This window comes from Bacillus sp. JZ34, from assembly GCF_053903205.1.
In genome coordinates this window covers 2591929-2707271 of sequence record NZ_CP096403.1, presented here as the reverse complement: position 1 = coordinate 2707271, position 115343 = coordinate 2591929, and the positions used below count along the sequence as shown (strand labels likewise).

The 115343-nt window shown below is 48.1% G+C and carries 112 protein-coding genes, 1 riboswitch and 1 other annotated feature (1 of these 114 running past the window's edge); of the genes, 104 read left to right on the top strand and 8 right to left on the bottom strand.

Annotated features, from left to right (window positions below; genetic code table 11):
* Positions 1-152 precede the first annotated feature (152 nt).
* The gene (locus M1D90_RS13600) at positions 153-1481 is read left to right on the top strand and encodes a PhoH family protein (protein ID WP_020451266.1); all 1329 of its coding nucleotides are present in this window, start codon (positions 153-155) and stop codon (positions 1479-1481) included.
* A 142-nt stretch (positions 1482-1623) separates the two neighbouring features.
* Here M1D90_RS13600 and M1D90_RS13595 read toward each other — a convergent pair whose 3' ends face one another.
* The gene (locus tag M1D90_RS13595; protein WP_328037600.1) at positions 1624-2106 is read right to left on the bottom strand and encodes a peptidyl-prolyl cis-trans isomerase; all 483 of its coding nucleotides are present in this window, start codon (positions 2104-2106) and stop codon (positions 1624-1626) included.
* 102 nt (positions 2107-2208) lie between these two features.
* On the opposite strand from M1D90_RS13595, the gene glsA reads away from it, so the two are divergent.
* From glsA to pyc, 4 genes are all read left to right on the top strand, one after another.
* On the top strand, positions 2209-3153 hold the full coding sequence (gene glsA / locus M1D90_RS13590) for a glutaminase A (protein WP_371268713.1): 945 nt from the start codon (positions 2209-2211) through the stop codon (positions 3151-3153).
* Positions 3154-3285: 132 nt separating this feature from the next.
* Complete coding sequence (locus tag M1D90_RS13585; protein WP_003181465.1) at positions 3286-3567, top strand: YlaN family protein; 282 nt, start codon at positions 3286-3288, stop codon at positions 3565-3567.
* A gap of 333 nt (positions 3568-3900) precedes the next feature.
* Complete coding sequence (gene ftsW / locus M1D90_RS13580; protein WP_103749024.1) at positions 3901-5112, top strand: putative lipid II flippase FtsW; 1212 nt, start codon at positions 3901-3903, stop codon at positions 5110-5112.
* A 78-nt stretch (positions 5113-5190) separates the two neighbouring features.
* Positions 5191-8634 carry a pyruvate carboxylase gene (gene pyc / locus M1D90_RS13575; protein WP_456282823.1) on the top strand — a complete coding sequence of 1148 codons (3444 nt, stop codon included), beginning with the start codon at positions 5191-5193 and terminating at the stop codon, positions 8632-8634.
* 81 nt (positions 8635-8715) lie between these two features.
* On the opposite strand, the gene M1D90_RS13570 is transcribed toward pyc, so the two are convergent.
* The gene (locus tag M1D90_RS13570; RefSeq protein ID WP_456282822.1) at positions 8716-9624 is read right to left on the bottom strand and encodes a COX15/CtaA family protein; all 909 of its coding nucleotides are present in this window, start codon (positions 9622-9624) and stop codon (positions 8716-8718) included.
* A 402-nt stretch (positions 9625-10026) separates the two neighbouring features.
* Here M1D90_RS13570 and cyoE point away from each other — a divergent pair, with 402 nt between their 5' ends.
* The 6 genes from cyoE (at position 10027) to ctaG (ending at position 16089) form a co-directional block, all read left to right on the top strand.
* Positions 10027-10953: a heme o synthase gene (gene cyoE, locus M1D90_RS13565; protein WP_020451272.1), complete on the top strand. Its 927-nt coding sequence runs from the start codon at positions 10027-10029 to the stop codon at positions 10951-10953.
* A gap of 278 nt (positions 10954-11231) precedes the next feature.
* Complete coding sequence (gene coxB / locus M1D90_RS13560; RefSeq protein ID WP_020451273.1) at positions 11232-12299, top strand: cytochrome c oxidase subunit II; 1068 nt, start codon at positions 11232-11234, stop codon at positions 12297-12299.
* A 32-nt stretch (positions 12300-12331) separates the two neighbouring features.
* Positions 12332-14200: a cytochrome c oxidase subunit I gene (ctaD, locus tag M1D90_RS13555; RefSeq protein ID WP_020451274.1), complete on the top strand. Its 1869-nt coding sequence runs from the start codon at positions 12332-12334 to the stop codon at positions 14198-14200.
* Positions 14200-14823, top strand: a complete 624-nt coding sequence (ctaE, locus tag M1D90_RS13550) for a cytochrome c oxidase subunit III (RefSeq protein WP_020451275.1) — start codon at positions 14200-14202, stop codon at positions 14821-14823. Before ctaD ends, ctaE begins: the two co-directional genes overlap by 1 nt.
* A gap of 2 nt (positions 14824-14825) precedes the next feature.
* Positions 14826-15155: a cytochrome c oxidase subunit IVB gene (gene ctaF / locus M1D90_RS13545; RefSeq protein ID WP_020451276.1), complete on the top strand. Its 330-nt coding sequence runs from the start codon at positions 14826-14828 to the stop codon at positions 15153-15155.
* Between the two features lie 34 nt (positions 15156-15189).
* Positions 15190-16089 (top strand): cytochrome c oxidase assembly factor CtaG, encoded by a 900-nt coding sequence (gene ctaG, locus M1D90_RS13540; RefSeq protein WP_025811368.1) that lies wholly within the window; start codon positions 15190-15192, stop codon positions 16087-16089.
* Positions 16090-16145: 56 nt separating this feature from the next.
* Here the strand turns inward: ctaG and M1D90_RS13535 are convergent, their stop codons facing one another.
* Positions 16146-16505, bottom strand: a complete 360-nt coding sequence (locus M1D90_RS13535; protein ID WP_020451278.1) for a YugN family protein — start codon at positions 16503-16505, stop codon at positions 16146-16148.
* A 168-nt stretch (positions 16506-16673) separates the two neighbouring features.
* Here M1D90_RS13535 and M1D90_RS13530 point away from each other — a divergent pair, with 168 nt between their 5' ends.
* The 10 genes from M1D90_RS13530 (at position 16674) to coaD (ending at position 21553) form a co-directional block, all read left to right on the top strand.
* Entirely contained in the window at positions 16674-17120 is a 447-nt protein-coding gene (locus M1D90_RS13530; protein WP_023857262.1) for a CBS domain-containing protein, read from the top strand.
* A gap of 141 nt (positions 17121-17261) precedes the next feature.
* The gene (locus M1D90_RS13525; protein WP_020451280.1) at positions 17262-18305 is read left to right on the top strand and encodes a CAP domain-containing protein; all 1044 of its coding nucleotides are present in this window, start codon (positions 17262-17264) and stop codon (positions 18303-18305) included.
* Positions 18306-18483: 178 nt separating this feature from the next.
* Positions 18484-18882: a YlbD family protein gene (gene ylbD, locus M1D90_RS13520; protein WP_020451281.1), complete on the top strand. Its 399-nt coding sequence runs from the start codon at positions 18484-18486 to the stop codon at positions 18880-18882.
* 14 nt (positions 18883-18896) lie between these two features.
* On the top strand, positions 18897-19136 hold the full coding sequence (locus M1D90_RS13515) for a YlbE-like family protein (protein ID WP_020451282.1): 240 nt from the start codon (positions 18897-18899) through the stop codon (positions 19134-19136).
* Positions 19137-19214: 78 nt separating this feature from the next.
* A complete protein-coding gene (locus M1D90_RS13510) occupies positions 19215-19343 on the top strand; it encodes a hypothetical protein (RefSeq protein WP_256163750.1) in 129 nt (42 codons plus the stop codon).
* Between the two features lie 72 nt (positions 19344-19415).
* The gene (locus M1D90_RS13505) at positions 19416-19865 is read left to right on the top strand and encodes a YlbF family regulator (protein WP_020451283.1); all 450 of its coding nucleotides are present in this window, start codon (positions 19416-19418) and stop codon (positions 19863-19865) included.
* Between the two features lie 70 nt (positions 19866-19935).
* Positions 19936-20208, top strand: a complete 273-nt coding sequence (locus tag M1D90_RS13500) for a YlbG family protein (RefSeq protein WP_009328559.1) — start codon at positions 19936-19938, stop codon at positions 20206-20208.
* A 108-nt stretch (positions 20209-20316) separates the two neighbouring features.
* Positions 20317-20451 (top strand): hypothetical protein, encoded by a 135-nt coding sequence (locus M1D90_RS13495; protein ID WP_256163752.1) that lies wholly within the window; start codon positions 20317-20319, stop codon positions 20449-20451.
* 48 nt (positions 20452-20499) lie between these two features.
* The gene (rsmD, locus tag M1D90_RS13490; RefSeq protein WP_020451284.1) at positions 20500-21066 is read left to right on the top strand and encodes a 16S rRNA (guanine(966)-N(2))-methyltransferase RsmD; all 567 of its coding nucleotides are present in this window, start codon (positions 20500-20502) and stop codon (positions 21064-21066) included.
* On the top strand, positions 21059-21553 hold the full coding sequence (coaD, locus tag M1D90_RS13485; protein WP_020451285.1) for a pantetheine-phosphate adenylyltransferase: 495 nt from the start codon (positions 21059-21061) through the stop codon (positions 21551-21553). The genes rsmD and coaD overlap by 8 nt, the downstream gene beginning before the upstream one ends.
* A gap of 8 nt (positions 21554-21561) precedes the next feature.
* Here the strand turns inward: coaD and ylbJ are convergent, their stop codons facing one another.
* Positions 21562-22782 (bottom strand): sporulation integral membrane protein YlbJ, encoded by a 1221-nt coding sequence (gene ylbJ / locus M1D90_RS13480; protein WP_023857258.1) that lies wholly within the window; start codon positions 22780-22782, stop codon positions 21562-21564.
* Positions 22783-23104: 322 nt separating this feature from the next.
* On the opposite strand from ylbJ, the gene M1D90_RS13475 reads away from it, so the two are divergent.
* Positions 23105-24127, top strand: coding sequence for a SepM family pheromone-processing serine protease (locus tag M1D90_RS13475; protein WP_020451287.1), 1023 nt, complete (start codon positions 23105-23107; stop codon positions 24125-24127).
* Positions 24128-24146: 19 nt separating this feature from the next.
* On the opposite strand, the gene M1D90_RS13470 is transcribed toward M1D90_RS13475, so the two are convergent.
* Positions 24147-25397, bottom strand: a complete 1251-nt coding sequence (locus M1D90_RS13470; RefSeq protein WP_195536275.1) for a nucleotidyltransferase — start codon at positions 25395-25397, stop codon at positions 24147-24149.
* Positions 25398-25615: 218 nt separating this feature from the next.
* Between M1D90_RS13470 and M1D90_RS13465 the strand changes: the two genes are divergently transcribed.
* The 3 genes from M1D90_RS13465 (at position 25616) to gerR (ending at position 27081) form a co-directional block, all read left to right on the top strand.
* Positions 25616-26131: a YceD family protein gene (locus M1D90_RS13465; RefSeq protein ID WP_023857255.1), complete on the top strand. Its 516-nt coding sequence runs from the start codon at positions 25616-25618 to the stop codon at positions 26129-26131.
* 23 nt (positions 26132-26154) lie between these two features.
* Positions 26155-26328, top strand: a complete 174-nt coding sequence (rpmF, locus tag M1D90_RS13460; protein WP_003181522.1) for a 50S ribosomal protein L32 — start codon at positions 26155-26157, stop codon at positions 26326-26328.
* Between the two features lie 147 nt (positions 26329-26475).
* Positions 26476-27081: a sporulation-specific transcriptional regulator GerR gene (gerR, locus tag M1D90_RS13455; protein ID WP_195536276.1), complete on the top strand. Its 606-nt coding sequence runs from the start codon at positions 26476-26478 to the stop codon at positions 27079-27081.
* 36 nt (positions 27082-27117) lie between these two features.
* Here gerR and M1D90_RS13450 read toward each other — a convergent pair whose 3' ends face one another.
* Positions 27118-27597, bottom strand: coding sequence for an N-acetyltransferase (locus M1D90_RS13450; protein ID WP_020451291.1), 480 nt, complete (start codon positions 27595-27597; stop codon positions 27118-27120).
* A 182-nt stretch (positions 27598-27779) separates the two neighbouring features.
* Between M1D90_RS13450 and M1D90_RS13445 the strand changes: the two genes are divergently transcribed.
* The 55 genes from M1D90_RS13445 to M1D90_RS13175 all read left to right on the top strand — a co-directional run bounded on the left by M1D90_RS13445 (position 27780) and on the right by M1D90_RS13175 (position 88313).
* The gene (locus M1D90_RS13445) at positions 27780-28667 is read left to right on the top strand and encodes a 2-dehydropantoate 2-reductase (protein WP_026579764.1); all 888 of its coding nucleotides are present in this window, start codon (positions 27780-27782) and stop codon (positions 28665-28667) included.
* Positions 28668-28745: 78 nt separating this feature from the next.
* Positions 28746-30362: a bacillithiol biosynthesis cysteine-adding enzyme BshC gene (bshC, locus tag M1D90_RS13440; RefSeq protein WP_456282820.1), complete on the top strand. Its 1617-nt coding sequence runs from the start codon at positions 28746-28748 to the stop codon at positions 30360-30362.
* Between the two features lie 125 nt (positions 30363-30487).
* Positions 30488-30919, top strand: a complete 432-nt coding sequence (gene mraZ, locus M1D90_RS13435; RefSeq protein WP_009328555.1) for a division/cell wall cluster transcriptional repressor MraZ — start codon at positions 30488-30490, stop codon at positions 30917-30919.
* Positions 30920-30985: 66 nt separating this feature from the next.
* Entirely contained in the window at positions 30986-31924 is a 939-nt protein-coding gene (rsmH, locus tag M1D90_RS13430; protein WP_020451294.1) for a 16S rRNA (cytosine(1402)-N(4))-methyltransferase RsmH, read from the top strand.
* Positions 31925-31955: 31 nt separating this feature from the next.
* On the top strand, positions 31956-32309 hold the full coding sequence (gene ftsL, locus M1D90_RS13425) for a cell division protein FtsL (protein WP_043927563.1): 354 nt from the start codon (positions 31956-31958) through the stop codon (positions 32307-32309).
* 6 nt (positions 32310-32315) lie between these two features.
* Positions 32316-34451: a penicillin-binding protein gene (locus M1D90_RS13420; RefSeq protein WP_020451296.1), complete on the top strand. Its 2136-nt coding sequence runs from the start codon at positions 32316-32318 to the stop codon at positions 34449-34451.
* Between the two features lie 145 nt (positions 34452-34596).
* A complete protein-coding gene (locus M1D90_RS13415) occupies positions 34597-36531 on the top strand; it encodes a stage V sporulation protein D (RefSeq protein ID WP_035338833.1) in 1935 nt (644 codons plus the stop codon).
* A 208-nt stretch (positions 36532-36739) separates the two neighbouring features.
* Positions 36740-38206 carry a UDP-N-acetylmuramoyl-L-alanyl-D-glutamate--2,6-diaminopimelate ligase gene (locus M1D90_RS13410; RefSeq protein ID WP_144497612.1) on the top strand — a complete coding sequence of 489 codons (1467 nt, stop codon included), beginning with the start codon at positions 36740-36742 and terminating at the stop codon, positions 38204-38206.
* A 127-nt stretch (positions 38207-38333) separates the two neighbouring features.
* Positions 38334-39308: a phospho-N-acetylmuramoyl-pentapeptide-transferase gene (mraY, locus tag M1D90_RS13405; protein WP_020451299.1), complete on the top strand. Its 975-nt coding sequence runs from the start codon at positions 38334-38336 to the stop codon at positions 39306-39308.
* The gene (gene murD / locus M1D90_RS13400) at positions 39309-40664 is read left to right on the top strand and encodes a UDP-N-acetylmuramoyl-L-alanine--D-glutamate ligase (protein ID WP_020451300.1); all 1356 of its coding nucleotides are present in this window, start codon (positions 39309-39311) and stop codon (positions 40662-40664) included. It abuts the gene before it with no gap.
* Between the two features lie 52 nt (positions 40665-40716).
* Entirely contained in the window at positions 40717-41817 is a 1101-nt protein-coding gene (gene spoVE / locus M1D90_RS13395) for a stage V sporulation protein E (protein WP_020451301.1), read from the top strand.
* Between the two features lie 71 nt (positions 41818-41888).
* Positions 41889-42989, top strand: a complete 1101-nt coding sequence (murG, locus tag M1D90_RS13390; RefSeq protein ID WP_144497613.1) for an undecaprenyldiphospho-muramoylpentapeptide beta-N-acetylglucosaminyltransferase — start codon at positions 41889-41891, stop codon at positions 42987-42989.
* Between the two features lie 28 nt (positions 42990-43017).
* On the top strand, positions 43018-43929 hold the full coding sequence (murB, locus tag M1D90_RS13385) for a UDP-N-acetylmuramate dehydrogenase (protein WP_144497614.1): 912 nt from the start codon (positions 43018-43020) through the stop codon (positions 43927-43929).
* 205 nt (positions 43930-44134) lie between these two features.
* Complete coding sequence (locus M1D90_RS13380) at positions 44135-44923, top strand: cell division protein FtsQ/DivIB (RefSeq protein ID WP_020451304.1); 789 nt, start codon at positions 44135-44137, stop codon at positions 44921-44923.
* A 29-nt stretch (positions 44924-44952) separates the two neighbouring features.
* Positions 44953-45612 (top strand): DUF881 domain-containing protein, encoded by a 660-nt coding sequence (locus M1D90_RS13375; protein ID WP_371268716.1) that lies wholly within the window; start codon positions 44953-44955, stop codon positions 45610-45612.
* 25 nt (positions 45613-45637) lie between these two features.
* Positions 45638-46363 (top strand): DUF881 domain-containing protein, encoded by a 726-nt coding sequence (locus tag M1D90_RS13370; RefSeq protein ID WP_456282819.1) that lies wholly within the window; start codon positions 45638-45640, stop codon positions 46361-46363.
* On the top strand, positions 46363-46716 hold the full coding sequence (locus M1D90_RS13365) for a small basic family protein (protein ID WP_003181559.1): 354 nt from the start codon (positions 46363-46365) through the stop codon (positions 46714-46716). Before M1D90_RS13370 ends, M1D90_RS13365 begins: the two co-directional genes overlap by 1 nt.
* Before the next feature lie 183 nt (positions 46717-46899).
* A complete protein-coding gene (gene ftsA / locus M1D90_RS13360) occupies positions 46900-48198 on the top strand; it encodes a cell division protein FtsA (protein ID WP_020451307.1) in 1299 nt (432 codons plus the stop codon).
* Positions 48199-48232: 34 nt separating this feature from the next.
* Positions 48233-49366 carry a cell division protein FtsZ gene (gene ftsZ / locus M1D90_RS13355; RefSeq protein WP_020451308.1) on the top strand — a complete coding sequence of 378 codons (1134 nt, stop codon included), beginning with the start codon at positions 48233-48235 and terminating at the stop codon, positions 49364-49366.
* Positions 49367-49736: 370 nt separating this feature from the next.
* A complete protein-coding gene (locus tag M1D90_RS13350) occupies positions 49737-51245 on the top strand; it encodes a S8 family serine peptidase (protein ID WP_456282818.1) in 1509 nt (502 codons plus the stop codon).
* A gap of 192 nt (positions 51246-51437) precedes the next feature.
* A complete protein-coding gene (locus tag M1D90_RS13345; protein ID WP_456282817.1) occupies positions 51438-55736 on the top strand; it encodes a S8 family serine peptidase in 4299 nt (1432 codons plus the stop codon).
* 184 nt (positions 55737-55920) lie between these two features.
* Positions 55921-56850, top strand: coding sequence for a sigma-E processing peptidase SpoIIGA (gene spoIIGA / locus M1D90_RS13340; protein WP_456282816.1), 930 nt, complete (start codon positions 55921-55923; stop codon positions 56848-56850).
* A 59-nt stretch (positions 56851-56909) separates the two neighbouring features.
* Positions 56910-57629, top strand: a complete 720-nt coding sequence (gene sigE, locus M1D90_RS13335) for an RNA polymerase sporulation sigma factor SigE (protein WP_003181573.1) — start codon at positions 56910-56912, stop codon at positions 57627-57629.
* 139 nt (positions 57630-57768) lie between these two features.
* The gene (gene sigG / locus M1D90_RS13330; protein WP_003181576.1) at positions 57769-58548 is read left to right on the top strand and encodes an RNA polymerase sporulation sigma factor SigG; all 780 of its coding nucleotides are present in this window, start codon (positions 57769-57771) and stop codon (positions 58546-58548) included.
* A gap of 133 nt (positions 58549-58681) precedes the next feature.
* Positions 58682-59479: an ABC transporter ATP-binding protein gene (locus tag M1D90_RS13325; protein WP_456282815.1), complete on the top strand. Its 798-nt coding sequence runs from the start codon at positions 58682-58684 to the stop codon at positions 59477-59479.
* A 264-nt stretch (positions 59480-59743) separates the two neighbouring features.
* Positions 59744-60631, top strand: coding sequence for a putative RNA methyltransferase (locus M1D90_RS13320; RefSeq protein WP_456282814.1), 888 nt, complete (start codon positions 59744-59746; stop codon positions 60629-60631).
* Between the two features lie 83 nt (positions 60632-60714).
* Positions 60715-60948, top strand: coding sequence for a YlmC/YmxH family sporulation protein (locus M1D90_RS13315; protein WP_011197962.1), 234 nt, complete (start codon positions 60715-60717; stop codon positions 60946-60948).
* 222 nt (positions 60949-61170) lie between these two features.
* Positions 61171-62010, top strand: a complete 840-nt coding sequence (pgeF, locus tag M1D90_RS13310; RefSeq protein WP_023857246.1) for a peptidoglycan editing factor PgeF — start codon at positions 61171-61173, stop codon at positions 62008-62010.
* 7 nt (positions 62011-62017) lie between these two features.
* Positions 62018-62713 carry a YggS family pyridoxal phosphate-dependent enzyme gene (locus M1D90_RS13305; RefSeq protein ID WP_020451316.1) on the top strand — a complete coding sequence of 232 codons (696 nt, stop codon included), beginning with the start codon at positions 62018-62020 and terminating at the stop codon, positions 62711-62713.
* The gene (sepF, locus tag M1D90_RS13300; protein ID WP_003181594.1) at positions 62710-63162 is read left to right on the top strand and encodes a cell division protein SepF; all 453 of its coding nucleotides are present in this window, start codon (positions 62710-62712) and stop codon (positions 63160-63162) included. The genes M1D90_RS13305 and sepF overlap by 4 nt, the downstream gene beginning before the upstream one ends.
* A gap of 10 nt (positions 63163-63172) precedes the next feature.
* Positions 63173-63439, top strand: coding sequence for a YggT family protein (locus M1D90_RS13295; RefSeq protein ID WP_025811370.1), 267 nt, complete (start codon positions 63173-63175; stop codon positions 63437-63439).
* Positions 63440-63573: 134 nt separating this feature from the next.
* Positions 63574-64350 (top strand): YlmH family RNA-binding protein, encoded by a 777-nt coding sequence (locus M1D90_RS13290; protein WP_023857245.1) that lies wholly within the window; start codon positions 63574-63576, stop codon positions 64348-64350.
* Positions 64351-64446: 96 nt separating this feature from the next.
* The gene (locus M1D90_RS13285; protein WP_328037588.1) at positions 64447-64941 is read left to right on the top strand and encodes a DivIVA domain-containing protein; all 495 of its coding nucleotides are present in this window, start codon (positions 64447-64449) and stop codon (positions 64939-64941) included.
* 62 nt (positions 64942-65003) lie between these two features.
* Positions 65004-65233: a binding site (T-box leader), on the top strand.
* A gap of 51 nt (positions 65234-65284) precedes the next feature.
* Positions 65285-68053, top strand: a complete 2769-nt coding sequence (gene ileS / locus M1D90_RS13280) for an isoleucine--tRNA ligase (RefSeq protein WP_456282813.1) — start codon at positions 65285-65287, stop codon at positions 68051-68053.
* A 223-nt stretch (positions 68054-68276) separates the two neighbouring features.
* Complete coding sequence (locus tag M1D90_RS13275) at positions 68277-68642, top strand: TraR/DksA family transcriptional regulator (RefSeq protein ID WP_023857244.1); 366 nt, start codon at positions 68277-68279, stop codon at positions 68640-68642.
* 122 nt (positions 68643-68764) lie between these two features.
* The gene (gene lspA, locus M1D90_RS13270) at positions 68765-69226 is read left to right on the top strand and encodes a signal peptidase II (protein WP_023857243.1); all 462 of its coding nucleotides are present in this window, start codon (positions 68765-68767) and stop codon (positions 69224-69226) included.
* Position 69227: 1 nt separating this feature from the next.
* A complete protein-coding gene (locus tag M1D90_RS13265; protein WP_023857242.1) occupies positions 69228-70142 on the top strand; it encodes an RluA family pseudouridine synthase in 915 nt (304 codons plus the stop codon).
* A 176-nt stretch (positions 70143-70318) separates the two neighbouring features.
* On the top strand, positions 70319-70867 hold the full coding sequence (pyrR, locus tag M1D90_RS13260; RefSeq protein WP_020451324.1) for a bifunctional pyr operon transcriptional regulator/uracil phosphoribosyltransferase PyrR: 549 nt from the start codon (positions 70319-70321) through the stop codon (positions 70865-70867).
* Positions 70868-71060: 193 nt separating this feature from the next.
* A complete protein-coding gene (pyrP, locus tag M1D90_RS13255; RefSeq protein WP_318602057.1) occupies positions 71061-72365 on the top strand; it encodes a uracil permease PyrP in 1305 nt (434 codons plus the stop codon).
* 144 nt (positions 72366-72509) lie between these two features.
* Positions 72510-73430: an aspartate carbamoyltransferase catalytic subunit gene (locus tag M1D90_RS13250; protein WP_318602056.1), complete on the top strand. Its 921-nt coding sequence runs from the start codon at positions 72510-72512 to the stop codon at positions 73428-73430.
* Positions 73414-74700, top strand: coding sequence for a dihydroorotase (locus M1D90_RS13245; RefSeq protein WP_026579749.1), 1287 nt, complete (start codon positions 73414-73416; stop codon positions 74698-74700). The genes M1D90_RS13250 and M1D90_RS13245 overlap by 17 nt, the downstream gene beginning before the upstream one ends.
* On the top strand, positions 74697-75791 hold the full coding sequence (locus tag M1D90_RS13240) for a carbamoyl phosphate synthase small subunit (RefSeq protein ID WP_023857237.1): 1095 nt from the start codon (positions 74697-74699) through the stop codon (positions 75789-75791). The genes M1D90_RS13245 and M1D90_RS13240 overlap by 4 nt, the downstream gene beginning before the upstream one ends.
* Positions 75776-78988, top strand: coding sequence for a carbamoyl-phosphate synthase (glutamine-hydrolyzing) large subunit (carB, locus tag M1D90_RS13235; RefSeq protein WP_128822392.1), 3213 nt, complete (start codon positions 75776-75778; stop codon positions 78986-78988). Before M1D90_RS13240 ends, carB begins: the two co-directional genes overlap by 16 nt.
* Positions 78985-79755 carry a dihydroorotate dehydrogenase electron transfer subunit gene (locus M1D90_RS13230; RefSeq protein WP_023857236.1) on the top strand — a complete coding sequence of 257 codons (771 nt, stop codon included), beginning with the start codon at positions 78985-78987 and terminating at the stop codon, positions 79753-79755. The genes carB and M1D90_RS13230 overlap by 4 nt, the downstream gene beginning before the upstream one ends.
* On the top strand, positions 79755-80690 hold the full coding sequence (locus M1D90_RS13225; RefSeq protein WP_023857235.1) for a dihydroorotate dehydrogenase: 936 nt from the start codon (positions 79755-79757) through the stop codon (positions 80688-80690). Before M1D90_RS13230 ends, M1D90_RS13225 begins: the two co-directional genes overlap by 1 nt.
* Entirely contained in the window at positions 80659-81378 is a 720-nt protein-coding gene (gene pyrF / locus M1D90_RS13220; protein WP_023857234.1) for an orotidine-5'-phosphate decarboxylase, read from the top strand. The genes M1D90_RS13225 and pyrF overlap by 32 nt, the downstream gene beginning before the upstream one ends.
* Positions 81375-82004 carry an orotate phosphoribosyltransferase gene (gene pyrE, locus M1D90_RS13215; protein WP_020451333.1) on the top strand — a complete coding sequence of 210 codons (630 nt, stop codon included), beginning with the start codon at positions 81375-81377 and terminating at the stop codon, positions 82002-82004. Before pyrF ends, pyrE begins: the two co-directional genes overlap by 4 nt.
* Positions 82005-82167: 163 nt before the next feature.
* Positions 82168-82274, top strand: a riboswitch (SAM riboswitch).
* A 102-nt stretch (positions 82275-82376) separates the two neighbouring features.
* Entirely contained in the window at positions 82377-82493 is a 117-nt protein-coding gene (locus tag M1D90_RS13210; RefSeq protein ID WP_369878884.1) for a YezD family protein, read from the top strand.
* 85 nt (positions 82494-82578) lie between these two features.
* Positions 82579-83280, top strand: a complete 702-nt coding sequence (locus M1D90_RS13205; protein WP_023857233.1) for a phosphoadenylyl-sulfate reductase — start codon at positions 82579-82581, stop codon at positions 83278-83280.
* An 11-nt stretch (positions 83281-83291) separates the two neighbouring features.
* Positions 83292-84356, top strand: a complete 1065-nt coding sequence (locus M1D90_RS13200; RefSeq protein ID WP_020451335.1) for an inorganic phosphate transporter — start codon at positions 83292-83294, stop codon at positions 84354-84356.
* A 25-nt stretch (positions 84357-84381) separates the two neighbouring features.
* Positions 84382-85518, top strand: coding sequence for a sulfate adenylyltransferase (gene sat / locus M1D90_RS13195; RefSeq protein WP_020451336.1), 1137 nt, complete (start codon positions 84382-84384; stop codon positions 85516-85518).
* Positions 85519-85531: 13 nt separating this feature from the next.
* Positions 85532-86125: an adenylyl-sulfate kinase gene (gene cysC / locus M1D90_RS13190; RefSeq protein ID WP_020451337.1), complete on the top strand. Its 594-nt coding sequence runs from the start codon at positions 85532-85534 to the stop codon at positions 86123-86125.
* A gap of 152 nt (positions 86126-86277) precedes the next feature.
* Positions 86278-87051 carry a uroporphyrinogen-III C-methyltransferase gene (cobA, locus tag M1D90_RS13185; protein ID WP_095290449.1) on the top strand — a complete coding sequence of 258 codons (774 nt, stop codon included), beginning with the start codon at positions 86278-86280 and terminating at the stop codon, positions 87049-87051.
* A gap of 1 nt (position 87052) precedes the next feature.
* Positions 87053-87838: a sirohydrochlorin chelatase gene (locus tag M1D90_RS13180; RefSeq protein WP_026579745.1), complete on the top strand. Its 786-nt coding sequence runs from the start codon at positions 87053-87055 to the stop codon at positions 87836-87838.
* Complete coding sequence (locus M1D90_RS13175) at positions 87819-88313, top strand: precorrin-2 dehydrogenase/sirohydrochlorin ferrochelatase family protein (RefSeq protein WP_105978922.1); 495 nt, start codon at positions 87819-87821, stop codon at positions 88311-88313. The genes M1D90_RS13180 and M1D90_RS13175 overlap by 20 nt, the downstream gene beginning before the upstream one ends.
* Positions 88314-88331: 18 nt before the next feature.
* On the opposite strand, the gene M1D90_RS13170 is transcribed toward M1D90_RS13175, so the two are convergent.
* Complete coding sequence (locus M1D90_RS13170; protein ID WP_456282811.1) at positions 88332-90044, bottom strand: Rqc2 family fibronectin-binding protein; 1713 nt, start codon at positions 90042-90044, stop codon at positions 88332-88334.
* 146 nt (positions 90045-90190) lie between these two features.
* Between M1D90_RS13170 and M1D90_RS13165 the strand changes: the two genes are divergently transcribed.
* The 17 genes from M1D90_RS13165 to spoVM all read left to right on the top strand — a co-directional run bounded on the left by M1D90_RS13165 (position 90191) and on the right by spoVM (position 107802).
* Positions 90191-92863, top strand: a complete 2673-nt coding sequence (locus M1D90_RS13165; protein WP_456282810.1) for a calcium-translocating P-type ATPase, SERCA-type — start codon at positions 90191-90193, stop codon at positions 92861-92863.
* A 109-nt stretch (positions 92864-92972) separates the two neighbouring features.
* Positions 92973-93848, top strand: coding sequence for a YicC/YloC family endoribonuclease (locus tag M1D90_RS13160; RefSeq protein ID WP_020451343.1), 876 nt, complete (start codon positions 92973-92975; stop codon positions 93846-93848).
* Positions 93849-93923: 75 nt separating this feature from the next.
* Positions 93924-94193 carry an extracellular matrix/biofilm regulator RemA gene (remA, locus tag M1D90_RS13155; protein WP_003181657.1) on the top strand — a complete coding sequence of 90 codons (270 nt, stop codon included), beginning with the start codon at positions 93924-93926 and terminating at the stop codon, positions 94191-94193.
* Between the two features lie 7 nt (positions 94194-94200).
* Positions 94201-94815 (top strand): guanylate kinase, encoded by a 615-nt coding sequence (gmk, locus tag M1D90_RS13150; RefSeq protein WP_003181659.1) that lies wholly within the window; start codon positions 94201-94203, stop codon positions 94813-94815.
* Between the two features lie 2 nt (positions 94816-94817).
* Positions 94818-95018, top strand: coding sequence for a DNA-directed RNA polymerase subunit omega (gene rpoZ / locus M1D90_RS13145; RefSeq protein ID WP_020451344.1), 201 nt, complete (start codon positions 94818-94820; stop codon positions 95016-95018).
* A gap of 82 nt (positions 95019-95100) precedes the next feature.
* Complete coding sequence (gene coaBC / locus M1D90_RS13140) at positions 95101-96318, top strand: bifunctional phosphopantothenoylcysteine decarboxylase/phosphopantothenate--cysteine ligase CoaBC (RefSeq protein WP_095290454.1); 1218 nt, start codon at positions 95101-95103, stop codon at positions 96316-96318.
* On the top strand, positions 96315-98732 hold the full coding sequence (priA, locus tag M1D90_RS13135; protein ID WP_456282809.1) for a primosomal protein N': 2418 nt from the start codon (positions 96315-96317) through the stop codon (positions 98730-98732). Before coaBC ends, priA begins: the two co-directional genes overlap by 4 nt.
* Positions 98733-98761: 29 nt before the next feature.
* Positions 98762-99244: a peptide deformylase gene (gene def / locus M1D90_RS13130; protein ID WP_020451347.1), complete on the top strand. Its 483-nt coding sequence runs from the start codon at positions 98762-98764 to the stop codon at positions 99242-99244.
* 4 nt (positions 99245-99248) lie between these two features.
* Positions 99249-100199, top strand: a complete 951-nt coding sequence (fmt, locus tag M1D90_RS13125; protein WP_456282808.1) for a methionyl-tRNA formyltransferase — start codon at positions 99249-99251, stop codon at positions 100197-100199.
* Entirely contained in the window at positions 100189-101535 is a 1347-nt protein-coding gene (rsmB, locus tag M1D90_RS13120; RefSeq protein ID WP_035338795.1) for a 16S rRNA (cytosine(967)-C(5))-methyltransferase RsmB, read from the top strand. The genes fmt and rsmB overlap by 11 nt, the downstream gene beginning before the upstream one ends.
* Positions 101535-102620 (top strand): 23S rRNA (adenine(2503)-C(2))-methyltransferase RlmN, encoded by a 1086-nt coding sequence (gene rlmN, locus M1D90_RS13115; protein WP_023857226.1) that lies wholly within the window; start codon positions 101535-101537, stop codon positions 102618-102620. Before rsmB ends, rlmN begins: the two co-directional genes overlap by 1 nt.
* A gap of 7 nt (positions 102621-102627) precedes the next feature.
* The gene (locus M1D90_RS13110; protein ID WP_026579742.1) at positions 102628-103392 is read left to right on the top strand and encodes a Stp1/IreP family PP2C-type Ser/Thr phosphatase; all 765 of its coding nucleotides are present in this window, start codon (positions 102628-102630) and stop codon (positions 103390-103392) included.
* Positions 103386-105359 carry a Stk1 family PASTA domain-containing Ser/Thr kinase gene (gene pknB, locus M1D90_RS13105; protein ID WP_023857224.1) on the top strand — a complete coding sequence of 658 codons (1974 nt, stop codon included), beginning with the start codon at positions 103386-103388 and terminating at the stop codon, positions 105357-105359. The genes M1D90_RS13110 and pknB overlap by 7 nt, the downstream gene beginning before the upstream one ends.
* A 12-nt stretch (positions 105360-105371) precedes the next feature.
* Entirely contained in the window at positions 105372-106256 is an 885-nt protein-coding gene (gene rsgA / locus M1D90_RS13100) for a ribosome small subunit-dependent GTPase A (protein WP_145624283.1), read from the top strand.
* A gap of 3 nt (positions 106257-106259) precedes the next feature.
* Positions 106260-106916, top strand: coding sequence for a ribulose-phosphate 3-epimerase (gene rpe, locus M1D90_RS13095; protein WP_039072720.1), 657 nt, complete (start codon positions 106260-106262; stop codon positions 106914-106916).
* A gap of 75 nt (positions 106917-106991) precedes the next feature.
* Positions 106992-107636: a thiamine diphosphokinase gene (locus tag M1D90_RS13090; RefSeq protein ID WP_025811376.1), complete on the top strand. Its 645-nt coding sequence runs from the start codon at positions 106992-106994 to the stop codon at positions 107634-107636.
* Between the two features lie 85 nt (positions 107637-107721).
* Positions 107722-107802 (top strand): stage V sporulation protein SpoVM, encoded by an 81-nt coding sequence (spoVM, locus tag M1D90_RS13085; RefSeq protein WP_003221545.1) that lies wholly within the window; start codon positions 107722-107724, stop codon positions 107800-107802.
* A 122-nt stretch (positions 107803-107924) separates the two neighbouring features.
* On the opposite strand, the gene rpmB is transcribed toward spoVM, so the two are convergent.
* Positions 107925-108113: a 50S ribosomal protein L28 gene (gene rpmB / locus M1D90_RS13080; RefSeq protein WP_003181685.1), complete on the bottom strand. Its 189-nt coding sequence runs from the start codon at positions 108111-108113 to the stop codon at positions 107925-107927.
* 286 nt (positions 108114-108399) lie between these two features.
* On the opposite strand from rpmB, the gene M1D90_RS13075 reads away from it, so the two are divergent.
* The 7 genes from M1D90_RS13075 to plsX form a co-directional block, all read left to right on the top strand.
* A complete protein-coding gene (locus tag M1D90_RS13075; RefSeq protein WP_003181687.1) occupies positions 108400-108762 on the top strand; it encodes an Asp23/Gls24 family envelope stress response protein in 363 nt (120 codons plus the stop codon).
* Positions 108763-108779: 17 nt separating this feature from the next.
* Entirely contained in the window at positions 108780-110453 is a 1674-nt protein-coding gene (locus M1D90_RS13070; RefSeq protein ID WP_025811378.1) for a DAK2 domain-containing protein, read from the top strand.
* A gap of 179 nt (positions 110454-110632) precedes the next feature.
* Positions 110633-111295 carry an L-serine ammonia-lyase, iron-sulfur-dependent subunit beta gene (gene sdaAB, locus M1D90_RS13065; protein ID WP_020451357.1) on the top strand — a complete coding sequence of 221 codons (663 nt, stop codon included), beginning with the start codon at positions 110633-110635 and terminating at the stop codon, positions 111293-111295.
* A 17-nt stretch (positions 111296-111312) separates the two neighbouring features.
* Positions 111313-112215: an L-serine ammonia-lyase, iron-sulfur-dependent, subunit alpha gene (sdaAA, locus tag M1D90_RS13060; protein ID WP_020451358.1), complete on the top strand. Its 903-nt coding sequence runs from the start codon at positions 111313-111315 to the stop codon at positions 112213-112215.
* Positions 112193-114241: an ATP-dependent DNA helicase RecG gene (gene recG / locus M1D90_RS13055; protein ID WP_456282807.1), complete on the top strand. Its 2049-nt coding sequence runs from the start codon at positions 112193-112195 to the stop codon at positions 114239-114241. Before sdaAA ends, recG begins: the two co-directional genes overlap by 23 nt.
* 117 nt (positions 114242-114358) lie before the next feature.
* The gene (fapR, locus tag M1D90_RS13050; RefSeq protein ID WP_020451360.1) at positions 114359-114925 is read left to right on the top strand and encodes a transcription factor FapR; all 567 of its coding nucleotides are present in this window, start codon (positions 114359-114361) and stop codon (positions 114923-114925) included.
* A 17-nt stretch (positions 114926-114942) separates the two neighbouring features.
* Positions 114943-115343: the beginning of a phosphate acyltransferase PlsX gene (gene plsX / locus M1D90_RS13045; protein WP_020451361.1), read on the top strand. The gene runs 592 nt beyond the window's last position; 401 of the gene's 993 nt are visible here — the first part of the coding sequence; the start codon lies at positions 114943-114945; its stop codon lies off the right edge, out of view.

Genomic DNA, 115343 nt, shown 5'->3' with positions numbered 1-115343 from the left:
AGGTTGCCTCCTTAAAAATGCTTTCATTAATTTTTATTGTTGAATTAACCTTCTATCTTTATTCACAAAAACATATATTTTAGCGGGCGCTCCATCAGCTTTTAACCCAATTGAAAAGAAAAGGCTAAAAATCCTGATCAGGAGGCGGAAGATTGAGTAAAATTTATGTGCTGGATACGAATGTGTTATTGCAGGATCCGAATTCAATCTTTTCTTTTGAAGATAACGAGGTTGTCATCCCGGCTGTCGTATTGGAGGAAGTCGACTCAAAGAAACGCTACATGGATGAAATTGGGAGGAATGCAAGGCGCGTATCTAAATTGATAGATGATTTGCGTTTAAAAGGAAGGCTGTATGAAAATGTTCCCCTACCAAACGGAGGGAGCTTGAGAATCGAGCTGAACCATCGCTCTTTTCAGCAGCTTCAAGAAATTTTTATCGAAAAAACAAGCGACAACCGTATTTTAGCCGTAGCGAAAAACCTCAGCCTGGAAGAGGAAACGAAAGAAGACGGCAGGCCGGTTATCCTTGTCAGCAAAGATATGCTGATCCGTGTCAAAGCCGATGCCATCGGCTTGATGTCAGAGGATTTTTTGCACGACAGGGTTGTCGACAATGATGATATATACAGCGGTTATACGGACGTGTACATTCGCCCGGATCAGATGAATTCCTTTTTTGAACATCACGATTTGCCGCTTCACGAAATCAGCAGTGAGATGTTGCGTCCGAACCAGTTTGTCGTTATGAAGGACGCGCTCGGCGGATCATCCTCTGCCGTAGGGATCGTAGATCAAAGCGGAAAAGCCGTTAAAAAGCTTGTTTTCGATCAGGAACAGGTTTGGGGCATACGTTCGCGAAATGTACAGCAGACGATGGCTTTGGAACTTCTTTTAAGACAAGATATTCCGCTTGTCACCCTGATTGGAAAAGCCGGCACAGGAAAAACCCTGCTTGCGTTGGCAGCAGGGCTGCTGCAGACAGAAGACCTGGGGAATTTTAAAAAACTTGTTGTCACAAGGCCGATCGTTCCTGTCGGAAAAGATCTCGGCTATCTTCCGGGTGAAAAAGAAGAAAAACTTCGTCCGTGGGTCCAGCCTATTTTTGATAACCTGGAATACTTGTTCAATGCAAAAAAGCCGGGGGAGCTTGATGATATTTTAGCGGGGATGGGCTCCATTCAAGTCGAAGCCCTCACATATATAAGGGGCAGAAGCATTCCTGACCAATTCATCATCATTGATGAGGCTCAAAATCTGACCAAGCATGAAGTCAAAACGCTTCTGACCCGCGTCGGGGAAGGCAGTAAAATCGTATTGATGGGAGACACCGAACAGATCGACCATCCTTATTTAGATGCGATGAACAACGGCCTGGCCTATGTTGTCGAGCGCTTTAAGGATCAAAAAATTTCCGGAAACGTGAAGCTTTTAAAAGGAGAGCGCTCCCGGCTCGCTAGGCTTGCAGCCGATCTGCTGTAAATAAAAAAACCCGGGCGTTTAACCCGGGTTGCAACTTGCATGGCCCGCGGGCCGGGTTGCCGGCAAGTGCCGATAGCCCGGCCGGGAAAGAGGAGGCGGAGTTTTTCATCGCCTCCGGCGCACCCATTGCAGTGTTGTAGCTTTAAACAATGTGAATTTCTTTTACTCGTTTCACAGGAGTCATCCTGTTTGAACCGTCGGGAAAATAAACGTGTACAGGCCCGTCTTCGCCAAGCGGCTTGCCATTGTTGCTGAAGCAGAGAATCATGCCGCCCGCTTCTTCGATCGGAACGGAAACCTCTTCACCTTCCGTTTTGAAGAGGCATTTGACGGCGGAGCCTGTCACCTCCGCATTTTTCAAAAAAGGTTCAAGCTTGATCCCGAAAGTGCCGTCAAGCAATTTCTCCTTTTCATATTTTTTCTCTGATTTCAGTGTCGGCGGCGATACAGTACCTTCCCTGATTTGCCGTTCCCGGTCAATCACAAGGTCGTCATCTTCATCTTTTACCTCTCTGAAATCTGAAAAGAACTGATCGAGATCGAATTTTCGGTCATCAAAAATCCAAACGCTCGGATCGAGCGTAATCTGATACTTTACATTTCCTGTGATCGTTACAATGCTCATGTCTCTACCACTCCCTCACAAAAATTATAAGCGCTTTCTTTCAAATTGTCACTTCTCATAACAAAAGCCCTCTCCGGGAAAGATAACAGCAACGACGCTCGGATGGAGGGAAAAAACTTGAATTGCCGGGATAATGAGGAGCTTGAATATTTTGTCACGGAAGCGAAAAAAGTGACGGACAAAGGAAAGGTTGCATCTTACATACCGGCTTTGGCTGAATTATCGGAGGACGATTTATCGGCGGCGGTCTACTTTACGGACGGGACGTGTATATCAGCGGGAGACGTGGAAAAAGCCTTCACTCTACAAAGCATCTCAAAAGTATTGTCGCTTGCTCTCGTCCTGATCGATCACGGCCCGGAAACAGTGTTTCATTATGTAGGGCAAGAGCCGACTGGTGATCCGTTTAACTCCATCATCAAACTTGAAACCGTCAACCCGGGGAAGCCGCTGAATCCGATGATAAATGCCGGAGCATTGGTGGTGACAAGCATGATTAAAGGAGAGACGAATGCCGATAAGATCGGCAGGCTTCTTGATTTTATTAAAAAACTGGCAAATAACCGGAATATTACCTTTTGTGAGAAGGTCGCCGAATCTGAATTTGAAACCTCGATGGTCAACAGGGCGATGTGCTACTACATGAAAGAGCACGGTATTTTTCAGGCTGAGGTTGAGGATGTCATGGATGTGTATACAAAGCAGTGCGCCATTGAAATGAACAGCTTAGACTTGGCGAAAATCGGTTCTGTTTTTGCTTTGAACGGCAAGCATCCCGAAACGGGAGAACAAATCATACCGAAGGATATCGCGAGAATTTGCAAAACATTTATGGTGACATGCGGAATGTATAATGCCAGCGGCGAATTCGCAATCAAAATCGGCATACCCGCCAAAAGCGGGGTTTCAGGGGGAATCATGGGTCTATCCCCATACCGTTTCGGCATCGGCATCTTCGGGCCCTCGCTTGATGAAAAGGGAAACAGCATCGCTGGAATCCGGCTTTTAGAGCTGTTATCGGCGAACTACAGTTTAAGCATTTTTTAAAACGTGAGCGGAAGCTTAAAATGCGAGTCTTTGAAATACGGCGAAAGGACAGAAATAGCTTGCTTTTTTTCGGCTGAGGCTTTATCATAAATAGAAGAATTAGGTACTCGCCTGGGGAACGGAGGGATACTTTTGGCGTCTGAGATTGTAGTCGACCATCGTGAAAAAGCACTTGCCCTGTTAAAACGTGATGCTGATAAAATCTTAAAGCTGATTCAAGTGCAAATGGACAACTTAACGATGCCTCAATGTCCTCTTTATGAAGAGGTTTTAGATACACAAATGTTCGGACTCTCTAGGGAAATTGATTTTGCTGTCCGCCTTGGATTAGTGGATGAAGAAGAGGGTAAAGAACTGCTTTACAGGCTGGAACGTGAATTGTCTGCATTACATGATGCATTTACAAAAAAATAAATGAACACCTCAGAAGAATCTTTCTGTCTGAGTCAGCTTGTCGACGACGTTTCGATAGAAACAAACTGCCGGCAGGCTTTTTTTGTTATGGAATGAGAAAGAAAACGTCCGCTGATGAAGGAATGAATGCTGTTCGTGCCGAATAAACGAAGACGCATGGTATGCCGATAAAAAAATAGAACGGCAGTCTTGGAACAGACGGACTTTTCTTTCAGACCAGATTCGAACTCTTATGAAAAGGGTATCTTTCGTGCTTTTTAAGAAAGTGTAGTAAAATAACGAAGGAGTTACCACAAACACATTTTGAAGGCAAGTAAGGAAGAGGATAATAATATGATAAAAAGAATGCTCAAATCCTATGATTATTCATTAATCTTCGCTGTATTCCTGCTGTGCGGGTTCGGGCTCGTCATGGTGTACAGCTCAAGCATGATCACAGCCGTGACAAGGTACGGACAAGACAGCAGCTACTTTTTTGACAGGCAGCTGATGTTTTTGGTGCTCGGAACCGTCATATTTTTATGCGCGGCGCTTTTTCCGTATAAGGCTTTTGCCAATCAAAAATTCCAAAAGTTTTTGCTGCTCATTTCCGTTGTCGCTTTGTTCGGGCTGTTCGTTGTCGGACACGTGGCCGGGAATGCCCAAAGCTGGTTCAGGGTTTCGAATTACGGCATCCAGCCGGGGGAGTTTGTCAAGCTGACTGTCATCTTGTATCTTTCTTCCGTCTATGCCAAAAAGCAAAGCTATATTGACAACTTGGGAGCCGGAATCGCCCCTCCCGCAATTATCACGCTTTTCATTTGCGCCCTGGTCGCTGCTCAGCCGGATGTGGGAACGGCCTTTATCATCGCTTTAATCGCTTTGTGCATTATTTTGTGCTCGGGATTCAGCGGCAAAACGCTGTTAAAGCTCGTACTTTTGGCCGGGGCTGTCCTTGTGCTCGTCAGCCCGCTCATTTATTTCAACTGGGACAGCATTTTAACAGAAGGACGGATGAAGCGGTTTGAAAGCTACCAAAACCCGTTTAAAGATGCGGGAGATTCTGGCTTTCAAGTCGTCAATTCCTACTTGGCGATCGGTTCGGGAGGGCTGTTCGGCCTGGGTCTCGGCGAAAGCGTGCAGAAGTATGGATATCTGCCTGAAACGCACACCGATTTCATTATGGCGGTCATCGCCGAGGAGCTTGGCATTTTCGGCGTCCTTTTTGTCGTGCTGCTGCTCGCTTTCATCGTTTTAAAAGGGTTTTATATTGCGAGAAAATGCGACGACCCGTTTGGAAGCCTGCTTGCGATCGGGATATCAAGCATGATCGCCATCCAGTCTTTCGTGAACCTGGGCGGCATATCCGGCTTGATTCCTTTGACAGGGGTGACGCTTCCGTTTATCAGCTATGGAGGGTCATCGCTCATTCTGCTGATGGCAAGCGCGGGGATATTGGTGAACATCAGCATGTTTAATGAATACTTTGACCGGTTCAAACGAAAACAGCCTGTCGATACTACAAAAACCAAAGAAAATCAATATAAAAAAAGTATAAATTTTTAAAAAACTAAGCGTGTACAATGTCCATCCGATTCATTTAGAATAGATACATACTTAAAACAGCGGATGAGGGGGAACGACATGTCACAACAGTCTATTCAAAAAGTTCTTGTTGCAAACAGAGGGGAAATCGCTATCCGCGTATTTCGCGCCTGCACAGAACTGAATATCCGTACGGTAGCGATCTATTCTAAAGAAGACAGCGGATCATACCACAGATACAAAGCCGATGAAGCATACTTGGTCGGCGAAGGGAAAAAGCCGATTGATGCTTATCTTGATATTGAAGGGATCATCGAGATTGCGAAACGCAACCATGTGGATGCCATCCATCCGGGCTACGGCTTCCTGTCTGAAAACATTCAGTTTGCCAAGCGGTGTGAAGAGGAAGGCATCATCTTTATCGGACCGACCTCCAAGCACCTCGATATGTTTGGAGACAAAGTAAAAGCCCGTGAACAAGCTGAAAAAGCAGGAATTCCCGTCATACCGGGGAGCGACGGCCCAGTGGCTGATATCGCAGAGGTCAAACAATTTGCGGAGGAGTTCGGATATCCGTTTATCATCAAAGCGTCGCTGGGCGGCGGAGGCCGCGGCATGCGGATCGTCAGAGACGAATCGGAGCTGGAGGAATCCTATAACAGGGCAAAATCAGAGGCGAAAGCCGCTTTTGGCAATGATGAAGTGTATGTCGAAAAGCTGATCGAAAAGCCGAAGCACATTGAAGTTCAAGTCATCGGGGACAAAGAAGGTAACGTGGTTCACCTTTACGACCGTGACTGCTCTGTGCAAAGGCGTCATCAAAAGGTTATCGAAATAGCGCCGAGTGTTTCGCTTTCTGAGTCCCTCCGGGAAAAGATTTGCGATGCTGCCGTTAAGCTTGCGAAGAATGTTGATTATGTCAATGCCGGTACGGTCGAATTTTTAGTTGCGAACGATGAGTTTTTCTTTATTGAAGTCAACCCGCGTGTTCAGGTGGAGCACACCATTACGGAAATGGTGACGGGTGTCGATATCGTTCAGACACAAATCCTGATTGCTGCCGGACTCAGTCTGGGCAGCAGCGAAATCAGCATTCCGAACCAGGATGCCATCACGCTGCACGGATATGCGATCCAGTCAAGGGTTACGACTGAAGACCCGTCAAACAATTTCATGCCTGACACAGGCAAAATCATGGCATATCGCTCAGGCGGCGGTTTCGGGGTGAGGCTTGATACCGGAAACAGTTTTCAGGGCGCTGTCATTACGCCTTATTATGACTCGCTGCTTGTTAAGCTTTCAACCTGGGCTCTGACGTTTGAACAGGCGGCGGCCAAAATGGTCCGCAACCTACAGGAATTCAGGATCAGGGGAATCAAAACGAATATTCCTTTCCTTGAAAACGTGGCGAAACACGAAAAATTTCTCACAGGGCAATACGACACGTCTTTTATTGATACAACGCCGGAACTCTTTGTCTTTCCTAAGCAGAGAGACCGCGGAACAAAAATGCTGACGTATATCGGGAACGTAACGGTCAACGGCTTCCCGGGCATTGATAAAAAGAAGAAGCCGGAGTTCGACAAACCCCAGATCGTCAAAACGGATGTCGATCAGCCGATCGCGAGCGGAACAAAACAGATTCTTGATGAACGCGGAGCTGAAGGGCTCGTCAAATGGGTGAAAGATCAAGAGGAAGTGCTTCTCACTGATACGACGTTCCGCGATGCCCATCAGTCACTGCTTGCGACAAGATTCAGAACGCATGATTTGGAGAAAATCGCCAATCCGACAGCTGCGCTCTGGCCTGAGCTTTTCAGCCTTGAAATGTGGGGCGGCGCCACTTTTGATGTCGCTTACCGTTTCTTGAAAGAAGACCCGTGGAAAAGGCTTGAGAAGCTGCGAAAGGAAATTCCGAATACGATGTTTCAAATGCTGTTGAGATCTTCGAATGCCGTCGGGTATACAAACTACCCTGACAACCTGATTAAAAAGTTTGTCAGCGAATCAGCTGCGGCCGGAATCGATGTATTCCGCATTTTTGACAGCTTGAACTGGGTTAAAGGGATGACGCTCGCCATTGATGCAGTGCGCGAGTCGGGCAAACTTGCCGAAGCCGCGATCTGCTATACCGGAGACATTCTCGATCCGAACAGAACAAAATATAACCTTGAATATTATACGTCAATGGCAAAAGAGCTTGAATCAGCGGGGGCGCATATTCTCGGCATTAAAGATATGGCCGGCCTGCTGAGACCTCAAGCAGCATACGAACTGGTGTCAGCTTTGAAAGAGACGATCGATATTCCGATCCACTTGCATACACACGACACGAGCGGCAACGGTATTTTTATGTACGCGAAGGCGATAGAAGCAGGCGTCGACATCGTCGACGTAGCGGTCAGCTCTATGGCGGGCCTGACATCACAGCCAAGCGCAAGCTCGCTTTATCATGCGCTTGAAGGCGATAAACGCCGTCCGCAGCTGAATGTCGATGCGGTAGAGTCGCTGTCTCAATATTGGGAGTCTGTCAGAAAATACTACAGCGAGTTTGAGAGCGGCATGAACGCGCCTCATACCGAAATTTACAAGCATGAAATGCCTGGCGGCCAATACAGCAACCTTCAGCAGCAGGCTAAGGGAGTCGGCCTCGGTGATCGCTGGAATGAAGTGAAAGAAATGTACAGCCGGGTCAACCACCTGTTCGGGGACATCGTAAAGGTTACGCCGTCATCTAAAGTCGTCGGGGATATGGCACTTTACATGGTGCAAAATAACCTGACGGAAGATGATATTTACGAAAGAGGAGAATCACTCGATTTTCCTGACTCAGTAGTCGAGCTTTTTAAAGGGTATATCGGCCAGCCTCACGGCGGATTCCCTGAGAAATTGCAAAAGCTGATTTTGAAAGGGCAGGAGCCGATTACAGTGCGCCCTGGAGAACTTCTCGAACCCGTTTCGTTTGACGATATAAAAGCGGAGTTTAAGGAAACGCATGATCTGGAGCTTTCCGATCAGGATGCTGTTGCATATGCGCTTTATCCGAAAGTGTTTACCGAATATGTTAAGACAGCGGAACTGTACGGGGACATCTCAGTGCTTGATACACCGACCTTCTTCTACGGCATGACGCTCGGCGAAGAAATCGAAGTCGAGATCGAAAGAGGGAAAACGCTGATCGTCAAACTTGTCTCTATCGGCGAACCGCGTCCTGATGCAACGAGAGTCGTCTACTTTGAACTGAACGGCCAGCCTCGCGAAGTGGTCATTAAAGACGAAAGCATTAAATCGTCCGTTCATCAAAAGGTGAAAGCCGACCGTTCAAACCCGAATCATATCGCGGCGTCCATGCCGGGAACGGTGATTAAGCTTCTTGTAAGCAAAGGGGGCCAAGTGAAGAAGGGCGATCATTTAATGATCAATGAAGCAATGAAAATGGAAACGACCGTTCAGGCTCCGTTTTCAGGAACTGTTGAAAACATTCATGTGACAAACGGAGAAGCCATTCAAACCGGCGACCTCCTCATTGAGCTGAAAAAATAAAAGTGCGGCCGCTGACTTTTGTCGGCGGCCTTTTTTTATGAAAAAATCCCCCGCAACAGGCGGGGGATCAACCGTTTATTGTTATTTTTGCGCCTGTCTGCGATAGCGCGCAACAAGCAGCAGGAAGTAGCAAAGGATTCCGAACAGGCAGGAAATGAAGAAAGCGTGGGCGAGTGCAAATCCCAAATCCAGCCTGCTGTAGACAACCGCAATTCCTGAGGCAGCCTGAAGGATAATCAGGATCAGGGAAATCATCCAGCCCCAATAAATGCGTTTTTGATTTTTATACTGTTTGGCCGCATGTATCGCTGCCGCAATGATCCAAGCGAACAGAAGAAGCGCCGCAGCCCTGTGTCCCATCTGCACCCATTCGTGAAACTTCCCTGGGAGCCAGCCGTTTTGTGTGCTGCATATCGGAAAGTCAAGGCACGCAAGGCTTGACTTCGTATGCCGGACATATGCGCCTGTATAAACGACGACATATGTGTATATAATGATTCCTATCATATGAAACTGCATGGTTTTTCCTATATAAAACGATTCGGCTTTCTGCTTGCTGTCAGCTTCAAACACGAGGAGCGTCAACAGCAGAACAGATGCAAAGGAAATAAGCGAGATTCCGAAGTGCAAAGCCATGATCAGAGCCGAAGACCCGAAGACGACCGCCGCAGCGCCCAGGAGCGCCTGAAGAATGAGGAAGACGACCGACATCACCGCGAGAAATTTCGTTTCCCTGATATGGCCGATTTTTTTCCATGTCCAAATGGCGAGAGCCAGCACAAGGACGCCGGATGTGCCGCTGACAAACCTGTGGCTCCATTCGATAATCGATTCAAGGGTTAGAGCCGGGAATATGCTTCCGTTGCAAAGCGGCCAAGATCTGCCGCAGCCCATTCCCGAACCCGTCTTTGTGACGAGGGCGCCGCCGATCAGCACGAAAAGCATGGCGATAGTTGTGATAATTCCCAAGCCTTTTAATGCTTTATTCATAAATTCAATTCTCCTTTTTTAATGCAAACTGACTAATAAAAAGATATTTACCACCTTCAAGTGTAAGCGAATTGATGTTCTGCTGCAATTCATAATGATTATTGTTCACAAAAATGCAATAGAAGGCGTTCACATTTTTATTGGTTTTGAAGACTTGATAATTGTGGCTTCGTTTGATAGAACTATATTAGAATGACAGTGGTTTTCCGCTCTTGTTCACAACTTTTCCTTCATCTGTAAAGAAAGTCATAAAAAGTTCACAAATATAAACCGGTTTGTCGATTAATATTTAATAGGCTGTTTTTTTCCAACCGGTAATCTTGTATGATAGAGTTGTAGGTTTTTTATGAATATACCGCTTCTCTTGACGTGATGAAGGTTTGAGTAAGGGGGGTTAGTATTATGGCTGAAACAAGAATTACAGCTGATACAGCAATGAATGGACAAATAGAAGAGACGACAGCATGGAAAGATTTCCTCGCCCTTATCAAAGTCGGGATTGTTTACTCGAACCTGATAACAACTTTTACGGGCTTGTGGCTCGCTTTTTACTTTTCAAATCTGAGCTTTCTAGGAAACCTTGATATCGTGCTGTTCACTTTAGCGGGATCCTCGCTTATTATCGCAGGATCATGCGTCATCAACAACTATTATGACCGTGATATTGACCAGCTCATGCAGCGGACGAGAACAAGGCCGACGGTGACTGGTAAAATCCAGCCTTCACAGGCATTGTGGTTCGGCATTCTGCTGACTGCGCTCGGTTTTATCATGCTGCTGATGACCAATCTGACAACTGCCGCAGTAGGCTTTGTCGGCGTCTTTACGTACGTGTTTCTATACACGATGTGGTCAAAGCGCCGCTATACCGTTAATACGATTATCGGAAGTGTGTCAGGGGCTGTTCCTCCTTTGATCGGATGGACCGCTGTCCAAGGCTCCATCGGAGTTGAGGCGTGGGTGCTGTTTTTAATCATGTTTATTTGGCAGATTCCCCACTTTCTGGCGCTTGCGATTAAGAAAACGGAGGAATACAGAGCCGCAAATATACCGATGCTGCCTGTTGTACACGGTTTTGAAGTGACGAAAAGGCAAATCATCATTTGGATTGCCTGCTTAATGCCGCTGCCGTTTTTCCTGGGCGGACTCGGACTGCCGATCGTCATTTTGGGAACGGTACTCAATATCGGCTGGCTCGTTTGCGGTCTGGTCGGTTACAGAAGCAAAAATATCATGAAGTGGGCAACGCTCATGTTTGTATATTCATTAAATTACTTGACCATATTCTTCGTTGCCATGGTCGTATTCACACTTTTTAAAATTGGATAGAACTCTATAATTCATCACATTGAAGGCTGTCACTTAACACTTCAAACAGACAACAATCATGTAAAAGCCGCCTTATCGATTTTTTTCGATTATGTTTAACAAGGCGGCTTTACGTTCATACATAGATGGTATTTTGAGTAAAAAACCTCATTATTTAAGAAATGAGGAAATGTAAGTGCTTTAATTTAAGTGGGGAGTCAGATGAATGAATAGGTGTCCTATAAACGTTTGAACAGTGAAAGTTTCAAAAGGATTGATTGAAAAGGGGTTGGGAAGAAATGTTAAAGAAATGGCGTCTGATGTCGCTGTTCACTATTTTGGCGCTCGTTTTAGCAGGGTGCGGAGAACCGTTCATATCAACGCTGCAGCCGGCGGGCGAGGTGGCTGATCAGCAGTATTTCCTAATGATTCTCAGCACGCTGATCATGGTTGTTGTTGTAGTGGTGGTAAGTTTCATTTTCGTATTTGTCATTGTCAGGTACAGAAGATCTAAGCTCGGTGATGACCACATCCCGAAACAGGTTGAAGGAAACCGCAATTTAGAAATTTTATGGACTGTTATTCCAATTCTTCTCCTTCTTATCCTGGTTGTTCCTGTTGTCGCACAGACCTTTGATCTTGCTGATACAAAACCGATGGATAAGAAAAACAGGGATCCGGAGAAGGCGCTGGTCGTCAATGTCCGGGCGAACCTTTACTGGTGGGAATTCGAATATCCTGACTACGGCGTGGTGACGAGCCAGGAGCTGGTCGTGCCGACCGATGAACGCGTTTACTTTAAGCTGAAAGCTTCCGATGTCAAACATTCATTCTGGGTTCCTTCAGTCGGGGGTAAGATTGATACGAACACAGACAATGAAAACAAATTCTTCTTAACGTTCGATTCAAAACGCGCTGAAAAAGCCGGAGACTATTTCTACGGGAAATGCGCCGAGCTCTGCGGACCTTCCCATGCTTTAATGGACTTTAAAGTTAAAGCGGTTTCGAAGGATGAGTTCAAGGAATGGATGAGCGATATGGAAAACTATAAAGCGGGGGCGAAAACCGATCTCGCTGTTGAAGGAGAAAAAGTGTTCAAAGAGAAAAACTGCCTGAGCTGTCATGCGACCGATTCAAAAGACCAAAGGGCGGAAGCGGCCAGAACGGCTCCGAACCTCGCGACTTTTGGAGACCGGTCGACGATCGCCGGTGTGAAGGAATTCAGCGATGAAAACTTGAGAGCGTGGCTCAAGGATCCTGAAAGCATAAAACCGGGCAACAAAATGACCGGCACATACCCTGATTTGAGCGACAAGGAACTTGATGCACTGACTGAATATTTAAAGGGGTTAAAAACGGAAGACTAACGCTTCAAAGGGAGAATGAGGGAGGTTACATTGTGAGTACGCTTAAGAAAAAGCAAGGTTTTGGGGCTGTATTATGGGACTATTTAACGACTGTCGATCATAAAAAGATTGCCATCCTTTATTTGCTGGGCGGCGGGTTCTTCTTTGTGCTCGGCGGAATCGAAGCGATGCTGATCAGGGTTCAGCTGATGATACCGAACAATGACATCATGAGCGGCGGAGTCTACAATGAGATCATGACGATGCACGGTACAACGATGATTTTCCTGGCAGCGATGCCGCTTTTGTTCGCACTGATGAACGCCGTCGTTCCGCTGCAGATAGGCGCGAGGGATGTTGCGTTTCCATTTTTGAACTCGCTCGGCTTCTGGCTGTTCCTTTTCGGCGGCATCTTTCTGAATTTAAGCTGGTTTTTGGGAGGGGCACCCGATGCCGGCTGGACGTCTTACGCGTCGCTTTCCCTTCATTCCGAAGGGCACGGGATCGATTTCTATGTTCTCGGTCTGCAAATTGCCGGGATCGGTACGCTGATTGCTGGAATTAACTTTCTCGCGACGATTATCAATATGAGGGCGCCGGGCATGACATACATGAGGCTGCCGCTTTTCACATGGACGACATTCGTCGCTTCGGCTTTGATTTTATTCGCGTTCCCGCCGCTGACCGTAGGCATCGCGCTCTTGATGCTGGACCGGTTGTTCGGAACGAGCTTTTTCAATCCGGAATTAGGCGGTAATACGATCATTTGGGAGCATCTGTTCTGGATCTTCGGACACCCTGAAGTTTATATTCTCGTACTCCCGGCGTTCGGAATCTTTTCGGAAATCATTCCGGTTTTTGCGAGAAAAAGGCTGTTCGGTTATTCTTCAATGGTATTTGCGACCGTATTGATCGGCTTTTTAGGCTTCATGGTTTGGGCCCACCATATGTTTACAACGGGACTCGGGCCTGTGGCGAACGCCATTTTTGCGGTGGCGACGATGGCCATTGCCGTCCCGACCGGAATTAAAATCTTCAACTGGCTGCTCACGGCTTGGGGCGGGAGCATTAAGTTTACAACGCCGATGCTTTATGCGATTTCTTTTATCCCGTCGTTTGTCATGGGCGGAGTGACAGGTGTCATGCTTGCTGCTGCACCGGCTGACTATCAGTTCCACGACACGTACTTTGTCGTGGCTCACTTCCATTACGTCATCATCGGCGGAGTGGTGTTTGCCATCCTCGCCGGCGCTCATTACTGGTGGCCGAAAATGTTCGGGAAAATGCTGAGCGAAGCGTTGGGCAAAATAACATTTGTGCTCTTTTTCATCGGGTTCCATCTGACTTTCTTCATCCAGCATTGGCTCGGGTTGTGGGGAATGCCGAGACGCGTGTTCACATACTTGCCGAATCAGGGATTTGACATGGCGAACTTAATCAGTTCAATCGGAGCTGTGTTTATGGCGGCTGCTGTCATCATACTCGTGATCAATATTATCGTGACGACTGCCAAAGGGGAAAAAGTCGGCAGCGATCCTTGGCATGACGGAAGAACGCTTGAGTGGGCCGTTTCTTCACCGCCTCCTGAATACAACTTTAAACAGCTGCCTCTGGTCAGAGGCCTTGATGCTTTATGGATCGAAAAAAGAGCCGGCAAGCAGTCAATGACCGCCGCGGAGCCGCTTCAGGACGTCCATATGCCAAACGGATCGATTCTCCCGTTCATCATGTCACTCGGGCTGTTCATATCCGCTTTCGGCTTCATGTACCGGACGGAATTTGCCTGGGGGCTGCCTGTCATTCTGATTGGATTAGGAATCACATTATTTATGATGCTTCTCCGGTCTGTAATTGATGACCACGGGTATCATATTCATAAAGAAGAACTGATGGATGATGACGACAAAGGGGTGAAGGCATAATGCATACAGAAGAGAAATTAACGGCTGAAACCTTCCCGGCTTCTCCTGAAAAAGCTACATTAGAAGGAAAAAATAAGTTTATCGGCTTTTGGCTATTTCTCGGAGGAGAGACGGTTCTTTTCGCGTCTCTCTTCGCAACATACCTTGCGCTGAAGAATTCAAATGCAGGAGGGCCGAAAACGACTGAGATGTTTGACATGGGGCTGGTCTTTCTGGCGACAATGCTCCTTTTAACGAGCAGTTTAACGAGCGTATATGCCATGTATCATATGAAGAACTTTGCTTTTAAAAAGATGCAGGTTTGGCTCGGAATCACTGTTCTGCTCGGTGCAGGCTTCCTGGCGCTTGAAATATATGAATTCACCCATTATATTCACGAATATGGGTTCACCATTCAAAGCTCGGCTCTCGGCTCCGCTTTTTATACGCTAGTCGGCACGCACGGTGCGCACGTTACGTTCGGGCTGCTCTGGATTCTTTCTTTGATGATCAGAAATGCGCGCCGCGGATTAAGCCTTTACAACGCGCCGAAGTTTTTTGTCGCAAGCCTCTATTGGCATTTTATCGACGTTGTCTGGGTGTTTATCTTTACCGTTGTATACTTGATGGGGATGGTGGGATAAAAATGGTGAATAACGAAAACAGAGGGAATCCCAAAACAGATCTTGCCTACCGCAAAAAGAAAAACGCGGAGGACATGAGATATCAGGTTATTTCATTCGGTTTGATGATCGGCTTGACCCTTGTCGCTTTTTTAACGGTCGCCTCAGATGCAGGCGTATGGTTTACGGTGCCGTTCATTCTGCTGCTGGCCGTTATTCAGGTTGCATTTCAGCTGTACTACTTTATGCATATGAGTCAGCGGGGGCATGAAGCGCCGACTTTGTTCCTTTATTCGGGCGTTTTGGTCGCTTTTGTTACCGTTTTGGCTTTTGTGACGCTTATCTGGTGGTAATCGAACCGACATACAGAAAGGAGGATGCCTCATGTTGGGCAGCCTTGAAATATTCGGTTTTCGCGCCCTGTGGAGCCCCTATTTCCTAGGGGCTGTCGTTTTCATAACCGTCCTTTACTTTTTTCTGATGAAACGATTTGGATCAGAAGAAGAGCGGGCATCCAGGAAAGAAATCGGTTTATTCGTGACAGCGATGTTTCTTTTATACGCGTCTAAAGGCAGTCCGATTGATTTGCTGGGACATATTATGTTCAGCGCGCATATGGCGCAAATGGCGGTTTTGTATTTGATCGTACCGCCTTTGATCATCCTTGGCATACCGCCTTGGTTTTGGAAAAAGGTCATTTTTCTGCCGGTCGTCAAGCCGCTGTTCCGGTTTTTTTCAAAACCATTGATCGCGATTATCGTGTTTAACGGTTTATTTTCGATGTATCACATTCCTTTGGTGTTTGATTTTATTAAGACAGATGCCGTTTATCATGCCGTCATTACGGTGCTGATCTTCATTGCGGCGTTTTTCATGTGGTGGCCGCTCGTTCACAAGGTCGAGGAGCTTCCGCAAATGAACGGACTTTTGAAACTTGGCTACATTATGGCTGACGGCATTTTGCTGACACCGGCGTGCGCGCTGATCATGTTCAGCGATACGACCCTGTATTCGACATATTCAGATCCTTCCGCATGGGCGGAGGCAATGAAACTGTGCGTTCCTCTCGATACGCTGAGCGGAATGACGCTTACAGGTCCGGAAATGTTCAGCAGCATGCCTGTTCTGGAAGATCAGCAGCTTGGCGCGATCGTCATGAAAATCTTACAGGAAATCGTGTACGGGACATTTTTGGCGATTATCTTTTTCGGATGGGCGAGGAAGGAAAGAGCCAAAGACGAAAAAGAACTGGAAGAAGAACGATACTCGCCGTCTACGGTTCATTAAGATGAAAAAAGGGTACAGCCTCATCAGAGGGGCTGTACCCTTTTTATGTACGTCTGCTACACTTCAAGCGCTGAAACTTTTTCTTTGATTGAATTCAGCACCGTCTTGCTTGTTTTGAGGAGCTGCGGCGGGAAATGTTCGTTTTCACCGTATTCCACTCCATGCGGATAATAATATTTGCCCAGAAGCGGTGTCATCAGTTTGATGACCGCGCGCCGGGCGCCCACATCGCCTTCGACGGCATATCCGAACACGCGGAGGTAGTACCTGCCTTCCACCATATCGAATTTGCGGTCATATGTGACGCGTTCATAATCCCATTGGCCAGCTCTTACGAACCCTTCGTTTTCCATGATGTCGTCTAACCGGTTAAGGTCAGCAGTCAAGCCTTCGATACCGGATTCTTCAAATTTCATCCCGTAAAACCCCCTTTAAAAAATTACCTTTACTGACAATCATAGTATGAAAGCGTTAAACTTTCAATCCTGGCTTTAGCCGATATATAAATATTTTTATGAACAGTATGAATCGCGGGCGGCTTGACGACAATATGAACAAACGAAAGACAAGAGGAGGTCTTCTGATTGACACGTGTGAAAGATATTATGACAAAGGAAATATTATATTGTACAGTTCTTGATAATGTGTACGAGGCTGCCGTGAAAATGAAAGACGGAAATGTCGGAGCGATTCCGGTTGTGCTTGATGACGGTTTGGAACTGGTTGGGATCGTTACTGACCGGGATTTGGTGCTGCGGGGGATCGCCGTTAAAAAACCAAATTCGCAAAAAATTACAAATGTCATGACGACGGATCTCATTACGGTAAGTGAAGACGATTCAATTGAAAAAGCGGTTGATCTCATGGGAGATTATCAGATCAGGAGGGTCCCGGTTACACGGGGAAAGACGCTTGCGGGCATCATTACGCTAGGCGATGTTTCAACCCACAAAAAATCAAACCGGCAGGCTGGCGACGCGCTGACATTTATATCGGAAAACGAAGAGAGGCCTGGAGATTTTCTTCATTAAAACATATTTTGTCGCACATCTTAATAGGCTGTATTATCATTGAAAATTCATGTCAGTTCTGTTTAAATGACACTAAAGGCAAGTTTTTGATGCGGTGCGCCGTTTTATGGATAGATTGATCCGTCAGTCGGAGGTGAAAGTTTGAAAAATATATTAAGAGCGATTGTGATCCTTCTCATCGTTGCGGCTTCATACACGCTGTTTATTCAATACGGTTCAACACCTGAGAAAATTGTGAAGGAAGACAAGCCGCAAGTCTCAAACGAGGATGCGAAAAAAGAGAAATCCTTGAACATTCCCGATTCCGGCTTGCTTTCTTTTATCGGAGAGTCGGCTGAGACGATCGAAAAGAAATTGGGGAAACCGGACAGGGTCGATCCTTCAGCATATGATTATGAATGGTGGGTCTATAGCCAAGGGGCAAAACAGTACGTTCAAATCGGCTTGCTTGGCGGCAAGGCCGTGACATTGTTTGCGACAGGCGACGGGTTGAACACCGCTCCGTTTAAAATTGGACGGCCGTCAAGGGAAGTTTTCAAAACCGCCCAGATCGCCCCGTATGTCAATGTTCAATATAAAGGCAGTTCATACCGTTTCGAATTTTCTGAGGAAGACATGAATACAAGGCCGACGGTGAAAGTCGGAGACATTTATGTTCAGCTGTATATGGATAAATTCGAGGGGACGCTGTCAAGCATCAGGGCATTTGATGCGCCGACTTTCATCAAGCAAAGGCCGTATGAAGTTGTCTACAGAGGCACCCTGATCGAACCTCAAGCATTGACAGAATCGGATTGGAAAAAAATCGAGAAAGCAAATGAGAAGCAGATCTTTGATTTGACGAATGTCATCCGCGCAAGACACGGTCTTTCCCAGCTCTCTTGGGATGAAGGCGTATCAAAAGTGGCATACGGCCACAGCAGCGACATGAAAGAGCACCATTATTTCTCCCATGTGTCAGAAACAGAAGGCACGCTCAAAGACAGGCTGGAAAAAGGGAAAGTGAACTTTGAGCAGGCGGGGGAAAATATCGCGCTCAACTATGTCGACGGGCCTGCGGCGGTTGAAGGCTGGTTAAACAGCGAAGGACACAGAAAAGCGCTGTTAAATGCCGACTATACTCATCTCGGAGTCGGGGTGGACGAGAAATATTATACGCAGAACTTTATTAAAGAATGGCACTAGAGCCCGGGATCATACCCGGGTTTTTAGTTTTTAGAGAAAACCATGAAACTTTTAATGTTTGGTCTGCTGCTCACTCTTCCGCACGGACTCCTATAAAAAGAGGAATTTTTAGGCGAACACATTTTGCCGGGGCGGATTACACTATAGCAGGCATATGTTTTCGGAGGGGGTGTAGACGTTGGCAAATCAAAACGCGCAATCATCCATTGATGAATTTAAGCAATTTATTAAACGGCATCCTAAGTTGATTTCCGAAGTCCGGAAACAAGAAAAAAGCTGGCAGGAAGTATATGAAAACTGGGTTTTGCTCGGGGAAGACGATTCGATTTGGGATCCGTACAGGGAAAAAGAAGCTTCGGCAGAAAAGGAGCCTTCTGCTGGCGGCAAAAACGATTTCATTTCAAAAATGGTGACGGCCGTCCGAAAGATGGATGCCAATCAAATGAATGAGCAGATCAATAAAATGAGCCAGTCTATTTCTTCGCTGCAAAGCTTGCTCAGCCAGTTTTCGGGCGGAAGCCAAAAACAGCAGAATCAAAGCGGCGGCGAGCATCCGTTTTCTTTCCGAAAAGATTAGGGAAGGAGTCAGACATGCGTAAAGAAGTGCAGGAGTATGTGTTCGCTGATGAAGAGCGCCGCCGGTTCATCCGTGAGCAGCCGGTCTGGTACCGCAAGCTTTCGCGGAATCCGAATGACTTGTCAGCCTTTCATCTCGATATGATGAACTTTTATGAAAAAACGATTCCTCACAGGGTCAACCAGCTATCGGGCGGCATTCAGATGGCCCAGATGATGCTTCAAATGTTTCATGCGATGCGCACTCAGGATTAATTTAAAGCCTGAGTCTTTTTTTTATGATGATAAATCGCGTCATTCTGGCAAAGCTAGGTGTAAAGGAGTTGATCTGTGATGAAAAAGTGCTGGCTTGTAATCATGTTGTGCCTCTTGCTGGCCGGCTGCGCCACCCATAAACCAAAACCCAAGGGCGTTTCAGAATGGCGCGATGCAGCTTGTGCAAGCGAAGTTTTTGGAAAATAATAGTTTGGAGGCGGCACAGACATTTTTGAAAACGGCTGTTTTGTGATACACTATAGCTGGAGGTGCATGTCTATGTTTGCCACAATGGAATCGTTGCGGCTACAAAATGAAGCATATGATTTGGCCAACATGATTCTTCAATCAGAGGCGGCTGAACATTACAGAAAATGCTACAAGCGTCTCCGCGAAGATGAAGAGGCCGGACGTATTATCGCTTCGTTTACGAAAATAAAAGAACAGTATGAGGATGTGCAGCGCTTTGGCAAGTATCATCCTGATTATAAAGAGATATCCAAGAAAATGAGGGAAATCAAACGGGAGCTTGACCTTCACGATACAGTAGCCGAATTTAAAAAGGCGGAAACCGAGCTGCAATCTATCCTAGATGAAGTCAGCGTGGAAATCGGTCAGGCTGTATCAAAACATATCAAAGTACCGACTGGAAACCCTTATTTTGATAATCTTTCATCTTGCGGCGGCGGCTGCGGGTCAGGCGGAAGCTGCGGCTGTAAAGTTTCCTGATGAGGCTCGGTCGCCCCGAGTCTCGTTTTTTTTAGAACTTCATGCACAGAGCGACAGGCAGGTGAACAATTTGGAAATCAGGCGTCAAGGCTTAATCGTTTGGCTGCACTCCTTGAAGCAGGCGAAAATGCTCAGGAAATTCGGAAATGTTCATTACGTTTCAAAGCGGCTGAAATATGTAGTGGTTTATTGCAATATGGAAGATGCCGAAAGAATCATCGCTAAAATACGTTCGTACTCTTTTGTCAAACAGGTGGATCTTTCATACAAACCGTTCTTGAAAATGGAGTTTGAATCCAAGCAGGATAAAGCAAAAGAATACGACTATAAAGCCGGGCTCTAACTTGCTTTATTTTAAAAAAATCCCCGCAGAAATACCTCTGCGGGGTCCTTCTATTCCTTAAAAATCAAGGAGAAGGCAAAGGGAGAGGAGAAACCGGAGGAAGAACTTATGGGGAAACGTAAGTCTTCTCCGCGGTTGGCAACAACATCAATCGATGCTGTTGCTATTATTATCACCACTGAGCCTTTTTGCTATACATATGAATTTGTACTTTGGGTGTTTGTGCCAGAAAACACTTTATGATAAGATAGGAATGATTTTTTTCGAGTTTTAAGAAAAAGTGGTGGAAGTATGAGAGTGATTTCTGGGACGTATAAGGGACGTGCCTTAAAAGCGGTTCCCGGCACGTCGACAAGGCCGACGACTGATAAAGTAAAGGAATCCATCTTTAATATGATCGGCCCGTATTTTGAAGGCGGCACGGGTCTTGATCTTTACGCGGGAAGCGGCGGATTGGGGATTGAAGCGCTGTCGCGGGGGTTTGACCGCTTCATTTTTGTCGACCGTGATTTTAAAGCGATTCAAACCGTAAAAGGCAATTTGAAAACACTGGGCTTGGAAAAACGGGCCGAGGTATACAGGAATGACGCTGAACGGGCTCTCCATGCGCTGGTGAAAAGGGGCGCAAGCTTTGACGCCGTCTTTTTGGACCCGCCATATCGAGAACAAAAGCTGGAAGCGCTTTTATCGAAGATTGATGAAGCGGATATGCTGACTGACAGAGGTTTTATTGTAGCTGAGCATGGGAAGGAAGTTATCCTTCCGACCGAGGCGGGCGGACTTCAGCTTGCCCGTCAGGAAATATACGGCTTAACAGGCGTGACCATATACAGAAAGAGAGGGAATGGGGATGGCTAGCATTGCCGTTTGTCCCGGAAGTTTTGATCCGGTGACTTTTGGACATTTGGATATCATCAGGCGCGGGGCGAAAGTGTTTGACAAAGTGTATGTATGCGTCTTGAACAATTCTTCGAAAAAGCCGCTGTTTACGGTGGAAGAACGCTGTGGGCTGCTTCGTGAAGTGACGAAGGATATCCCGAATGTGCAAGTGGAATCTTTCCAGGGGCTATTGATTGATTATGCAAAGAGCAAGCAGGCGAACGTCATCCTGCGAGGGCTTAGAGCGGTATCTGACTTTGAATACGAGATGCAGGGAACCTCGATGAACAAAGTGCTTGATGAAAATATTGAAACGTTTTTTATGATGACGAATAACCAATACTCATTCCTTAGTTCAAGCATTGTCAAAGAAGTGGCAAAATATAAAGGTTCAGTCGCAGAACTCGTGCCGGAAGCGGTCGAGGCTGCACTTGAAAAAAAGTTTGCAAAAAATGAGCGGCCGTAACCGGCTGCTCATTTTTTAGCAGGGGCGTAAGATTTGGCATAAAGAATGCTGTAAATGAGAAGGGTGCCGATCGTAAGGAGCGGACCAATCTCTGCCAACGCGTTCCACATCTGCAGAAAGAAAGATTCCGTTTTCCCGGCCGTCAGAAAGGAGAAGGCCGGCTCCGTCGGAGAATAGAACGATGTATAAAGAGGCTTCCAAAGAATAAGAACAAAGATCGCTGCATAAATGCCCTGAAGGATGCGGGCGATAAAAAACGGCTTAAAGCGAATATCGGTTTCAGCAAGAATGCCTGCAACCTGCGCCTGAACGCAGAAGCCGCTGAAACCCAAAATAAAGCTGACAATCACCGCTTGCTGGAGAAGCGCCGCATCCGTGGAACTGACCAGTTTGCTGCCGAGCGTAATTTCAAACAATCCCGATAATAACGGTTTATCAAAATCACCGGGGAATTGAAGAGCAGTCAAAATCATTCGTGTGGCGTGCGAAAGAATGTCGGTGATGTGCATCACAGAAAGAATGTTATTAAAAACCGAAAAAAGAATGATGAAGCCGCCCACCATTAACAGCGTTTGGACAGAAGAGATGACAGCATCGCTCAAAAGTTTGCCGAGCGGCCGCTTTTCTTCAAGTCTTGCCTGATGGAGCGCTTTTAAGGCTTCTTTAATAGAAGGCAAAGGAAGCTTCTTTCGCACAGCGGTGCGGTTCTCTTCTTTTCTTCCGTAAGTACGCATCGTCAACCCGACTGCGAAATTGCCCAAATAATGGGCTGCCGCAAGCACGACGCCGAGAGAAGGATTATGGAAAAAGCCGACCGCAACGGCTCCGAAAATAAACAGCGGGTTAGATGAGTTGGTGAACGAAGCGAGCCGCTCTGCTTCAACCCGTGAAATCTGCCGTTCTTGTCTCAGCCTTGAAGTCAGTTTTGCACCGGCCGGATTTCCTGATGCCATTCCCATCGCAAGCACGAACCCTCCGACGCCGGGAACGCGGAACACCGGTCTCATGAAAGGCTCGAGCAGCAGCCCGACAAACCTGACGACACCAAATCCGATCAAGAGCTCTGATAAAATAAAAAAAGGCAAAAGGGAAGGGAATACGACCTCCCACCACATGGCAAGTCCACTTTTAGAAGCGTCAAATGATTCTTGCGGATGGGTGATGACGGCGGCTGTAAACGAAAGCAGCAAAACGGCAATCATTAGTGTCTTTACCTTTGACATGTCCATTTCTAACCCCCTTTGCGGCTGTGAATACACATTGGAAACAGGATCATGATAAAATAAACGAAAAGCTTGCCCGATTTGTGCGGAAGCCTTCTCCGTGAAACTTCTTTATCATTATACGAAGGCTGGTCCTCATTTTAGACCACCAGATTGCAGATCGGCGATACAAATGAACCGGAAGCTGCTTGAGACTTGCTGAAGCCCTTCTCCTTAATAAGCATCAATAGAAGGTATGGCATACATCTGTGAATTCATGCAGGCTGAAAATTTGGAACCGGACCGAAGATGTGAGCCGGTGAAAATAAAGATGGAGGGTTACATATACATGCTGAAAAAAAGAATTATACGCATCGCATTACTGATCGTTATCATCACGGCCGCGCTGTCATTTGTGAAGCTGCCTTATTACATTACAGAACCCGGCGAAGCGACTGAGCTGAAACCTTTAATTAAAGTTGATAACGGCTATCCTGAAAAAGGGAGCTTTTCTTTAATGACAGTGAAAGTCGGCCCTGCAAATCCGCTTACATACATGTGGGCAAAAGTGCGCCCTTATCACGAAATTCTTCCGGAAGAAAATTTCAAACAAGAAGGCGAATCTGATCAGGAATATATGAAGCGCCAGCTGCAAATGATGAGAGATTCCCAGGAAAATGCGATGATCGCCGCTTATAAGCGGGCCGGAAAAGAAGTCAGCTACACGTTTAACGGCGTATATGCCATGACGGTCGTCAGCGGCATGCCTGCAGAAGGAAAAATACAAGTCGGAGACAAAATTAAAAAAGCTGACGGAAAAACGTTCCGTTCAGCGGAGAGCTTCGTCCGCTACATCGAATCAAAAAAAGCCGGAGACCCCGTGAAAATCGTAGTTGAACGGGATAAAGAAGAAAAAACATATGAGATGAAGCTGAAAACATTTAAAGAAGATCCGAAGAGAGCCGGGCTTGGCGTATCCCTCATCACAGACCGCAATGTCAAGGTGAAGCCGGAGGTCGATATGGACATTGAAAACATCGGCGGTCCTTCGGCGGGGCTGATGATGTCAATGGAGATCTATAATCAGCTGACAAAAGAAGACGAGACGAAAGGACACCATATTGCGGGAACCGGAACGATCGATGACGAAGGCAAAGTCGGTCCGATCGGCGGCATCAGCCAGAAAGTCGTTGCCGCAGATAAGGCGGGAGCCGACATCTTTTTTGCTCCGAACGAAGGCGGAAAAAAAGGATCTAACTACGAAGAAGCGGTCAAAACGGCAAAAGATATTAAAACCGATATGAAAATCGTCCCTGTCGACACGATGGATGATGCGATTCATTATTTGGAAGATAAAGTGAAAACCGCCTGATGAGCAACATCAGGCGGTTTTATTTGCGCAAAAATATCCGGCTGTCTTCGTCATACCTGATCGGCGAAAGGGAATATTCCTGCTCCGTCAGCATCGTCCGCCCCGGCTCTTTGAGCGGGGCGCTGTATACTTGACCCGCTTTTATGTCGAGCTGAAGGGAAGGGTGGGAAAAAGATCCCGTCTTTGTAATAAGGGGTACGCTCAAGCTTTTTTTCTTTTCCGCTAAATAGGCCTGTCCTTTTTTTGTCATGCCGAGAAGTCTGATGTATGCCGGATACGGTTCGCTTAACATGCGCTTGACGTCGGCTTTCTTCGTTTTTGTGAGGATATGGGTGTTCATGCGCTGCAGCCTTGTCCACGTATAGCGCTTCGTTTTCAAAAGCTCCATGTATTCCTTAAATGAGCCTGCTTTTCGGATCGCTTTTTTGGCGCGGTGCTCAAGTCCTTCTTCCACTTCATAAATCCCTTTCAGCTCTTCTGTATCCATTGTATGGAGGCTGTATTTCAAAAAGGGGAAATAATCTTCGGGCGAGTGCCACATGCCGAAAGTCCGGGCGTATTCATCAAGCTCGTCGATCGATGGCTTTGGAAGGTAGAAGTGGCTGTTCGCGAGGCTTCCCGTTTCAAAGATCGATTTGCGTATGCTTGTGGCGCTTGCGATTCGGTCCGCTTCCGGGAAGGCCGAATCGTGATAGCCCGAGGATCGGCGCTTGACGGTTTCAGGCTTCATGCTCAATTGCTTTTGAACGATGGCTTTCACATAATGGAATCCGAGTATGTTGTTCGGCTTTGAAAGGTCAACAATGTTTCTGCCGTCTCCGGTTACAGCCCGGAACGCCTTTGCCATCGCTTGCGGGTAGCTCAGCCCAAACGCTATTTGTTTTTTTGCTTCTTCGTTGAGCCCGTCCTCGTGCTCTATCGTATGTGCGGCTGTATTGAGAAACGCCTCAATATCGCCGTGCTCGCTTCCGAAAAACAAAGAAGCACACCCTAACTCATTTAAAATCGCGACGGCGCCTTCAGCAAACGTTTCCGCTTTTTGAACAGCGAATATGTAAGGAAGTTCAACGACGACATCGGCAAAAGATGCGAGCGCCATCTTCGTTCGCGCCCACTTTGAGACGATGGCGGGTTCGCCGCGCTGCAAAAAGGAGCCGCTCATAACGGCAACCGCCACCTCGCTCCGGGTTTCCGATTTTGCTTCCTTTATATGATATAAATGTCCGTTATGAAAAGGGTTGTATTCCACAACAAGGCCGACCGCTTTCATTTTTTCACCTCTCTTGCATCTCTTGAAATAGTTATGATACATTTACACATGGAATGTCCAGACGCCTAGCGAAAAACAGCATTTTTTCTAAGTGTATGAATTGTTGTTCACAATGTCAACGAATGAAAAGCGCAGGCGCATATCTGTAAAGAAAAAATATTGACAAAAAACATGATGAAAGCTATAATCATGTTTGTTGCTCACTTAGAGGTGATACAATGAAATGGACGATACATCAGTTGAATCAAATGCCGAAGAAAGACTTTGAATTTGATGAAACAGTTGATTTAAGCGAACTCTCTCAAAGCTCGGAAATACGCAGCATTTCACCGGTGCGGGTGAAAGGGCGCGCGGAATTCCGCTCAAAGCAGGCTGCATTTGATTTTACCATTTCAGGCGAGATGATCTTGCCTTGCTCAAGAACGCTTGTTGATGTTCGTTATCCATTCAGTATTTCTACAAAAGAACTGTTTATATTTCATAAGACCGAGGAATTGGAAGATGAAGACGTCCATATTGTTGAGGATGACCTCATCGACTTGACTCCGGTCGTGAAAGAAGAAATCCTTCTTGAGATCCCTATGCAAATCTTTTGTGAGTCTGTTCAAAAAGAAGAAGGTGCTCCGCAGGAGGGCAAGGATTGGCAGGTCATTACAGAAGATGACCGGAAAGACCGGATCGATCCGAGACTTGCCGGACTCGAGAAGCTCTTAAAACAAGATGATGAATCTTAACGCTCTTTAAGGAGGTGGGAATAATGGCTGTACCTTTTAGAAGAACTTCTAAAACGAAAAAAAGACTTCGTCGTACACACTTTAAATTGCAAGTGCCTGGTATGGTAGAATGCCCAAACTGTGGTGAGATGAAACTTTCACACCGCGTCTGCAAAGCATGTGGATCATACAAAGGAAAAGACGTAAAAAGCAACTAATCGTCAACAATGAAAAACACAAGACTTCAGGTCTTGTGTTTTTTTATTCCCTTCATCCTTTTATTTCCTGTAAAGAAAATAGTCTATCTACTCTATCAGCCGCATATGTATGAGGTAAATTCATAAAGTCATGGAGGGGGATAACATTTGACGATTACAAGGCAGGATGCATGGACACAGGATGAAGATATATTGCTGGCTGAGGTTGTTTTAAGGCACATTCGGGAAGGCGGCACACAGCTTTCAGCCTTTGAAGAAGTGGGCAAGGCTTTAAGCAGAACGGCCGCTGCCTGCGGATTCCGCTGGAATTCCTTTGTCAGAAAGCAATACCAATCAGGTATTGAACTGGCAAAAAAGCAGCGTAAAGAGCTGCGCAAAAAAATAGGCGTCCATTCTGCGAATCTTCCTGGATCTGTCAAAATGGTTTCCGGGAGCAATGCGGAAAATCTGACGCTCGATGATGTTATTCAATACCTTGAAAAGCTGAAAGAAGCCCCTGTTCAAAAAGACTTTATAGATGAGAAGAAAAAGCTCGCTGAAGAAATCAATGAGCTGAAACAAGAAGTTGAAAAGCTGCGAAGCGAAAATCAATCGCTGAAAAAACGGCTTGAATTGACGGAAGAGGACTATAAAGCCTTGATTGAAATCATGGAGAGAGCCCGAAAAATGGTCGTTCTTCAGGAAGGCGAACGAAACAAAAAGGTGAAGCCCCAGCCGGAGTCGAATGAAAATCTCGAGCCGCTTGAAAAATAGAAAACCGGCCATCCTCTTTCGGCCGGCTTTTTTCATTTAGGCTGATTCAGAACTTTGATTTGGTTCGCTCGCAGGATGCCAAACGAGCGGATTTTCCCCTTTATCCCGGGCCATATCGTATTTAACCGGTGTAAAGCCCATCTTGCTCCAAAAATCGGATGATTTGACACGCGGGCTTGTGCGAATCGGGAGTCCGAATGATTTGGCGAACTCCACCAGCATCGTACCGTAGCCGTTGCGCTGATACCCCGGCAATACTTCAAGCTTCCAGAGCTCGAGGTAATCCTGGCCTTCTTCAAAGTATTGGTTGGTTTTTCCATCCGCTTTATACAGGCTCATTCTTGCGACGAGCCGATCCCCGTAATAGATGCCGTAAAAAGGTGAATTGCTGTCGTTTTCAATCATGTTGCTTTCAAGGTCCTCCAGCATGGAAAGCTCTTGAATCCCGTACTCCCTGAACTTTTTAAATTCTTCAAGCGTTTTGTAATTGATCAGCAAACGTTCGACTTTGACCATTATGTTACCCCCTTGTTTGTGGTCTACTTCTATTGTAAACGCTTTTTTCAAAAAATCCAAATGATAAAAATTTTCTAATATAATGAAGCGAAATGGTTCTGAATATTTGAAACAACTTACAAGTCAACGGCGAACATTTCTGCTATGATATACAGTATATGAAAAAATCAGGGTGTGAGCATGTGAAAATCGGAGTCATCGGAGGAGGCTCGGTCGGCCTCCTTTTTGCATACTATTTTTCATTCGGCCATGAAGTGACGGTGATCGCTCGGAGAAAGGAACAGGCTGAAGCGATTGAAGAAAAGGGAATCCGCCTTCTTGAAGACGAACAAGAGATGATCAGGAACGTCAGAGGCAGGACTGAACTTGATCCTGACTGCGATCTTCTTTTTGTTGCCGTAAAGGAGCATCAGCTCGGAGGCGTTCTGCCGGAACTGGAACAGGCCGCGCCTCGTGATATCATGTTCCTGCAAAATGGAATGGCCCATATTCCCGTGCTTGATAAATGGCAGACGGGCCACCGCATTTATACGGGATCTGTGGAACACGGCGCAGTCAGGGTGGATGACCGCACATTCCGGCACACGGGAAAAGGGGCCGTAAAATGGAGCGCGTTCCGAAGCCCATCCGCCTCCCGGCTGAAAAAAGAGCTCGCTTCAGTTCATGAAGCGTTCCCTTTTATTTGGTGTGAAGACTGGTATAAGACCCTCGCTGGAAAATTGATTGTCAATGCGTGCATCAATCCGCTGACGGCTCTTTTGCGGGTGGAAAACGGCGCACTGCTTGAAGAGCCGATGTATGAGGCCTATATGAAGCTCGTCTTTGAAGAAGCGAGCCGGATTTTGAAACTTGAAGACCGCCAAGCAGCATGGGACCATGTTCTTTCCGTTTGCCGCCGGACAAAAAGCAACACGTCTTCGATGCTTGCCGATGTGCTGGCCGGAAGAAAAACGGAAGCCGATGCGATCATGGGCTATTTGCTGAAGCGGGCAAAAGAGTCAGAGGAGTCTGCTCCGCACCTTACCTTTTTATATCGCAGTATCAAGGCGCTTGAAAACGAATGGAGCTAAATCTTTTGACCGAATCGCGGAACGTGCTATACTCGTTTCGGAAAGCTAACTATTTACTGGAGAAAGGAAGTTCTAAAGATGCAGCTTACTGAACTTTCCATACAAAGTCAAAACCCTTTTGTTCGAGACTATATAAATGGAAAAAAGGAGATAGAGCAGTTTTTCGATTACGGCCTGAGCAATGAAAGTTGGAGTGTCCGTTTGGATGACCTTTCCTCCCGGACGTATGACCGCGATGCTTTAGCTGACTATTTGCTCGACTATCACAGCAAATTTCAATCGGCAAGCATGAATGAAACAATCGAACGGCTTCGCGATCCGAAAAGCGTCGTCGTTGTCGGAGGGCAGCAGGCCGGCCTTTTAACAGGTCCTCTTTACACTATACATAAAATCGTATCGATCCTTGTATTTGCAAAGCAAAAAGAACAAGAGCTGAACGTTCCGGTCATTCCGGTATTCTGGGTTGCGGGGGAAGACCACGATCTGGAAGAAATCAATCACGTCTACATTTCTGACGGGGGCAAGGTGAAAAAGCACAAGCTCCCGCAGTCTCACTGGAAAAAAAGCCAGGCGTCAAAAACGGCGCTCGATGCCGAAAAAGCTGAAAAGTGGCTGGACGGGATTTTTGCCTCATTTGAAGAAACGGAGTATACGAATGATCTTCTCAGCCATTTGCGCCGATGTTTAAGGCAGTCTCTTTCCTTCACCGATTTTTTCGAATATCTTGTTGCCGGCATGTTTGAACAAGACGGACTGATCCTTCTGAATTCCGGCGACCCGGGCATCAGAGCCCTTGAAGCGCGTTTTTTCCGGCAGCTGCTGAACAGAAACGACGAGCTGACCGATTCTGTCAAACGGCAGCAGGAATTCATGCAACAACTGGGCTACACACCGATTATCGAAGGAGCCGCACAGCATGCGAACCTTTTTTATGAGCACGACGGCGAGCGCTTTTTAATCGAAAAAGAAAACGGGGCGTTTTTTATAAAAGAGCTTCACCTTCAGTGGTCTGAAGCAGAGCTTTGCGATTTGATCTGCCAAAAGCCGGAAGCGTTCAGCAATAATGTCGTAACAAGGCCGCTCATGCAGGAATACCTTCTTCCGACATTGGCGTTCATCGCCGGTCCCGGAGAGATCAATTATTGGGGCGAGCTGAAAGGCGCTTTTCAGGTTATGGGCTATAAAATGCCGCCTGTCATACCGAGGCTTCAGGTTACATTCCTTGAGCGGCACATCGAAAAAAAGCTGGGCGAGCGGGGAATCGAACTCCGTGAATCGATTGAAAAGGGAGCCCGCGTCAAAAAAGAGCAGTATTTTGAAGATAAGGTTCCGAGCGGTTTTACCGATTCGGTCAAACAGGCGAAAGAAAAAATCGAAAACATCCATTCCGCTGTGCGCGCTGAAGCCCTCGAAATCGATGGGAGCCTCGGCCCCCTTTTAGAAAAAAACTCAGGCTTCATTCAAGACCAGCTCGAATTTTTGGAGAAAACGGTTATTAAAAGGATTGAAGAAAGAGAAAACTACATTTTGCGTGATTTTGACAAAATTCAAACGAGCATCAAGCCTTTAGACGCTCCGCAGGAGAGAATTTGGAACATCGTGTATTATTTGAACAAATACGGTCCGAATTTCTTGGAAAAATACAAGGATTTGCCATATTCATTTCAAAACATGCATCAAGTTGTCAAACTTTGAAATAATTTTTTAAAAAACCCTGAGTAGTTCAGGGTTTTTTTTTGTTCTAAAACAGTGTAAAATAAATTTGTGGAGAGAAGTGGTGGATAGTGGTGAGTTGAGGAACGAAAGTGGGGGCCGAGATCATGTTTATGGGTGAATACCAGCATACGATTGATTCAAAAGGCCGCATGATCGTTCCGGCGAAATTCAGAGAAGGCCTCGGCGAGCAGTTCGTTCTGACGCGCGGGCTTGATCAGTGCCTGTTTGGCTACCCGATGTCCGAATGGAAACTCATCGAAGAAAAACTGAAGGCTCTTCCTCTTACAAAGAAAGATGCACGCGCTTTTACCCGCTTTTTTTTCTCCGGAGCCACCGAATGCGAATTGGACAAGCAGGGCCGGATCAACATTGCATCACCGCTTTTAAATTATGCAAAGCTTGAGAAGGAATGCGTGGTCATCGGAGTTTCAAATCGAATTGAATTGTGGAGCAAAGAGATTTGGGAACAATACGTAGAAGAGCAGGAAGATTCATTTGCCGAAATAGCTGAAAACATGATCGGATTTGATATATAATGAATCTTTGCGCATGCGGCGCTTCTGCAATCAGTTCATTTGAATAAAGGTGGGACTAGTAAAGAAATGTTTGAGCATACAACAGTATTATTAAAAGAAACAGTTGACGGTTTAAATGTAAAAGAAGACGGTACATATGTAGACTGTACATTAGGCGGTGCCGGTCACAGCGAATACTTGCTTTCACAGCTGTCTGAAAAAGGAAAGCTGGTCGCTTTTGACCAGGATGAAACCGCACTCCGCCACGCGAAGGAAAAACTGGCGGATCATGAAGGACAAGTCGTTTTCATAAAAAGCAATTTTCGGTATTTAAAAGACCGTCTAAACGAAATCGGCATCACGAAAGTGGACGGTGTTTTATTTGATTTAGGCGTCTCATCTCCTCAGCTGGATACACCTGAAAGGGGCTTCAGCTATCATCATGATGCACCTCTTGATATGCGAATGGACCTGTCGGCGGGCCTTTCGGCAAAGGAAGTCATCAATGAATGGCCTTATGAGGATCTCGTGAAAATCTTCTTTAAATACGGAGAAGAGAAGTTCAGCAAGCAAATCGCCAGGAAAATCGAAAAAGCAAGAGAACAATCGGCTATTGAAACAACAGGCCAGCTTGTCGATATCATCAAAGAGGCGATTCCCGCACCGGCAAGAAGAAGCGGCGGGCATCCGGCTAAACGGATCTTCCAGGCGATTCGAATTGCGGTAAACGATGAATTGAGAGTGTTTGAAGAAGCGCTTTTACAGGCGATTGAGGTACTGAAGCCGGGCGGAAGGGTATCGGTCATCACGTTCCACTCGCTGGAAGACCGGATCTGCAAATCGACATTTAAAGAGATGTCATCGCCTCCTGAACTGCCTCACGGACTGCCCGTGATCCCCAAGGAGTTTGAACCGAAATTAAAGTTAGTCAACAGAAAGCCGATCACAGCTTCTGAAGAGGAGCTTGAACACAATAACCGTGCGCGCTCAGCGAAGCTGCGCATCGCGGAAAAAGCACGAGAGTGAGCTGTACGAATTAAAAGGAGGTCATCAGTCTATGAGCAATTTGGCTTATAAAGTAGAAAAACAGCAACGACAGACAAACAGTGCAGAACAATCCGTTATCATCCGGAGAAGAGCATCGATAACGCTTGGGGAAAAGGTACTGATTGTGCTTTTTGCCCTGGCTGTACTCAGCGCTTCACTTTTTATGATTTCAAAGGCTTTTGCCGCGTATCAGACCAATATTGAAATTCAAAAGCTCGAAAAGAAGGTTGAAACGGAAAGCAGCAGAGTTGATGACCTCGAAAAAGAAGCCGATATGCTGAAAGAGCCGGACCGTATCATGGACATCGCCCGGAAAAAAGGCCTTAAATTAGGTGATAAAAAAGTGAAAGACATACAGGAATGATGCACAATGCCGAAAAAAAATAAATTCATGAACAGAGGAGCGGCAATACTCAGTATTTGTTTTGCCCTCTTTTTCTTTGTTATCGTAGGACGATTTGCGTTTATTCAAGCGACGGGAAAAGTGAACGGCGAAGTGCTTGCACAGAAGGCGAACGAACAGTATGAGAAAAAGCGGACGATCGAAGCCCACCGGGGATCGATCCTTGACCGGAACGGAAAAGTGCTTGCCGAAGACACTTCGACATACAAGCTCGTCGCGATTATGAGCAAAAAGATGGAACCTCAATACGTGAAAAACAAGCAGCTGACGGCTGAGAAGCTTGCGCCGATTCTCGGTATGGATGAGGGGAAAGTGCTCGATATTCTCAATAAAAAAGGAGCGTTTCAGGTTGAATTCGGATCGGCGGGGCGGGATTTGACATATGCCCAAAAAGAAAAAATCGAAAAGCTGAAGCTGCCTGGCATCGTGTTCACCCGCGATACGAAGCGCTACTATCCAAACGGAATCTTCGCTTCCAATCTCATCGGCTATTCGCAGATCAACGCAAAAACAGGTGAAATGCAAGGCATGATGGGCCTTGAAAAAACGCTCAACGATTATTTGAAAGAAACGGACGGATACATGACGTACGACACCGACAGAACGGGCTGGCGCCTGCCGAACAGCAACGAAAATATTAAAGCGCCAAACAATGGAGACAACGTGTATTTGACGATCGATCAAAAAATCCAGGCGTTTTTGGAGGACAGCATGACGACCGTCCAAAAAGAATACAAGCCGAAGAAGATTATGGCGGCGGTCGTTGATCCGAAAACAGGCAAAGTGCTCGCGATGGGGCAAAGGCCGAGCTTCAACCCGAACGTGCGCGATGTCACGAACTATTACAACGACCTTGTCTCCTACAGCTTTGAGCCAGGCTCAACGATGAAGATTTTCACATTGGCGGCAGCCATCCAAGAAGGCGTATATAATGGAGGAGAACAATACAAGTCTGGATCATATTCGGTGTCTAAAAAAGATAAGCCGATTAAAGACCATAATGGCGGCAACGGCTGGGGCCCGATCACATTTAATGAAGGTGTTGAACGCTCCTCAAACGTCGCGTTTGCGATCCTTGCCAATGATAAACTCGGCACAGACCGCTTCAATCAATATTTGCGGAAGTTCCATTTTTACGACAAAACGGGCATCGACCTGCCTGGAGAAGCGAACAGCAAAATCAATTTTGAATATTTGCGTGATAAAGTATCAACTGCCTTTGGTCAAAGTTCAGCGGTCACGCCGATCCAGCAGCTTCAGGCCGCGACAGCGATCGCGAATAACGGAAAAATGATGAAGCCTTATGTCATCGATCATGTCGTTGATTCTGACAAAAACAAAACGATTTATCAAAATAAACCGGAAAAAGTCGGACAGCCGATCTCTGCCAAAACGGCAAAAGAAGTGCGCGACCTGTTGGGAAAAGTCGTCACATCTGATAAAGGGACGGGGAAGCCGTACAAGATCGAAGGATTTGATGTCGCCGGAAAAACCGGTACGGCGCAAATTGCCGGAGAAGACGGCAGATATTTGACCGGCCGCGAAAACTACGTGTTCTCCTTCATGGGCATGGCGCCGAAGGACGATCCGCAGCTTCTCGTTTATGTAGCCGTACAGCAGCCGCAATTAAAGGCTACGGAAACAGGTTCTGCTCCGGTATCAAAAATTTTCAATCCGGTGATGAAAAACAGTCTTCACTATTTAAATATCACACCGACAGAGACCAAAAAAGAAGAAAAGCAGGAAGAAAAACAGCTGGAAATGCCTGATTTCACCGGCAAACGAGCCAAATCCGCCGAAAAAGAGGCGCAAAACAGCAGCCTTGTTCCGGTTACGATCGGCGATGGCTTGGCTGTGAAAGAACAGTACCCGAAAGCGGGAGAAGCCGTCCTGCCGAATCAGAGGGTCTTCCTGAAGGCCGACGGGAAAATCACACTGCCTGATATGACGGGCTGGTCAAAGCGTGACGCTCTCCGCTTCGGCGCCATGGCAGGCATTCATATCGAAACGAGCGGCCAGGGTTATGTGAAAAGCCAAAATGTAAAAGCAGGCAAAGAATTAAAAGCCAACTCGGTCGTAAAAGTCAGATTGAAAAACGAATAGATCCCATCTAAAAGGCTATCGGCTCAGAGTCGATAGCCTTCCGTTTGGGCGCGGCGCCTCCTGAGCATATAAAAATAAGGGCCGTTCTATCAAAACGCCCCAAGGCATAAAATGAAACAAGCCTAAATAAGGAGTGAACGGTCTCTTGCGCGTTTCCAATGTAACGGTCAGAAAACGTTTAATATTCGTTCTGCTTTTTGGTGTGATCATCTTTTTGATTATTGATACAAGGCTCGGATACGTTCAGTTCGTTCTGGGGGATAAACTGACGACATTAGCTAAAGATTCGTGGAGCCGGAACCTTCCTTTTGAGCCGGAAAGGGGCGAAATATTGGACAGGAACGGCGTCAAGCTGGCGACAAACCAAAGCGCGCCATCGGTTTTGGTTGTTCCGAAGCAGGTTGAAAATCCGATCAAAACGAGCAAACTGCTGGCCAGCGTGTTGAATATGTCGGAAGAAAAAGCGTACAAACATGTCACGAAAAAAACGTCAATTGAAAGGATCAATCCCGAGGGCCGGAAAATTTCCCATGAGAAAGCAAAAGAAGTCAGAGATCTCAACTTGAAAGGCGTATACATTGCAGAAGATTCGATCCGCCATTACCCGTTCGGCAGCTATCTGTCCCATGTGCTCGGATTCGCGGGCATTGACAACCAGGGTCTGCTTGGCCTCGAAGCTTTTTATGACAAAGAGTTGAAAGGTGAAAAGGGCTATGTAAAATTTTATTCTGATGCAAAAGGCAAGAGGATGCCGGGGGAGGCGGATGACTATACACCGCCGAAAGACGGGCTTGATATGAAGCTGACGATCGATTCAAAGGTGCAGACGATTATGGAGCGGGAGTTTGATATCGCAGAAGCGAAGTATAACCCGGACGGAATGGTCGGTGTTGCGATGAACCCGAAAAACGGGGAGATATTGGCGATGGTCAGCCGGCCGGACTTTGACCCCGCAAACTACAAATCAATCGATCCTAAAGTCTATAATCGGAACTTGCCTGTATGGAGCACATATGAGCCCGGTTCGACTTTTAAAATCATCACGCTTGCCGCAGCTTTGGAAGAGAACAAAGTCAACCTCCAAAAAGATCACTTCTATGATAAGGGTTCCGTTGAAGTGGACGGCGCAAGGCTGAAATGCTGGAAGCGCGGCGGACACGGCGCACAATCGTTTCTTGAAGTCGTCCAAAATTCGTGCAACCCGGGATTTGTTGAGCTTGGTCAGCGGCTTGGCAAAGAAAAACTGTTCAGCTACATTAAAAATTTCGGCTTCGGACAAAAAACCGGGATCGATCTACAAGGCGAAGGAACGGGCATCTTATTCCCGCTTGACCGCGTCGGTCCTGTAGAGCAGGCGACAACCGCTTTCGGCCAGGGGGTATCGGTGACACCGATCCAGCAGGTCGCAGCTGTTTCTGCAGCTGTCAACGGCGGAACGCTGTATACGCCGTATATTGCCAAAGAGTGGATTGATCCCGTAACAAAACAAACAGTGAAAAAACAGACGCCGATCGCCAAAAGAAAAGTGATTTCTGAAGAGGCATCGAAACAGATCCGTTACGCGCTGGAGAGCGTTGTCGCCCAGGGGACGGGGCGGAACGCTTTTGTCGACGGCTACCGGGTGGGCGGCAAAACCGGTACGGCGCAAAAAGTCAAGGACGGGAAATATTTAAAAAACAATCACATCGTCTCGTTTATCGGAACGGCTCCTTCAGATGATCCGAGCATCGTCGTTTACGTCGCCGTCGACAATCCGAAAGGCACGATTCAATTCGGGGGTACGGTTGCAGCGCCGATCGTCGGAAACATCATGAGAGACAGCCTTCCGCAGCTCGGCGTTAAGAAGCGGAAAGATCAGATTGAACGCAAATATCAATGGCTGGACAAAAAGCTGATCGAGGTCCCGAACCTTATAGGGCTTTCCGTGACAGAGCTTGAACCATTGCTGATCAACCTCAGGCTGAAAGCTTCTGGAAAAGGCGATGTCGTCGTTCAGCAGTCCCCTAAGCCGGGCGAAAAAGTAAAAGAAGGATCGACCATTCGCATTTACCTTGACAATAAAGACGGAGCCTCTGATTAATTCGGATCATGATAAGGAGCGGCAACCTGCTGATGACCGGGGGCCGTTCCTCCTAAAAAATATATAGATTTTAAAGGATTAGCTGGATGTATCCTCTTTTTTACGCTAAAATATGAACTGTATGTCTGCATGCAGCTCGTGCGGTTAATCAACGCAGGAACAATATGACAACGAATGAAGAATGATTAGACTTGAGAGGTTTGATACGATGAAATTAACAAAGCTTCTTACATATTTAAAAAATGCACCTTCCTATGCCGGCCAAGAAGATCCTGATATAACTTCAATTGAGATGGACTCCAGGGAAGTCAAGACAGGGAGTCTTTTTGTTTGTATAAAAGGCTATACAGTCGACGGGCATGACTACGCCCGGCAAGCCGCTGAAAAAGGGGCTGCCGCTATCGTGGCGGAAAGGGAAGTGGACGCCGATGTGCCGGTGATCATCGTCCGCCATACGAAGAGAGCGCTTGCCGTGCTGTCGGACGCCTTTTACGGACAGCCGACGAAGCAGCTGAAGCTGATCGGCATTACAGGCACAAACGGCAAGACATCGACTTCTCACATGGTGGAGGAGATCTTTAGAAAAGCCGGGAGCCGCACAGGACTGATCGGCACGATGTACACGAAAATCCATGACGAAACGTTCGATGCAAAAAATACGACGCCGGAAAGCGTCACACTTCAAAAAACGTTTAGAAAAATGGTTGATCAGGATGTGGATACAGCCGTCATGGAAGTGTCTTCACACGCTCTCCACATGGGCCGGGTCCACGGGTGTGATTACGATATCGCCGCATTTACGAACCTGACTCAGGACCACCTTGACTACCACCGGACAATGGAAGAATATAAACATGCGAAAAGTCTGCTTTTCTCTCAGCTCGGCGGATCTTTTAACCACGATACACCGAAGTGGGCCGTGCTGAATGCGGATGACCTTGCTTCAGCGTATTTCGCCCAAGTGACGTCAGCACACCTTTTGACATACGGAATTCAAAACGATGCCGATGTCATGGCTGAAAATATCAAAATGGCTCCGAAAGGGACAACCTTTGATCTGGTGACGCCCAAAGGTACTGCACAAGTAACGATTCCGCTTGTCGGCCTCTTTAACGTCTACAATGTTTTAACGGCCGCGGGGATCGCACTAGCAGCGGATATCCCGTTTGCCACGATCACAGAAGGAATTGAAGGGCTGAAAGGCGTCAGAGGAAGATTTGAGCTTGTGGACGCCGGCCAGGACTTTCCGGTAATCGTCGACTATGCCCATACTCCTGACAGCCTCGAAAATGTCTTGAACACGTGCAGAGGCTTAACGGAAGGAAAGCTGTTTGTCGTCGTCGGCTGCGGAGGAGACCGCGATAAGACGAAGCGTCCGAAAATGGCGAAAATTGCCGTTGACCTTGCCGATGAACCGGTCTTTACAGCCGATAATCCGAGAAGCGAAGACCCGCTCGCCATTTTAAACGATATGGAGGAAGGCGTAAAAGGGGCTTACTATCACAGCATCGTCAACCGTGAGCAGGCAATCTTTTTTGCCATTGCAAACGCCAAAAAAGGCGATGTCGTCCTGATCGCAGGCAAAGGCCATGAAACCTATCAGCAGATCGGCGGTCAAACCTTTGATTTTGATGATGCTGAGGTGGCCAAAAGAGCCATTCTTGAGCTGAAATAACCGAAAAAGAACTACAGGAAAGAGTTGTTGAAATGATGGATGAAATAAATCAACATATGAAAAAAAACAGTGAATATGATAAATGCGTATGCTGCTACTTATATCACGCGGAAGGGAGAGAAGAACGATGCTCGAACAAGTAATTTTATTTACCATTATCATGGGCTTTTTAATCAGCGTTCTTTTATCTCCGATTTTCATTCCGTTTTTAAGAAGGCTGAAATTCGGGCAGAGCATCCGTGAGGAAGGTCCGAAATCCCATCAGAAAAAATCGGGAACGCCGACGATGGGCGGCGTCATGATCATATTGTCGATTATCGCGACGACCATTGTCATGACAATGAAATTTTCCGAAGTCAGCATGAACATGATCCTTCTCTTGTTTGTTACGGTTGGATACGGCTTGCTCGGCTTTTTGGATGATTATATTAAAGTCGTGATGAAGCGCAACCTTGGACTCACATCCAAACAAAAACTGATCGGCCAAATCGTGATTGCTCTGGTATTCTATGCCGTCTACCACTTCCAAGGGCTGCCGACTGACATCCGCATTCCGGGAACAGAGCTGTCATTTGATTTCGGCTGGATTTATCCGGTGCTCGTCATCTTTATGCTTGTCGGCGGTTCAAATGCTGTCAACCTGACTGACGGGCTTGACGGGCTGTTGTCGGGTACTGCTGCCATCGCGTTCGGTGCGTTTGCAATTTTGGCATGGAACCAGTCGCAATACGATGTCGCCATTTTCGCGGTTGCTGTTGTCGGAGCGGTGTTAGGATTTCTTGTGTTTAACGCGCACCCCGCGAAAGTCTTTATGGGAGATACAGGATCGCTTGCCCTCGGAGGGGCGATTGTGACGATCGCGATTTTAACGAAACTGGAAATCCTGCTTGTCATCATCGGCGGCGTATTCGTCATTGAAACGCTGTCCGTCATTTTGCAGGTCATTTCATTTAAAACGACCGGCAAACGAATTTTCAAAATGAGCCCTCTTCACCATCATTACGAACTTGTCGGATGGTCTGAGTGGAGAGTTGTCGTCACTTTTTGGACAGCGGGACTTCTGCTTGCCGTCTTAGGAATTTACATCGAGGTGTGGTTATAAGTGGATACTCAAGATTTATTGCAAAATCAAAATGTGCTCGTACTGGGGCTGGCGAAAAGCGGATATGCTGCCGCTTCGATCCTTCATGAAAAAGGCGTAAAGGTTGTCGTGAATGACCAGCTGCCTTTTGAGGAGAATGAACCTGCGCGGATTCTCGCGGAAAAAGGGGTGGAAGTCGTCTGCGGCTCTCATCCGACGGAACTGTTTGATCTTCATTCGATCGACATTCTGATTAAAAATCCGGGCATCCGCTATGAAAACGTGATGGTCGAAGAAGCGCTGAAGCGGGGCATACCGGTCTGGACGGAGGTTGAACTTGCCTATCATCTGACAGATGCTCCGTTCATCGGCATTACCGGTTCAAACGGAAAGACGACAACGACAACGCTTGTTTATGAAATGCTGAAAGCCGATTCGAAAAAAGCGCTCGTTGCTGGTAATATCGGCACGGCGGCAAGCGAAGTGGCCAATCAGGCCGGCGGAGACGAATGGATCGTGACAGAGCTGTCGAGTTTTCAGCTCATGGGGACTTATCAATTCAGACCGAAAATCGGATTGTTATTAAACGTATTTGATGCCCATCTCGATTATCACCATTCGCGCCAAAATTATGAGCTTGCCAAACAGCAGGTCTATCGAAATCAATCGGAAACAGACGTTGCCGTTGTCAATTTGGACGATGAGACAGTCGTACGGCTTGCCGAGTGTTCAAAAGCGGAGAAGGTGTATTTTTCGGTCCGCCGGACACTTGAGCGCGGAGCGTGCGTGAAAGACGGCGTGATCATGTTTAACGGTGAACCGGTCATGCCGCTTGAAGACGTCGTTTTGCCGGGAGAGCACAATTTGGAGAACATTTTGGCCGCCCTTTGCATTGTTAAAACCGCAGGCGTCTCCGATGAGGCCGTCCGCAAGGTGCTGACGAGCTTTACCGGTGTAAAGCACAGGATGCAATACGTCGCGACGATCAAAAACAGACTGTTTTACAATGACAGCAAAGCGACAAACATTCTTGCGACCAAAAAAGCGCTGTCCGCCTTTCAAAAGCCGGTCATTTTGCTGGCAGGGGGGCTTGACCGCGGAAATGAATTCGATGAACTAAAGCCGCATATGTCTTTTGTCAAAGCGGTGATCACATTCGGCGAGACCGCACCGAAGTTTGAGAAGCTGGCCGAAGAAATGGGAATACAACAGGTTAAACGTGTCGATAATGTTGAACAAGCAGCAACTGCGGCGTTCAGCCTGTCAGACGAAGGAGATGTCATTCTTCTGTCCCCGGCCTGTGCAAGCTGGGATCAGTACAAAACATTTGAAGAACGTGGTGACATGTTTGTAAACGCCGTGCATATGCTTAAATAAGGGCTTGTCTCGTAAAGATAGCCCTAAGAATTAGAGCTTGGGGTGTTCGGCTTTGCAAACAAAAAAAACGTCACCGGATTTTTTGCTGGTTATCATTACGCTATTGCTTTTAACAATTGGACTGATTATGGTATACAGCGCCAGTGCAGTATGGGCGACTTACAAATACGACGACTCCTTTTTCTTTGCGAAACGGCAGCTTTTATTTGCCGGCATCGGAGTCATCGCCATGTTTTTCATCATGAATGTCGACTACTGGACGTGGAGAACTTATGCGAAAATACTGATCATAGTATGTTTCTTTCTGCTCATCATCGTCCTTGTTCCCGGGATCGGCATGGAACGGAACGGGTCGAGGAGCTGGATCGGAGTCGGCGCTTTCAGCATTCAGCCGTCCGAGTTTATGAAGCTCGCGATGATCGCATTTTTGGCCAAGTTTTTATCTGAAAAGCAAAAGAATATTACATCGTTTAGAAAAGGCTTTGTGCCGGCGCTGGGTATTGTCTTTTCAGCTTTTTTGATCATCATGATGCAGCCTGACCTTGGAACAGGAACCGTAATGGTCGGCACATGCATCATTATGATCTTCGTCGCGGGTGCGAGAATTTCACACTTCGTTTTTCTCGGTCTTCTGGGTCTGAGCGGCTTTGTCGGCCTTGTGCTGTCGGCGCCGTACCGGATCAAAAGGATCACTTCATACTTGAACCCTTGGGAGGACCCTTTGGGGAGCGGCTTTCAAATCATTCAGTCTCTTTATGCGGTGGGGCCCGGCGGGCTGTTCGGCCTCGGCCTCGGCCAGAGCAGGCAAAAGTTTTTTTATCTGCCTGAGCCGCAGACAGATTTTATTTTCGCGATTTTATCAGAGGAGCTCGGCTTTATCGGCGGATCGCTGATTCTTTTGCTCTTCAGCGTTCTATTATGGAGAGGCATCAGAATCGCGCTCGGTGCGCCCGATTTATACGGCAGTTTTGTCGCCGTCGGCGTCATTTCGATGATAGCGATTCAGGTTATGATCAATATTGGCGTCGTGACCGGCCTGATTCCTGTTACAGGCATCACGCTTCCGTTTTTAAGTTATGGCGGTTCATCACTGACCTTGATGCTTATGGCGGTCGGCGTGCTGCTGAATGTCAGCAGGTATTCTAGATACTAGATTTTGGCGATAACCCTGTTGCGAGATAGCAGGGTTATCGGCGTGTACATAAGGAATAAGGGGGAGAACAGATGCGGATTGTTGTTAGCGGAGGCGGAACGGGCGGCCATATTTACCCCGCCCTTGCGTTTATTAAAGAAGTGAAACGGCATCATGAAGATGTTGAGTTTTTATATATCGGAACCGAAAAAGGCCTGGAGAAAAATATCGTCGAGCGGGAAGGGATCCCTTTCAAGGCGATTGAAATTACGGGTTTTAAAAGAAAGCTGTCATTTGAAAACGTCAAAACCGTCATGCGCTTTTTAAAGGGTGTAAAAGAATGCAAAAAAGAATTAAAACGGTTTAAGCCCGACGCGGTGATCGGCACGGGCGGCTACGTGTGCGGACCCGTGGTATACGCCGCTTCAAAACTGGGGATTCCGACGATTATCCACGAACAAAACAGCCTTCCCGGACTCACCAATAAGTTTTTATCCAAATATGTTGATAAGGTAGCCATTTGTTTTGATGAAGCGAAACCGCATTTTCCTGCAGAAAAAGTTGTTTTTACAGGAAACCCGAGGGCGTCTGAAGTCGTCTCTATAAAAGGGGGTCGTTCTCTGACCGCTTTGGGCCTTTCAGAAGGCAAAAAAACGGTCCTTATTTTCGGAGGCAGCCGCGGTGCCGCTCCGATCAATGAAGCGGTTATCGCGATGCAAAACGAATTAAAAAAGCGGGATTACCAGGTTCTTTATGTCACAGGGGAAGTTCACTATGATAAAGTAACAGCTGCGCTTAAAAAAGAAGACCCCGCTCCGAATATGGTCGTTCAGCCATTTCTCCATCAAATGCCCGAGTACTTAAAAGAGTTCGAAGTCGTCGTGGCACGTGCGGGAGCAACGACAATAGCGGAAATCACCGCGCTCGGCATTCCAAGCGTATTGATTCCGAGTCCGTACGTTACGGCCAACCACCAGGAAGTGAACGCACGCTCACTAGGAGAGCAGAACGCCGCTGTCGTTTTAAAAGAATCAGAGCTTAATGGAGACCGCTTAATTCAGGCGATCGATCATATTTTACAAGACGAAAAAACGCTGCAAGAGATGAAGAGCCGCGCGAAGTCGCTTGGCGTACCGGACGCGGCCGAACGCTTGTACAATGTGCTGAAAGAACTGAAACATCATGCAAAATGATAAGACAGAAGGATTTTGGAGGTTTTCGATGGATAAGGTGATACAAGAATTAAAAGAACTTGAAGTCGGCAAAGTTCTGGAAAACGAGCCGCTCAGCAACCATACTACGATTAAAATCGGAGGACCGGCTGATGTGCTGGTGGTTCCGAAAAACATTCAAGCTGTCAAAGATACGATGAAGGTGATCAAGAAGCACGGCATCAAGTGGACGGCCATCGGCAGAGGCTCGAATCTTCTTGTCCTCGATGAAGGGATAAGAGGCGTTGTCATCAAGCTCGGACAGGGGCTTGACCATATGGAAATCGACGGCGAGCAAGTAACGGTCGGCGGCGGCTACTCTGTCGTAAGGCTTGCGACAGGCATCAGCAAAAAAGGGCTTTCCGGCCTTGAATTTGCCGCGGGCATTCCGGGTTCGGTCGGCGGAGCGGTTTACATGAATGCCGGAGCCCACGGTTCTGATATCAGCAGGGTATTGGTGAAAGCATTGATCCTGTTTGAAGACGGAACGATCGATTGGCTGACGAATGAAGAGATGGCGTTCAGCTACCGCACGTCCATCCTGCAAAACGAGCGGCCGGGCATATGTCTTGAAGCCGTTCTCCAGCTGGAGCAAAAAGAACGCGATGAGATCGTTGCGCAGATGCAGAAAAACAAAGACTACCGAAAAGAAACGCAGCCTGTGTCCAACCCTTGCGCAGGGAGCATCTTCAGAAACCCGTTGCCTGAACATGCGGGCCGGCTAGTTGAAGACGCTGGTTTGAAAGGCCATCAGATCGGCGGGGCAAAGGTTTCAGAGATGCACGGCAATTTCATCGTCAACGCAGGCGGCGCAACAGCGCAAGACGTCCTGGATTTGATTGCATTCATTCAAAAAACGATTAAAGAAAAATACGATATCGACATGCACACTGAGGTCGAAATTATCGGAGAAAAACGGTAAACGGCCTCTCTACTTCAGATCGCCTTATGATATAATGTATGAAACAAACAAGCAAACGGCATCCTAGTATGTCGTTTGTTTCGCTAAATGGAAGCTTTTTAGCTTGCCCCGTGCTTTCATATGTCGAAAAGCGCGTCATTTTTCCGAACAAAAATAAGCAAATAAAAGTCTTTTTGTCTGCTTTATTAACCTGAGGTGAGCCTACGTGAAACCCGGTATTGATAAAGAAAAAGTAGTGAATATAGAAGAACGGATTCCCAAAATCAAAGAACAGCGAAAGCAAAAGGCAAACCGCCGGCTGATCACCTTTATTCTGCTCTTTTTCACGATGATGCTGATTATCATTTACCTGCAGACGCCGATCAGCAAAGTTTCGACGGTAGAGATCAAAGGAAACAAAAACGTTTCAAAAGACCAGATCATTTCCCTGTCTTCGATCCATAAAGGACAGACGGAATTCTGGAGTCTGAGCAAGCAAAAAGCCGCAGAAAAGATCGAGCAGAATAAATTGATCAAAAAAGCCGAAATCTCTAAACAGCTGCCCAACAAAATCGCCATCTCCATCGAAGAGTATAAAAGCATTGCGTTTTTGCAAAAACACAATGTGTACTACTCCGTGCTTGAAAACGGCACGGTGCTTCCTGAAGAGGTGACGCCGACTGACATCGGACCGACCCTTAATAACTGGGAGGAAGACGAAAAGCTCGTTCAAATGGCAAAACAGCTGAACAAGCTTTCCGATTCCGTGAAAAAATCGATTTCCGAGATTAACTATACGCCTCAAAAATCAAATCCTTGGCTGATCAGACTGTATATGAACGACGGCTATATCGTGACGGCTTCGCTGAAAACGTTCGGACAGAAAATGAACAGCTATCCGGCGATCGTAAAAGAGCTGCCGAAAGGGGAAAAAGGCATTATCCATATGGAAGTCGCGACCTATTTTGAACCTCTGAAAAAAACGGATGAAAGCAAAAAGGGAGACGGAAATTGAAGAGGCACACAGTCAATCTTTCACTCGCCATGCTTGTCCTCGGATTCCTGCTGTCTTTCTCCTATCAATTCGCCAGGGAAAACAAAGACCATGAAGAAACAGCTGAAAATTGGAAAGAGGAGTATTCCTTGCGCGACCGGCTGATTTCCCAGGAAAAGCAAAATAAGAAGCTGGAACAGGAGCTTTACAAAAAACAGCAGGAAGTACAGAAAACAGAGACGGCTTTGAAAAAGGAAAAAAAAGAGTATTACAATATTGTCGAAGATGTTGAAAGGTACAGAATGTTCGTCGGGGAAATCGGCGTTCAGGGCGAAGGAATCAAGGTGACGCTGAAAGACGCTTCTTACATACCGGAAGGTGAGAATGTCAACAACTATATCGTCCATGAAAGCCACATATTCCGCCTGCTCAATGAGCTGTGGATTTCCGGGGCGGCCGCGGTGTCGATCAACGGACAGCGTGTGACACATCATTCTTACATATCGTGCAACGGTCCTGTCATCACGGTTGACGGCAACCAGTATCCCGCGCCGTTTGTCATTTCGGCCATCGGGGATCCGGATGTGCTGATGCCGGCGCTGAACATTGCAGGAGGACTTGTGGACCAGCTGAGCCGCGATCATATTTCAGTCAGCATCGAAAAACAAGACCAAATCGAGATGGAGCCCCTTTTAAAGCAGGGGGAATGAACGTTGAAAAGTTGGTGGGCGGACGTTGAAGAAAAATAATCGTTTCATCAGTTTGAGCATCCTGATGCTCATTTTCGGAATTATGCTGTCCGTACAGTTTAATTCGCTGAAAGCGCCGAAAGTCCGCGATACGCGGGACATTTGGGACCTCAGGGAGGATCTGAAGAAAGAACAGAAAAAACAGCTTGAGCTGATCAGCGAAATTGACAAATATGAAAAAATGCTGAACACATACAGTCATCAAGAAGAAACCTCGCGGACAAAAGCGTTGAATGAAACGCTTCAAAACTTAAAAAAACAGGCCGGCTTCACAGATGTTACAGGGAACGGAATCATCATCACCATTTCTCAGCTTTTCTCGGAAGAACTCACGGGAGAATCCATTCAAAATCCGCCGCCAGACCTTCTGAAAAAGCTGATTAATGAACTGAATATGTATGAAGCGGAAGAAATATCGATCAATGACAGAAGGGTTGTCAACACGACGGTGATCAGGGATATCAACGGAACAACCAAAATCGACGGATATCCTTTGGACAACTATCCGATAACGGTAAAAGTCATCGGCAAAAACGCCGATAAACTATATAGCCGAATGAATGCTTCATCCCTGCAGGATCTGTTCGTGGGAGAAAATCTGGATTTGCAAATCAAAAGGCCTGAAAAACAAATCAAAATCAAAGCTTACGAAGGTTCAATGCAAGTTGCGCCATTGAAACCGCTCGAGAAATCAAAAGGAGAGAATTCCTAATGTGGCTTCCGGTTTTAGGGCTTTTGCTCGGAATTACAATCGGGTTCAGCACGAACTTCACCATTCCGGATGAATACTCAAATTATTTGTCCCTGGCGATTCTTGCATCCCTTGATACTTTGATCGGGGGAATAAGGGCCCATTTGGAAAGTGTATACGATGAACTAGTTTTTGTGACGGGCTTTTTCTTCAATATCATTCTCGCCATAAGTTTGGCTTTTCTGGGCGTTCATCTTGGTGTAGACTTGTATTTAGTCGGTATGTTTGCATTTGGCGTGAGGCTTTTTCAAAACATCGCGGTCATCAGAAGAATACTGCTCGCCAAATGGACGGCCTCGAGGAGAAAAAATTAAAAAAAATCGGATTTAAAAGAGGATATACATAGGATATCACGAATATTCACAGTAATCCTAAAACTAAAAACGAAGCGTATTGGTTTGTATTGATTGTTACACACTTGTAAAACCAGATTCATTGTATTGTTGTTCGGCAAATAATAGAATAGAATTGACTGAAATGTGAGGAGGTGCCATAGAATGAACAACAATGAACTTTACGTCAGTCTAGACATCGGTACGTCCAATATTAAAGTGATCGTCGGTGAAATGTCAGACGATTCTCTTAACATTATCGGAGTCGGAAATGTTCCCTCAGAGGGGCTGAAAAAAGGATCAATCGTTGATATAGATGAAACGGTTCATTCTATAAAAAAAGCGTTTGAACAAGCAGAAAGAATGATAGGTTTTCCGCTGACCCACGCGATCGTCGGGGTTAATGGGAACTACATCCATATTCAAGATACGAACGGTGTTGTGGCTGTCTCAAGCGAGAATAAAGAGATCCACGTTGAAGACGTGCGCCGGGTGATGGAGGCCGCTCAAGTCGTTTCCATCCCGCCTGAACAGCTGATCGTCGATGTGATTCCGAGACAGTTTATCGTTGACGGCAGAGGCGATATTACAGATCCGAAAAAGATGCTCGGCGTCCGCCTTGAAGTGGAAGGATCGCTGATCACGGGCTCTAAAACGATCTTACATAACCTGCTGCGCTGTGTGGAAAGAGCGGGAATTGAAATAACGGATATTTGCCTTCAGCCGCTGGCTGCCGGATCTGTCGCTTTATCAAAGGACGAAAAAAACCTCGGAGTGGCTTTAATCGACATCGGGGGAGGATCGACAACGGTTGCCGTATTTGAGGACGGACATCTTCTTGCGACCCGCGTCATACCCCTGGGAGGAGAAAACATCACCAAGGATATTTCAATCGGATTGCGCACTTCCACAGACGAAGCTGAGCGGGTGAAGAAGCAGTTTGGACATGCTTTCTATGAAGAAGCGTCGGAAGAGGAAACATTTGAAGTCGCCGTGATCGGGACAGACCAAAAGCAGACCTTTTCTCAGCGGGAAGTGGCAGACATTATAGAAGCCAGGCTCGAAGAAATCTTTTTATTCGTGGCAGAGGAACTGCGGAACATGGGAATAAAAGAATTGCCGGGAGGGTTTGTGCTTACAGGGGGACAGGCTGGAATGCCGGGTGTCCTCAGCCTCGCACAGGATGTTCTTCAAAATAACGTCAGAGTGGCTAGCCCGAATTATATCGGTGTAAGAGAACCTCAATACATGACAGGAGTCGGCCTCATCCAATTCGCTTACCGCAACGCAAAAATCCAAGGCAGAAAAGTAGGGTTTAAGATGCCGGAACAAGCGGTTCAGGAAGTCGCGGCAACACATCAAAAAGAAGTGCAGCAGCGACCGAAGCCAAAATCCAAGCAGCACGCTCAAGCTGAGAAAAAGCCGAGCAAAATGAAGAAAATATTTAACTTCTTTTGGGAATAGAGATTAGTCATTCGACGGATTAGGAGGATTTAGCATGTTAGAGTTTGAAACAAATATAGACGGCTTAGCATCGATTAAAGTAATAGGAGTAGGTGGCGGCGGTAACAATGCCGTCAATCGGATGATCGAAAATGACGTTCAGGGAGTCGAGTTTATCGCAGTCAACACGGATGCCCAGGCTCTCAACCTGTCAAAAGCGGAAACGAAAATGCAGATTGGTGCGAAGCTGACACGCGGGCTCGGCGCCGGAGCCAATCCGGAAGTCGGCAAAAAAGCCGCAGAGGAAAGCAAAGAACAAATTGAAGAAGCGCTGAAAGGTGCAGACATGGTGTTCGTCACAGCCGGAATGGGCGGCGGAACAGGAACGGGCGCGGCACCTGTCATCGCACAAATCGCAAAAGATCTGGGCGCATTGACTGTCGGCGTTGTCACAAGGCCGTTTACCTTTGAAGGAAGAAAAAGACAGCTTCAGGCGGCAGGCGGTATTTCAGCAATGAAGGAAGCCGTCGACACCCTGATCGTCATTCCGAATGACCGTCTTCTTGAAATCGTCGATAAAAACACACCGATGCTTGAAGCGTTCCGCGAAGCGGACAACGTTCTCCGCCAAGGTGTTCAGGGCATTTCAGACTTGATCGCAACACCTGGACTGATCAACCTTGACTTTGCCGACGTCAAAACAATCATGTCCAACAAAGGTTCTGCACTGATGGGTATCGGTGTAGCGACAGGTGAGAACCGCGCTGCAGAAGCCGCTAAAAAAGCTGTTTCCAGCCCGTTGCTTGAAACGGCGATTGACGGTGCCCAAGGCGTGCTGATGAACATTACAGGCGGAGCCAACTTAAGCCTTTACGAAGTTCAGGAAGCAGCGGACATTGTGGCGGCTGCATCTGACCAGGACGTCAACATGATCTTCGGATCTGTCATCAATGAAAACTTGAAAGACGAAATCGTCGTTACGGTCATCGCGACCGGCTTTATCGAACAGGATCAAGATGCATCTAAGCCGCAGAGACCTTTAAACCAAGGTTTAAAACAGCATCATCAGCCTGCTCCGAAACGGGAGCCGAAGCGCGAGGAGCCAAGCATGCCGCATCGCAGCCAATCACAGCCTGCCGAGGATACGCTTGACATCCCGACTTTCTTAAGAAACCGCAATAAACGCTAAAACGTCTATAATACATTGGAAAGCTGCCGACAAGAAGTCGGCGGCTTTTTTTATGCGCTGGAACGGATTCTCCCCTCCAAAAGCATCAATTGTCATTCTGATCGAAGCGCCTCCCTCAAAAGCCTTGCATCTAACCTCTCTCTTTTCTCCCGGATGCACGGATTTTCCTTTCAGCTTGTCATCTGGCCGAACTATGAACAGTGAACAAGTCATATGTAAAAAGAACGAATTTACAAACCGACAAAGGAAAAATGACAAAATACGACAATGTCTATAAGTCTTTTCTTTTACCATTATTAATAGTTTCTGTTTCTAGACAAAGAAACGCAAGAAACGACTATATTTGCTATTGCTTAAAGGAGGATGTCATGTGAAGAAAAAGCCATTATTCAGCACATTCATGTGCGCTGCACTCATCGGTTCACTTCTCGCTCCGACCGCTGTGCAGGCTGAAACAGGCACGACAGCGAAGGCCAAGGAACAAAACAAAATATCAAGCGCTCTTTACAAACGTTTTGAGAAAGAAGATAAAGTGACTTTTTTAATCAAAATGAAAAACCAGGCGAATCTTCAGCAAGCGGCGACAGCGGCTGAAAACCGGGCGAAAGCAAGCGTGATGACCGTGAAAAAAGTAAAAGAAATCAAACGTTCAGCCGTGCTGACGTCCCTGCGTACAAAAGCTGAGAGAACGCAAAAAGACTTAAAATCGTTTTTAGAAAAAGAAGAGAAAAAAGGAACAGCAAAGCAAGTGGAATCTTTTTATATTGTAAATGGCATTGCCGTGACAGCGACAAAGGATGTTATGGAAAAAGCGGCTTCATTTCCGGAGGTTGAAAAAGTGCTGCCAAATCAAAAAATTAAGCTCGGCAACACTGAAAAACCCACGGTAGAATCGAAAACGTCTGCGGATCGTTCCCCCGCTTCCAACATTCAGCAGGTTCATGCGCCTGATGTCTGGAAAAAGCGTTATAAAGGCAAAGGAGCCGTTGTCGCTTCGATTGACACCGGCGTTGAGTGGGATCACCCGGCGTTGAAGACAAAGTACAGGGGCTACAACCCTTCTAAACCGAACAGTCCAGACAATGAGTTCAACTGGTTTGATGCGACAAGCAATAAGAAAACGCCATATGACGACTTGGGCCACGGCACACATGTGACAGGCACGATGGTCGGCTCAGAAGCCGGCGGCAAAAACCAGATCGGTGTCGCACCGACTGCGAAATGGATCGCTGTCAAAGCCTTTTCAGAGGACGGCGGAGACGAAAAATCCCTTTTGGCTGCAGGAGAATGGATTTTGGCTCCGAAAGATGCGAAAGGAAAAGGGCACCCCGAAAAGGCTCCCGATGTCGTCAACAATTCTTGGGCGGGTGAACGCGGACTCAATGAATGGTATTTGGATATTGTCAAAGCTTGGCGGTCAGCTGATATCTTTCCTGCATTCGCAGCAGGTAATGTCAGCGAATTGGAACCGGGCGGACCGGGTTCAGTTGAGAATCCGTCCAACTATCCGCAATCTTTCGCGATAGGCGCAGTTGACAGCGCAAACGCGTTAGCCGATTTTTCATTGCAAGGACCTTCGCCATATGACGAAATCAAGCCCGATATTTCGGCACCGGGCGTCAGCATCCGCTCTGCTTATCCGGGACACAAGTATGCTGCGATGAGCGGAACATCGATGGCGACCCCGCATGTATCAGGGATCGTCGCTTTAATGAGGGAAGCCAATCCGGACCTCACAGTCGATGAAATCGAGCGCATCCTGCTGAATACGGCGACGCCTCTGACTGACAAAACGTTTAAAAAATCGCCGAACAACGGCTACGGATACGGCTTGGTCAACGCTTTAAAAGCTTTTGACGCGGCTAAAAAAACAAAATGATAAAAAAGGACAAAACCGCTTTAACGGTTTTGTCCTTTTTTTATCTAATTTTAAACATGACCTTGACAAATACCGACAAAAAAATTAACCAGTTTTTACTATATTTAAGTTACATCAAGGTCAGACAAGGCATCCACAAGGAGAGGAGGACGGACAAGTCCAGCCAATTTCATCAAAAAGGGGGATGTTCATTTGAAAAGAAAGCTGAGAAAAAAGGCGTTTTCAACCATTTTAAGCGGTTTGTTAATCGGCTCGCTGTTCATGCCCGCTGTTTCAGATGCCGCGGCAAAGCCTGCGCTCACTTCGATGAAAGAACAAGCAGCTGCAGGGAAGGGAAAAATTTCGAAATCTCTTGTCAAACAGTTCAAAAAAGAAGATCAAGTCACATTCTTGATCAAACTGAAAGATCAAGTCGATACTCCAAAGGTGGCCAAGCAGGCGGAAAAGAATGCGAAGAAAAAGTCGCTGAGCGCGGCTAAAACAGAATATCAAAAGCGCTCGGCTGTCGTCTCCGCTTTAAGAGTCAAAGCGGATGAGACGCAAAGCGATTTGAAACGTTATTTGAAAAAGCAGGAAAAACAAGGGAAAGTAAAAAAAATCCGCTCCTATTATATTGTCAACGGGATGGCCGTCCATGCGACGAAAGAGGTCATGGAACAAGTAGCGGCTTTTCCGGAAGTAGAGAAAGTGCTCCCGAACGAAAAAAGGCAGCTGATCAAGCCGGCTAAACAGTCTGTGAAAAAATCGGCAGCTAAGGATGAAAAAGAAATCGAATGGAATATCAATCGAGTCGACGCGCCAAAAGCCTGGAAATTGGGATATGACGGAACGGGCACGGTTGTCGCGTCAATTGATACGGGCGTGCAATGGGATCATCCGGCATTGAAAGAAAAATACCGCGGATATGACCCGCAGCATCCCGATCAGCCTGATCACGAATTCAGCTGGTATGATGCGGTTTCTGGCGCTTCTGAACCTTTTGACGACCTGGAGCACGGCACGCATGTAACCGGGACGATGGTCGGATCAGAGCCTGACGGTCAAAACCAAATCGGTGTGGCGCCGGGTGCAAAGTGGATTGCCGTGAAAGCTTTTTCGGATGACGGCGGAACGGACGAAGACCTCCTTGCAGCGGGTGAATGGATTTTGGCGCCGAAAGATAAAGATGGCAACCCGCACCCTGAAATGGCTCCGGATGTTGTCAATAACTCGTGGTCAGGGGGAGCCGGGATTGATGAGTTTTACAGGGATATCGTAAAAGCGTGGCGAGCTGCCGGCATCTTCCCTGAGTTCTCTGCGGGGAACGCTGATTTCACCAATCCGGGAGGACCTGCTTCGATTGCCAATCCGGCAAACTACCCCGAAGCGTTCGCGACCGGTGCGACAGACATCGATAATCGCTTAGCCGATTTTTCACTTCAAGGTCCTTCCCCGTATGATGAGACCAAGCCTGAAGTAACAGCACCTGGGGTCAACATTCGCTCTTCTGTCCCTGGAAGCGGCTATCAAGACGGCTGGGACGGCACTTCAATGGCAGGACCGCATGTCGCAGCCGCGGCCGCACTTATCAAGCAGGCCGATTCGTCGATCACCGTTGATGGGATCGAAAAGATTTTGATGGAAACCGCAACACCGCTCACAGACAGCAAATTTACCGAATCGCCGAACAACGGATACGGCCACGGGCTCGTGAACGTGTTTGACGCGGTGTCCGCCGTCACAGAAGGGTTGGGCAAAGCGGAAGGGCAAGTCGGAAAAGAAGGCGAAGACAAAAATCCGCCGGTCTTAAACCATCAAGAGATCAAGGAAATTTACTCAGGCTCAGAAACGCCTCTTTCAGTTGATGTGGAAGACGATGTCAGCATCATATCAGTCAAATTAAGCTATAAAACCGATGATTCCGATTGGGTGACGATCGCTGCCAAACAAACTTCCGGCGACTATAAAAAAGGAACGTACGAGGCGGCCGTATCCGTTTCTGAAGGGAAAACGCTTTCCTACAAATGGATTGTCACCGATTTCGGAGGAAACAAAACGGAATCCAAAGTGTACGAAATCCCGATTTCTCCGGCTGTGACCACAGGGTATAAACAAGATTTCGAGAATGCCGCCAACGGCTGGATCACATCAGGTGTGAAGAATTCATGGGAGCGCGGTATTCCTCAGTCAGGCCCGAATGCCGCAGCATCGGGAAAAAACGTATTCGCAACAAATCTGACAGGGCCGTATCAAAGTTCGGCCAATATGAATCTTCTTATGCCTCCTGTCAGCGTTCCAAAAAATCAAAAACTTTATCTCACATACAAATATTGGCACGATATTGAAGAGGACTTCGATTACGGTTTCGTTTACGTACAGCCTGAAGGGAAAGATGAATGGATCCCGGCTGCTGAGTACAGCGGCAGGACGTCAGAATGGAAAGACGGACAGATTGATTTGTCGGAGTACGGGGGACAGACGATTAAGATCATGTTCAACCTACAATCTGACGACAGCATTGAAGGTGACGGGCTTTATATCGATGATGTAGCGCTTGTGAAGGAAGTGAAGAGCGCAGGCACGAAAAAACGACTGGGCGTTGAAAAACAGCCGGCTAAAATGAAGGATAAGAAAACGAAGAAACAAACGATTGATCCGAAAAAAGCAAAACCGGCAGAAACCGTTCAAGAACATTCTGAGACGAAAAAAGCAGCTCCTGCAGTTCTTCCGGTGCGGGCTCGGGTCAGCGTGCTGGAGACGGGCAAATCGACATATTCCAACCAAGCAACAGGCGCATACAGTTTGGCTCATGCACCTGGAACGTATACGCTGAAAGCGGAAGCGTACGGATATGAATCAAATGCGCAAACCGTAAAAATCGAGGCCGACAAGACGACGACGGCAGACTTTGTCTTAAAGGAACTGAAGAAAGGGACGCTCACCGGAACGATAAAAAACAAAAAAACGGGCGAACCCGTCCGACATGCAAAGCTGTATATCGTTGAAGATGCATCCGTAAAACCGGTTCAGACGGACGGCGACGGAAGTTATTCATTAACGGCCTATGAAGGCTCGTATACGGTAAAGGTCTCTGCAAACGGATATTACAGCAGCGAGTTTTCCGTTGATTTAAAAGGAGATGTCTCGAAAGATATCGAGCTCGATCCTTTCATCGGCTATCCTGGGGAAATCGGCTATGATGACGGAACCGGGGAAAACGCCTGGGCTTTCTATGAATCCGGCAACGGGCTGGCCGTCAAAATGACGCTCGAAAACGGGCAGGAAAAAGCTATGCTGAAAGGCGGCTTGTTCAAATTCTGGGATACAGAATTCCCGGATCCGGGCGGCACTGATTTTGCAGTCGAGGTCTACGATGCGTCGGGTGAAAAAGGCTCTCCGGGCAAAAAACTCGCCGGCCCGTTCAAAGCTGAAGCGCTCCGCACAGGTGAATGGACGACCGTTGATTTGGGCGATGAAGGCATCCTCGTCGGAAAAGACTTTTACCTCGTGTACGTCCAGACAGAGGACCTGGCCAACTCACCTGGACTTGCTACAGATGAAGACGGGGAATATTCAGGCCGCAACTGGCAGTATACGGACGGCTCATGGTCGAAAGCGCCATCAGACCAAGGCAACTTCATGATCCGCGCTTTGGTCGACTATGAATTGGCGATGCCTGTGATTACGTCGCCTAAAGACGGATTCATTACCAACAAAAAGAATGCTGTCATCGAAGGGACATCGTCTCCGAACACGACCGTTCAGCTCTTTAACGGAGATGAAGAAGCCGGAACGGCGAAAACGGCGGGAGACGGCACTTTCTCAAAAGAGATTCCGCTGAATAAAGGTGAAAATGTGATCACCGCCAAATCGTCATCGGCTTCCGGAACGACGGATGCTTCAGACCCGGTCCGGATCGTCCTTGACCAGAAAAAGCCGAAGCTTACGATTGACACGCCGAAAAGCGGATCAAAACTCAATAAAGAGACTGTCACTGTGAAAGGAACAGTATCAGACGACCACTTAGAATCTGTTCATGTAAACGGCAAAAAAGCGGCTGTTGACAATGGCGAGTATTCTGCAAGGATTATGCTTGACAACGGCCAAAATGAAATCAAAGTAACGGCAGCGGATGCGGCAGGCAACAAAACGACCAAAAAAGTCACGGTGGATGTCAACTTTGAAGCGCCGCAAATCACCGGCTTGAAACCGGCTGAAGACCTCGAGCTCAAAACGGGAGAAACCGTGAAAATCGAGTTTGAAAGCGCCGCTGATTTGGATGCTGTCTTTGTGATCAGAATTCCGCTTACCAATTTCAAAACGGCTGCCCAAAACGTAACAGAGCTGCCGATCAGAGAAGTCTCAAAAGGCAAGTATGAAGGATATTGGACCGCGACTTCAACCGCAAAAGCAAAAGGAGCGGAAATCGAGGTCATCGTCCGGGATGATTACGGCAATGAAACGAGACAAACGGCAAAAGGCAAACTGTACATCAATGAAAAGCTGAAATAAAGGTGAAAAGACGCTGTCTTTAATGGCAGCGTTTTTTTTCGTTTTATGATCGACAAATTCAGTACGAAAACTTCAAAAAATGTACGATTTGCGCAACATTAATTGACAGACTTTACCTTTGGGCTTGATTTATACTTAGGAAAACAAACAATATGGTCACCGAGCCCAAAGAAAGGGGAAGGATGTGGAAATCTATTTAGATGCAATATGGCTGTTAAACTTTTGTTTTGACTTGCTGCTTTTAATGATGACCGCATTTATTTTAAAGCGAAGGGTTAAAAAGCGGAGGCTGATCTTAGGGGCGTTTGTCGCGTCAAGCATCGTTCTGTTTATGTTTACACCTTTTTCGCCGTACGTCCTTCATCCTGCAGGCAAACTGTCGTTTTCGGTTGTGATCGTTCTTGTGACATTTGGTTTTAAGCGGTTCCGGTTTTTTTTGCAAAATTTGTTTTCTTTTTATTTTGCCACTTTTTTAATGGGAGGAGGGATTATTGGAGCGCATTCTTTACTTGAAACGGATTCGATCATGGAAAACGGCGTCTTTATGACGAATTGGTCCGGTTTTGGAGACCCGGTCAGCTGGCTGTTTGTCGGTGCAGGTTTTCCGGCTGTATGGCTGTTTTCAAAAAAGCGTTTTGAAGATGCTGAAGCGAAGAAAATTCAATATGAAGAACGCGTCCGCCTAGAGACCGGCATTGATGAACATACGCTTCATTTCACCGGATTGATTGACTCCGGAAACCAACTCTACGACCCGATCACAAAAACGCCCGTCATGATCGTCAATATTGAAAAATTGAAAAGTGTATTGGGAGAAGAAGCGAGTGTGATCATCAAGGAAATGAGCCCGCTTGATACCGTCGGCAAACTTGATGAAACACTCCCGTATATCGGGCGGATCCGCCTGATTCCCTACCGCGGGGTCGGCCATCAGCATCAGTTTCTGCTCTGCCTAAAGCCGGATCATGTGCTCATTTTTTCGGAAAGGGAGGTGATTGAAGCGCCGAAATGTCTGATTGGAATCAGCACCTCACCGCTTTCCGCGGACGGCGAATTTGACGCCATCGTCCATCCGAAAATGCTCGCCGGAAACCCGGTCAAACACGTTTCTTAAACTCGAAGTCTGTTACATTATCATACTCCTGAAGACGTTTATTTAGAAGGGGGAGGAAGATGAAAAAACTAAAATTAAGGTTAACCTATCTGTGGTACAAACTTTTAATGAAACTGGGGCTGAAAAGCGACGAAATTTATTATATCGGCGGAAGCGAAGCGCTGCCCCCGCCATTGTCAAAAGATGAAGAGCAGGTGCTTCTCCATAAGCTGCCTGACGGTGATCAGGCGGCACGGGCGATTTTGATTGAACGAAATCTCAGGCTGGTCGTCTACATCGCGAGAAAATTTGAAAATACCGGCATCAATATCGAGGATTTAATCTCCATCGGCACGATCGGCCTTATCAAAGCGGTGAATACCTTTAATCCCGAGAAAAAAATCAAACTGGCTACATATGCTTCCAGATGTATTGAAAATGAAATTTTGATGTATTTAAGAAGAAACAATAAAATTCGCTCAGAGGTATCATTCGATGAACCGTTGAACATCGATTGGGACGGAAATGAACTTCTTCTCTCAGATGTGCTCGGAACAGAAAACGATATTATTACAAAAGATATCGAAGCAAACGTTGATAAGAAGCTGCTGAAAAAAGCGCTTGAACAGCTCAATGACAGAGAAAAACAGATCATGGAGCTCCGCTTCGGGCTTGTCGGAGGAGAAGAAAAAACGCAAAAAGACGTTGCCGATATGCTCGGCATCTCCCAGTCATATATTTCCCGGCTTGAAAAAAGAATTATTAAAAGGCTGCGAAAAGAATTCAACAAAATGGTTTAATTTTTTTATGAAATTTGAAGTGTTGACAGCCAAGGGTTTTCGACTTGATCTTCTTATTTTTGGAAATTAACGATGCATATTTTTCCCACCCGAGGAGATACTGAACTTTGTACAGCAGCTCCTGTAGGGAGGGAAAAAAGTGTCGAGAAATAAAGTTGAAATCTGCGGGGTTGATACATCAAAACTGCCCGTACTGAAGAACGAAGAGATGAGAAAGTTGTTCAAGCAAATGCAGGATGAAGGAGACACGACAGCAAGAGAAAAGCTTGTTAACGGTAATTTGCGCCTTGTCTTAAGCGTCATTCAAAGGTTTAACAACAGAGGAGAGTATGTTGATGACTTATTCCAAGTCGGCTGCATCGGACTAATGAAATCAATTGATAATTTTGATCTGAGCCACAATGTTAAGTTTTCAACATATGCTGTACCAATGATCATCGGAGAAATCCGCAGATATTTGCGCGATAACAACCCGATCCGCGTCTCACGGTCACTCAGGGATATCGCGTACAAGGCGCTGCAAGTGAGAGAACGGCTGATCAGTGAGACAAGCAGGGAGCCGACGGCTCAGGAGATCGCGAAAGAGCTTGAAGTGTCCCATGAAGAAATCGTTTTTGCGCTTGACGCTATTCAAGATCCCGTATCTTTGTTTGAGCCGATTTACAATGACGGAGGAGATCCGATTTATGTCATGGATCAAATCAGCGATGAGCGCAACAAGGATTCGCAATGGATCGAAGAGCTCGCCTTAAAAGAAGGCATGAGACGGCTGAATGAACGGGAAAAAATGATCCTCAGAAAACGCTTCTTCCAAGGCAAGACGCAAATGGAAGTCGCTGATGAGATCGGAATCTCCCAAGCCCAGGTCTCAAGGCTGGAAAAAGCCGCCATTAAACAAATGAATAAGAACATTCACTAAAGCCGCAGTCAATCTGCGGCTTTTCACATGCTAAAAATGGAAAATCTCTCATTCACTTTGTTATATAAATAAGCTATAATAAAAGAATTATATTTTAATTTATCAGAATATTTACATAAAAGGAGGACTTCAAATGGTTTTGCAGCTTGAGAATGCTTCACTAAAACGAAACGGAGAGTGGATATTAAAGGATATTGATTGGACGGTGGAAAAGGGGGAGCACTGGGCGCTATACGGATTGAACGGGGCCGGCAAAACCGCTCTGTTGAACATGCTGTGCGCTTATTATTTTCCGACAACAGGAAAAGTCACCGTGTTAGGGCGCGAATTTGGAAAAACGGAGCTGAACGAAAAGCTTCGCCAAAAAATCGGCCTTGTGTCAGCGGCCCTGCAGCAGAAGCTGTATCCTGAAGACAGTGCATTTGAAATTGTCTTAAGCGGCGCTTTCGCTTCGATCGGCCTTTATGAATCGCCTTCACAGTCTGTCAGGGAGAAAGCGATCGCCCTCCTGGAGGAATTCAGCTCCATCCGTTATGCGGACAGGAGATATGAAACGCTCTCTCAGGGAGAAAAGCAAAAGGTGCTGATCTCAAGGGCCTTGATGGCCGATCCAGAGCTGCTCATTCTCGACGAGCCTGTAACCGGTCTTGATTTCATCGCGAGGGAGCAGGTGCTGGAGACGGTTGAACAAATTGCCAAAAAAGACAGTGCACCGTCCATGCTTTATGTTACTCACCATGCGGAAGAAATTCTCCCCGCTTTCAGCCAAACGCTGCTGCTGAAAAAAGGTGAAGTGTTTGCATTGGGGAAGACAAGAGAGATGATGTCCGGCGAGGTTTTGTCCGAATTTTTCGATATGCCCGTCCAGGCGGTATGGACGGACGGCAGACCGTATTTGTCCAAGAAAAAGCCTCTAAACCTCAGCATTTAAAACGGCTGGTTCTTTGGCAGCCTCCTTGTTTGGAGGCTCTTTTTCAGCTTTCATCCTCTTAAAAAAGCTGGTAAGATAATAGAGAACGTCATGTTAAAGAGGGGTTCATCATTATGATCATTCAATTCATTCGCTACAGATAATGAAAGGTATAGACAAACGCTTAAACCATCCACACCTTCGTCTTTAAAAAATGCCGAAGGTGCGGGTTTATTTGTCTATGCCTTTTTCATTGATCTAAATGTGAATGAATGAGGTGTAACAATGATGAATAAAAAATTAAAAAGAGCATCGCTCATGAAAAGGCATGAAACGATGTTTCAGTGCCCGATATGCGCAACGAATATGGCGGTCACCGATTTAAAAAGCCTGATCTGTAAAAACGGACATACGTTTGATATCGCAAGAGGGGGATATGTCAATGTCACAACGCATGCTCCTTCTGTTAAATATGATAAAGAATTATTTGAAGCGAGAAGAATGTTAGCCGCCCGCGGCTTTTTTGAACCGCTTAGCGGCGCTTTGACAGACCGTCTCGAACAAGCAGGCCTCCCGTTTTGCAACTTTGTCAGCATCCTCGATGCCGGCTGCGGGGAAGGTTCGCATTTGGCGCGGATCGTTGGAAAGCTTCAAATGCGTTCCGGATCGCCTGTCCTTGGCGTCGGGCTTGATTTGGCGAAAGCCGGGATTGTGTCTGCGACTAAGCAAGAAAGAGAGGCGATCTGGTGTGTCGCCGATCTGGCTGCCGCGCCGTTTCGGAATCGTTCATTCGACGCGATCCTCAATATATTGTCGCCTTCTAATTACGCGGAATTCGAGCGGCTGTTATCGGATGACGGCATCGTTTTGAAAGTGATTCCGAAAAGCGGCTATCTGAAAGAACTGCGGGGGTTTTTGTATGACGGCTTGGACAAACAAGCCTTTACGAGCGAGGATGCGGCTAAGCGGTTCTCGTCTCATTTCGATCTGATCGACAGAACGGAGATCGCCTACAGCAAACGTTTAGACCAAAGCCTTCTCGCGCCGCTCATCAAGATGACGCCATTATCATGGCGCGCAGAAAAGGAGCGGATCAAAGCCTTTTTAAAGAAAGAATCCGCTGTTACGACCGTCCATCTCGACATTTTAGCCGGCAGGAAAAAAACGAAATAAACCACTGAAAAGGCAGTCTAAATAAAGGACTGCCTTTCATATAATCTAAAAGGACATTTGATCAGAGGAGGCGTGCGGTGGACATGATGAACATTTCTGATTTCCAGATAAAAGATGTCGTTAACGTATCAAACGGGAAAAAGCTCGGCAGCATCGGCGATATCGATATTAATGTAACGACAGGCAAAATACAGGCGATTGTCATCGGAGGAACGGGGAAAGTTTTCGGATTTTTCGGAAAAGAAGAGGAAATCGTCATTCCGTGGCGAAATATTGTTAAAATTGGAGAAGATGTGATTCTTGTGCGTTTAAGCTGATCAAGCATATGAGATGATGCCTGATCAATCGGCGGGCCCTTATCCGCCTGCTTTTTCAACATTATTGTATACGGTGAGACCGTCTGCAAAAACGGCGATAAATGTTGCAAACAATACATTTCGTTTAGTTTTTTGAAACGAAACTAAACGAATGCATCAAGATGTGTTAAAATAGGAGCGATATGATGAAAGACTACGATGTTTGTCGAAAGGCTGATCACCATGAATACATATAACCCCTTTCGTCTTGATGCTCCGTCAATGCTTTTGATTGAGGAATGGAATCAGACGGCGGAAACCGGCGGAGCCGTCACAGCCGGATTTACGACAAAAAACGGCGGAGAAAGCGAACCGCCTTTTCACTCACTGAATACAGGGCTGCACGTTCAGGATCATGAACAGCATGTCATCAATAACAGAAAACAGATTGCCGACAACTTAAAAACCGATCTGCACGACTGGGTATTTGCCGATCAGACGCATGAAGACCGGATTCAAAAAGTGACGGATAGCGATCGCGCCAGCGGCGCTTTCCGATACGATACGGCGCTGAAGGCTACGGACGGACTTTATACAGACAGGCCAAACCTGTTTTTGGCGCTTTGCTTTGCCGACTGCGTTCCTGTTTATTTTTACGATCCGGTCCGCTCGCTGGCCGGAATCGCTCACGCGGGCTGGAAAGGCACCGCGCTCGGGATCGCAGCCAGCATGGTTGACACGTGGGTCAGCCGGGAAGGATCAAATCCCGCAGACATCCACGCCGTGATCGGGCCTGCGATCGGCTCGTGCTGCTACACTGTCGACGATCATGTAATAGACAAAATCAGGAATCTTCCTCTTCAGCGAGAAGACAAAGCCTTTTTGACGATAAAAGAAGGGGAGTACCGTCTCGAATTAAAAGAAGTGAACAGGCAGCTGCTTGTACACGCCGGAATTCCAAACGGCCAGATCAAGGTGAGTTCCCTTTGTACGAGCTGCGAGCATTCACTGTTTTTCTCCCATCGGAGAGACCGGGGAAAAACCGGACGGATGATGTCCTTCATCGGATTAAAGGAGGTATAGCTTACAGGTGGATGTGAAAAGCAATTTACGACATATAAATGACAGGATCAACGAAGCGTGTATCAAAGCGGGAAGAACGCCCGACGAAATATCCGTCATCGCTGTCACGAAATATGTTTCCCCGGAACGGGCGCAGGCAGCGCTTGATGCAGGAATCAGACATTTGGGAGAAAACCGCGATACCGGACTGCTTCACAAGCTCGACGCTCTGAAAGACAGCGAACCGGTATGGCATTTTATCGGAACCCTGCAGACGAGAAAGGTAAAAGCAATCATCGATCATGTCTCATATATCCATTCTTTAGACAGGCTTTCATTGGCCGACGAGATTCAGAAGAGGGCAAAAAAACCGATTGACTGTTTTGTTCAGGTCAACACATCTCTTGAATCTTCAAAACACGGCATGGCAAAAGAAGAGGTTCTTTCTTTTGTAAAAAAACTGTCTGCATATGAAAACATCCGGATTGCGGGATTAATGACGATGGCTCCTTTTACGGATGACGAGACGGCAATCAGAAGCTGTTTTCGCTTGCTGAGAGAGCTGCGCGACGAGGTTCGCGGGCTCGGTCAATGGAACGCCCCGTGCAGCGAGCTTTCGATGGGGATGTCTAACGACTATACGATCGCAGTCGAGGAAGGCGCGACATTCGTCAGAATCGGATCTTCCTTAGTCGGAAATGAAACTGGAGGTGGACAATCATGAGTTTGAAAAACAAATTTAAAAACTTTTTTTCCTTGGATGATGAGGAATACGAATACGAGTACATTGAAACAGACAGGGAGGAAATCCCTGAAGAGCATGAATCGAAAGACAGAACCGCCTACCAGTCTAAAGCGGCTGGGAAGCAGAATGTCGTAAGTTTGCAAAGCGTTCAGAAATCTTCTAAAGTAGTGTTAAGTGAGCCTCGGGTGTACGCGGAAGCCCAGGAAATCGCAGACCATATCAAAAACCGGCGCGCCGTCGTCGTGAACCTGCAGCGCATTCAGCACGATCAGGCGAAAAGAATCGTTGATTTCTTGAGCGGAACTGTATATGCTCTCGGCGGCGATATTCAGCGGATCGGAGCGGACATCTTTTTATGCACGCCTGAAAACGTCGATGTCTCCGGCACGATTTCCGAGCTCATAGAAGAAGAACATCAGAGGTGGTAAATCGCAGATGATCCTACTTTATCAAATTTTAAGCACGCTTATAACCGTCTATTCGTTTGCGCTCATTATTTACATTTTTATGTCTTGGGTGCCTAATGCAAGGGAGTCTTCATTCGGCCGGGTGCTTGCTTCACTTTGCGAGCCTTATCTCGAACCGTTCAGAAGGATTATTCCTCCGCTCGGGATGATTGATATTTCTCCGCTCGTGGCGATTTTCATCCTGCGGTTCGCAGATGCAGGGCTTCTTGCGGTTTTCAGAATGCTCGGCGCTTTTTAAAGACATTATGCCGATCTCCCGTAAGACTTACCGCAGGCAGCGGCGCCGTGGTTCAGGAGCGTGCCTTCAATCTTTGCGGGCCGAGTATCGGGCTTGGCTGTAGGCCAGGCCTCTTTACATAGAAAGGAAAGACAATGAGCGATATTTACCAGCATTTCAGAAAAGACGAAGAGCCGTTTATCGACCAGGCTCTTGAGTGGAAAAGAATCGTGGCGGAACAGTACCGGATGAAGCTGACCGATTTTTTGGACCCGCGGGAACAGGTGATCCTGCAATCTGTCATCGGTCAGTCGGACGAAGTGAGGCTTGAATTTTTCGGGGGCTTCCCTGAGGCCGAACGAAAGAGGGCTTTACTATTCCCTGAATATGCCGAGCCGTCTGCCGAAGATTTTCAGCTTCAGGGCTGGGAAGTCATCTATCCGCAAAAATTCGCCTCCATCGAGCATCGCGAGCTTCTCGGCTCATTGATGGGCATCGGATTGAGGCGCCAAAAGTTCGGCGACCTGATCTTTTCGGACGGGACATGGCAGTTTATCTGTTCGGAAGAAGTCGCTGATTTTGTTTTCACCCAGCTGACACAAATCGGCAAGGTGAAAGTTTCCCTTGAAAAAATTCCGCTTTCTAAGCTTAAAGTACCGGAGCAGGATGTCGAAATAAGGGATGATACGGTTTCATCTTTGAGGCTTGATGCGATTTGCTCGGCAATGAGCAGGCAATCCCGGCAAAAAGCACAGGTTCTCGTGAAAAATGGCCTCGTGAAAGTGAACTGGAAAGTCATTGAAGACCCTTCATATGCACTGGCGGAAGGGGATATGGTTTCGATCCGGGGGTTTGGCCGGTTCAGGATGAAAAACATTGACGGCAAAACGAAGAAGGGCAAATGGAGATTGACGTTTGAAAAACAAAAATGACGCGTTTTAACAGTTTTTTCTCCGCCCGGTCGAATTTTGCTTTATAATGTTGACTAGGACAAGTGTACATAAAGAAAAATAATGGAGGTGGGCAGCATGCCTTTGACGCCAAATGACATTCATAATAAAACATTTACAAAAGCGTTCCGCGGCTATGACGAAGATGAAGTGAACGAGTTCCTGTCCCAGGTGAGAAAGGATTATGAGATCATTCTGCGCAAAAAAAATGAGCTTGAATCAAAGGTGAACGAGCTTGACGAGCGTCTCGGCCATTTTTCGACGATCGAAGAGACGTTGAATAAATCGATCCTTGTCGCACAGGAAGCAGCCGAAGACGTAAAGCGCAATTCCGAGAAAGAAGCGAAGCTCATCATTCGTGAAGCTGAGAAAAACGCTGACCGGATCATTAATGAGTCTCTTTCAAAATCGAGAAAGATCGCGATGGAAATCGAAGAGCTGAAAAAGCAGTCAAAAGTGTTCAGAACCCGTTTCCAAATGTTGATCGAAGCGCAGCTTGACCTGTTGAAAAACGACGACTGGGATCATTTGCTTGAATACGAAGTAGACGCCGTCATGGATGAAAAAGAATAGAATTTCATTTGCGTTCTTGACATATCGTCATCCGTTCGCATATAATACGTTCATAAATTGAGTGAAAAACGTTTGAGAGGGACAGACATTGATTTCTGAAAACAATGAAAGCGACCCGGGGGCGGTGTAAGCCCGGGATTGTTGGAATCGTTGTGAATCAGCCCTCAAGTTTCCTTTCTGAACCGTCCAGTAGGAAAGGACGTCCCATCACGTTACGATGTTTGAGCGGATAAGCCGAATCGGCTTGTCTAAAAGGGTGGTACCGCGAGATCAAAGCCTTCTCGTCCCTTATGGGATGAAAAGGCTTTTTTTGTTTTAGAAAAGATGTTTTGGAGGAATGGTAATGGATTATAAAGATACGCTCTTAATGCCGAAAACAGATTTTCCGATGAGAGGAAACCTGCCGAACCGTGAACCTGAAATCCAGGGGAAATGGGAAGATATGGACATTTACAGCCTCGTTCAGAAACGAACCGAAGGCCGGCCGATGTTCGTGCTTCATGACGGACCTCCGTATGCGAACGGCGATATTCATATGGGCCATGCGCTCAACAAAGTACTGAAGGACTTCATCGTCCGTTCGAGATCGATGAGCGGCTATCATGCACCGTATGTTCCGGGCTGGGATACACACGGCCTGCCGATTGAAACAGCGCTCACGAAAAACAAAAAAGTGAAGCGCAAAGAAATGACGGTAGCCGAATTCCGCAAGCTTTGCGAAGAATACGCATGGCAGCAAATCGAAGGACAAAAAACGCAATTTAAGCGCCTCGGTGTCAGAGGAGATTGGGAAAACCCATACGTGACCCTTAAGCCGGAGTTTGAAGCGCAGCAAATTAAAGTATTCGGCGAAATGGCGAAAAAAGGCTATATTTACAAAGGGAAGAAGCCGGTTTACTGGTCCCCTTCAAGCGAATCCGCTCTGGCTGAAGCTGAAATCGAATACCATGATAAACGCTCGCCGTCTATCTATGTTGCATTCGATGTGAAAGATGGAAAAGGTGTATTAACAAACGGCGAAAAAATCGTCATTTGGACGACAACGCCGTGGACGATCCCGGCCAATCTCGGCATCGCCGTACACCCTGAATTGGAGTACAGCGTCGTTGCTGCCGGAGGCGCGCGCTATGTGATGGCAAGCGCATTGATTGAAAGCGTGGCAAAAGCGATCGGCTTTGAAGATCATGAAGTCGTTCAAACTGTTAAAGGAAAAGACCTGGAACATATCGTCGCGGTTCATCCTTTATACAGCAGAGATTCTCTTGTTATGCTCGGTGAACACGTAACTACAGATGCCGGTACAGGCTGTGTTCATACTGCTCCGGGACACGGTGAAGACGACTTTATCATCGGTCAGAAATACGGACTTGACGTGCTTTGCCCGGTTGATGAAAAAGGACATATGACGAGCGAAGCCCCTGGTTTTGAAGGACTGTTTTACGATCAGGCCAACAAACCGATTACAGAACAGCTCGAAGAAAAAGGCGCTTTGCTGAAGCTCGATTTCATCACCCACTCCTATCCGCACGACTGGAGAACGAAAAAACCGACCATTTTCCGCGCGACCTCCCAATGGTTCGCTTCTATCAAAGACTTTAGAGACGAGCTTCTTGACGCGGTGAAAGAAACAAAATGGGTGCCTGAATGGGGCGAAACGCGCCTCTACAATATGATCCGCGACCGCGGTGACTGGTGTATCTCAAGACAGCGCGCATGGGGCGTGCCGATTCCGGTATTTTATGCCGAAAATGGGGAGCCGATCATCACGGATGAAACGATCGACCACGTTTCTGAACTATTCAGGGAGCACGGTTCGAACATTTGGTTTGAAAAAGAAGCGAATGAACTGCTTCCGGAAGGCTTTACGCATCCGGGAAGTCCGAACGGCAAGTTCACAAAGGAACAGGACATCATGGATGTCTGGTTTGATTCAGGTTCGTCACATCAGGCCGTACTGGAAGAGCGCGATGATCTTGTAAGACCTGCGGACTTGTATCTGGAAGGATCTGACCAATACCGCGGCTGGTTTAACTCATCGATTTCGACAGCCGTTGCCGTAACGGGTAAAGCACCATATAAAGGCGTGCTGTCACACGGTTTTGCCCTTGACGGAGAAGGCCGCAAGATGAGCAAATCACTCGGCAATGTCGTTGTTCCGGCAAAAATCATGAATCAGTTCGGGGCCGATATTTTAAGACTGTGGGTCGCATCTGTCGACTATCAAGCAGATGTCCGCGTATCTGACGCGATCTTAAAGCAAGTCGCAGAAGTGTACCGGAAGATCCGCAACACGTTCCGTTTTCTTCACGGAAACATTGCTGATTTTGACCCGGCGAAAGATGCAATCGCTGTGGAAGAACTTCGCGAAGTCGATCAGTACATTTTGATCAAGCTGAACAGCCTTATTGAAAAAGTCAAAAAAGCATATGAAGAATATGATTTTTCGGTCATTTACCATGCTGTCCACAACTTCTGCGCGATCGAGCTCAGCTCATTCTATATGGATTTTGCCAAAGACGTCGTTTATATTGAACACGCCGATCATAAAGACCGCCGCAGCATGCAGACCGTTTTTTACGAAACGTTGCTCGGGCTTGTCAAGCTGATCGCACCGATCCTGCCGCATACTGCTGACGAAATGTGGAGCCACTTCACATTCGTATCGGAAAAAAGCGTGCAGCTTACCGATATGCCGGAAACAAGAGACATTCCAAATGCAAAAGAGACGGAAGAGAAGTTCGACAGCTTCATGAAGCTTCGCGGCGATGTTCTTAAAGCGCTTGAAACAGCGCGTAATGAAAAGATCATCGGAAAATCTTCGGTTGCGAGCTTGACGCTGTATCCAAATGAAGAAGCAAAAGCGCTGCTTTCTTCGATCAAGGAAGACGTCAAACAGCTGTTCATCGTGTCAGAGCTTCTCATCGGCGGAACGGAAGCCGAAGCGCCTGAAGGTGCGCAGACGTTTGACACAGGAAAAATCGTCGTTGCTCAGGCAGAAGGCGAAACTTGTGAGCGGTGTCGCATGGTGTCCAAAGAAATCGGCCAGGATGCCGATCATCCGGAGCTTTGCCCTCGCTGTGCCGGAATTGTGAAGACGTATTATCAAAATTAACCACGAAGCGGTTCGGAGTTTTTCCGAACCGCTTTTAATATGCCGCCAAACCTTATCAGGCCTGCCCAGGCGTCCTGTCTGAACGCACATCCTGTGAAAGTCCGGAGAAAGGATGCCATTGCTGACATCGTTTTGTACGTCAGGAAAAATCTTTTGGGCTTGGATACCGGCTTTGTCGGTAACACTAAGGTCACAAACGATAAGAGCAGGAGTTGATGTAGGCGTGAACGATCAGCTGGCGGCAATTCATACCGAACTTCTTCAAATGAAGGAAGAACTGGAAGCAAGGCTTTTTGAATACTCCTTTTTTCAGCAGGATTCTCAAGGCATCAATTCGTATCAGCAGGTAACACTTATGTATCATGTCAAAGAAGAGCTGCAGGACGTGCTTTTGGCCCTTTCAAAAATCGAAAACGGAACATACGGCATTTGCGAAGAAACGAATCAGGCAATTCCGCTGGAAAAAATGGCTATTCTGCCGACGGCGCGCACCGCGAACGATTTTTTATATCATGCCCAGTTTGAAAAAAAGACGCTTCCTATTTGGGCTGAGACGGATGAGACGTTCAACCGGGCGCTCTACTCATAACATTCTGCAAGAGGGGAGGGCTTTTGCCCTCTTGCAGGATGTCAATGAATATTCCTTTACTCCTTTTCTTTTTCTTGTTAAAATGCTTAAATGAAGAGAAACAGAAACTGGAGGAACGGTTTGTGCCTTATTACATAATTGCAGTGCTCATTATCGGTATCGATCAATTTACAAAATGGCTGGTCGTCAGCAAAATGGAGTACGGTGAAAGCATTCCCGTCATCGACGGTTTCTTTCAAATTACGTCGCACAGAAATACAGGCGCAGCATGGGGCATTTTGGCCGGACAGATGTGGTTTTTTTACATCATTACCACGGCGGTTATCATCGGCATTGTTTACTACATTCAAAAACATGCCAAAGGACAAATCCTGCTCGGAACCGCTCTCGGATTGATGCTTGGCGGTGCTGTCGGCAATTTTATCGACCGCGTGTTCAGGCAAGAAGTTGTCGATTTTATACACGTGACGATCGTCAATTATCATTATCCGATTTTCAACATTGCCGATTCATCTTTATGCGTCGGTGTCCTGCTCTTATTTATACAAATGCTGTTAGACGGAAAGAAGAAGAAGGAGCTGTAACATGGAGCATTATGATATGACCGTTCATGAAGAACATAAAGGTGAACGGATTGACAAGTACTTGACCGCAGTTGAAGCGGATTGGTCGCGGACTCAGGTGCAGCAGTGGATTAAAGAAGACCGCGTGCTGGTTAACGGAAATGCGGTCAAAGCCAATTATAAAGTTCAGGATGGGGATGCGGTGTCAGTCCATGTTCCAGAACCGGAACCGCTTGATGTCACGGCTGAACCGATGGATCTTGATATTTATTATGAGGATCAGGACGTTCTTGTCGTCAACAAGCCGCGCGGAATGGTGGTTCATCCGGCTCCCGGCCATCTGACGGGGACGCTTGTCAACGGTTTGATGGCGCATTGTGACGATCTGTCAGGCATCAACGGCGTGATGAGGCCGGGCATCGTCCACCGGATTGATAAGGACACTTCAGGTCTGTTGATGGTTGCCAAAAACGACATGGCGCATGAATCGCTCGTGAATCAGCTTGTCAACAAAACGGTGACGAGAAAATACACCGCGCTTGTCCACGGCGTCATCCCGCATGACCACGGGACGATCGACGCGCCGATCGGCAGGGATAAAAAAGACAGGCAGAGTATGACGGTCACAAGGGAAAATGGAAAGCATGCCGTCACTCATTTTGAAGTGATCGAACGGTTCGACGATTTCACTGTTGTTGAATGCCAGCTTGAAACGGGGCGAACCCATCAAATTCGCGTGCATATGAAATATATCGGTTTTCCTCTGGCGGGAGATCCGAAATACGGCCCGAAAAAGACGGTCGATTTCAATGGCCAGGTGCTGCATGCGGGCGTATTGGGATTTGACCATCCGCGTACCGGAGAATATGTTGAATTTGAGGCGCCTCTGCCTGATGACATGAAAAATCTCCTCGACAAAATTCGAAATAAACGTTGACAGACGTTTTCTTTTTTGAAATAATAAATGCAGTTAAATCAGATTCTTTAACACAGTCCAGAGAGGCTGAGAAGGATACCGGACAAGCGAATCAATGAATTCGTTTCAAGACCCCTCTCTGCCTTTATGCAGAAGGGGTTTTTGTTTTATCCTTTAAAAGATGCGGGGTGCTGGCCATGCAGGAACAAGAAAAGGCTGTTGTGCTTGACGAACAGGCGATCAGAAGGGCGCTGACAAGAATCGCCCACGAAATGATTGAACGAAACAAAGGAATGAACAACTGTATCCTTGTCGGAATCAAAACGAGAGGCATCTATCTGGCCAAACGGCTTGCCGAACGGATTGAGCAAATCGAAGGAAACAAAGTCACCGTAGGAGAGCTCGACATCACCCTTTACAGGGATGATCTCTCCAAAAAAACGTCTAATGAAGAGCCGCTTGTCAAAGGAGCGGACATTCCGGCGGACATCACCGATCAAAAGGTGATCGTCGTCGATGATGTGCTTTACACGGGACGGACAGTCAGAGCGGCCATGGATGCGCTCGTTGATGTCGGGCGGCCTTCATCCATCCAGCTCGCGGTGCTTGTCGACCGCGGCCACAGAGAGCTGCCGATCAGAGCCGACTATATCGGGAAAAACATCCCGACATCGAAAACCGAAAAGGTCATGGTTCAATTGGAAGAAGTTGACGGACGCGACCTTGCGGCGATTTATAAAAAGTGAATGACAATCCTTTTTTAAATGCATTCCAGTGAGTTTGCAAAGAGGGATAGAACGAAAGATGCCGCCTCACCATGCGGCGGATCTTTGTCTGCCTCTTTGCGCAATTTAAGCAAAGAGGCTTTTTTAATGGGCACAATCTTTTCAGGATATAAAGACATCATAGACAGTGAGTCAACCATCAGGAGGAAAAAATATGAGTCAGAAAAAAGTGAACCTTGGTGTCAGAGAATTACCAAAACCTTTGAATTGGATAACTTTCAGCCTGCAGCATCTGTTTGCCATGTTCGGAGCGACGATCCTCGTGCCAAAGCTTGTAGGCTTAAGCCCAGGCGTGGCCCTTATAACGAGCGGGCTAGGAACGCTTGCATATCTCTTGATTACAAAAGGACAGATCCCGGCTTACTTAGGTTCATCCTTTGCGTTTATTGCCCCGATTATCGCAGCAAAAGCCGCCGGAGGCCCTGGGGCGGCCATGATCGGCGCATTTATGGCAGGCATCGCCTACGGGCTGATCGCCCTGCTCATCCAGCAGCTGGGAACGGACTGGCTGATGAGGCTCCTGCCGCCTGTTGTCGTCGGTCCGGTCATTATCGTCATCGGACTCGGGCTGGCAAGCACGGCTGTCAATATGGCCATGTATGAAGATTCGGGAGCAAAAGTGCTCGTCTACAGCGCCAAACATTTTGGCGTTGCAGGATTCACACTCGCGCTCACCATAATCTGCGCGATTTTCTTAAGAGGATTTTTCAGCCTGATTCCTGTCTTGATCGGAATTATCGGCGGATACTTGTTCGCCCTGACCCAAGGCATCGTCGACTTCCAGATGGTCCTTGACGCCAAATGGTTTGCTGTTCCAGATTTCGTCATTCCGTTTGTCGACTATACGCCGAGCGCGGCGGCTGTCGGAATTGGAATCGCCATGGTGCCCGTTGCTTTCGTGACAATGTCAGAACATATCGGCCACCAAATGGTATTAAGCAAAGTCGTCGGTCAGGATTTCATTAAGAAGCCCGGGCTTCACCGCTCGATTTTCGGCGACAGTGTCGCAACGATGCTGGCATCATGCATCGGCGGACCGCCGACAACGACCTACGGAGAAAACATCGGCGTACTCGCCATCACAAGAGTATTCAGCGTATTTGTCATCGGCGGAGCGGCTGTTATTGCACTGTGCTTCGGGTTTATCGGCAAAATTTCGGCCCTGATCAGCTCTGTCCCTTCTGCAGTCATGGGAGGCGTTTCCTTCCTGCTGTTCGGTATCATCGCATCAAGCGGACTGCGCATGCTGATTGATAACAAAATTGACTTGGAAAATAAGCGAAACCTGATCATCTCATCCGTCATTCTCGTCATCGGAGTGGGCGGCGCATTTATCAAAATCTCAGGGTTCGAGCTGTCAAGCATGGCGCTTGCAGCTATCGTCGGAGTGGTTTTAAACCTTGTCCTGCCTGAATCAAAGGGAGATCAGGACGGGATTGAAATAGAAGAGCATATTTAAAAACCTTTTAAATGAAGTCCAGAGAGGCTTGAAAGGGTTACGGAGAGAGAAGTGCAAAAAAGCGCATTCTCTGGTTCACTGTACCCCAAGCCGTTGTGGCTTGGGGTTTTTTTACAGGAAATTAAAGCCTGAGGGGGAGAAAAAATGAAACACTTGACCGCAATGAATGAGCTTAGTCTTGAGGATATTCACGAGCTGATTGAAGAGGCGAGAGAGCTGAAAAAAAGGAAATTCGATTCCGTCCTCTCCGGAAAGTTTGCTGCCAATCTGTTTTTTGAACCGAGCACAAGAACGCGCTTCAGCTTCGAAGTGGCTGAAAAGAAACTCGGCATGAATGTGCTGAACCTGGACGGTGTTGCAACAAGCGTACAAAAAGGAGAATCGTTGTACGATACCGTCAAGACACTCGAATCCATCGGCGCTGATGTATGTGTGATCAGACACTCTCAGGATCATTATTACGATGAACTTATCGGACATGTCGGCATTCCGGTGATCAATGCCGGAGACGGCTGCGGTCAGCATCCCACTCAATCTTTGCTCGATTTGCTGACGATTTACGAGGAATGGGGCGGATTTGCCGGGCTGACGGTATCCATACACGGAGATATCAAACACAGCAGAGTGGCAAGATCGAATGCCGAAGTGCTGACAAGGCTCGGAGCAAAGGTTCTTTTCTCAGGTCCGGAAGAATGGCGGGATGACAACAATCCTTACGGGACATATGTGTCGCCTGATGAAGCGGTCGCAAATTCGGATGTCGTGATGCTTCTCCGAATTCAGCACGAACGTCATGAGAAAAAGGCGGCAGAACGCGATTATCTTGAAACTTTCGGACTGTCGCTGAAGCGGGCGGAGCTCCTGAAAAAAGACGCGGTCATCATGCATCCTGCGCCTGTTAACAGAGGCGTCGAGATTGACAGAGCGCTGGTCGAATCCACTCAGTCGAGAATTTTCAAACAAATGGAAAACGGTGTATATATCAGAATGGCGGTTTTAAAAAGAGCGCTTCTAAACGGCGAAAACAAAAAAAGGGGAGATCAGGCTTATGTCTTATTTAATTAAAAACGGCTTCATACTCGACGAAAAAGGTGAAAAAGTACAGTGCGACATCAGGGTTGAAGGCGATGGAATCAGCGAAATCGGAAGCCTTGAGGCCGCTTTGGGAGAAACGGTCATCAATGCGGATGGGCTTTTCGTCTCGCCGGGGCTTGTTGACCTTCACGTTCACTTCAGAGAGCCGGGCGGCGAGAAGAAAGAAACGATCGAAACAGGTGCAAAAGCCGCAGCGAGAGGCGGGTTTACAACTGTCGCCGCAATGCCGAATACGCGGCCTGTCCCCGATACGAAAGAGCAGATGGAGTGGCTCGTCAACCGCATTGACGAAACGGCATCTGTCAGAGTGCTGCCGTACGCTTCCATCACCATCAGACAAACAGGTCAGGAAATGACCGACTTCGAAGGGCTAAAAGACGCAGGTGCGTTTGCGTTTACTGATGACGGCGTCGGCGTTCAAACGGCGGGGATGATGTATGAAGCGATGAAAAAAGCGGCTTCGATCGATAAAGCAATTGTCGCCCACTGTGAAGACAATTCACTGATCTACGGCGGCAGTGTCCACGATGGGAAATTTGCCAAAGCCAACGGTTTAAACGGGATTCCTTCGATATGCGAAGCCGTTCACATCGCAAGGGACGTTCTTCTGGCCGAAGCGGCAGGCTGCCATTACCATGTCTGTCATATCAGCACGAAGGAATCGGTCAGGGTCGTCCGCGACGCCAAAAAAGCGGGAATCCGTGTGACAGCGGAAGTGACGCCTCACCATCTGCTCCTTTCAGACAGCGACATTCCCGGTCTTGATACAAATTATAAAATGAATCCGCCGCTCAGAAGTCCGGAAGACAGAGAAGCGCTCCTTGAGGGGCTTACAGACGGAACAATCGATTTTATCGCTACGGATCATGCCCCTCATACAGAAGATGAAAAACAACAGACAATGAGCCTGGCGCCATTTGGGATTGTCGGCTTGGAGACGGCTTTTCCGCTTCTTTACACGCACTTTGTCAAAACGGGAAACTGGACGCTGAAACAGCTCCTCGATTATATGACGGTCAAACCTTGCGAGGCGTTCGGACTTCCTTACGGTAAGCTTGAAGCCGGACGGTCCGCGGATATTACACTGATAGATCTTGAACGCGAAGAAAAAATTGATAAAAACACCTTTCTTTCTAAAGGGAAAAACACGCCGTTTGATGGCATCAGCTGCTTCGGCTGGCCGGTTATGACAATGGCAAAGGGAAAACTCGTTTACCAAGAGGGGAGACTTGTAAAATGAAAAGACGTCTTGTACTAGAAAACGGAACAATTTTTGAAGGGGAAGCTTTCGGCAGCCTGGAAAACACCATGGGAGAAGTCGTCTTCAACACGGGGATGACAGGCTATCAAGAAATCCTCTCAGACCCGTCATACTGCGGACAAATTGTCACACTGACCTACCCGCTGATCGGGAACTACGGGATCAACAGAGACGACTTTGAATCTATCACCCCTTATGTGAAAGGGTTTATCGTAAAAGAGTTATGTCAACTTCCGTCAAACTGGCGCTCTGCTTATACCCTTGATGAATATTTGAAAATGAAGAACATCCCGGGACTCTCGGGGATTGACACGAGAAAGCTGACAAGAATGATCAGAACGGCAGGTACGCTGAAAGGGGTTTTTGCCGGCCCGGAAGAAGATGCTGAGGCTTTGGTTCAAAAGCTGAAAGAAACGAACCTTCCGACCGACCAGGTCAGCCAAGTTTCAACAAAAACGGCATATCCGAGCCCTGGGAGGGGGAAGCGAATCGTGCTTGTCGATTTCGGAATGAAGCACGGCATCTTAAGAGAGCTGAACAAGCGCAAATGCGATGTGATCGTCGTTCCTCACAATGTTACGGCAGAAGAAGTGATGCAGCTGAAGCCTGACGGCGTAATGCTGTCAAACGGACCCGGAGATCCAACGGACGTACCCGAAGCAATTGCCATGATTCAAAACATTCTCGGCAAGGTTCCATTGTTCGGCATCTGTCTCGGCCATCAGCTGTTTGCCCTCGCCTGCGGAGCAAAGACGGCGAAAATGAAATTCGGACACCGCGGTTCCAACCATCCGGTTAAAGAGCTTGCAACCGGGAGAGTATCAATTACGGCTCAAAACCACGGCTATACCGTATCGACCGTTGAAAACACGCCGCTTGAAGTGACGCATGTGGCGATTAATGATGACACAATCGAAGGGCTTAAACATAAACACGAACCGGCTTTCACGGTTCAATACCATCCGGAAGCTTCACCGGGACCGGAAGACGCCAACCATTTATTTGATCAATTTTTACACATGATTGAAACCACAGAGAAAGAAGGGGAAGCGGTATGCCTAAACGCGTAGATATCAAAAAGATTTTGGTGATCGGATCAGGGCCGATTATTATCGGGCAGGCGGCGGAATTTGATTATGCGGGTACACAGGCCTGCCTCGCTTTAAAAGAAGAAGGCTATGAAGTGATTCTCGTCAACTCGAATCCAGCGACGATCATGACGGATACGGAAATGGCCGACCGCGTATATATCGAACCGCTGACGCTTGAATTCTTAACACGTATCATCCGCAAAGAGCGGCCGGACGCCATTTTGCCGACATTGGGCGGGCAGACGGGCCTCAACTTGGCGGTCGAACTGTCCGAGCACGGCATCCTGGCTGAGTGCGGTGTTGAAGTGCTCGGCACGAAATTGGCTGCGATCCAACAGGCGGAGGACCGCGACTTGTTCAGAAGCCTGATGAATGAGTTGAATGAACCGGTTCCGGAAAGCGAGATCATCCACTCGCTCGAGGAAGCGCGCGAGTTCGTCGAGCGCATCGGCTTCCCCGTCATCGTCCGGCCGGCATACACGCTCGGCGGAACAGGCGGAGGCATCTGCTCAAACGAAGACGAGCTGAAGGAAATTGTTGAAAATGGCTTAAAAATGAGCCCGGTTCACCAATGTCTGCTTGAAAAGAGCATCGCCGGCTACAAAGAAATCGAGTATGAAGTCATGAGAGACTCGAGCGATCACGCGATCGTCGTCTGCAATATGGAAAACATCGATCCGGTCGGGATTCATACCGGGGACAGCATCGTTGTAGCGCCGAGCCAGACGTTGAGCGACCGCGAATACCAAATGCTTCGCAATGTATCGCTGAAAATCATCCGCGCGCTTGAAATCGAAGGCGGCTGTAATGTTCAGCTGGCGCTTGACCCGGACAGCTTTCAGTACTACATCATCGAGGTAAACCCGCGGGTCAGCCGTTCATCAGCGCTTGCCTCAAAAGCGACGGGCTATCCGATCGCAAAGCTTGCCGCTAAAATTGCCGTCGGTTTGTCTCTTGACGAAATGATGAATCCTGTGACAGGAAAAACGTACGCGTCTTTCGAACCTGCACTCGACTATGTCGTTTCAAAAATACCGCGCTGGCCGTTTGATAAATTCGAATCGGCAAACCGCAAGCTCGGCACGCAGATGAAAGCGACAGGCGAAGTGATGGCGATCGGAAGAACGTGGGAGGAATCTCTCCTGAAAGCGGTCCGTTCTCTTGAAGCGGATGTCTATCACCTGGAGCTGAAAGATGCCGGTGAGATCTCGAATGAAGTGCTTGAAAAACGGATTAAAAAAGCGGGAGACGAACGTCTCTTTTACTTGGCCGAAGCGTTTAGAAGAGGATACACGGTCAGCGATCTCCACGAATTTTCGGCAATTGACCTGTTCTTCCTGCACAAGCTTGAGGGAATCATTCGCTTTGAAGAAAAGCTGAAAGCCGGGCGCGGCGACCTGGGTCTTTTGAAAGAAGCGAAAGAGCTCGGTTTTTCAGACCGCTTCATCAGCCTTCTCTGGGAGATGCCTGAAAGAAAGCTTTATGATCTTAGAAAAGAAACAGGCATCACGCCTGTTTATAAAATGGTTGATACATGTGCGGCCGAATTTGAATCGGAGACACCTTATTTCTACAGCACATATGAAGAGGAAAACGAATCGGTCAGAACAGACAAAAACAGCGTTATCGTTCTTGGCTCCGGCCCGATCCGGATCGGCCAGGGGGTCGAATTCGATTATGCGACTGTGCATTCGGTTTGGGCGATCAAAGAAGCCGGCTATGAAGCAATCATTATTAACAACAATCCTGAGACGGTTTCAACGGACTTCAGCATCTCCGACAAGCTCTACTTTGAGCCGCTTACTGTTGAAGATGTCATGCATATCATCGATTTGGAGCAGCCGAAAGGCGTCGTCGTTCAGTTTGGCGGACAGACTGCGATCAACCTTGCCGACGAGCTCGCGGAGCGGGGCGTCGCCATTCTTGGAACATCCCTTGAGGATTTGGACCGCGCCGAGGACCGCGACAAGTTCGAACAGACGCTTGAAACGCTGCATGTGCCTCAGCCGCTCGGAAAAACGGCGACATCTGTGGAAGGCGCTGTTGAAATCGCAGCCAACATCGGCTATCCGGTGCTTGTCCGCCCATCGTATGTACTTGGGGGGCGTGCGATGGAGATCGTCTACCATGAAACAGAGCTTCTCCATTATATGAAGAATGCAGTGAAAATCAATCCGCAGCACCCTGTCTTGATCGATAAATATTTGACCGGAAAGGAAATTGAAGTGGATGCGATTTCTGACGGTGAAACGGTCGTCATTCCGGGGATTATGGAGCACATTGAACGGGCCGGCGTCCACTCGGGGGATTCGATTGCCGTTTACCCGCCGCAATCCCTTTCAGAGGACATCAAGAAAAAGATTGAAGCATACACGATTAAGCTTGCAAAAGGCTTAAACATCGTCGGCCTGCTCAACATTCAGTTTGTCCTTTCAAAAGATGAGGTTTACGTCCTTGAAGTCAACCCGAGATCGAGCCGCACGGTGCCGTTTCTCAGCAAAATCACCGGCATTCCGATGGCCAATCTCGCAACAAAAGTGATTCTCGGCGGGAAGCTTGCCGATATGAGCTATACTGAAGGCCTTCAAAAAGAGCAGGAAGGCGTATATGTGAAAGTGCCGGTCTTCTCGTTTGCAAAGCTGAGGAGAGTGGATATCACGCTCGGACCGGAAATGAAATCGACCGGGGAAGTCATGGGCAAAGACAGCACTTTGGAAAAAGCGCTGTACAAAGGACTGATCGCTTCAGGCATCCAAATTCCGAATTACGGCTCTGTTCTCCTGACAGTTGCTGATAAAGATAAAGAGGAAGGTCTATTGATCGCCAAGCGGTTCCATGCGATCGGCTATAAAATATTGGCTACGGAAGGAACGGCCGGCTATTTAAGAGACGCATCCGTACCTGTTAAAACCGTCGGGAAAATCGGCGAAGAAGGCACAAATCTCCTTGATGTCATTCGAAACGGGGAAGCGCAGTTCGTCGTCAATACGCTGACAAAAGGGAAGCAGCCGGCAAGGGACGGCTTCAGAATCAGACGCGAATCCGTTGAAAACGGCGTTGCCTGCCTGACATCCCTTGATACGGCGGAAGCGATTTTGCGGGTGCTTGAAAGCATGAGCTTCCGCGCCGATCATATGCCGGCGATTAGAATTGAGCAAAAGGCGGCCGTCAGATGAGAAAAGGGTATATGACAGTCCGTTCAAACAAGTGTATCGCGGATCATATTTATCAAATGGTACTGGAAGGGGAGATTGCCGAAGTTTGCGGCGCTCCCGGCCAGTTTCTTCACATCAAGGTCTCAGATTCCCTCACGCCGCTTTTGAGGCGGCCGATCAGCATCGCCGACATCAACAGAGCCGCCCGGCAGGTGACCATCATCTTTCGCAAGGATGGGGAAGGCACGAGTCTCCTGTCTTTAAAACAGGAAGGAGATCAGATCGATGTCCTTGGTCCGCTCGGCAACGGTTTTCCGGCTGAATCGCTTGAACCGGGGAAAACGGCTCTTCTTGTCGGAGGGGGGATCGGTGTTCCGCCGCTTTACGAGCTGAGCAAACAGCTGACAAATAGAGGGGTGCACGCGATCCATGTGTTAGGATTTGCTTCTGCAAAAGACGTCTTTTACGAACAGGAATTCAGCCGTTTCGGGCGTGTGTATGTGGCAACCGCAGACGGCACCCGAGGTTCAAAGGGATTTGTTACAGATGTCATTGAAAACGAGGGGCTTCAGTTTGACTGCATAATGGCCTGCGGACCGACGCCGATGCTGAAAGCTTTAAAACAGCGCTATCCGGATAAAGAGGTTTATCTGTCAATGGAAGAGCGCATGGGATGCGGGATCGGCGCTTGCTTTGCCTGTGTCTGCCATACGGAAGAAAGCGAAACATCTTATGTGAAGGTATGCCTTGACGGTCCTGTTTTCAAAGCCCAGGAGGTGCTGTTATGATGCTAGAAGTCAATTTGCCGGGCCTTCAATTGAAAAATCCGATCATGCCGGCTTCAGGCTGCTTCGGATTCGGGAGAGAATTTGCGAACTTTTACGATCTTTCACGTCTCGGTGCGATCATGATTAAAGCGACGACGAGCGAACCGCGCTTCGGGAATCCGACGCCGCGCGTCGCCGAGACGCAAGCCGGCATGCTTAATGCCATCGGTCTGCAAAATCCGGGTTTAGAGGCTGTCATGGAACACGAATTGCCGTGGCTCGAACAGTTCGATACACCGATTATCGCCAATGTCGCCGGCTCGCAGATCGACGATTATGTTGAAGTGGCTGAAGAAATCAGCAAAGCGCCGAATGTTCATGCGCTCGAGCTGAATATTTCCTGTCCTAACGTGAAAACGGGAGGGATCGCCTTTGGTACGCAGCCGGAAATGGCCAGTGAGCTGACGAAAGCGGTGAAAGAGGTTGCGAGCGTTCCCGTCTATGTGAAGCTGTCGCCGAATGTCGCGAATATTACCGACATCGCTCTTGCCATAGAAGAAGCGGGAGCGGACGGTTTGACGATGATCAACACCCTGATCGGGATGCGGCTCGACTTAAAAACGGGAAAGCCGATCTTGGCGAACAAAACCGGCGGATTATCAGGCCCTGCTGTTAAACCGGTGGCCATCAGAATGGTGCATGAAGTCAGCCAAAAAGTCAGCATTCCGATCATCGGCATGGGCGGTGTCCAGTCAGCGGAAGATGTGCTTGAGTTTTTGCTGGCGGGTGCGAGCGCAGTCGCCGTCGGCACCGCAAACTTTGTTAATCCGTTTGTTTGTCCCGAAATCATTGCCGATTTGCCGCGCGTTTTAGAAAAATACGGATACCGTTCGTTGAACGAGTGTATCGGAAGGAGCTGGAAGGATGAAACATACGCCGCCCATCATCGCGCTTGATTTTGCATCAGCACAGGAAACATATGCGTTTTTGGACCGGTTTCATGGAGAAGAGCTTTTCGTGAAGGTGGGCATGGAGCTTTTTTATCAGGAAGGGCCGGCCATCCTTGAAAAGTTACAGGAGCGCGGCTGCCGCATTTTCCTTGATCTAAAATGCCACGACATTCCAACGACCGTATACAAGGCGATGAAAAGGCTGGCGGGGTTAGGCGTCAGCCTTGTCAATGTGCACGCAGCAGGTGGAAAGCAAATGATGGAGTCGGCGCTTGAAGGCCTTGAAGCGGGGACTCCGGCAGGCCGAAAACGCCCTTCATTAATTGCTGTGACCCAGCTGACAAGCACCTCTTCAGAAATGCTTCAGCAAGAGCTGCTGATTGAAACGCCGCTTCTCGATACAGTTGTTCACTACAGCAAGTTGGCTAAAGAAAGCGGACTTGACGGTGTCGTCTGCTCCGTCCATGAAGCCGAACACATTTACCGGGCCGCGTCTTTAGATTTTCTGACCGTGACACCCGGAATTCGCATGGCGGATGACAAAAACAACGACCAGGTCCGGGTGGCGACGCCTGGCTACGCAAGGGAAAAAGGCGTGTCGGCGATCGTTGTCGGCCGTTCGATTACACAGGCGGAAGATCCTGTGTCAGCCTACAGAAGAATAGGACATGAGTGGGAGGGAACCAAGGCATGAAAACAGACATTGCAAACCATTTATTAAGAATCAAAGCGGTTTTCCTGCGCCCGAACGAGCCGTTTACATGGGCGAGCGGCATCTTGTCGCCCATCTACTGCGACAATCGTTTGACGCTTTCATATCCGGAAGTAAGGGATGATATAGCTTCAGGGCTTGCCGGACTGATTCAAGACAAGTTTCCCGGAGCCGAAATGATCGCCGGTACGGCAACTGCGGGAATCCCCCATGCCGCGCTTGCCGCCGACAGGCTGAGCCTGCCGATGTGCTACGTCAGAAGCAAACCGAAGGCGCACGGCAAAGGAAACCAAATTGAAGGCGCTGTTGTAAAAGGACAAAAAGTCGTTGTAATTGAAGATTTAATTTCAACGGGAGGAAGCGTCCTTGAAGCGGCAGCCGCTCTCACAGAGGCGGGATGTGAAGTGCTCGGTGTCGCCGCCATTTTCACTTACGGGCTTCCTAAAGCCGCCGCCGCCTTCAGCGAAGCGGGCGTTGAATACCGCACGCTGACTGATTACGATACATTGACAGAGGCTGCGCTTGCCGGCGGATATATCAGCGAACAGGATGCCGCCAAACTGAAAGAATGGAAGGCGGATCCTGAAAGCAAGTCTTGGATGGATTAATGAAAAAAGCCGTATTCTCCTAATGGGAGAACGGCTTTTTTTGCGTCTTTTTGCAGATTTAAAAATAGTAAAATCGGATTATTTTTATTTTTTATTAATCCTATAAAAAAAGTCGGGTTGACTTTTGTTCGAATTGTGCTAAAATTTTAAAATAACAAAAGCAAACTTATCAAGAGCGGTGGAGGGACTGGTCCGATGAAACCCGGCAACCTGCGTGTGAAGCGTAAGGTGCTACTTCCAGCAAAATGCCCTCATTTTGAGAGATAAGGAATAGCGGAGTTCCTCGTCTTTCTTTCAAATTTGGAAGAAAGATTTTAATTTTTAGGGGCAGAGGAGGAGCTAGAAGTGAAGACAGATGAACAGCTTGAAAAGGTGATCATCAAAATGAAAGACATGCTGAAAGACATGAATTACGGATCGATCACATTCGTTGTTCAGGACGGCAAAGTCATTCAAATCGAAAAAAATGAAAAAATAAGATTGAAATAGCTGACTAGACAAACTAGAGGCGGTTTTCACAGTTTTTTTCTGCTGGAAGCCGTTTTTTTGTTGGCGAAAAAAGGGGGAACCGAAAATTTTTACTTACAGCACATGGGAAGAACCAAATATCTCTTTTCAGGAAGATGACTCTTATAAAGGAGCGCTGTCCGTCTTGAAATGGGCGTACGGACATTACGGAAATCAGCTTGTATATGCGTGCAGCTTCGGAATTGAGGGAATCGTCCTGATCGATTTGATTTATAAGGTGAAAAAAGATGCGGTCATCGTTTTCCTTGATACGGGATTTCATTTTAAAGAAACGTATGAAACGATCGACGCTGTCAAAGAACGATATCCAGGCCTTCAGATTATCATGAAAACACCGGAGCTTACCGTCGAAGAGCAGGCGAAAGAATATGGGGACGAACTATGGAAGACCGCTCCGAATTCCTGCTGTGAAATGAGGAAGGTCATTCCTCTCCGCGAGACGCTTTCAGGCTACCCGGCGTGGCTGTCGGGCCTGCGCCGCGAGCAATCGCCCGGGCGGAGCAAAACGAATTTTTTGAACAAAGATGAAAAATTCAAGTCTATCAAAGTTTGTCCGCTCATTCATTGGACGTGGAAGGATATTTGGAGATATGTGACAAAGCACGATCTCCCGTATAATCCGCTTCATGATCAAGGCTACCCGAGCATCGGCTGCGCTCCGTGCACCTCTCCGGCCTTTACAATGGATGATCTTCGATCAGGCCGCTGGAACGGATCGGCTAAAACAGAATGCGGATTACACGAGTAAGGAGATGAGTCATGGAACTTGCCGCCATTTTATTTAGCATGTTTTTTGCGATGAATATCGGAGCGAGCGGTGCAGCTGCTTCAATGGGAATCGCCTATGGATCTGAAGCCGTCAAAAAGAAGTTTCACGCACTAATAATCTGTGCAGCAGGCGTTCTCTCGGGCGCCGTCATCGGCGGAGGAAACGTCGTGAAAACGATCAGCTCAGGCATCATTCCCGAACGGGTGATTTCGCTTGAAATCGTCTGCATTATTATCGGCTCGGCGGCACTGTCGCTCTTTATCGCAAATGTACTCGGCATCCCGCTTTCGACAAGTGAAGTGACGGTCGGATCTGTTGTCGGAGTAGGTGTTGCTTACCAAGTTTTATATGTGAAATCTTTGCTTGTCATCGTCTCATTTTGGGTCGTTGTACCAATCGTCGCTTTTACCTTTACATTTGCGATGGCAAACATCATGAAAAAAACGATCAAACGTCCAGCCTCGGGAAAGAAAGCAAAGGTTTTGGCGGTCATTCTGTTGATCACCGGGTTTTTTGAAGCCTTCTCAGCAGGCATGAACAATGTCGCAAATGCTGTCGGACCTCTGGTGGCGGCGCATGTTTTGACAGTCGGGGAAGGAACGCTCTACGGCGGACTGTTTGTCGCGCTGGGCGCCCTTTTACTGGGCAGGCGCGTTCTTGAAACAAACGGCAAAAAAATAACGAAATTTTCAAAAGGAGAGGGGATCATCCTTTCCGGAACAGGAGCCGGGCTTGTCATCATCAGTTCGATTTTCGGTTTGCCGGTTCCGCTTGCGCAAGTCACATCATCTTCTATTATAGGGATGGGAATGGCAAAAAACGGCGGCAATGTCTTTCATAAACAAGTGGTCAAAACGATGCTGAAAGTATGGGTCGTCTCGCCGTTCCTTTCATTAAGCTTGTCTTATATGCTGGTCAGCCTTTTATTAAAAGGAGACTATTATGCTCTCATCGTCGTCACAAGCGTCCTTCTGGCATCTGTCGGGACGATCAGCCTGATGAGAGCAGTCAAAAAAGAGCACAGCTCCGTCCATGAACAAGGCGGAGGAATTTAAACACAAAGTAGGGGGAAACAAGTTTATGAGTTTAGCACCACACGGCGGTGTATTGGTTAACCGCGTCAATGAAGCATACGATTTTCAACATATCGCACAGGAAATTGAACTGGATTTAATGGCTTTTTCAGATTTGGAGCTGATCGGAATCGGAGCGTACAGCCCGATCCAAGGCTTTATGACAGAGAAAGACTATCTGTCCGTTGTCGAAAATATGAGACTGTCAAGCGGCGAAGTATGGACGCTTCCGATCGCTCTGCCTGTTGACGAGCAAAAAGCTTCAAGCTTAAAAGCGGGGGACACCGTCCGCCTCACCTATAATGGGGAAACATACGGCGTCATCGAGATCGAAGACATCTATACGCCGGACAAGAAAACGGAAGCCGTCAATATCTATAAAACCGACGAACTCGAGCATCCGGGCGTCAAAAAATTGTTTGACCGCGGCAGCGTTTATGTGGGCGGGCCGATCACTCTCATTAAACGGAGCGTAAAGCAATTCCCGGCCCACACATTCGAACCTCTGGAAACAAGAAAAAAATTCGCAGAACTCGGCTGGAAAACGATCGTCGGATTCCAGACGAGAAATCCGGTTCACAGAGCGCACGAATACATTCAAAAAACGGCGCTCGAGACAGTAGACGGTCTTTTCCTCAATCCGCTCGTCGGGGAAACAAAATCAGACGATATTCCGGCTGATGTCCGCATGGAAAGCTATCAGGTGCTGCTTGACGGCTACTATCCAAAAGACCGCGTCTTTCTCGGCGTTTTTCCGGCGGCGATGCGCTATGCGGGGCCGAAGGAAGCAATCTTCCATGCGCTTGTCAGAAAGAACTACGGATGTACGCATTTTATCGTCGGAAGAGACCATGCCGGAGTCGGCGATTACTACGGCACATATGAAGCGCAGGAACTGTTCGATCAGTTCGCGCCGGAAGAGATCGGCATTACGCCGCTGAAATTCGAACACAGCTTCTACTGCAATGTCTGCGGTTCAATGGCTACGGCGAAAACGTGCCCTCACAGCAAAGAACATCATGTCATTTTGTCCGGCACAAAGGTGAGGGGCATGCTGAGAAACGGCGAGTTCCCGCCGAGCACATTCAGCCGTCCAGAAGTCATTCAAACATTAATCAAAGGCTTAACGGCCGGGGTTTCTTAAGGGGGAGCATCTCTTGGTAAATAAAGATATTGTCTGGCATGAAGCGTCCATTACAAAACGGGAATATCATGAGAAAAATAAACATAAAAGCTCGATCGTTTGGCTGACGGGCTTGAGCGGTTCAGGAAAATCAACAATTGCCAATGCCGCAGCGCGTGAGTTGTTTGAACAAGGCTACCAGGTCACGGTGCTCGACGGCGACAACGTCAGGCACGGACTGAACAAGGACCTCGGGTTTTCCGATGAAGACCGGAAGGAAAACATCCGCCGGATCGGCGAGGTCGCGAAGCTCTTTGTCGAACAGGGGACGATCGTCATTACGGCGTTCATTTCCCCTTTTAAAGAAGACCGCGGGCTTGTCAGACAGCTCGTCGAGGAAGATGAGTTTCATGAAGTTTATGTGAAATGCGATTTGGCGACGTGCGAGGAGCGCGACCCGAAAGGCTTGTATAAAAAAGCGAGAAACGGAGAAATTCCATTTTTCACGGGGATCGATTCGCCTTATGAAGAGCCTGAAACGCCTGAACTAGTCCTTGATACAGGCGCACATAACCGGGAAGAGTGCAAAAATCAGCTCGTCCAATACGTGAAAGATCAAACGAAATAAAATGCGGGTGAAATAGGAAAGTGCTGCACATGCACTTTCCTATTTCATAAAGAAAACGTTTGGTTTTTGTGATATTTTCAGGCACCAAACGCTTTCTTTATGATTTATAATGAATTGAAGAAGACGTTGATCAGATCGGGGGGAAATCTAAGATGGGGAAAGTATATATCGTTGGGGCAGGTCCTGGAGACCCCGATTTACTGACGATCAAAGCTTTAAAAGCCATCCAGACAGCCGATGTCATTTTGTATGACAGGCTTGTGAATAAACAGATTTTACAGCACGCCAAGGAGGGAGCGGATCTCATCTACTGCGGAAAGCTTCCGGACTACCACATGATGAAGCAGGAAACGATCAATCATTTTCTCGTCAAGTATGCGAAAAAAGGGAAAACCGTTGTCAGGCTGAAAGGCGGCGATCCTTTCGTATTCGGCAGAGGCGGCGAGGAAGCGCAAACCCTCGCTGAACACGGAGTTGCTTATGAAATCGTGCCGGGAATCACCTCGGGGATTGCCGCCGCTGCTTATGCGGGCATTCCGGTGACACACCGGGAAGCGAGTTCAAACGTCGCTTTCGTGACAGGACATTATCAAAAAGATGAACATTTTGAAGAGAAGTGGAAAGCGCTAGCCACAGGGATCGATACGCTTGTCATTTATATGGGGATTAAAAACGTGAAGCAAATTGAAAGGCTTCTGATCGAAAACGGCAGAGATCCGTCTACCCCTGCCGCTTTCATTCATTGGGGAACGACGGACAAACAAAAAACGGTGCTTTGCACGGTTGAAACGCTTGCAGGTACAGTCGAAAGCGAAAAAATTGAAAACCCGAGCCTGATTGTCATCGGGGATGTTGTTCAATTCAGCTCACAGTTAAGCTGGTTTGAACCCGAGCTGAAAGATCCGGCATTAAGCGAGGCGCTTTAATATGAAACAAGCGATTTTATATATCGGCCACGGGAGCCGTCTGAAAAGAGCTCAAACAGAGGCAGCCGCTTTTTTGGAGAGCTGCAAAGAAACCATGTCCGCCCCCATTCAGGAAATTTCTTTTTTGGAACTGGCGGCACCGGATATCGAAACCGGTTTTAAAGCGTGTGTGGAAAAGGGCGCGACGCATATCGCGGCTGTGCCGCTTCTCCTCTTGACAGCCGCGCATGCCAAAAGGGACATCCCTGAGGAGCTTGCCCGCGCTTCTTCGCAGTATCCTTCCGTCAGCGTCACTTACGGAAAGCCGATCGGCGTCGATCAGGAAGTCGTCAAAGCGGTTTTTACAAGGATCGAAGAAACGGGGACGCCATATGAACATGCAAGAGTCGTGGTGATCGGAAGGGGGAGCTCTGATCCGGATGTCAAACGGGATGTCAATGACATTTGCGAGCGGCTGAGAGACCTCGCGCCCGTTGACGAGGTCATTCCCTGCTTTATGACAGCCTGTGAACCGCACTATCTGGATGTGTTTAAACAGCTTAAAGAACGGGACGGAAAAACGACATTTATCGTACCGTATTTGCTGTTTACCGGTATGCTGATGAACGAGATTGAAAGGGAAACCGCCAAGCTGAAAGAAACCAATCCGGACGTCGTGCTGACGGATTACCTCGGCTTCCACCCTCATGTGAAAAATGCCTTTTTACACCGCGTTGAGGAAGCGGTTATCAACAAAGCCGGCCGCTTTGATTTTACAGGAGCATCAGATGCTGCCGCTTCACATTAACATCAAAGGCAAATCCGCAGTCATTGCAGGCGGAGGGGAGATCGCGGCGCGGCGTCTGAAAACGGTGCTGGCAGAAGGTGCGTCTGCAACCGTCATCAGCCCCGAAGCATCAGAAGAGATGCTCGGATTGATCAAAGAGCACGGCATCGAATGGAAGAAGAAAAAAGCGGAACCCGGCGATTTCAAGGATGCATTTCTGATCATTCTCGCGACCGATGATCACGAGGTGAACAAGCGGATCGCCGCATCAGCTGCTCCTGATCAGCTTGTCAATGTTGCGAGTGAAGCGGAGCTTGGAAATGTATATGTTCCGAAAATAATCAACAGAGGAAACATCACCATATCCGTCTCGACAAACGGAGCCAGCCCGCGTCACACGATCAAACTGGCCGGACAGATTGATGATTTGATCGATGATGAGCTTGTCCAAGAGATCGACGAGCTTCTCCGTAAAAGAAGAGGCCTGAACCAGTGAGGTTCAGGCCTTTTAGCATTATTTTTTCAGCTTGATGATCAGGTCTTCGTCAGGTGTTACAAAAACGGTTTGCTGGCTGTCGTAGGTGACAAAACCGGGCTTTGCGCCATTCGGCTTTTTGACATGGCGTATTTTTGTATAGTCGACAGGAACCGAAGCCGAGTTTTTCGCTTTGCTGTAATAGGCAGCGATCTGCGCTGCTTCAAGGATAGTTTGCTCGTCCGGATCGCTCGATTGGATGACAACGTGCGACCCCGGAATATCTTTCGTGTGAAGCCAGATGTGGTCGCGGGCGGCAAGTTTCATCGTCAAATATTCGTTCTGCTTGTTGTTTTTGCCGACGAGAATCGTTTCTCCTGCGCTGGATTCGTATGTTTCGAGCGTCGGCGCCTGTTTCTTCTGTTTTTTCTGGCCTCCTTGCTGTTTGGCCCGCAAATACTTTCCTTCGGCGAGCTCTTCGCGGATTTCGGTTATATCTTTCGGAGAAGCAGACGAAAGCTGCTGAATCAGCTGGTCGAAATAAGCGATTTCCTCTTCTGCTAATCTGATCTGCTCCTTCACGACTTCCACCGAATTTTTCGCTTTTTGATATTTTGTAAAATAGCTTTGCGCGTTTTCGGAAGGCGTTTTATTCGGATTGAGCGGAATCGTGATTTCTCCGCCGTTTTCATCATAGTAGTTGATGACTCTCGCCGCTTTGTCTCCTTTTTTCAGCTGGTACAGGTTCGCTGTCAACAGCTCCCCGTACAGCTGAAAATCCTTCGCGTGTTCGGACTGCTCAAGCGTTTTTTTCAGCTTTTTGATTTTGTTTTCGTTCTTTTTCTTTTCGTTTGCCGCGAAACGCTCTAAATCATGAGCCTGCTGTTTGACGCGGTCCCGCTCCGCTTTTCCGAAATAGTAGCGGTCAAGAAGTTCGCTCAGCGTATGAAAGGGTTTGTTATCGCCTTTTATATGGGTCAGCTCAAGAAGGTAAAAATATTCTTTTCCATCTTCTATCGTGATAAGCTGGGGCTGAAAACGCCGGTTTTTGATTTCGCTGAACATCTCTGTCAAGACGTTTGGCAGTGTCGCCCTGTTGGCAAGGCCCGCGCGAAAGACGGCTTCTTTCGCAAACAGAGGCGAGACGCCGGAAAAGGTATCGACGATCTGCCTGTCCAGTTTGCCTTCCTGGAAATTCAAATGGCGGAGAATATCTTCAGTTTCCGCTTCCAGCGGTGACAATTTGTTCTGGGCGGGAGGGAGAATGTAATCGTATCCCGGAAGCACGGTGCGGTAGCTGTTCACCGAAGGTGACAGGTGCTTCAAACTGTCGATGATGACATCTTTTTCTCCGTCGGTTAACACGATGTTGCTGTGCCTTCCCATGATTTCAACCATCAGCTTTCTTGTCAGCGTGTCGCCGATTTCGTTCCGGCTCCTGATATGAAAGACCATCATTCTGTCCATGCCGACTTGCTCGACTCGGTCGATAAAGCCGCCTTCCAGATGCTTCCGAAGGAGCATGCAGAACATCGGAGGGGTGCTCGGGTTGTCATAGGTTTCGTTTGTCAGGTGAACCCGCGCATAACTCGGGTGGGCGGAGAGCAGCAATTTGCGGTTCTGCCCGTTCGCTCTGATATGAAACACTAGCTCGTGCTTAAACGGCTGGTGGATTTTTGCGATTCGTCCGCCTCGAATCGTTTCATTTAATTCTTCGATCATTCCGTATGTAAAAATGCCGTCAAAAGACATATGAAAAACTCCCTTTTCTCGTTAATCCTCTTCGTAAAGCGTCTATTCAATAATTATAGCATGATTTGGGACGAGTCTGAATAAATTGACTTATAGAGATGGATATACCAAGAGCAACCTTTAGGGCAGGAGGAGTGGACGATTCAATGAAATGGCACGAGATGGGACAAACCGAATTGTTAAACATAACAAAAACGTCCATCGGCAAAGGTTTAACAGAAAAAGAGGCCGAAAAGCGGCTGGAAAGACACGGAACAAACGAACTTCAGGAAGGGGAAAAAACATCGGCGATCGCACTGTTTTTTTCTCAATTCAAGGACTTCATGGTTCTTGTTTTGCTTGCGGCCACGTTGATCTCTGGTTTCCTCGGGGAGTATATTGACGCCATCGCGATCATTGCGATCATCTTTGTAAACGGCATTCTCGGCTTCTTTCAGGAGAGACGGGCGGAAAGATCGCTCGAGGCTTTGAAGGAACTGTCGGCTCCTCAAGTGGCTGTGCTCCGGGAGGGGGAATGGGTAAAGATCCCTTCCAAAGAGCTCGTTCCGGGAGATGTTGTCCGTTTTGCAAGCGGAGACAGAATCGGCGCCGATCTCAGGCTTGTCGAGACAAAGAGCCTTGAAATAGAAGAATCGGCTCTTACGGGTGAATCGCTTCCCGTGTCTAAACAGGCAGAAGCTTTTCAGGCGTCCGACGTATCGCTGGGCGATCTGAAGAATATGGCTTTCATGGGAACGTTGGTCACAAGGGGGAGCGGCACCGGCGTCGTTATCGGCACGGGAATGAACTCTGCGATGGGAAAAATCGCCGATATGCTCGAATCTGCCGGGAATACGTCGACCCCGCTGCAAAGAAGGCTTGAAGAGCTCGGCAAAATTTTGATTGTCGCCGCTTTGTTCCTGACGCTGCTTGTCGTTGCTGCCGGAGTCATCCAGGGGCATGACCTATACAGCATGTTTTTAGCGGGCGTTTCCCTTGCCGTCGCTGCCATACCTGAAGGGCTGCCGGCCATTGTCACGGTCGCTCTGTCTCTCGGCGTACAGCGGATGATCAGGCAAAAGTCGATCGTCAGAAAGCTCCCCGCGGTTGAGACGCTCGGCTGCGCGTCCATAATTTGCTCCGATAAAACCGGGACGATGACGCAGAACAAAATGACGGTCACCCATGTCTGGTCAGGCGGGAAAACGTGGAACGTGTCAGGGATCGGCTACGAACCCGAAGGCTCCTTCACCATGAACGGGCGCGACGTGCAAGCCAGGCATCATAAACCGCTCCAACAGGTCCTTCTGTTCGGCGCATTATGCAATTCATCTTCGATTATCGAAAAAGACGGGGAGTTTCGTCTTGACGGCGATCCCACCGAAGGCGCTTTGCTGACGGCAGCTCGAAAAGCGGGTTTTACGGACAGATATGTTGACGAACATTTTAAAATCATCGAGGAGTTTCCGTTTGATTCGACGCGGAAAATGATGTCTGTCATTGCGGAAGATAAGAGCGGCAAGCGCTTTGTCATCACAAAGGGCGCGCCTGATGTATTGATGAAGCGTTCGTCGCATACGCTGACGGACGAAAAGCGCGAAATCTTCACAAAGGCAAGACTCGCCGAAACAAGCGCGGCGCTGGAAACGCTTGCGTCCCAAGCGCTGAGGACGATTGCTGTCGCGTATAAACCGATCAAAGAAACAGAAAATCTCTCGCTCGAAAAAGCGGAGTCAGGCTTAACTTTCATCGGGCTGTTAGGGATGATCGATCCGCCGCGGCCCGAAGTGAAAACAGCGATTAAAGAGTGCCGGGAAGCGGGGATCAAAACAGTGATGATCACCGGCGATCATGTGATAACGGCAACAGCCATCGCAAAAGATCTCGGGTTATTGCCGCCGCGCGGAAAGGTCGTGGACGGCCAGATGCTGAACGAGCTCTCGCAGGGAGAATTGGCGGAAATTGTTGACGATGTTTACGTGTTTGCAAGGGTGTCGCCCGAACATAAGCTGAAGATCGTGACCGCCTACCAGGAAAACGGCCACATCGTCGCCATGACTGGAGACGGAGTCAATGATGCCCCTGCGATTAAACAGGCGGATATCGGCATTTCGATGGGGATTACGGGAACGGATGTTGCCAAGGAGGCATCATCGCTCATTCTTGTCGATGATAATTTTGCGACGATTAAATCGGCCATCAAGGAAGGACGCAATATCTATGAAAATATTAGAAAGTTCATCAGATATTTGCTCGCATCCAATGTCGGCGAAATTTTGGTCATGCTGTTTGCGATGCTGCTCGCTCTGCCGCTGCCGCTTGTTCCGATACAGATTCTATGGGTCAACCTTGTGACGGACGGCCTGCCTGCCATGGCGCTCGGCATGGATCAGCCTGAAGACGATGTGATGCAGAGGAAGCCGCGAAGTCCGAAAGAAGGCGTGTTTGCAAGGGGGCTCGGCTGGAAGGTCGTATCGCGCGGCTTTTTAATCGGAATTGCCACACTCGGGGCGTTTATGTTCATTTACAATCGCAACCCGGAAGCGCTTGAGTATGCTCAGACGGTCGCTTTTGCAACGCTCGTCCTTGCACAGCTGATCCATGTGTTCGACTGCCGGAGCGAGCGGTCTATCTTTGACCGCAATCCGTTTGAAAACATTTATTTGCTCGGCGCAGTATTGTCTTCGATTCTTTTAATGCTTGTCGTTATTTATTATCCGCCGCTGCAGCCGATTTTCCATACGGTTCCGATTTTAATGGCAGACTGGCTCCTGATTGTCGGAATGTCGGCGATTCCAACTTTTTTATTGGCCGGGTCACTTTTGACAAGAAAAAAATAGGCTTGTATGATATAATCTTAAAGGTAATAGAGGTTTCTATTGCCTTTTCATCTTGCGTAAATTTAAATCAAAGAAGTCTTTTTCACTTATACGGAATTGGGTGTGTTTTATGATACGGAGTATGACCGGTTTCGGCAGCGCGAGCAAAACGAAGGATGGGCTGACAGCAGCTGTTGAGCTGAAATCTGTCAACTATCGGTTTAAAGAAGTAAACGCACGCATGCCAAGACCTTTGCTCTATTTAGAAGACAAAATAAAGCAAACGATTTTTAAACATATACAAAGGGGGCGGCTGGAGCTGTTCGTGTCCGTTGACGACGAGGCTCTGGTCACCCGGAAAATCCAGGTTGACTGGCCGCTGCTTGAGGAGTACCAGAAAGCCGCGCGCGAAATGAAAGAGCGCTGCCGGCTTTCAGGAGAGATCACGCTTCAAGACGCCTTTCAGTTTGACCATGTCATCCAAGTTGAAGAAGAGACGATCCAAAACGACAAGCTTGAAGAAGTCCTTCTTGAAGCGGTCGAGGCTGCCGTTCTTGAATTATGCAGCATGCGCGAAGCAGAAGGGCTGAGGCTGAAGGATGACTGCCTTCAGCATATTGAAAGGCTTGAAAAGCTGACAGACGACATTGCAGAGCTTGCTCCCAAGGTCGTCGGCCACTATCGGGAACGCCTTGAGGCGCGCCTTGAAGAATGGTCAACAGACGGTCTCGATGAAAGCCGTCTGCTGACGGAAGTCGCACTGTTTGCAGACCGATCGGATATCACGGAAGAAGTGACGAGGCTGAAAAGCCATTTCCGCCAGTTCCGCGATATTTGCGAAGCGGGTGGGGCCGCGGGGAGAAAGCTCGACTTCCTCGTCCAGGAGCTGAACCGTGAAGCGAACACGATCGGTTCAAAAGCGAATGATCACCAGATCACAAAACATGTGGTCGAAATGAAAAGCTCTATTGAAAAAATAAAAGAACAAGTGCAAAATATAGAATAGCGATTGTGCGTATTGTTTACGGATGTTCTCTGCAGGTTAAACTAGAGACGTCCAAGTACAGGGGGAACGTATAGGATGACGATTAAACTGATCAATATCGGCTTTGGTAATATCATATCCGCGAATCGGCTGATCTCGATTGTGAGTCCGGAGTCCGCGCCTATTAAGCGGATGATCCAGGATGCCAGAGACCGCGGCATGCTTATAGATGCTACATATGGAAGAAGAACCCGTGCGGTTGTCATTATGGACAGTGACCATATCATCTTATCTGCCGTCCAGCCTGAGACAGTAGCACAAAGGCTTTCCGTTAAAGAAGAAATTATGGATGAAGGGCAGGGATAAGAGCTTTATGAAAGAAAGAGGTTTATTAATCGTTCTCTCCGGCCCTTCCGGCGTCGGAAAAGGAACAGTCAGGCAGGCGCTGTTTGCTCAGGAGGACACAAAATTTGAATATTCGATTTCGGTGACGACAAGAAAACCGCGGCAAGGGGAAAGAGACGGTGTCGACTACTTTTTTAAGACGCGCGAAGAGTTCGAAGAGATGATCGAGAACAACAAGCTGCTCGAATGGGCCGAATATGTCGGCAACTATTACGGAACACCCGTTGACTACGTCGAACAGACCCTTGAAAGCGGCAGGGACGTTTTTCTCGAAATTGAAGTCCAAGGTGCGCTGCAAGTCAGAAAGGCATTTCCTGAAGGCCTGTTTATCTTTTTGGCGCCTCCGAGTCTCGCCGAATTGAAAAACCGGATTGTCACAAGAGGGACAGAAACAGAAGCCCTGATCGAAAACCGGATGAAAGCGGCGAAGGAAGAAATCGAACTGATGGACGCCTACGATTATGTTGTCGAAAATGACAGCATTGAGCTTGCGTGCGAAAGAATCAAAGCAATCGTTCTCGCCGAACATTTACGGCGCGACCGCGTTGCTCCAAGATATAAGAAAATGCTGGAGGTTGAATAATTATGCTAGATCCGTCAATTGACTCTTTAATGAATAAACTGGATTCAAAATACACGCTCGTTACCGTATCGGCCCGACGCGCCCGCGAAATGCAGATCAACAAAGACGCGCAGATCGAAAATCCGAAGTCGCATAAATTTGTAGGCAAAGCGCTGGAAGAAATTGATGCCGGACTGCTTACATTCGAAAAGGAAAATCGCTAATAGCCTTAAAAATAGCAACCTATACACTAGGTTGTTATTTTTTTCAGGGCCGGCGAACAGAACATAAGGGGGAGAAAAAACGATGCTGAAAAATCGCAACATCCTGCTGGGAGTAAGCGGAGGAATCGCAGTATACAAAGCGGCCGCCTTGACGAGCAAGCTCGTACAGGCAGGAGCCAATGTGAAAGTCATCATGACAAAATCCGCCTGTGAATTTGTGTCTCCGCTCACCTTTCAAGCGCTTTCGCGCAATGAAGTATATACCAACACGTTCGAAGAACCGAATCCCCGTGTCATCGCCCATATCGATGCCGCGGATTGGGCGGATCTTGTGATCGTTGCTCCGGCAACGGCCAATGTGATCGGAAAACTCGCTTCAGGCATTGCCGATGACATGCTGACGACGACGCTTTTAGCGACGACTGCGCCGGTTTGGATCGCTCCGGCCATGAACGTCCATATGTACGACCACCCGGCCGTTCAGCGGAACATCAGCGTTCTTTACAAAGACGGCTGCCGGTTTATCGAGCCGAGTGAAGGCTACCTTGCGTGCGGCTATATCGGCAAAGGCAGACTTGAAGAGCCCGAACGGATCGTCCAGTTGGCCGAGTCGTATTTTTCAAACGAAAACAGCGGTTTGCTTGAAGGAAAGCGTGTCTTAATTACAGCGGGCCCGACAAGAGAACAAATCGATCCCGTCCGCTTTTTCTCCAACCGTTCGACAGGGAAAATGGGCTATGCTTTCGCTGAGGAAGCGGCAAAAATGGGAGCGTGCGTAACGCTGATTGCCGGCCCGACATCGCTTGATGATCCCGCAGGAGTTGACGTTATTCATGTTCAGTCTGCAGAAGATATGTATCAAGCGGCTTTATCTGTTTTCGATGAGAGCGACATCGTCATCAAAACAGCAGCTGTCGCTGATTACAGGCCAAAGCATATTCACGATCAAAAAATGAAGAAAAAGGACGGCGGTCTCGTCATTGAGCTTGAGCGGACGAAGGATATTTTAAAAGCGCTGGGAGAACGGAAAACAAAGCAAGTCTTGGTCGGCTTTGCAGCTGAAACGCAGCACGTCGAAGACTATGCCAAACAAAAGCTGGAGAAAAAAAATCTCGATCTGATTGTCGCCAACAATATCACGGCCGAAGGCGCCGGTTTTGGAACGGAAACCAACATCGTGACGGTGTTTCACCGAGACGGCAAAAAGACGGCGCACCCTCTGATGTCAAAACGGGAGGTTGCCGCCGAAGTCTTGAAGGAAGCCGCTGAGCTTGCCGGCCGGAGCGGAACGTCCTCATGAATTTCGCTGAAGTGATCGTCGATGTTACAACCAAAAATATCGACAGACCGTTTGACTACCGCATTCCCGACAAATTCAAAGGGATGATTAAAAAAGGGATGCGCGTGATTGTTCCGTTCGGCGCCCGCAAAATTCAGGGATTTGTCACCGGCGTGAAAGAATCGTCTGAGTTCGCCGGCCGTTCGGTTAAGGATATCGAGGATATCCTTGATCTGACGCCCGTTTTGACGGAGGAGCTGCTTGAGCTGTCAGATTGGCTGACAGAAAAAACACTTTCTTTTAAAATTACGGCTCTTCAGGCGATGCTCCCCGCGGCTATGAAAGCAAAATACGGCAAAGAAATCAAGGTGATCGGTGATAAGCCGCTTCCCGAACCGCTTAAAACCCTGTTTTTGCAAAAAGAAACACTTTCTTATTCCGATATAGATGACCATGGGACATTAAAGCTGATTCAGCGCCAGGTTCAAGAGGGCAACCTTGAAGTGGCCTATAAAGTAAAGCAGAAAACAAACAAAAAAACGCGGAGAATGATCGCTCCCCTTTGTGCGAAAGAACATTTAAAAGAAGCGCTTGACAGCCTCTCCCCGCAAGCTGTCAAACAAAAAGCGGTCCTTCAGTTTTTCATCGACCGCAAAGAATCCGGTGCTGTTCCGGCAAAAGAGCTGATCGGCAAAACGGGAGGCTCTTCCGCGTCCGTAAAAGCGCTGATCGACAAGGGGCTGTTAAAGGAAAGCGAAGAGGAGGTTTACAGGGATCCTTATCAGGACAGAATGTTCAAAAAAACCGAACCGCTTCCGCTGACTGAAGAGCAGGCGCAGGCCTATGAGGCGATAGCAGAGGCGATCGAAGACAAGCGGCACGATGTGTTTCTTCTTCACGGAGTGACCGGAAGCGGAAAAACGGAAGTCTATCTGCAATCGATCGAAAAGGTGCTGGAAGCCGGCAAAGAAGCGATCGTTCTCGTTCCGGAAATTTCGCTGACGCCGCAGATGGTCAACCGCTTTAAAGGCCGCTTTGGCTCACAGGTAGCCGTCCTGCACAGCGGGCTTTCAACAGGAGAAAAATATGATGAATGGCGGAAAATCCACCGCAAAGAAGTCCGGCTTGTCGTCGGGGCGCGCTCGGCGATTTTCGCGCCGTTTGAAAATCTCGGCATGATTATTATCGATGAAGAGCACGAAACATCGTACAAGCAGGAAGAGATGCCGAGATACCATGCGAAAGAAGCGGCGATTCAAAGGGCCGAATACCACCGCTGTCCTGTCGTCCTCGGCAGTGCGACGCCGACGCTCGAATCGTTCGCAAGGGCGAAAAAAGGCGTGTACAAGCTTCTTTCCCTCAAGCACCGCGTCAATCACCAAGTCATGCCTGACGTGTCTCTCGTCGATATGAGGGAGGAACTGCGCAGCGGAAACCGCTCGATGTTTTCCAAAGACTTAATGGCCGGACTTGAGGAAACCCTTGAAAAAGGAGAGCAGGCCGTTCTGTTTTTAAACAAAAGGGGATATTCCTCATTTGTCATGTGCAGGGACTGCGGATATGTCATCCAGTGCCCTCATTGCGAAATCTCGTTGACGTACCACAGGTATGGACAGCGTCTGAAGTGCCATTACTGCGGCTATGAAACCGGCATGCCGTCAAGCTGCCCCGAATGCGGAAGCGAGCATATCCGCTACTTTGGCACAGGCACACAGCGGGTCGAAGAAGAATTGACGAAGGTACTGCCGGCTGCAAGGGTGATCCGCATGGACGTCGATACAACCTCGAGAAAAGGAGCGCATGAAAAGCTGCTCACATCCTTTGGCAAAGGTGAAGCCGATATTCTGCTCGGAACACAGATGATCGCCAAAGGGCTCGATTTTGAAAACGTCACGCTCGTCGGTGTTTTGAGCGCGGATACGATGCTGCACATCCCCGATTTCAGAGCCGCTGAAAAAACGTTCCAGCTGATGACACAGGTGAGCGGAAGAGCGGGGCGCCATGAAAAGCCGGGCAAGGTGATCATTCAGACGTACACCCCGTCCCATTACAGCATTCAGCTCACGAAAACGCACGATTATGAAACGTTCTTCCGGCAGGAGATGCTGCACAGAAGGGAACAGGCCTATCCTCCCTATTATTATTTGGCGCTCGTCAGCGTATCGCACGAAGAAGTGACGAAGGCGGCGCTCGTGACTGAAAAAATCGCCAACTATTTAAAAAAGAACATTTCAAGCGAGGCGAAGATTCTCGGCCCAGTCGCATCGCCGATCGCCAGGATCAAAGATAGATATCGCTATCAATGCGTGATAAAATACAAACAGGAAAACCAGCTTACATCGTTGCTTAAAAACATTATGGATCATTACAAACGAGATATTGAACAAAAGCAATTGATGATTTCGATCGACATGAATCCATATATGATGATGTAAAAATAACAGTGTGATGGAGGGCTTCTAGATTGGCAGTAAAACCGATCGTAACGTATCCGGCGGAGGTTCTTGAAACCCCTGCCGAACCCGTTGCGTCTTTTGATAAATCATTAAAGAAACTGCTCGACAATATGTATGATACGATGCTTGAGCTGGACGGAGTCGGGCTTGCCGCCCCGCAAATCGGCGTTTTAAAAAGAGCGGCAGTCGTCGATATCGGCGATGACACGGGCAGAATTGAACTGGTCAACCCGGAGGTCATCGAAGAGAGCGGCGAACAGACGGGCCCTGAAGGCTGTTTGAGCTTTCCCGATCTATACGGTGAAGTGAAGCGTTCGGATTATGTAAAGGTCAAGGCGTTCGACCGCCGCGGAAAACCGTTCACGATTGAAGCTGAAGGCTTTTTGGCGCGGGCGCTGCTGCATGAAATCGACCATTTGGACGGTATTTTATTCACATCAAAAGTTACGCGCTATTATGATGCGGAAGAACTTGAGGAAATGGAAGGATGATTGGATGACAAGGATCGTTTTTATGGGAACGCCGGATTTTTCCGTCCCGGTGCTCAGCACATTGATTGATGACGGCTATGAGGTGGTGGGTGTCGTCACCCAGCCTGACCGCCCGAAAGGCAGAAAAAAAGTGATGACCCCTCCGCCTGTCAAGGAGGAAGCGCTGCGCCGCGGCATTCCCGTGCTCCAGCCTGAAAAAGTGAGGGAAGAAGCGGAGACGGACAGGATTTTGGCGCTTAAACCCGATCTAATTGTAACGGCGGCATTCGGGCAGATCCTGCCGAAAAAGCTCCTCGATTATCCGAAATACGGCTGTATCAATGTCCATGCCTCTCTTCTGCCCGAGCTGCGCGGAGGAGCTCCGATCCATTACGCCATTCTGGAAGGCAAAGAGAAAACGGGCGTGACGATCATGTACATGGTCGAAAAATTGGATGCAGGCGATATGCTTGCCAAAGTCGAAGTTGACATCGAAGAAACCGATAATGTCGGCACGCTCCACGACAAGCTGAGCAAGGCCGGGGCTGAGCTTCTTTCCGAAACGGTTCCGAAGGTCATTGACAGTTCGGCAACCCCTGAAAAACAGGATGAACGGGAAGCGACATATGCGCCGAACATTAAACGCGAACAGGAACTGATCGACTGGTCAAAGCCCGGCGAAGTCCTGTACAACCAAGTCAGGGGCTTGAATCCTTGGCCTGTCGCATACACGGTTTTAAGCGGCCAGACGCTGAAAGTATGGGCTGCGAAAAAATGCGAAGCCTTAAAACAGGCAGAGCCGGGAGAAATCGTCTCCGTTGAAAAAGACGGCATTGTCGTCGCTACCGGCAATGGCACCGCGTTAAAATTAACGGAAGTGCAGCCTGCGGGCAAAAAAAGAATGAAGGCCGAAGATTTTGTCAGGGGAGCGGGTCTTCAAGCCGGAATGAAATTGGGTCAAAACGATGAAAAATAATGTGAGGGAAGTCGCGCTTGATGCACTGATTAAGCTTGACCAGAATCAGGCATACAGCAATCTTTTGCTTCAGTCTGTCATGAAAGCGAACGATTTAAGCGACAAAGACAGAGGCCTTTTGACAGAACTCGTTTACGGCACCCTTCAAAACAAGCTGGCGCTCGATTATATGCTGAAGCCGTTTATTAAAAAGCCGGAAAAAGTGAAAGACTGGGTCATCCATCTGTTGAGAATGTCGCTGTACCAGATGGAATACCTGGAGAAAATCCCTGACCGGGCCGCCCTTTTTGAAGCTGTTGAAATCGCTAAAAAACGCGGGCATAAAGGAATTTCTTCATTTGTTAACGGCGTTCTGCGCTCTGTTCAGAGAGAAGGCGTGCCTTCTTTTGCTGATATTGCCGACCCGGTTGAACGCCTTGCGGTTGAGACAAGCCATCCGGAATGGCTTGTCAGGGAATGGACCGATGCCTACGGGTTCGAAGCGGCAGAACAAATCTGCCGGATTCACATGATCCCGCCGAAGCAGACGATCCGCGTCAACAGGCTGAAACACGACCGGGATACGCTTCTTTCCCGCCTGAATGAAGCGGGGATTGAGGCGGAAGAAGGCGACTTGTCCGAAGACGCTGTCAAACTGCAAAAAGGAACGATTGCGTCCACTCCTTTTTTCAAAGAAGGCGAAGTCACCATACAAGATGAAAGCTCAATGCTGGTAGCGCGAGCCCTCGGTCCTGAACGGGGAGAAACGGTGCTGGACGCCTGCGCAGCGCCGGGAGGAAAATCCACTCATATCGGCGAACTGCTCGAAGATACGGGAAAGATCATTTCCCTTGACCTTCATCAGCATAAAGTAAAGCTGATCAAAGAAGCGGCAGGCCGGATCGGGCTTTCCAACATTGAAGCAAGGGCGCTGGATGCCAGAAAAGCCGGCGAAGCCTTCGAACCGGAGCAGTTTGACCGGATTCTCGTCGACGCTCCGTGTTCGGGCTTCGGTGTCATCCGCAGAAAACCGGATCTCAAATACAGCAAAACGCCCGAAGACAGCGCGCGTCTCGCTGGGATTCAGCTGGCGATTTTAAACGAAATCGCACCTTTATTGAAAACAGGCGGGACATTGGTCTACAGCACATGCACAATGGACCCGACCGAAAATGAACAAGTCATGCATGCTTTTTTGAAAGAACACGACGAATTTGAAGCAGACCCCACCCTCGCCGAGCGGCTGCCCGAAAAAGCGGCGCCGTATGTCAAGGATGGAAGCATTCAAATCCTTCCCCACTTCTTCGGAACGGACGGCTTCTTTATTTGCAGCATGAGAAAGAAGGGATCACAATAATGGAATCGAAACAAAAAGTAAGAAAAGAATTGCGGGCAGAAAGACCGTCCATCTATTCTTTTGAAATAGAAGAACTGAAAAGCTGGCTTTCGGAAAACGGCGAAAAACCTTTCCGCGCCGCGCAAATATTCGAATGGCTTTACGAAAAGAGAGTCACGTCATTTGAAAAGATGACAAACCTTTCAAAAGAGCTGCGGACAAAGCTGAACGAGCATTTCGTATTAACGACGCTGAAAACGGCCGTCAAGCAGACTTCACAAGATGGAACGATGAAGTTTTTATTTGAGCTTCATGACGGCTACACGATCGAAACCGTATTAATGCGGCACGAATATGGCAATTCTGTTTGTGTAACGACACAGGTGGGCTGCCGAATCGGCTGTACGTTTTGCGCGTCGACCCTCGGCGGCTTAAAGCGGAACCTGGAAGCCGGAGAGATCGTCGCCCAGGTTGTCAAAGTGCAGCAGGCGCTTGATGAAACAGATGAACGCGTCAGTTCCATCGTCATTATGGGAATCGGCGAGCCGTTCGATAATTTTCAGGAAATGCTTGCATTCCTGAAAATCGTCAACCATGATAAAGGGCTGAATATCGGGGCGCGCCATATCACCGTATCAACGAGCGGGATCATTCCGAAAATCTATGAGTTTGCAGACGAGAAGCTGCAGATCAACTTTGCGATTTCTCTGCACGCCCCGAACACTGAGATCAGAAGCCGGCTGATGCCGATCAACAGAGCCTACAAGCTGCCGGAGCTGATGAAAGCGGTCGATTACTACATTAAGAAAACCGGCAGAAGGGTTACGTTTGAATACGGGCTTTTCGGCGGTGTTAACGATCAGGTTGAACACGCGGAAGAGCTGGCTGAATTGCTAAAAGGAATCAAATGCCACGTCAACTTGATTCCGGTCAACTATGTACCTGAACGAGACTATGTCAGAACACCGAAAGAACAGATTTTCGCCTTTGAAAAAACATTAAAGTCTCATGGAGTAAATGTCACGATCAGAAGAGAGCAAGGCCATGATATTGACGCTGCCTGCGGACAGCTTCGTGCAAAGGAGCGCCAGGAAGAGACGAGGTGAATCAAGGTTGAAAACAGCCTTAAAAACGGACAGGGGAAAAATACGCCAGCACAATGAAGACGATGCCGGCATTTTCACAGAAAAAAACGGACTGGTTTTAGCTGTTGTCTGCGATGGAATGGGAGGTCATCTGGCCGGCGACGTTGCCAGCAGGATGGCCGTCTCAGCCCTTCGGGATATCTGGGAGGAAACCGAAGAAGTCCCGGCTTCGCCGGCTGAATGCGAAGCTTGGCTGAAAGAGCAGATTTCAGCCGTCAACCAAAAACTTTTCGACCATGCGAGGGCGCATGAAGAGTGCCAGGGAATGGGAACAACGGTCGTCTGCGCTTTATACACGGGAAAAACGCTGACAGTCGCCCATATCGGAGACAGCCGCTGCTATCTCCTGCAAGGCGGTCATTTCATACAGCTGACGGAAGATCACTCGCTTGTCAATGAACTCGTGCGGACAGGGGGGATTTCGAAGGAAGATGCCGAACACCATCCGCGGAAGAACGTGCTGACAAAAGCGCTTGGCACTGATCCGGAAGTGAAGGTTGAAGCCCATACTTTTGAAATCGAACCGGGCGATCAAGTTCTATTATGCTCTGACGGGCTGACGAATAAAGTAGACGATGAGTCACTGAAGGATATGCTTACAGCTCTTTCTTCTGCGGAGGAGAAAGCGGAACAGCTCGTTCAGCTGGCCAATGACAACGGCGGCGAGGACAATATCACCGTCGCGCTATTGGAACTTCCTTCTCAAATAGAAGAAGGTGAAGACAAGTGTTAATCGGCAGACGGATCAGCGGACGTTACGAAATCCTGCGCGCCATCGGCGGCGGGGGGATGGCGAACGTTTATTTAGCGCTGGACATCATCCTCGACCGTGAAGTCGCGATAAAAGTGCTGCGGTTTGACTTCGTTCACGATGCCGATTTTATCAGGCGGTTCAGAAGGGAAGCGCAGTCCGCTGCAAGCCTCGACCACCCGAATATCGTCAGCATTTATGATGTCGGAGAAGAAGATGACATCTATTATATCGTGATGGAGTATGTCGAGGGGATGACCCTGAAAGAATACATAAACCGAACAGGCCCGCTTCATCCAAAAGAAGCGGTCCAAATCATGGAGCAGATCGTATCCGCCATCGCACACGCCCATGATAACCAGATTGTTCACCGGGATATTAAGCCCCACAACATTTTGATCGACCATATGGGCCACATTAAAGTGACCGATTTCGGCATCGCCATGGCGCTCAGTTCGACGACCATCACGCACACCAACTCGGTTTTGGGCTCTGTCCATTATTTGTCGCCCGAACAGGCGAGAGGCGGATTGTCTACGAAAAAATCCGATATCTACTCGCTCGGCATCGTGCTTTTCGAGCTGCTGACGGCGCGTATGCCGTTTGAAGGAGAATCGGCGGTCAGCATCGCGCTGAAGCATCTGCAATCAGAAACGCCGTCGGTGAAAAGGTGGAACCCGGCTGTGCCGCAAAGCATAGAAAACATCGTCCTGAAAGCGATGGCAAAAGATCCATTCCACCGCTATGAAGCGGCCGAAGAGATGGAATCCGATTTAAAAACGGCTTTCGACCCGGACAGGCTCAACGAAAAGCGATTCACGATTCCAGCTGATGATGAGATGACGAAAGCTGTTCCGATCATCAAAAACCTGCCGGAAGACGAGAGCGGTGACAAGTCCGGCGACGGAGAAGCGGAAGCGGCTCCGTTATCAAAGAAAGAAAAGAAGAAGCAGGCAAAAGCAAACAAGAAGAAAAAAAGAAAGAAATGGCCGCTTATATTGCTGACGGTGTTTTTCGTTCTCGTTGTGTCAGCCGTCTTGGCTTTGACGGTGTTTCCGTCGCTCTTTATTCCAAAAGATGTAGCCGTTCCCGATGTAGCAGGCCTTGAGTATGAAGAAGCCGTCATCAAGCTTGAAGACGAAGGGTTTGAAGTGGATCCGAATGCTGAAGACATTGCCGACGATAAAATTGAAGAAGGGCTGATCGTGAAAACGGACCCTGCAGCCGGCGATATCGTAAAGGAAGGCTCAACTGTCAAGCTTTATAAAAGCTCAGGCAAAGAGAAAACAGAAGTGGAAGATGTGGTCGGCCAGAAAGTCGACGCCGCCAAAAAGCTTCTCGAGCAAAAGGGCTTTAAAAACATCAAGACAGAAGAAGTGCACCATGAAGAAGAAGCAGGCACCATCATCGAACAGGACCCCGCAGCCGGCACCGAAATCGTTGCCGCCGACGACGAGATCAAATTAACGGTCAGCCTCGGTCCGGAAGCCATTACTTTAAGGGATTTAAAAACATACAGCAAACAGGCGGCTTCGGGCTATTTGGACGACCATCAGCTTGTCCTTGTCGAAAAGGAGGCGCATTCTGAAGATGTGCCGGAAGGTCAGGTCATCAAACAAAAGCCGGGGGCGGGGGCATCCGTCAAGCCGGGAGACAAAGTCGAGGTTACGTTTTCGCTCGGACCTGAGAAAAAACCCGTCAAAACGGTGACCGAGAAAATTGATATCCCTTATGAACCGGGAGCGGAGGGCGAAGAACAAAACGTCCAAATTTCGATCGATGATGAAGAACACAGCATTTCCGACGTCTATGAAAATTTTAAAATCACGGCGCCGGCAGAGCGGACGATCAAATTCAGGATTGCGCCCGGGCAAAAAGGGTATTATCAAGTAACGATCAACGATAAAGTAGTCAGGTCAAAAACGATTGAATATCCTGAGGATGAATAAGGGAGGTGCGATATGCCTGAGGGCAAAATCATTAAAGCATTAAGCGGATTTTACTATGTTTTGGATGGTGATCAGATCATTCAGTGCAGGGGAAGAGGGGTTTTCAGAAAAAATAAAATCACCCCTCTCGTCGGCGACGATATCGTCTACCAGGCCGATAACGATAAAGAAGGCTACATTCTCGAGATTAAAGACAGATTCAATGAATTGGTCAGACCTCCGATCAGCAACGTGGATCAGGCGGTTCTCGTGTTTTCGGCAAAAGAGCCGACATTCAGCACGTCGCTATTGGATCGTTTTTTAGTGTTGGTTGAGGCGGGTGGCATCAGGCCGATCATATGCATTACGAAAATGGACCTCGTGGATGATGACGCGCTCAAAGAGCGGATTCACCATTATGCCGAAGACTACCGGAACATCGGGTACAGCGTCTATACGACATCGATGAAAAACGGAAGCGGCATCGAAGACATCGTCTCCCATTTTCAAGACAAAATCACCGTATTCGCCGGCCAGTCCGGCGTGGGCAAATCTTCGCTTTTAAATGCGATCAGCCCCGAGCTTGAACTGAAAACCGCCGGGATTTCCGCCCACTTGGGAAGGGGAAAGCATACGACCCGCCATGTGGAGCTGATCGATATAAACGGCGGGCTCGTCGCGGACACCCCGGGCTTCAGCTCGCTTGAGTTTGCCGGTATTGAAGCTGAAGATTTAGGGTCTGCGTTTTTGGAAATCAGCGAAAAAAGCGCCGAATGCAAGTTCCGCGGGTGCCTGCATATGAAAGAGCCGAACTGCGCCGTCAAACGCGCCGTGGAAAACGGTGAAATCGCCCAGTATCGCTACGACCATTATGTTGAATTTTTAACAGAGATCAAAGACAGAAAGCCGAGGTATTAAGATATGGTATATGTTGCTCCTTCGATTCTTTCAGCCGATTTCGCCCGTCTAGGGGAAGAGATTCGGGATGTTGAACAAGGCGGCGCCGATTTCATCCACATCGATGTGATGGACGGCCATTTCGTTCCCAACCTGACCATCGGGCCGCTTGTAGTGGAAGCCGTCCGCCCGATCACAGAACTTCCGCTCGACGTTCATTTAATGATTGAAGCGCCTGACCGCTATATACCTGCTTTTGCAAAAGCGGGCGCCGATATTTTGTCCGTCCATGTTGAAGCGTGCCCGCACCTTCACAGGACGATCCAGCTCATCAAAGAGCAAGGAGTCAAAGCGGGTGTTGTCTTGAATCCGCATACCCCTGTGCAGCAGATCGAGCATGTGCTTGAAGACCTTGATCTCGTACTATTGATGACAGTGAATCCGGGCTTCGGCGGACAGTCGTTTATTTCCTCAGTCCTGCCGAAAATCAGGCAGGTCAAGGAGATGGCTGAGCAAAAAGGGCTCGCCGACCTGCTGATTGAAGTGGACGGCGGCGTCAACAAAATGACGGCAAGACAGTGTATCGAAGCAGGGGCAAATCTGCTTGTTGCGGGCTCTGCCGTTTATAACGAAAAAGACCGCAAAAAAGCCATTTCCGATATAAAAGGTGCGCTTGGGTAAGGTTTCCCGATGAAAAAGAGCCGGCTTTCTCAAGCTGAGCTCTTTTTTTACGGCGTTTACAGAAAGGACAATGCGATGAAAACGATCAATATTGTAGCGGGAGGTCCCGATCATCTCATTCCCGACTTGCTGCAGTATCAGGACGGCGATGCGCTTTGGGTCGGGGTTGACAGAGGCGCTGTAACCCTTTTGGCAGCGGGGATCGTGCCTGATGAAGCGTTCGGGGATTTTGACAGCATCACAGACGAGCAAAAAAAGGCTATTGAAAAGGCGGCTCCCCGCCTCCATATTTATCAGGCGGAAAAAGATCAGACGGATTTGGACCTTGCGTTGAGCTGGGCGGTCGGACAGCGGCCTTCATGCATTAGAATGTTCGGCATTTCGGGAGGCAGAGCAGACCATTTTCTCGGGAATCTGCATCTCCTTTACACCGCGATGAAGCAAAATGTCAAGACCGTCATGATCGACCGCCAAAATACGATCAGCATGCACCCCCAAGGCTCTTACACCGTCATGCGTGATCAAACAAAACCGTACATTTCATTCCTGCCGTTTACGGAGACGGTAAAAAACCTTTCCCTCGAAGGATTTAAGTATTCTTTAAATAAGTGTCATATTGCTCTAGGTTCGACACTATGTATTAGTAACGAACTCATCCATTCACAAGGTGCTTTTTCGTTTTCTGAAGGCATATTAATAATGATAAGAAGCACTGATTAAATATCCTGGCGCTTCCGCTCGCTTTGTGTTTGGGATCCGATGTTGAAGGTGGATGCGGTTGCGGACTCTTTGAGGAGGGAAGGGAATGAAATTTTACACCATTAAATTACCGAAGTTTTTAGGGGGAATCGTCCGGGCGATGCTTGGCTCGTTTCGCAAAGACTAAGAAGCGCCGGGTGCGCTTTTTTTGCGGAGCGGGTCAAAGGGCTCTCCCCGGATGGCAAGCAAAAGAACGAAAAAACGCCTGCCTAAAGCGTACAGTCGCTCTTGGCAGGCGTTTATTTTTTCTTATACACGCTCAACTTTTCCAGATTTCAAAGCTCGAGCAGATACATATACTTTTTTAGGCTTGCCGTTCACAAGGATGCGCACTTTTTGAACGTTAGCGCCCCATGTGCGTTTAGAAGCGTTCATCGCGTGAGAACGAGAGTTGCCAGAACGTGATTTTCTGCCTGTAATAACGCATTTACGTGCCATTTGTTTCCCTCCTAACTATCAAAAAAAACATCATCATTCATTATCAGTTGATCACCTGTGATGCTTCAGATACTTTAATAATTTACCACAGCTGAAAACCGTTTGCAACTATTGATTGCTCTGCTTTCAAGAAAAATCCCTTGACATCTTGAAAAAATGAACGCGCTGTAGTATAAGTAGGGTTAGGTTTGGAGAGAAGCCTGCCTGTTCTTTTAAAAAGAAGGTCCTTATAGTAGAATGATGTTAACCAGAGGTCAGAAGCGAGACTCGAAAAGGAGGAACCAACGTGTCCATTGAATTCCGAACAAAATACGGACAGATTGATATATCAAACGAAGTGGTCGCCATGGTTGCGGGAGGCGCAGCGATCGACTGCTACGGGATCGTAGGTATGGCATCCAAGAACCAAATTAAAGACGGACTGACTGAAATCCTCAGAAAAGAAAACTTTGCAAGAGGCGTCATCGTCCGCCAAGAAGAAGATCGTATTCATATTGACATGTACATCATTGTCAGCTACGGAACAAAAATTTCAGAAGTGGCACATAATGTTCAAACAAAAGTCAAATATACGCTCGACCATACAGTGGGTCTTGCAGTGGATTCCGTAAATATTTACGTTCAAGGAGTACGAGTGACGAACCCGTAGTTAGGAGGAAAACAAGAGTGTCTATACGAAATCTGGATGGAAAAGCTTTTGCAGAAATGGTTCTGTACGGCGCACGCCATCTGTCTCAAAACGCAAATGTAGTTGATGCGTTAAATGTATTTCCGGTTCCGGACGGAGATACAGGAACGAACATGAATCTGTCGATGACATCCGGTGCAAAAGAAGTGGAGCAGATCGATGCCGCCAATATCGGCAAAGTGGCACAAAGCCTGTCAAGAGGGCTTCTGATGGGAGCGCGGGGAAACTCGGGCGTCATTTTGTCCCAGCTGTTCAGAGGCTTTGGCAAATCGATTGAACAGAAATCGGAAATTAACGCCAAAGAATTTGCCGCCGCGTTCCAGGCCGGAGTGGACACTGCCTACAAGGCCGTCATGAAGCCTGTCGAAGGCACGATCTTGACGGTTGCCAAAGATGCGGCAAAAAAAGCAGTGCTCACCGCTCAAACTGAAACCGATATCATCAAGGTGATGGAAGCCGTCGTGAATGAAGCGGAGGCTTCATTGGAGCGGACGCCTGAGCTGCTTCCGGTTTTAAAGGAAGTCGGTGTCGTCGACAGCGGCGGAAAAGGGCTGCTTTACGTGTATGAAGGGTTTCTCGCTTCTTTAAAGGGAGAAAAGCTTTCTGAAAAAGCGGCCGCTCTTCCGTCATTGGATGATCTTGTCAGCGCGGAGCACCATAAAAACGCTCAAAGCCACATGAATACAGAAGACATCGAATTCGGCTATTGCACGGAATTTATGGTAAAGCTCGACAGCGGTAAAAGAAACTTTAATGAAGATGCGTTCCGCCAGGATTTAAGCGGCTTCGGTGATTCACTGCTCGTCGTCTCAGACGAAAATATCGCCAAGGTGCACATCCACGCCGAATATCCGGGGGAAGTCATGACTTATGCGCAAAAATACGGCAGCTTAATCAACATGAAAATCGAAAACATGAGAGAGCAGCACAGCGCGATTCTCAATCAGAACAAACAGGAGGCAGCTGCCCCGGCAGAAAAAGCGCCGGCTGAAAAGCAGCCGTACGGCGTCGTCACAGTGGCCATGGGAGAAGGAATCGCCGAACTTTTCGAAAGCATCGGCGCCACAAAGGTCATCGAAGGCGGTCAGACGATGAATCCGAGCACGGAAGACATCGTTCAGGCGATAAAAGACGCCAACGCGGACACGGTCGTGATTCTGCCGAATAATTCAAACATTGTCATGGCGGCGAACCAGGCCGCGGATGTTGCCGGACAACATGTGATTGTCATCCCGACGAAGACCGTTCCTCAAGGAATGGCCGCGCTCCTCGCATTCAACCCGGCCCTTGGAGCGGACGAGAATCAAGCCGCTATGCTCGGTGCGATCGGCGAGGTGAAAAGCGGACAAATCACCTATGCGGTCAGAGACACTAACATTGACGGCATCGATATTAAAAAAGGCGATTTTATGGGCATCTTAAACGGTAAAATCGTTGAGACGGCATCTGACCAGTTAGCAGCAGCGAAAAAGCTGCTCGCAGGCATGATCGATGAAGACAGTGAAATCGTCACTGTGATCAAAGGGGAAGACGCGCCGGAAGAAGAGGCCGAAGAACTCGCAGCCTTTATCAGCGAGACGTACGAAGACGTTGAAGTGGAAGTGCACGACGGAAAACAGCCGCTGTATTCCTACATTCTGGCTGTTGAATAATCGATCAAAGGCAGAAGGGCATGATGATAAAAGCCCTTCTCTTCTTTTGGCTTTTTTTAAAGCATCAGCCCGCTCGGACGTTGTCTGCTTGCCAATTGGGGAATGATCGATTAGTCTAAAAAAAACGGCTTTTTTTCCTCCGTACAGCGGGGGAATCTGTGTGTAAAAGGGGGATAAGGATGAAGTACAGAAGTGTGTTTGATATTATCGGGCCCGTCATGATCGGTCCGTCAAGTTCTCATACGGCCGGCGCGGCCAGAATCGGCAGAGTCGCCAGAAGCGTGTTTGGGAGGGAGCCGAAACAAATCGTTGTGTCATTGTACGGTTCTTTTGCCGAGACGTATAAAGGACATGGAACAGATGTTGCGATCATCGGCGGCCTTTTGGATTTTGATACATTTGATGAAAGAATCAAAGATTCGATCCGCCTAGCTGAAGAAAAGGGAATCGCCATCGAGTTCCGGGAAGAAGAAGCGGTTCCGACGCATCCCAATACAGCCCGCATCCTCATCTCTGATGATGAAGGCTCCCTTGAACTCGCAGGCATCTCAATCGGCGGGGGGAAAATCGAAATCATTGAGCTGAACGGCTTTGAGCTCAGATTGTCGGGAAATCACCCTGCTATTTTAGTCGTCCATAACGACCGCTACGGAACGATTGCAGGCGTAGCCAATGTGCTTGCAAAGTTCGCAATCAACATCGGCCATATGGAAGTGGCCCGCAAAGACGTCGGCCAGGAAGCGCTCATGACGATTGAGGTCGATCAAACGATCGATCCGGCTGTTTTTGAAGAATTGAGAGCGCTGCCGAACATCATTGAGGTGACCCAGATCGCTGACTAAAAGGAGGGTGAGACGATATGTTTCGAAATGTAAAAGAATTAATTCAGCTGACAAAAGAAAAGAACGTGTCCATCTCTGAAATCATGATCGCGCAGGAGATCGAGGTGTCAGGCCGGACGCGGGAAGAAATATTCGAGCAGATGGAAGCCAACTTGACCGTGATGGAAGATGCTGTGCAAAAAGGTGTTGAAGGCGTCGTGTCGCACTCCGGATTGACGGGGGGAGACGCCGTTAAGCTTCAAGCCTACCTCAAATCGGGCAAAGGGCTGTCAGGGGATGTCATCCTTGACGCTGTCAGCAAAGCGGTTGCGACAAATGAAGTCAACGCTGCGATGGGAACGATTTGCGCAACGCCGACGGCCGGTTCGGCCGGCGTTGTCCCGGGGACGCTTTTTGCGGTAAAAGAGAAACTTCAGCCGACGAAAGAGCAGATGGTCCGCTTTTTATTTACATCGGGAGCGTTCGGATTCGTCGTTGCCAACAATGCGAGCATTTCGGGAGCCGCGGGAGGCTGTCAGGCTGAAGTCGGCTCGGCCTCGGGCATGGCGGCTGCCGCCATCGTCGAAATGGCGGGCGGAACCCCTGAACAGTGCGCCGAAGCGATGGCCATCGCTTTAAAAAACGTACTCGGTCTAGTCTGCGATCCTGTCGCAGGGCTTGTTGAGGTGCCGTGTGTGAAGCGGAACGCAATGGGCGCAGCCAACGCGATGGTCGCGGCTGATATGGCGCTTGCCGGCATTACAAGCCGCATTCCATGCGATGAAGTGATCGATGCGATGTATAAAATCGGGCAGACGATGCCGACGGCACTGAGGGAAACAGGCCGGGGCGGTCTTGCTGCAACACCGACGGGCAAAGAATTGGAGAAAAAAATATTCGGAGGAGCGTCAGCTGCACGTGGAACACAATCTGCAACTTAGTATATCTGTTATAAAAGGCGTCGGGACGGAAACGGAAAAAACGTTAAATGAGCTCGGAATCTATACGGTTCTTGATCTTTTAAACTACTTCCCGTACCGATATGACGATTATGAATTGCGCGATTTGGAAGAAGTGGCACACGACGAACGAGTGACGGTAGAAGGGAAGGTTCACAGCGAGCCTTCTCTTGCCTATTACGGGAAAAAGCGGAGCCGCCTCACGTTCCGGCTATTGGTCGGAAACTATTTGATCACAGCAGTTTGTTTTAACAGGCCTTATTTGAAAAAAAAGCTTGCGATCGGTTCGATCGTTACCGTAACCGGAAAATGGGACAAGCACAGACAATCCGTGATGGTACAGGAGCTGAAAAACGGGCCGCACCAAGGTGACCAGTCGATTGAGCCCGTTTACTCCGTCAAAGAAAATATCACCGTAAAGACAATGAGGAAATTGATTCAGGAAGCCGTCCGCAGCCATTTGCCGTCTGCCGAAGACCCCCTTCCGGAAAAGCTTAGGACCGCCTATAAACTTCTGTCTTACCAGGAGGCGGTGAAGGCGATGCACAAGCCCGAGTCGAGGGAAGCTTTAAAACATGCGCGGCGCCGCTTTGTATATGAAGAATTTTTACTGTTTCAGCTGAAAATGCAGGCTTTACGGAAGTTCGAGCGGGAGGCGTCCGACGGAATCAGCCACACCTTTAAAACGGAAGACGTCAATTCGTTTGTCAAAAGCCTCCCGTTTCCTTTGACAAACGCGCAGGCGAAAGCGCTCGACGACATATTAAGGGACATGGCTTCAGGGTATAAAATGAATCGGCTTTTACAAGGAGACGTCGGATCAGGCAAAACGGCCGTCGCCGCGATTGCGTTATACGCCTCGCTGCTTTCGGGATTCCAGGGAGCGATGATGGTGCCGACCGAAATACTGGCGGAACAGCACGCCGATTCATTGGTATCCCTCTTTGAGCAGTACGATGTCAATGTTGCGCTTTTAACAAGCTCTGTGAAAAGGAAAAGGAGAAGAGAGCTTTTAGAAAGATTAAAAGAAGGAGAAATTGATATTTTGGTGGGGACGCACGCCCTTATTCAGGACGATGTCCATTTTAAACAGCTCGGTCTCGTGATCACTGATGAACAGCACCGCTTCGGTGTCGAGCAAAGAAAAAAACTGAGAAGCAAAGGGAAAGATCCCGATGTCTTGTTTATGACGGCGACGCCGATTCCAAGGACACTGGCGATTACGGTTTTCGGGGAAATGGATGTGTCCGTCATCGATGAAATGCCGGCTGGGCGAAAGCGGATCGAGACTTATTGGGTGAAGCACGACATGCTCGAACGAATTCTCGCGTTTATCGAAAAAGAACTGAAAAAAGGCAGACAGGCATATGTGATTTGTCCCTTGATCGAAGAATCGGACAAGCTCGACGTTCAAAACGCCATCGATGTGCACAGCATGCTGACCCATGCTTTCAGAGGAAGGTGGCAGATCGGTCTCATGCACGGAAAGCTCTCAAATGACGAGAAAGAACAGGTGATGAGGCAGTTCAGCAAAAACGAATGCCAGATTCTCGTTTCCACAACCGTCGTTGAAGTCGGCGTAAACGTTCCGAATGCGACGGTCATGCTGATCTATGATGCCGACCGGTTCGGTCTTTCCCAGCTGCACCAGCTTCGCGGCCGGGTCGGGCGGGGCGACCACCAGTCGTATTGCATCCTGATGGCAGACCCGAAATCTGAAACGGGCAAAGAGCGCATGAGCATCATGTCTGAGACGACCGACGGCTTTGAGCTTTCTGAAAAGGACCTTGAACTCAGAGGACCCGGGGACTTCTTCGGCAAAAAACAGAGCGGGATGCCGGAGTTTAAAGTCGCTGACATGGTTCACGACTACCGCGCGCTGGAAACGGCAAGAAGAGACGCTGCAGAACTTGTCTCTTCAAAGGCGTTCTGGACGGATGCCGAATATGAAAGCCTGCGGGAACACTTGCAAAACAGCGGGGTGATGGAAGGAGAAAAGCTGAGCTGACCTGGAAGTCCTGTGAAAATTTATTGTCGGCGGGTAAAGAAAGATTGCATTCCAATCTATGAAATTATATACTACTATTAGTACCTAGTCATAATTGCGCGGATGGTGTTTAAAAACATGAGAAAAAGTAAGAGAGAACGCCAAGAATTGCTGCAGCAGACGATTCGTACGACCCCGTTTATTACGGACGAGGAGTTAGCGGAGAAATTTAACGTCAGCATTCAGACGATTCGCTTGGACCGTTTGGAACTTTCCATACCTGAACTGAGAGAAAGAATCAAAAGTGTTGCCGAGAAATCTCTTGAAGATGAAGTCAAGTCTCTCCCGCTCGACGAGGTCATTGGCGAGATCATTGATTTGGAGCTGGATGAGCACGCGATTTCCATTCTGGAGATCAGAACGGAGCACGTTTTCAGCCGAAATCAAATCGCCAGGGGACACCATTTGTTTGCCCAGGCCAACTCGCTCGCCGTTGCCCTCATCGACGATGAGCTCGCATTGACGGCCAAAGCGGACATCCGCTTTACCAGGCAGGTCAAGCAAGGCGAACGGGTCGTTGCAAAAGCGAAAGTCGTAAAGCTTGATAAAGATAAAGGCAGAACGGTTGTTGAAGTGAACAGCTATGTTGCCGAAGAGCCTGTGTTTTCAGGCGAATTTGTCATGTATCGTTCAAAACAATCATAGAAGGTGGCGCGTAAGTCATGAAAATTGCTGTAGATGCCATGGGAGGAGACAATGCTCCCAAAGCGGTTATTGAAGGCGTGATGAAAGCGGTCGAAGATTTTGAAGACCTCGAGATTACGCTGATCGGCGACCGGGAAAAAATTGCCGCCCATTTAACGGAGCACGGGCGGATCACTGTCAAGCACGCGGAAGAAGTCATCGAGGCGACAGACGAACCTGTCAGAGCCGTCAGAAGAAAGAAGAATTCATCGATGGTTCTGATGGCCGGAGAAGTCGCCGAAGGCAGGGCGGATGCCTGCATTTCCGCCGGAAACACCGGAGCGCTTATGACGGCCGGGCTCTTTATCGTCGGCCGGATTGAAGGGATTGAAAGGCCTGCGTTGGCGCCGACATTGCCGACTGTCTCCGGAGACGGCTT

Excerpts from the sequence above, each read along its gene's own strand:
- M1D90_RS13595 (WP_328037600.1), bottom strand. The coding sequence starts at position 2,106 with ATGAGCATTGTAACGATCACAGGAAATGTAAAGTATCAGATTACGCTC.
- glsA (WP_371268713.1), top strand. The coding sequence starts at position 2,209 with ATGGAGGGAAAAAACTTGAATTGCCGGGATAATGAGGAGCTTGAATAT.
- ftsW (WP_103749024.1), top strand. The coding sequence starts at position 3,901 with ATGATAAAAAGAATGCTCAAATCCTATGATTATTCATTAATCTTCGCT.
- pyc (WP_456282823.1), top strand. The coding sequence starts at position 5,191 with ATGTCACAACAGTCTATTCAAAAAGTTCTTGTTGCAAACAGAGGGGAA.
- M1D90_RS13570 (WP_456282822.1), bottom strand. The coding sequence starts at position 9,624 with ATGAATAAAGCATTAAAAGGCTTGGGAATTATCACAACTATCGCCATG.
- cyoE (WP_020451272.1), top strand. The coding sequence starts at position 10,027 with ATGGCTGAAACAAGAATTACAGCTGATACAGCAATGAATGGACAAATA.
- coxB (WP_020451273.1), top strand. The coding sequence starts at position 11,232 with ATGTTAAAGAAATGGCGTCTGATGTCGCTGTTCACTATTTTGGCGCTC.
- ctaE (WP_020451275.1), top strand. The coding sequence starts at position 14,200 with ATGCATACAGAAGAGAAATTAACGGCTGAAACCTTCCCGGCTTCTCCT.
- ctaF (WP_020451276.1), top strand. The coding sequence starts at position 14,826 with ATGGTGAATAACGAAAACAGAGGGAATCCCAAAACAGATCTTGCCTAC.
- M1D90_RS13535 (WP_020451278.1), bottom strand. The coding sequence starts at position 16,505 with ATGAAATTTGAAGAATCCGGTATCGAAGGCTTGACTGCTGACCTTAAC.
- M1D90_RS13515 (WP_020451282.1), top strand. The coding sequence starts at position 18,897 with ATGCGTAAAGAAGTGCAGGAGTATGTGTTCGCTGATGAAGAGCGCCGC.
- M1D90_RS13510 (WP_256163750.1), top strand. The coding sequence starts at position 19,215 with ATGAAAAAGTGCTGGCTTGTAATCATGTTGTGCCTCTTGCTGGCCGGC.
- M1D90_RS13505 (WP_020451283.1), top strand. The coding sequence starts at position 19,416 with ATGTTTGCCACAATGGAATCGTTGCGGCTACAAAATGAAGCATATGAT.
- M1D90_RS13495 (WP_256163752.1), top strand. The coding sequence starts at position 20,317 with ATGGGGAAACGTAAGTCTTCTCCGCGGTTGGCAACAACATCAATCGAT.
- rsmD (WP_020451284.1), top strand. The coding sequence starts at position 20,500 with ATGAGAGTGATTTCTGGGACGTATAAGGGACGTGCCTTAAAAGCGGTT.
- coaD (WP_020451285.1), top strand. The coding sequence starts at position 21,059 with ATGGCTAGCATTGCCGTTTGTCCCGGAAGTTTTGATCCGGTGACTTTT.
- ylbJ (WP_023857258.1), bottom strand. The coding sequence starts at position 22,782 with ATGGACATGTCAAAGGTAAAGACACTAATGATTGCCGTTTTGCTGCTT.
- M1D90_RS13475 (WP_020451287.1), top strand. The coding sequence starts at position 23,105 with ATGCTGAAAAAAAGAATTATACGCATCGCATTACTGATCGTTATCATC.
- M1D90_RS13470 (WP_195536275.1), bottom strand. The coding sequence starts at position 25,397 with ATGAAAGCGGTCGGCCTTGTTGTGGAATACAACCCTTTTCATAACGGA.
- M1D90_RS13465 (WP_023857255.1), top strand. The coding sequence starts at position 25,616 with ATGAAATGGACGATACATCAGTTGAATCAAATGCCGAAGAAAGACTTT.
- rpmF (WP_003181522.1), top strand. The coding sequence starts at position 26,155 with ATGGCTGTACCTTTTAGAAGAACTTCTAAAACGAAAAAAAGACTTCGT.
- M1D90_RS13450 (WP_020451291.1), bottom strand. The coding sequence starts at position 27,597 with ATGGTCAAAGTCGAACGTTTGCTGATCAATTACAAAACGCTTGAAGAA.
- bshC (WP_456282820.1), top strand. The coding sequence starts at position 28,746 with ATGCAGCTTACTGAACTTTCCATACAAAGTCAAAACCCTTTTGTTCGA.
- mraZ (WP_009328555.1), top strand. The coding sequence starts at position 30,488 with ATGTTTATGGGTGAATACCAGCATACGATTGATTCAAAAGGCCGCATG.
- rsmH (WP_020451294.1), top strand. The coding sequence starts at position 30,986 with ATGTTTGAGCATACAACAGTATTATTAAAAGAAACAGTTGACGGTTTA.
- ftsL (WP_043927563.1), top strand. The coding sequence starts at position 31,956 with ATGAGCAATTTGGCTTATAAAGTAGAAAAACAGCAACGACAGACAAAC.
- M1D90_RS13420 (WP_020451296.1), top strand. The coding sequence starts at position 32,316 with ATGCCGAAAAAAAATAAATTCATGAACAGAGGAGCGGCAATACTCAGT.
- M1D90_RS13410 (WP_144497612.1), top strand. The coding sequence starts at position 36,740 with ATGAAATTAACAAAGCTTCTTACATATTTAAAAAATGCACCTTCCTAT.
- mraY (WP_020451299.1), top strand. The coding sequence starts at position 38,334 with ATGCTCGAACAAGTAATTTTATTTACCATTATCATGGGCTTTTTAATC.
- murG (WP_144497613.1), top strand. The coding sequence starts at position 41,889 with ATGCGGATTGTTGTTAGCGGAGGCGGAACGGGCGGCCATATTTACCCC.
- murB (WP_144497614.1), top strand. The coding sequence starts at position 43,018 with ATGGATAAGGTGATACAAGAATTAAAAGAACTTGAAGTCGGCAAAGTT.
- M1D90_RS13375 (WP_371268716.1), top strand. The coding sequence starts at position 44,953 with ATGCTTGTCCTCGGATTCCTGCTGTCTTTCTCCTATCAATTCGCCAGG.
- M1D90_RS13365 (WP_003181559.1), top strand. The coding sequence starts at position 46,363 with ATGTGGCTTCCGGTTTTAGGGCTTTTGCTCGGAATTACAATCGGGTTC.
- ftsA (WP_020451307.1), top strand. The coding sequence starts at position 46,900 with ATGAACAACAATGAACTTTACGTCAGTCTAGACATCGGTACGTCCAAT.
- ftsZ (WP_020451308.1), top strand. The coding sequence starts at position 48,233 with ATGTTAGAGTTTGAAACAAATATAGACGGCTTAGCATCGATTAAAGTA.
- sigE (WP_003181573.1), top strand. The coding sequence starts at position 56,910 with ATGAAAAAACTAAAATTAAGGTTAACCTATCTGTGGTACAAACTTTTA.
- M1D90_RS13325 (WP_456282815.1), top strand. The coding sequence starts at position 58,682 with ATGGTTTTGCAGCTTGAGAATGCTTCACTAAAACGAAACGGAGAGTGG.
- M1D90_RS13320 (WP_456282814.1), top strand. The coding sequence starts at position 59,744 with ATGATGAATAAAAAATTAAAAAGAGCATCGCTCATGAAAAGGCATGAA.
- M1D90_RS13315 (WP_011197962.1), top strand. The coding sequence starts at position 60,715 with ATGATGAACATTTCTGATTTCCAGATAAAAGATGTCGTTAACGTATCA.
- pgeF (WP_023857246.1), top strand. The coding sequence starts at position 61,171 with ATGAATACATATAACCCCTTTCGTCTTGATGCTCCGTCAATGCTTTTG.
- sepF (WP_003181594.1), top strand. The coding sequence starts at position 62,710 with ATGAGTTTGAAAAACAAATTTAAAAACTTTTTTTCCTTGGATGATGAG.
- M1D90_RS13290 (WP_023857245.1), top strand. The coding sequence starts at position 63,574 with ATGAGCGATATTTACCAGCATTTCAGAAAAGACGAAGAGCCGTTTATC.
- M1D90_RS13285 (WP_328037588.1), top strand. The coding sequence starts at position 64,447 with ATGCCTTTGACGCCAAATGACATTCATAATAAAACATTTACAAAAGCG.
- ileS (WP_456282813.1), top strand. The coding sequence starts at position 65,285 with ATGGATTATAAAGATACGCTCTTAATGCCGAAAACAGATTTTCCGATG.
- M1D90_RS13265 (WP_023857242.1), top strand. The coding sequence starts at position 69,228 with ATGGAGCATTATGATATGACCGTTCATGAAGAACATAAAGGTGAACGG.
- pyrR (WP_020451324.1), top strand. The coding sequence starts at position 70,319 with ATGCAGGAACAAGAAAAGGCTGTTGTGCTTGACGAACAGGCGATCAGA.
- pyrP (WP_318602057.1), top strand. The coding sequence starts at position 71,061 with ATGAGTCAGAAAAAAGTGAACCTTGGTGTCAGAGAATTACCAAAACCT.
- M1D90_RS13250 (WP_318602056.1), top strand. The coding sequence starts at position 72,510 with ATGAAACACTTGACCGCAATGAATGAGCTTAGTCTTGAGGATATTCAC.
- M1D90_RS13245 (WP_026579749.1), top strand. The coding sequence starts at position 73,414 with ATGTCTTATTTAATTAAAAACGGCTTCATACTCGACGAAAAAGGTGAA.
- M1D90_RS13240 (WP_023857237.1), top strand. The coding sequence starts at position 74,697 with ATGAAAAGACGTCTTGTACTAGAAAACGGAACAATTTTTGAAGGGGAA.
- carB (WP_128822392.1), top strand. The coding sequence starts at position 75,776 with ATGCCTAAACGCGTAGATATCAAAAAGATTTTGGTGATCGGATCAGGG.
- M1D90_RS13230 (WP_023857236.1), top strand. The coding sequence starts at position 78,985 with ATGAGAAAAGGGTATATGACAGTCCGTTCAAACAAGTGTATCGCGGAT.
- M1D90_RS13225 (WP_023857235.1), top strand. The coding sequence starts at position 79,755 with ATGCTAGAAGTCAATTTGCCGGGCCTTCAATTGAAAAATCCGATCATG.
- pyrF (WP_023857234.1), top strand. The coding sequence starts at position 80,659 with ATGAAACATACGCCGCCCATCATCGCGCTTGATTTTGCATCAGCACAG.
- pyrE (WP_020451333.1), top strand. The coding sequence starts at position 81,375 with ATGAAAACAGACATTGCAAACCATTTATTAAGAATCAAAGCGGTTTTC.
- M1D90_RS13200 (WP_020451335.1), top strand. The coding sequence starts at position 83,292 with ATGGAACTTGCCGCCATTTTATTTAGCATGTTTTTTGCGATGAATATC.
- sat (WP_020451336.1), top strand. The coding sequence starts at position 84,382 with ATGAGTTTAGCACCACACGGCGGTGTATTGGTTAACCGCGTCAATGAA.
- cobA (WP_095290449.1), top strand. The coding sequence starts at position 86,278 with ATGGGGAAAGTATATATCGTTGGGGCAGGTCCTGGAGACCCCGATTTA.
- M1D90_RS13180 (WP_026579745.1), top strand. The coding sequence starts at position 87,053 with ATGAAACAAGCGATTTTATATATCGGCCACGGGAGCCGTCTGAAAAGA.
- M1D90_RS13175 (WP_105978922.1), top strand. The coding sequence starts at position 87,819 with ATGCTGCCGCTTCACATTAACATCAAAGGCAAATCCGCAGTCATTGCA.
- M1D90_RS13170 (WP_456282811.1), bottom strand. The coding sequence starts at position 90,044 with ATGTCTTTTGACGGCATTTTTACATACGGAATGATCGAAGAATTAAAT.
- M1D90_RS13165 (WP_456282810.1), top strand. The coding sequence starts at position 90,191 with ATGAAATGGCACGAGATGGGACAAACCGAATTGTTAAACATAACAAAA.
- M1D90_RS13160 (WP_020451343.1), top strand. The coding sequence starts at position 92,973 with ATGATACGGAGTATGACCGGTTTCGGCAGCGCGAGCAAAACGAAGGAT.
- remA (WP_003181657.1), top strand. The coding sequence starts at position 93,924 with ATGACGATTAAACTGATCAATATCGGCTTTGGTAATATCATATCCGCG.
- gmk (WP_003181659.1), top strand. The coding sequence starts at position 94,201 with ATGAAAGAAAGAGGTTTATTAATCGTTCTCTCCGGCCCTTCCGGCGTC.
- rpoZ (WP_020451344.1), top strand. The coding sequence starts at position 94,818 with ATGCTAGATCCGTCAATTGACTCTTTAATGAATAAACTGGATTCAAAA.
- coaBC (WP_095290454.1), top strand. The coding sequence starts at position 95,101 with ATGCTGAAAAATCGCAACATCCTGCTGGGAGTAAGCGGAGGAATCGCA.
- priA (WP_456282809.1), top strand. The coding sequence starts at position 96,315 with ATGAATTTCGCTGAAGTGATCGTCGATGTTACAACCAAAAATATCGAC.
- fmt (WP_456282808.1), top strand. The coding sequence starts at position 99,249 with ATGACAAGGATCGTTTTTATGGGAACGCCGGATTTTTCCGTCCCGGTG.
- rsmB (WP_035338795.1), top strand. The coding sequence starts at position 100,189 with ATGAAAAATAATGTGAGGGAAGTCGCGCTTGATGCACTGATTAAGCTT.
- rlmN (WP_023857226.1), top strand. The coding sequence starts at position 101,535 with ATGGAATCGAAACAAAAAGTAAGAAAAGAATTGCGGGCAGAAAGACCG.
- rsgA (WP_145624283.1), top strand. The coding sequence starts at position 105,372 with ATGCCTGAGGGCAAAATCATTAAAGCATTAAGCGGATTTTACTATGTT.
- rpe (WP_039072720.1), top strand. The coding sequence starts at position 106,260 with ATGGTATATGTTGCTCCTTCGATTCTTTCAGCCGATTTCGCCCGTCTA.
- M1D90_RS13090 (WP_025811376.1), top strand. The coding sequence starts at position 106,992 with ATGAAAACGATCAATATTGTAGCGGGAGGTCCCGATCATCTCATTCCC.
- spoVM (WP_003221545.1), top strand. The coding sequence starts at position 107,722 with ATGAAATTTTACACCATTAAATTACCGAAGTTTTTAGGGGGAATCGTC.
- rpmB (WP_003181685.1), bottom strand. The coding sequence starts at position 108,113 with ATGGCACGTAAATGCGTTATTACAGGCAGAAAATCACGTTCTGGCAAC.
- sdaAB (WP_020451357.1), top strand. The coding sequence starts at position 110,633 with ATGAAGTACAGAAGTGTGTTTGATATTATCGGGCCCGTCATGATCGGT.
- sdaAA (WP_020451358.1), top strand. The coding sequence starts at position 111,313 with ATGTTTCGAAATGTAAAAGAATTAATTCAGCTGACAAAAGAAAAGAAC.
- fapR (WP_020451360.1), top strand. The coding sequence starts at position 114,359 with ATGAGAAAAAGTAAGAGAGAACGCCAAGAATTGCTGCAGCAGACGATT.